We start from the raw sequence: 115,343 nt of genomic DNA, 5'->3' as shown, positions 1-115,343 counted from the left end.
CCAGGAAAACCACCATGGACCAGAAGCCCAGGAGGCCGATCTTGCCGAGCGTGATGGCCCAGGGGAACAGGAAGGCGACTTCCAGGTCGAAGATGATGAAGAGGATGGCGACGAGGTAGAACCGCACATCGAACTTCATGCGGGCGTCGTCGAAGGCGTTGAAGCCGCACTCATAGGCCGAATTCTTCTCCGGATCCGGCTTCGAGGGGGCCAGAAGCGCCGATCCAACGACGAAAAGGCCCGAAATGATCGCGCCCAGCACCAGAAAGATGATGACCGGAAGGTAGTCCAGAGCGAGCCGCTCGATGTCCGACATGGTGAAAAGCCTCCTCGCCGTGCTGGCGCCGGATTAGGACGGTTTTGCCCGCTGCGCAACACATCCGCGCCACATTAACATCAGAGCTGGTGCAACCCGGTCCCGTGGCGAGCAAATCTGCTGCAATCTGTGGCTCCCGGCCGCACGGCGCCCCTGTCAAAGGCAGGTTTGCCTCGCTGCCAACCCGCGCTTAAAATCAGGTCCAGACGCCACAGAGCGGCCAAGGGAGGCATTCATGAGCGACGCGCCACGGCCCATCCGGCAGGTCGTTATCGTTGGCGGCGGCACGGCAGGATGGATGTCGGCCGCCGCCCTCGCCAATGCCCTCGGCCCTGCTGCAATCATTACCCTCGTCGAATCCGACCAGATCGGCACCATCGGGGTCGGCGAAGCAACGATTCCGCCGATCCGGATGTTCAACCAGTCGCTCGGAATCGACGAAAACACCTTTGTCCGTGAGACCTTCGGCACCTTCAAACTCGGCATCCAGTTCGTCGACTGGCGGCGCAAGGGTGAGGCCTATTTCCATCCGTTTGGCCAATATGGCGCCGATTTCGATGCGGTGCCGCTTCACCAGTACTGGCTGCATGCCCGCCAGAACGGCGATAAGAGCGACATTGCGGACCACTGCATGGCCTGGGTCGCGGCCAGCATGGGCAAGTTCGACCAGCCGATTCCGGACCGGCGCCGGGTCCAGTCCACCTTCGACTACGCCTACCATTTCGACGCGACCGCTTATGCCGCTTTCCTGAGGCGCTATGCCGAGGCGCGCGGCGTGAAACGGGTCGAGGGAAAGGTCAATCACGTCGCGGTCAAAGGTGAGTCGGGTTTCATCGAGTCGGTGCATCTGGAAGACGGTCAGACCATCAAAGGCGAGTTCTTCGTCGACTGTTCCGGTTTCCGGGGGCTCCTGATCGAGCAGGCGCTGCGCACCGGTTACGAAGACTGGTCCCACTGGCTACCGGCGAACAGCGCCGTCGCGGCGCCCTGCGAGGCACCGGAAGACCCGATTCCCTACACCCGCGCCACCGCCCGAGAGGCCGGCTGGCAGTGGCGGATCCCGCTCCAGCACCGCATCGGCAACGGCTACGTCTTCTGTAATGACTACATCAGTGACGACGACGCGACCGAAACCCTGATGGCCAACCTGCCCGGTAAGGCCACCGCCGAACCACGCATCCTCCGCTTCACCACCGGGCGCCGGCGCAAGTTCTGGAACGCCAACTGCGTCGCCATCGGCCTTGCGGCAGGCTTCATGGAGCCGCTCGAATCGACCTCCATCCACCTCATCCAGTCCGGCATCACCCGCCTGCTTGCCCTCTTCCCGGATACGTCCTGCGACCAGGGCGCGCAGGACGAGTTCAACCGGATCACAATGCTCGAATATGAGCGCATCCGCGACTTCCTCATCCTGCACTATTGCGCCACCGAGCGGGACGACGCCCCGCTCTGGAATTATGTGCGGACCATGCCGATCCCGGACTCGCTCAGGTACAAGATCGACCAGTTCCGCTCCTATGGCCGGATCGTCGCCAGCGACTTCGAACTCTTCCAGAACCCGAGCTGGCTCGCTGTCTATCTGGGCCAGGGCGTCGATCCGGAGCGGTGCACGCCGCTCGCTGCGGCCCGCGCCTCCGCCGTCCGGTCGACCGAAAAGCTCGCCGGCCTGCGTCAGGTGATACGCGAAGCGGCAAACGTGATGCCGACGCACCAGCAATATATCGACAGATTCTGTTCCGCACGGTCACCCGTATGACACCAAACCGTCTGCCCGATCCCACACCTGTTGCCGAATATGAAGGCGTGACGGCCGAGCGGTTCTGGAACGAAATCCAGCCGAAGGGTGAACCTGCCCTCCTCAAGGGCCTCGGCCGCGACTGGCCGGTCGTGCGCGAAGGCCTGAAGGGCGCAGAGGCGATGCGCACCTATCTCGGCGCCTTCAGCCTTGAAAAACCGTTGGAAATGTTCATAGCTCCACCGGACGTCAAAGGCCGGTTCTTCTATTCCGACGACCTCAAAGGCTTCAATTTCGAGCGCAAGGCGGCAACCGTCCGCCAGGTGCTCGACCTTGTGGTTGCCCACCTCGAAGACACGGACGGCCCCTCCTTCTACGCCGGCGCCGTCAACATCCCCCACCACATCCCCGCCTTCGCACAAGACCAGATCGCCCCATTTCTCCCCGCCGGGATGGACCATCTCTCATCAGTCTGGATCGGAACGCGCACCCGCATCGCGCCGCATTGGGATCTCGCCCAGAACATCGCCATCTGTGGCGCGGGCCGGCGACGCTTCACCTTCTTCCCGATCCAGCAGATGCCGAACCTCTATATCGGCCCGCTCGACTTCACCCTCGCCGGCCAGCCCTGCAGCCTCGTTGATCTTTCCGCGCCGGATCTCGAGCGCTTCCCGAAATATGCCGAAGCGGCAAAGCATGCGCAGGTCGCCGATCTTGAGCCGGGCGACGCGGTCTACGTTCCCAGCCTCTGGGTCCACCAGGTCGAATCCTTCGAGCCGCTCGGACTGTTGGTGAACTACTGGTGGCGCGACGGGCCGGAATGGCTGATTACGCCGACGCTGACCCTTATGCACGCACTCCTGTCGCTGCGCGACATGCCGGCCTGCGAGCGGGAGCAATGGCGGACGCTGTTCAACCACTACATCTTCGACGCCGACGACGAGTCGCTCGCACACATGCCGGAAGACGCCCGCGGCGTGCTGGGCAAAAAATCGCCGGAGCAGCTACAAGCCCTGCGCCGCCTTCTCGCCAGCCGGCTTGGCGGCTGAAACGAAAAAAGCCCTCGCCGTCGCGAGGGCTTTTCCAATTTGAAGCTGTCGCGAATCAGCGCGGCGAAACGCCGAGCGACTCAACCGTGCTGACGGTCAGGTAGCCCACCGGCAGGCCATTCGCCCGCTGGTATTCTTCCATCGCGCGCAGCGTGGCCGGGCCAAACGCGCCGTCCACCGGCAAGGTGTATCCCTTGGCGCTGAGAGCCTGCTGCACTTCGCTGATCTTTGCCGGCGAAGCGTTCGTGTCGCACAGCACTTCGCGCCATTCGAGCCCGCCGCCACCGGTTACAACGCGCTTCTCAACCGTCTTGTACGTTGCCGGAATGACGATCGTCTCTTCACGAGCCGCCGAAACCAGTTTCTGAACCGTGATGGTGTCATAGACCGCCGGGACCGTCTCCTCGACCACCTGCGCCGGCGTCTTCACAACCTCACGTGTCACCGTCTTGTAAGTCGCCGGGATCACCTTGGTTTCGGTGCGCTCCGGCGTCTTGATCCGGGTCCGCGTAACTGTGTCATACTGTGCCGGCACTTCGACCCGGCACAGGAGTTCACCTGTCGCGACGCCGCCTGTGCCATCCGATGTCGCGGAGCGGCCGTAGAGCCCTGCGCCCGGCTTCCAGGTCGTATAGGCCGGACGAACGAGCACCTGCTCTGTGTATGTTTCGTATTCAGCCGGAATGACGACCGTTTCCGTCCGCTCCGGCGACTCGATCACTTGCTCGGTAACGGTCTCATATTCAGCCGGAATGACGTTGTAGCGAACCGACGCCTCTTTCACGAGCACCTGTTCGGTGACGGTTTCGTAGGACGCCGGAATCACCTTGATTTCAGAGGCTTCCGGCCGGTCTACGACCTGTTCGGTCTGAATTTCCGTGGATTCCGGAATCAGGACGCGCGCAAAGCACGAGCCCGCATCAGCATCAGGCGGGTAGTCCGCCGATCCCTGTGCGAAGGCCATGCCGGCAAGCGCTGTTGATGCCACTGATAGTGCCAGAAGTTTTTTCATGACTATTCCCCTTTGAGCATGATCCGGCACACACCGGACCGTCCGATATTTCCGCCTCCCTGCGGCCCCAGCGGCAACAGGAGAGCGCAAACCGCCCCACCTGGACGGTGCCGGGCAACATTAGACCACCGCCAGCCATTCGGCTAGATTTATGGTTAATTCTCAGCAGGATGGGCCTGCCGGACACCCTGAGCGCCCGCCATTTCGTGCAGCATCGCTTACAGGTGCAGATGGGCCCGCGACGCAGTGTCCGGGGGGTGGAAAATCATACGGTTCAGCGTATTAGGGGCCCAGCAAGACAGGAGCGAGCACATGATCCCGCGCTATACCCGGCCCGAAATGGCTGCCATCTGGACGCCCGACTCCCGCTTTGGCATCTGGCTGGAGATTGAAACCCTCGCCGCCGAAGCAATGGAAGAGATGGGCCTCGTCCCGTCGGGTGTGACAGCGGCTGTGCGCGAGCGCGCGAAGTTCGACGCGGACCGGATCGACGAGATCGAACGGGAAGTGAAGCACGATGTCATCGCGTTCCTCACCAATGTTGCCGAACATGTCGGCGACGAAGCCCGCTTCCTGCACCTCGGCATGACGTCGTCCGACGTGCTCGACACCTGCCTCAATGTCCAGCTCGTTCGGGCGGCCGACCTTCTGCTCACCGGCATCGACCGGGTTCTGGCGGCACTCGAAAAGCGTGCCTTCGAACACAAGCTGACCCCGACCATCGGGCGCAGCCACGGCATCCATGCCGAGCCGACTACGTTCGGCATCAAGCTGGCGACATTCCACGCCGAATTCCATCGGGCCCGCCAGCGGCTGGAACTGGCGCGCGAAGAGGTTGCCACCTGCGCCATTTCCGGTGCGATCGGCACGTTTGCCAACATCGATCCAAGAGTCGAAGCGCATGTCGCGCAAAAGCTTGGCCTGCGTGTCGAGCCCGTCTCGACACAGGTCATCCCGCGCGACCGGCACGCCATGTATTTTGCCGTCCTCGGCGTCATCGCATCTTCGGTTGAGCGCCTGGCAACTGAAGTTCGCCATCTTCAGCGCACGGAAGTCCTCGAAGCGGAAGAGTATTTCTCTGCCGGCCAGAAGGGCTCGTCCGCGATGCCCCACAAGCGCAATCCGGTCCTGACGGAAAACCTCACGGGCCTAGCCCGGCTTGTGCGTTCTGCAGTGACGCCGGCCATGGAAAACGTTGCCCTGTGGCACGAGCGGGACATTTCGCACTCTTCCGTCGAGCGCGGCATCGGTCCCGACGCGACCGTGCATCTCGATTTTGCACTTCACCGTCTGGCGGGCGTTGTCGAAAACCTTGTCGTCTATCCCGACCGGATGCTGAAGACGCTGAACTCCATGGGCGGCCTGCACAATTCCCAACGTGTGCTGCTCGCCCTCGTCGAGGCCGGCACCAGCCGCGAAGAGGCCTATCGCATGGTCCAGCGCAATGCGATGAAGACGTGGGGCGGCGAAGGCCCGCTCCTCGACCTCCTGCAGCTGGACAAGGACGTGATGGCCAAACTGTCGAAAGACCAGCTCGAAGCGCTGTTCGACCTCGACTACCACTTCAAGCACGTGGACACGATCTTCACGCGCGTCTTCGGCCGCGCCTGACCTTACATCGCCATCCCGGCCGGCATGGCGCAGGTCTGCGCGATGAACTCCTGATGTGAGGGCAACACCTCCACTGCACGGTCCACGATGGTCCGGACATTGGTCAGAAATTCCACCAGCTGGTCATCACTGATCAGGTCAGCCATGGCATTGTGCCCTGAGGGCATCAGCCCCTGCCCAACCATCACCTGGAGCCAGCTTGCTTCCTTGAACAGGTCTTCCTGGTCCCGGAATATGCGGCCGTGCTGAGCAAACAGCTCCATCCGCTCACGGAGCGACTCCGGAACCGGCATCGTCCGGACATAGTTCCAGAACTCCGTGTCGTCACGCCGCGTCAATTTGTAGTGCAGGATCAGGAAGTCTCGTATCCGCTCGAATTCATAGCCGACCTGGCGATTGTATTCGGCAATATCGGCGTCCACGACACCGCGCTGCGGGAAGAGGTTGATCAGGCGATTCACATTCGACTGCACGAGGTGGATCGACGTCGATTCCAGCGGCTCCATGAACCCGCTTGCAAGGCCCAGCGAAACGCAATTCTTCTTCCAGAACTCCCGGCGGCGCCCCGTCGTGAATCTCAGGAGGCGCAGCTGCCCGAGCGCGTCCCCATCAAGGTTCTGCACCAACTCATCCGCTGCCGCCTGCTCATCCAGGTAGGCGCTGCTGAACACATGCCCGTTGCCCGTCCGGTGCTGCAACGGGATGCGCCATTGCCAGCCCGCCCCGCGCGCAATGGATTTGGTGTAGGGCACGAGCGGCGCCGTGCTCTTGCAAGCAACGGCCCATGCCCGGTCCACCGGCAGACAGTGCGACCAGTCGATATAATCTGACCCCAGCGCATCGCCGATCAGCATGCCCCGGAACCCGGAGCAATCGATAAACAGGTCGCCCGCCACTTCCCGTCCGTCCGACAATTTCACGGCACGGATGAACCCGGTCTCCCCATCGAGCAGAACCTCGCCGATCAACCCTTCCGTGCGCCTGACGCCCCGCGCCTCGGAATATTCCCGCAGCAAGACCGCATAGAGCCCCGCATCAAAGTGGAAGGCATACGCAAGACCCGCCATCGGCGTATTGCCCACACGCTCCATGCGCGCAAACCTGCCGGCATAGGCGGCCCGGTCATGCAGCGAAAAATCCCAGAGGCCAGCGGTTCCGCCCGCCTGCACATGCCTCAGCCAGTAATGGTGGAAGTGCACCCCGGCGAGGTTGATCCCGGCTTCGCCAAACGTGTGCAGATAGCGCTCGCCTTGCGCGCCCCAGTTGCTGAACTCGATCCCGAGCTTGAATGTGCCCGCCGTCCGGGCGACAAACTCGTTCTCGTCGATGCCCAGCGTCGCATTCAGCAGGCGGATCTGCGGGATCGTCGCCTCGCCGACGCCAACCGTCCCGATCTGGTCCGACTCGACCAGCTCAATCTCGATCAGCGGACCGAGCACTTTCACAAGGGCGGCCGCGGCAACCCATCCCGCAGTGCCGCCGCCCACGATGACGACTTTTCGAACCGGTCTGTCCTGCACGTCTGCACCTCCTCTCCTGAAACTAATTCGCCCCCGCCGGATTTTCCAGCGGGGGCGAAAATCAGTCTGACTTGCAGAGCTTAGAACTTGTAGTTCAGGCCCAGCAGGTAGGTCGTGCCGTAGCGCTGGTAATCCTTCACCTGGCGCTCGTCATTGTTGAGGTAGGTCACGAACTCTTCATCCGTCAGGTTGTTCGCCTGAAGCTGGATCGAGAGTCCCTCAAGCGCGGTACCATCCTGGAAGGAATAGCCGATCTGCGCATCGACGACGCTGTCGCCCTTGATGTTACGCAACTCGCGGCCCGCGCCGAAGCCGGTGACTTCACCCAGGAAGTCGCTCCGGAAACGGTTGGACACGCGGGCTTCGAAGCCGGCCCATTCATAGTAGAGCGTGACGTTGCCGACCTGCTCCGAAAGACCTTCGATCGCAATCGGCTGGGTCTCGTCATCCGGTGTCACCTCAGACTCGGTGAACGAGATCGACGCGAACACGCCGAAGCCACCGAGTGGCCCGTCGATGAACATGTCGGCCGGGATCGAGGTCGCAAATTCAAGACCGCGTAGCGAACCATTATGGAAGTTCGCCGGGCCGCTGACGGTACCCAATTCGACATTCGGGATCGATTCGACACCGGCCGGCAGCGTCAGGTAGGGCAAGACAGACGAATAATCGATGATAGCCGAGCTGCTCGGATCAACGAAAGTATCGAACCCTTTCCAAAAGGCCGCCGCCGACACATAGCCCGATCCGCCGCCGAAGTACTTCTCAAACGAAAGATCAATGCCGTTAGCGATATACGGCCGTAGACGCGGGTTACCGCCACCGCCGTTCAGAACGATGGTGCTGGAGTCTCTCGGGTCAACCGAACCACCATTGGCGAGCAGGCGCGCAGCAACGGTTGTATCGACGCCTGGCGCACCACCGCTGGCCGCGATCTGGTCAAGGCGAGCGCGTGCCAGAGTGCGGGATGCGGCAAAGCGCAAGAAGGTGCTATCCGCGATCTCCATGCTGAGGTTCAGGCTCGGCAGGACTTCGGAATACTTCGCACCATCGGTAATGATTGCGCCCGGAGCTGCACCCGTTGCCGGGCCTGTCGAAGATTGGTCAGTCTCGACATACTGAACGCCAACATTACCGCGTACCGGAACACCGTCTATTGCAGTGTCGATGTTCGCCATCGCGTAAATCGTCAGGACATCTTCGTTGACTTGCCAGGCCTTGCGCAGGACGTCGGCGTTCTGGCCGTTAGAGTCTTGCACCAGAAGACCCGAATTCAGCATCCGGAACGGGTCGAAGCTAAGCTGGGCCGGAATACCGATGAACGCAAGCGACGTCGGAGCGAGCAGATACTCGTCCGGGATCAGAGCGAAGTTATCGGTTCCCGGATTAGCAAGTCGAACAAATGCCTCTTGCGAAACCTTGGACTTCTCGCGCTCGGTGTAGTTCGCGCCAAACTCGACGCTGCTGATGAGGTCGGAATCGAAGTTCCGCGTCATGCTCAGGCGAAGCGCGTGCAGCTCATCGTCCGTTTTCGGACGTTTGATGTAGCCAATCTGGCCCCAACCCTGCGGATCGGTCAGGCCGAAGAGCGTAGCGTCGGTGTAGTCGAGTTGCGGACCAAACACATACGCTCCGTCGCCGGTACGCAGGAATGCCAGCGAATCGGAAGCGCCTGTGCCAAAACCGCTACCGGTACCAGCATAAATTTCGAGGTCGACATCATCACGCTTCACGCTCGACATGGAGAGGTCGCCCTCGAAGGTCCATTTGTCGTTGAAGTCGTACTGGACGTTCCAGCCCGCAGAAAGCACATCGGCATCGCGGCCGCGGTAGTCGTTGCGGATCACACCCTGGACATTGTCGAAAATACCGGCCGTCACGAAGCCATTGTCGGTTTCATAACCAGGCCGGAGGCTCGAACCGCTCCAGGCGAGCGGGATTTCGATGCCGCGCAGGTTGCCCGCATCCTTGAAGTTCGACTGCATCACGTCGATTGAGGTGCGGAAAGCGGCCGTCGGCTCGTACTGCAAAGTGCCCGCAAAGGCCGTGCGTTCCAGATCGCGGGATTCGACATACGGCTTTGCGCCGCCAATGATCAGGTCATTGTTTGCGCCGGTCGTCGGGTACCCCCAGGAGTCCCAGCGCTCAGCCTGCGTCGGCGAGGACTGGTCTGCAAAGGCAAGCATGATGCCCAGCGTTTCGTTCGCGAACTGGTCGATATAGGTACCGGTGAAACGGTAGCCATTGTCATCGGAGTCCGGGTTCAGGGCGCCGATGTCGGCATATTCATAACGCGCCGAAACCGATATTGTGCGCTCGCCATGGTCCAGCGGCCGTACGGTGCGCAAGTCAGCCGTACCGGCGAGCCCCTGCCCCATCAGCGCCGCATCCGGCGACTTATAGACGAGCACCTGGCTCAGCAGTTCGGAAGGATACTGGTCGAATTCGACGCCGCGGTTGTCGCCGGCAGTCACCTGCTCGCGACCGTTCAGGAGGGCGGTGGTGAAGTCCGGGCCAAGACCGCGGACCGAGATCACCTGGGCGCGGCCGCGAAGGCGCTGCGCGGTCAGGCCCGGCAGGCGGGCGAGCGATTCGGCGATCGAGTTGTCCGGCAGCTTGCCGATGTCTTCCGCGGAAATGGCTTCCACGATCGATGTCGAAGTCCGCTTGGTGGCGATCGAGTTGGCGATCGACTGACGGAAGCCGCTGACGATAACCGTATCGAGACGGCCCTCTGCATCTTCGTCGTCCGCTGCAACATCGTCTGCAGTAACCGCCGGAACTGCCTGCACCTCTTCTGCTTCCTGAGCATAAGCGGTGCCCGCGCCGACAAACAGCATTGCCAGCCCGGTTGCGGCGCTGGTCATAAGACGAGCGCGAGTGAGTTTGAAATTGATGTCCATTGAAGCCTCCCTACGCCGGTGAACGGAGTCCCGCTCCCGGTTTAAGGAAAGTCATCGCAACAAAATGCAAACAATGCAAGATTGCTGTAAATGTTTTCTGAGGACATGTGGCAATCCGAACACGGCGCCACATTCTATGTATTGTTTTTTATAAGATTTTTATAACATTCCGCGGTGTAAATCAGTGGGCCAGATGATTGTAACTCCAGAAAATTGCTTTGCAACTTTTACATAATACTTTTCATACTTTTGCGAGTCGCAGGGCGTCACGGGCCTTCACGCTGATATTCGCCCAATTACCGTGCAGCACATCCTCACCGGTCGCGATCCACGAGCCGCCCACCGCCAGAACATTGGGCAGCGCCAGGTAATCGCCCGCGTCTTTCGCGCCGATCCCGCCGGTCGGCATGAATCTCAGGTGCGGCAGCGGACCTGCAAACGCCTTGAGCGCGGGAACCCCGCCGGCAATCGAGGCGGGGAACAGCTTGAGCAGGTCGAAGCCCTCCTCATGACGCGCCATGGCTTCGCTCGGCGTCACCACGCCGGGGATCATCAGCCGTCGGTTATCGCCGAGCGCGCTCAGCAATCCGGGGCTCATCCCCGGCGACACGAGAAAGTCCGCTCCGGCATCCAGAGAGCCTTTCACGTCAGCGGCGTTGAGCACCGTCCCTGCCCCCACCTGCAATCCGGGCGCGGCGGTCTTCATGGCTTCGATCACGGCGAGTCCCGCCGGCGTGCGCAGGGTCACTTCCGCAATCGTCAGGCCGCCATCCTCAAGCGCTTTGGCAAGTGGCGCGGCATGCGCCACCTCCTCGACCACCAGGACCGGAACGATGGGCGCTGCCTTTGCGGCCTCCACCAGACGGGAAAGCGGGAATGTCACGCGCGTAACTCCTGTTCATAAAAGGCGGCGGCGCCGATCAGCGGCGCCTCCGGGTCATGCATCAGATCGACCGGACAATTGGCCAAGTAATGGCTCATCGGCCCCCGCTGGTGGAACCGGTCAGCAGCTTCCGGCATGCGCAGGTAATCCGCGATCCGCTCGCTGACGCCGCCCGCCAGCACCACGCCGCCCAGCGCCCCATTTGCGAGGGCAAGATCGCCCACCGCGCCCATCACCACGCAGGCACGCATCAGGATCAGCTGGTGGAACATGTCGTCACCGGCGTCGGCAAGGCGCCGCATTTCCTGCGGGCTGGTCTCGACCAGTTCCCGCCCGAACACTTCGCAGAAGGCGGCATGCACCGGCTCCAGCCCCATGCCGGAGGCGACCAGTTCATTCGACACATAGCCGAATTTCCGCATCAGAATGCTCGCCACCTGAAACTCAAGATCCGTCCGCGGAGCAAATGCCATGTGCCCGCCTTCGCCGTTTAGAACGCGCCAACCGCCACCGCGCGCAAGGCACAGCGTCGCCACGCCAAACCCCGTCCCCGGCCCCGCGACAAGCACCGGCGAGCTCTCAACCGCCTCACCCGGCAGGATACTCTCAAACGCCGAGGCTTCATGCTCCGGCACAGACCGCGCCATGGCGGTAAAATCATTGATCAGCCGCACATCGGCGAAATCGAAACGCTCGCACAGCTCGCTTTCCGACACGCGCCATTGCCGGTTGGTCAGCAGCACTTCGCCATTGCGCACCGGACCGGCCATCGCAAAACAGGCGCGGCGCACATTCGTGCCGGACCGCTCCAGATAGGCTGCCAGCGCGTCACTGAAGGTCGTGAAATCATCGCCGGCCAGCTTGTCGAAGCCGTCCGCCACGATCCGGCCATTCTCGCGCCGGGCCAGCGCAAAGCGGACATTGGTTCCGCCGACGTCCCCGACCAGGATGCCCGCCTCCATTTAAGCGTCCTCCTGGTGGAGGAAGGAAAACTGGCTGGCGCCGGTATCCGCCGCGCCGCTGACCTGGCGGAAATAAGAGAACATCTCGCGCCCGACGCCGGCGGCCGGCTCGTTCGGACGAAACTCCGCCGGTTCGCGCGCCGCAAACTCCGCCGGGTCGACCTTGATGTCGAGTTGCCCGGTCGTTGCATTGAACAGGATCACGTCGCCATCGCGCACGCGCGCCAGAGGCCCGCCACGCGCCGCTTCGGGGCTCACATGGATGGCGGACGGCACCTTGCCGCTCGCGCCCGACATGCGCCCGTCCGTCACCAGCGCCACCTTGAAGCCCCTGTCCTGCAATACAGCAAGCGGCGGCGTCAGGCTGTGCAATTCCGGCATTCCGTTGGCGGACGGTCCCTGAAAGCGAACCACGGCGATAAAGTCCTTGTTGAGTTGTCCCGCCTCGAACGCCGCCTTCAGCGCGTCCTGCGAGTCGAACACGATAGCCGGTGCCTCGATCACATGTTTGTCTTTCGCAATAGCCGACACCTTGCTGACACCGCGCCCAAGAGGCCCACTCATCAGGCGCAGGCCGCCATCGGCCGAAAACGGATCGCTTGCCGGGCGGATCACATCGAGGTCTCCGCTCTCCGCCGGTGCCTCCCGCCAGGCCAGCTTGCCATTGTCGAAATAGGGCTCTCGGGAATAGCTGGAGATCGGCCCGGAAACGCCCTGCGCATCGCCATGCAGCAGGCCGGCATTCACCAGTTCCCGAATGACAAAGCCCATACCGCCCGCAGCGTGGAAGTGATTCACGTCTGCCGAGCCGTTCGGATAGACGCGCATCAGCAACGGCACGATCGCGCTGATCGCCGCAAAGTCTTCCAGCGTAATGATGATGCCGGCTGCGGCGGCCATGGCTGGCAGGTGCAGCGCATGATTGGTCGAGCCACCGGTCGCCATCAGGCCGACAATGCCGTTCACGATCGAGCGCTCGTCGATCATCTCACCCGCCGGCAGGTATTCATTGCCCTGCGCGTGGATCGCTGCGGCGCGGTGCGTCGCCGCCCGGGTCAACGCATCGCGCAGCGGCGTGCCCGGATTGACGAAGGCCGCGCCCGGAAGATGGAAGCCCATGACTTCCATCAGCATCTGGTTCGAATTGGCCGTCCCATAGAACGTGCAGGTACCCTGCGCGTGGTAGCTTTCCGATTCCGCCTTCAGCAGTGCATCCCGGCCCACCTTGCCTTCCAGGAAGGCCTGCCGCACACGGAGCTTCTCAGGATTGGAAAGCCCGGACGGCATCGGCCCGGCCGGCACGAAAACGGACGGGATCCAGCCAAACCGCAGCGCCGCAATCACAAGCCCCGGCACGATCTTGTCGCACACGCCCAGGTGCAGCGCCGCATCGAACACGTCATGGCTGAGCCCGATCGCCGACGCCATGGCGATCACATCGCGGGAGAACAGCGAGAGCTCCATGCCCTCCTGGCCTTGCGTCACGCCATCGCACATGGCCGGCACGCCGCCCGCCACCTGCGCAATCGCATTCACTTCGCGCGCGGCAGACCGGATGATCTCCGGATAATGCTCGAACGGCGCATGCGCCGACAGCATGTCATTATAGGATGTGATCACCCCGATATTGGGCCAGCCTGCGCCCAGCAGCTGAGCCTTCTCGATCACGGCGCACCCGGCCGAGGCATGCGCCAGGTTCGCATCGGACATGCGCTGTCGCGCAAATCCCTTCGGCCGGCGGGACCGGATCAATTCAAGGTATTCTGCCCGCGTGTCGGCGGACCGCTTGCGGATCCGCTCAGTAACTTCAGCGATGGTCGGATGTATCTGTGTCATCTCAAGGTGCCCATATGACCGTCAGACGCGGCCCCAGTTTGTCGATGGCATACCGAACCGGCATGTCCATCGGATCGGCGGATTTCGCCTGTTCGTAGACGTCAAGCTTGTCATTTCCGAAGAGCAGCATCAACGCCACCTGCGCCGAGGCAACGGCCGGGCCGGTCAGCGTCATTCGCTGGGTGTTGATGCCCGCCACCGGGCACCCCCGCGCATCGATGGCCGCGACGGTTTCAATGCCCACAGGGTTCAGCGCATTCGCAAGCCCCCCGGCGCCGGGGAACCAGCTTGCGGTATGGCCGTCATTGCCCATGCCGAGCAGGATAACATCTAATGGGGCGCAATGCGGCGCATAAGCTGCATTTCGTTCGGCGACGGCTTCTTCCGGCAATTCATGCAATGTCCGCATCGGGATGAAACCCGCCGCGCCGGCATGTTTCGTCAGCAGGCGCGAGCGCACCAGCCGCTCGTTCGAGGACGTGTCTTCCGGCGAAACCCAGCGCTCATCCACCAGGCCAACCGTCACGCGCTCCCAGCCGAACTCCGTTGCTGCAAGAAGGTCGAACAGCGGGCCCGGCGTCGATCCGCCCGATACGCAGAAACTCGCCCGGCCCTTTTCTTCCAACGCGGTTTTCAGCCCGGCCAGAACAACCTCCGCGGCGACGGACGTTGCCTCCTCGCGGGTCTCAAAGCGGCGAATGTCACCAGCCATCGGCTTAGTGCCCTTCCCACCAGGCACGGCCATCGCGATCCAGCAGCATCGCGGCCGCCAGCGGCCCGTCACTTCCGGCCGGGTAAGGCTCTGGCGCCTCGCCCGCCTGCTCCCAGGCCTCGATCAGATTGTCGACCCAGGTCCAGGCCGCCTCGACTTCGTCCTTGCGCATGAACAGCGAAAGATTGCCGCGCACCACATCCATCAGGAGCCGTTCATAGGCATCCGGATAGCGGACCGTGAAGCTTTCGGCGTAGGAAAGGTTCAGCGGCAGCGACTTCACGCGCAGGCCGCCCGGCCCCGGCTCCTTGATCTGGACGAACAGGCGCACGCCTTCGTCCGGCTGCAGGCGGATGACCAGCCGGTTCGACATGTCATTGCCCTCTCCGAACAGGGAGTGCGGGGCCTTCTTGAACTGGACGACAATATCTGAATGGCGGTGCGACATGCGCTTGCCGGTGCGCAGGTAAAACGGCACGCCGGCCCAGCGCCAGTTGTCGATGCTAGCCTTGATGGCAACAAAGGTCTCGGTGTTGCTTTTCGCCTCGCCCGACAGCTCCTCGGCATAGCCGCGAACAGGCTCCCCGCCCTTCACGCCCGCGCGGTACTGCCCCCGCACGGTCAGCTTCTTCGACGTGTCCGCATGGATCGGCACCAGCGAGCGCAGCACCTTGATCTTCTCCGTACGGACATCGTCATCGTCCAGCTGGTTCGGCGGCTCCATCGCCGTCAGGCAGAGGAGCTGCAGCATATGGTTCTGCACCATGTCCCGCAGCGCACCGGACTTGTCATAGTAGTCCGCGCGTCCCTCAAGGCCGAGGTCTTCCGCCACGGTGAGCTGCACATGGTCGATATAGTTCCGGTTCCACAGCGGCTCGAACAGCATGTTGCCGAAGCGCAGGACCATCAGGTTCTGCACCGTCTCTTTTCCGAGGTAATGGTCGATACGGTAAACCTGTCGCTCGGAATAAACCGCGCCGACGCCGTCATTGATCGCGCGGGCCGAGTCGAGATCCTTGCCGATCGGCTTTTCCAGCACGACGCGCGTGTTGCCTTCCGACAGGCCCGCCCGGCCGAGCGCTTCGCAGATGCTGACATAAAGGCTCGGCGCGGTCGCCAGGTAGAACACGCAGGGACGCGCCGGGTCTTCGGTCAGCTTGGATTTGAGGCCCGCCCAGTCTGCATCTTCGGCGGTTGCATCGATCGCCACGTAATGGATGAGCTTCTCGAACCGCTTCCATTCCTTGTCGTTCCAGTTGTCGCCGGTCGCCTTTTCGCAGGCTTCCCGCGCCATGGCGCGATAGGATTTGTCATCCAGGTCCGATCGCGCGGTGCCGACAATGGCGCTGGTTTCCGGAATCTGGCCGTCCAGCCAACGATGGAACAGGGCCGGCAACAGCTTCCTGCGAGAGAGGTCTCCGGTGCCGCCGAATATCACGATATCGAACGGCTCGACTGGAATGAACTTGGCCATATTGCGCGCTCCCTGTACGCGGCTTTTAGAATCAGAACCCATGACTAGGCTAGGACTTTTCCGGTCCGTGCAATTTTTGTGGCGCGATTCATGAGGTGGAGTCCACTTAGTTCCTTGATTTTTAAATCTACTTTTTGCGTTCGCAAAAGTTGCAGTAAACGCGTCAGAAATCTTTGCAACTTTTTACAAGCCCGCTATACTTCCCTCTAGACTTTGACGCAAAACTTGTGACAACGTTGTAAATAACTCATCTACCCGGAGCCGACGAGTCATGTCCAGCAGAACCCGTTTGGAAGACCTTGCGCAGATTGCCGGCGTGTCCATCGCGACCGTCTCACGCGCGCTGAACAACAGCCCGGCCGTCAATGACGAAACCAAACGCCGTGTCTGGAAGATCGCCCGGGAGCAAAACTACAATTTCCGTCCGTCCATGCCGGCGCTCCTTTCGGGAGCCGCGGCGACGATCGCGGTCGTCATCCCCACCCCGCTCGGCCGCCAGACCCAGGTGTCGGACCCCTTCTTCCAGGAACTCATCGGCGGCATCGGCGAAGCGGCCCGCGACTCCGGCTGCGACGTCCTCATCTCCCACCTCGCGCCCAAGAGCCAGGACGACCTCGCCTCCCTGATGACCGCCAACCGCGCCGATGGCGTTATCTTCCTCGGCCAGAGCTTCCTGCACGAGCGCTTCAACCGCCTCGCCGAGACGGAAAGCCGCTTCATTGTCTGGGGTGCCGAGCTGCCGGGCCAGAAATACTGCTCCATCGGCTCCGACAATGTCCGCGGCGGCGCCCGCGCCACCTCGCACATGCTGAACCTCGGCCGCCGCCGCATCGCCTTCCTCGGCGACACCGACGCGCCCGAAGTGCTGCAGCGCTATGAAGGCTATGTCGACGCCCACCGCCGCGCCGGCCTTACCATCGACCCCGAACTCACCGTGCCGGCAAACTTCGAAGTCGAATCCGCCGAAGCCGCCCTCGGCATGCTGCTCGACCGCGGCATCGCGTTCGACGGCGTCTTCGCCGCATCGGACCTCATCGCCCTCGGCGCGATCCGCAGCATGCTTCGAACAGGCGTCTCGGTGCCGGGCGACGTCTCGGTTGTCGGCTATGACAACCTCCAGCTCGCCGCCTATTCACACCCGTCGCTGACCACGATCTCTCAGGACATGGCCAAGGCCGGCCGCATCATGGTGTCAAAGCTGCTCGCATCCGGCGAGACGGGCATCATGCGTTCCGAGCGCCTGCCGACCGAGCTGATCGTGCGCGAATCCTGCGGCCTCGCCTGATCCGTCAGTCGCGCGTGACCAGCACCGAATAAGGCGGCACGCTCCGTCCGCCGACATCGTCGCCCCAGCCCGAAGCGATCAGCACGTCACGGCCCGGTGCAACACCCGCCGGCAGCGCCACCTCTTCGCATCCAAGGTTGAAGATGCAGGTCACCGTTTCCTGCGGGTGCGTCCGGCGCATCACGAACAGGTCGCCCGCCGTTTCCGGAATCTCCACATCGCCCCAGCGCAATGCAGGCGACGCTTCGCGCACATCCATGAACCGCCGCGTGAAATTCAGGACCGAGCCCGGATCCCGTTCCTGCTCGGCCGCGGACGCCGCCTCATGGTCAGCGCCCAGCGGCAGCCAGGGCTTCGATTCCGAGAAGCCAGCATAGGTGTTCCCGCGCGACCAGGCCATCGGTGTGCGGGCGCCATCGCGGCCGAGGGTCAGCGGCCAGTTGGCAATCGCCTCCGGATCCTGCAGGTCTTCAAATCCGACCTCAACCTGCGTCAGGCCAAGCTCTTCGCCCTGGTACAGGATCGGATTGCCGCGCAGTGACAACAGCAGCGCATTGGTCAGCTTTGCAAAACGCGGCCGGTCGGCCCCGTGATACCAACGGCTGACACAGCGCGGCGCATCATGGTTCGAGAAGGCCCAGGACGGCCAGCCTTCATTGACCGGTCCCGACCAGTTCGACAGCGACGCGCGCACCCGTTCCGCCGTCAGTTCCGGCGCATAAAGGAAATCGAAGCTGTAAGCCGAATTAAGCCGCAGGCCTTCCTTCGTATAGGCGCGCATTTCCGGCAGCGGGTCCGGCCCGCCAATCTCGGCCACCGTGAACACCGCGCCATAGGAATCCGTCAGGCGCCGGATCTTTTCAAGGAAGTGAACGATGTCCGGATGCGATTGGTTATACGTATGATGTTGCAGGTCGAACGGCCGTGTAATCGTCCGCCCGGCAGGATCCCAGGGCGGATTGTCCCTGAACTCAGGATCGTGCATCGAGAAATTGATCGCATCGAGGCGGAAGCCGTCAACGCCGCGGTCCAGCCAGAATCGCGCGGCATCCAGCAGGGCCTGCTGCACATCCGGATTGTGCACGTTCAGCTGCGGCTGGCTCGGCAGGAAATTATGCATGTAATACTGCTGGCGCCGAGCATCCCAGGTCCAGGCCGCACCACCGAACACCGCCTGCCAGTTGGTCGGCGGCGTGCCGTCGGGCTTTGCATCCTTCCAGACATACCAGTCCGCCTTCGGACCATTCCGGCTGCTGCGCGACTCCATGAACCAGGCATGCTGGTCGGACGTGTGCGCATAGACCTGGTCGATGATGACCTTCAGGCCGCGCGCATGGGCCGCTTCCAGCAGGCGGTCGAAATCCTGCAGCGTCCCGAAGATCGGATCGACGTCGCAATAATCGGCCACGTCATAGCCGAAATCGTCCATCGGCGACTTGAAGAAGGGCGAGATCCAGATACCGGCGACGCCCAGAGACGCGATGTAATCCATCCGCTCGGTGATGCCCGGCAGGTCGCCGATGCCGTCGCCATTCGTATCCTGGTAAGACCGCGGATAGATCTGGTAGATCACCGCACTTCGCCACCAGGGATGATCGTCCGCTGCGCCGGGCGCTTCTTTCAGTTGCATGCCACTATCCATGAATTGTCAGTGCTCCCAATCGGAGGAGCGGCAGATGGTCCAACCCAGCGGCTCCATGGAAAGCGAAACAACACCGGTCGCTGCCGCCGTCGTGGGGCAGCGACCGGCGATCGCCTCGAACGAGGCAGAACGGGGATCGACGGCCACATTCACGCGGCGCGGCTCGTTACGGGTGTTGAAGGCGACGAGATACTCGCCGCGCGCGCCATCGAGACGTGAAAAGGCCATCACGCCGCCATCCAGTTCCGTCAGGCGCATAACCTGCTCGCCCCGGCGCAACGCTTCGTTTGCACCGCGGATTTCCGCCATGTGCGCAATCGCCCGGTAAATCGGATGGGACGTGTCGAAATTCGAGTCCGCGGTGGTCGCATCGGTTCCGATCAGGTCATTGTCATTATAGATCGCGACCTGGCTCGGCATCATGTCTTCGCGGGCGTTCTGGTCGCCGCCGGCATCCGGCACAAAGCCCTGCTCGTCGCCGTAATAGATCACCGGCGTGCCGCGCGAAAACATCAGGATCGCATTGGAGAGATTGACCCGCTTGAGCAGTTCCTCGTCGCTCATGTCCGGGTGCGCCGCCCTCAGGAAACCTGCGAAACGCCCCATATCGTGATTGCCGGAGAAGGTCGGCGCAATCGAAACCGCGCCATCCGCATAAAGACCATCGATCGTAAACAGGTCGGCAAACCGCTCGGTTGGCGCCCCGTCGACCAGCACGGCTGAAAGCGTGCTCTGCATTCCAAAATCGAGAACCGCCGGGAACCCGCCAGCCCGCGTGAACGTCGCGAGCATGGCCGGATTCGGATTATAGACTTCACCGAAGACATAGAAATTCGGAATGCCGATGCTGGCCGCATGGTCGATCACGGCGCTGTTGAAGGCATGCCAGAATTCCGGATTGACGTGGCGCGCCGTGTCGATGCGGAACCCGTCGATCCGGTATTTCGTGATCCAGTCATTATAGATCTCGATAAAGCCGTCCACGACTACCGGATTTTCGGTCATCAGGTCGTCCAGACTGGAAAAGTCGCCATAGACCGAATTCTCGCCCTCGAACGTGGTGGCGCCGCGATTATGGTAATAACGCAGGTCGTTCAGCCAGGCGGGCACTTTCACAGCTTCTTCGCCTTCGGGCACATAAGGCGTCCAGGCATAGCCTGGATCGGTCAGCCGGGCGAAATTCTCTTTCGTCTGGAAGGGCGGCCGGTCGCCCATGAAGCCCTCATTGATGGGCTCACCCGCAATGCCGCCACGGGTCGTGTACGGATAATCGGCGATGGAGCGGTAGCGGCACGCCGAGTCCGGGCATTCGCGATAGCGGATCACGTCGGCCGTGTGGTTCGTGATGATGTCCAGGTAGATCTTCATGCCGCGCGCGTGCAGCGCCTCGACGAGGGCCGTCATGTCCTCATCCGTGCCGAGGTGGGCATCGGGGCGCGTGAAGTCGGTGATCCAGTAGCCGTGATAGCCGGACGATTCCCCGCCGGGCGGGCCCTGAACAGCCTTGTTCTGATAGATCGGGCCCAGCCAGATCGCCGTCGCGCCGAGCCCCTGGATGTAGTCCAGCCGCTCGATCAGGCCTCTCAGGTCGCCGCCATGATAGAAGCCCTTGGCCTCCGGGTCGAAGCCATGGTCCAGCTTGCTGCCCGCGATGCCGCCGAAGTCGTTCGAGGGATCGCCATTCTCGAACCGGTCAGGAATCACGAAATAGACGACCTCGTCCTGAGGCAGCCGCCGGGCATAATCCGCGACAATCTGAGCGGCTTCCGGATCAATTTTGTCACCCTCCGCGGTCACGCCAGGGTCATCTTTTGGTACGCCGATTGCGGGGGAAATTGTCGTGCAGGCAGCCAGCAGCAGGGCACCAAGCCCGGCATAAAGCGGCAGTGTCCGTCGATCGATCATCCAGCGTCCTCCCGCATGCTTCCCGCGCACCGCGGACTCTTCCGGTCCCGCTCGGCGCGCCCTTGATACCCCTATCCTATGACGCAGAAGCGACCGGGGACGCAACAAGAATTGCTATATTTTGCATTTTTTTGCATAATATCCACCCCTGCCAGGCTTGCCAAATTGGATCGGCCTCAAGAGGCAAATCGGAACAAGAATAGAAGTTTTTGCTGTTTTTCCTGCGCATTAGAGCCATTGCCCCTCCAATGACAGCCTCCAAAGGACACTTATCTCATCGGTCGAGTTGCAAATTCATGCAACATACTGGATGGTGGACGAAAGAACGCGTCCGGACCACGGAAGCCGGATGGGCACATAACCTGGGGAGGTACCGATGCGGCTGATCCCGCTCCTGAACGGACTTGTATTCCTGGCGCTCGCCGCCTGCTCCACCGTGCCGTCCCGGCCTGCCGCACTCCCCGCCGCCCCCACGCCCCTGCCGGCCGCGACCGGCGCCCAATCCGTCACCTCCCCCGACGGCGCCCTGGTGGTGACGCTCAGCGATAGCGCCGGCCACCCGACCTGGAGCGCAACCTATTCGGGCGAGCAGATCCTGAAGCCGGCGCGGCTCGGCCTGCGCTTCCTTGAGGCCGGCAATCTCGACGACGGCCTTGTAATCATTGGCGCCGAAACCCGCAGCGTCGACACGCCCTGGGAACAGCCCTGGGGCGAACAGCGCCTGATGCGCGAGCATTATAACGAACTTCTGGTCCGTTTCGCCGACCCGGCCGGCACAGGCCGCTATTTCGATGTCCGCATCCGCGCCTTCGATGACGGCCTCGGCTTCCGCTACGAAGTCCCGCAGCTGACAGCTGGCGGCAATGTCAGCCTGATCGACGAGCTCACCGAATTCTCCATCGATGAGCACGACACTGCCTGGTGGATCGAGGCCGGCAACTACAACCGCTACGAGTACATCTATCACACGACCGAAGCAGCCGCGATCGACCGCGCCCACACGCCCATGACCGTCCGCACGGACAAAGGCACGCACATCACCTTCCACGAGGCGGCCCTCGTCGATTACGCCGCCATGTGGCTGGACCAGCAGCGCCCCGGCGTGCTCAAGGCCTCCCTCGTGCCTTGGTCCGACGGCGTCCGTGTGAAGAAAAACGGTGCATTCACAACGCCCTGGCGCACGGTTCAGGTCTCTTCCGATGCGAAAGGCCTGCTCAATTCCCACCTCATCTTGAACCTCAACGAGCCCAACAAGCTCGGCGACGTGTCATGGGTGAAGCCCGGCCGCTATGTCGGGATCTGGTGGTGCATGCACATCAAGAAGTGCACCTGGGGCTCCGGCGAGATCCACGGCGCCACGACGGAACGCACCAGGGAATACATGGACTTCGCCGCCAAGTACGGCTTCGACGGCGTCCTCGTCGAAGGCTGGAACATTGGCTGGGACGGCGACTGGTTCAACAACGGCGCCCTCTTCAGCTTTACGGAGCCCTACCCCGATTTCGATATTGAGGAGCTTTCGCGCTACGGCGCTGCACAAGGCGTCCGCCTGATCGGGCACAACGAAACCTCCGGCAACATCACCAATTACGAGAACCAGTTGCAAGACGCCTTCGCGCTCTACGAAAAGCTCGGCATCGCGCAGGTGAAGACCGGCTATGTCGCCGATGGCGGTGGCATTCAGCGCCAGGACGAGGACGGCACCTGGCGCTATGAGTGGCACGACAGCCAGGTCATGGCCCGCCACCACCTTCACGTCGTGGAAGAGGCAGCCAGGCACCACATCTCGATCAACGCCCATGAGCCGATCAAGGATACGGGCCTGCGCCGCACCTATCCCAACTGGATCAGCCGTGAAGGCGCCCGCGGTCAGGAATACAATGCCTGGGGCTATCCGCACCTCAACCCGCCGGAACACGAAACCATACTGCCCTGGACGCGCATGATGTCCGGCCCGATGGATTTCACCCCCGGCATTTTCGATCTCACCTTCGACGGCCCGGACGCCGACAACCGCGTCCAGACCACGCTCGCCAAACAGCTCGCCCTCTATGTCGTGCTCTACAGCCCGATCCAGATGGCGGCCGACCTTCCTGAAAACTACGAGGCCCGGCCGGAAGCGTTCGAATTCATCACCCGCGTGCCCACCGACTGGGAACAATCCATCGCCATCGCCGGCGAAGTCGGCGAATACGTCGCCTATGCCCGGCAGGAACGCGCAGGCGAGGACTGGTTCCTCGGCACCGTGACCGACGAGAACGGTCGCACCGTGTCACTCCCGACGGACTACCTCACCCCTGGCGTTACTTACACCGCCAAGGTCTGGGTCGACGGTCCAGGCGCGGACTGGAAGACCGCGCCCTACGACCTTTCCATCTACACGCGCGACTTGCAGCAGGGCGATACGCTGACGCTCACCCTCGCGCCAGGCGGCGGCGCGGCTGTCTGGCTCACGCCGGTCACTACCCAGTGAACCGGGCATTCGCCGCTTTCCTGGCACTCGTCTTCGCGAGCGTCTGCGGCAGCCCCGCTGCCGACGCACCCGTGCCCGACGGCATGGAGCGGGTACAGATTGCAGCGGAGGTTCCTGCAACGGCCGGCAAAGTCTACCTGACCGGCAGTCTCGACAGCCTCGGCCCCTGGAAGGCCGATGCCCTGCTTATGGAAGGCGAAGGCGCTGAAAGGCATGTCAGCCTGCTGCGCCCGGCCGGACACGACTTCGAATACAAATTCACGCTCGGCAGCTGGGAGCATGAAGGCCTCGGCCCGTCCGGCACGGTCATGGGCAATTTCGTCCTGCCCGCTGGTGAAACCTCGGCCCACCAAACGATTGTGGATTTCAAGAAAGACGTCCGCGACTACATCGCAGACGTCGAACACGCCGGCATCATCGGTCACCTCGACTACTGGCTCGACGTCGAATCCGCCTTTCTCTCCGAACCGCGCCACGTCTCGATCTGGACGCCGCCCGGCTATGCCGACGATCCCAAAAAGAGCTACCGCGTCATTTACATGAGCGACGGCCAGAACCTGTTTGACCCGCGTATTGCCAACACCGGTACAGACTGGGGCGCTGACGAAGCCATGGCCGCCCTTGCTGAACAAGGGTTCGAACCCGCCATCATCGTCTCGAGCTGGAGCACGTCGAAACGCTTTGAGGAATACTCACCCTGGCATCAGGGCGAAGACTATGCCCGCTTCCTGATCGAGGAACTGATGCCGCGCGTCGAAGCTGCTTACCGCGTGAAGACCGGCCCGGAAAACACCATTCACGTCGGCTCGTCCATGGGCGGCCTCATCTCATTCTATCTTGTCACGCACCATCCGGACGTGTTCGGCGCCTGCGGCTGCGTTTCAACGCATTTCCCACTCTCGGAAGCGGTGGTGAAACAGGTCTTCCCCAACATCCGGATCGGCCCGGAACCTGACGATGCGCCCTATCTTGTTCGCGACATCGAAGCCGGTCTCACGCCGCCGGCAGGCGCGCGTTACTGGTTCGATTACGGGACAGAAGGCCTCGACGCCGAATACGGCCCCACACATGAGATCCTCCACGAATGGCTGATCGCAAGCGGCCTCACTGAAGGCCGCGACTTCGTCATCCGCCGGTACGATGGCGCGACCCACAATGAAGCCTCTTGGCGCGCGCGCCTGCCGGATATCTTTGCCTTCCTCCTCGCCCCCGCCACGGAGACCGAAACCCAATGATCCGTTCGCTGATACCTGCTGTCCTTATCGCCAGCCTCGCTGCCTGTACCAGCCGTGCGCCAGCCCCCGAGCCGGCAACGATCACCTTCGCGCCGCAGCCTTATGTGCAGCTGACGCATGCCGACTGGGCTAAAGACGCGGTAATCTACCAGATCAACACGCGCCAGTTCACGACTGAAGGCACCTTCGCCGCCGCTCAGCGCGAACTGCCGCGCCTGAAGGAACTCGGCGTCGACATTCTCTGGCTCATGCCGATCCACCCGATCGGCGAAAAGCACCGCAAGGGTACGCTCGGCAGCCCCTATGCCGTGAAGGACTATTACGGCGTCAATCCGGAATTCGGTACGGTCGAAGACCTTAAGGCGTTCGTCGATGCCGCTCACGCCCTCGGCATGCACGTCATTCTCGACTGGGTCGCCAATCACACGGCCGCCGACAATCCTCTGACGACGGAACATCCGGACTGGTACGAGACCGATTGGAAGGGCGACTTCCACCCGACACCCTGGACCGACTGGTACGACATTATCGACCTCGACTACAGCCAGCCGGGCCTGCGCGAATACATGACCGGCGCCATGGAATACTGGGTGCGTGATGTCGGCATCGACGGCTATCGCTGCGACGTTGCCGGCTATGTCCCGCTCGATTTCTGGGAAACGCTGCGCGGCCGCCTCGACGCGATCAAGCCGGTCTTCATGCTGGCTGAATGGGACACACGCGACCTGCATCAGCACGCCTTCGATGCGACCTATGCCTGGGACTGGAAAGAGGCCGCCCATGCCATCGCGCAGGGCCATTCCGATGCCGGCCGCATGACCAGCCTGATGCAGCGCAATCTCGGCTCCTGGCCCCGTGACGCCTACAAGATGATGTATACGGAAAACCACGACCAGAATGCCTGGGAAGGAACGCCCCGCGAATTCTACGGCGATGCTCTGCCCACCTTCATGGCGCTCCAGTTCGTGATGGATGGCATTCAGGTTATCCATAACGGTCAGGAGGCGGGAAACGAACACCGCCTAGCCTTCTTCGAGAAAGACCCGATCGTCTGGCGCGACCATCCGCAGAATGAACTGATCCGGAAACTGATCCGCCTGAAGAAAGAAAACCCCGCCCTCTGGAACGGCGCGGCGGGCGGCGAATATGAACCCATCGTCACCGACAATGGCAGCCAGATCGTCAGCTTTGCCCGCCGCAAGGACGGTAATACGGTCATCGCCCTGTTCAATCTCAGCGCACGGCCAGCAAGTTTCACCCTGACCGATGGCCCCGTCGATGGCACATACACCGACTTTGCCACGGCTGCAGAGATGAGCCTCAGCCTCGCTTCGGCGCAGCAGATGATGCTTCCCGCGTGGGGCTTTCATGTGCTTGTGTCGGACGCATCCGAATAAGAATTGCCGGGGAGGGCAAGCCAGATGACGGATCAGAGCGTGACAGGCCGCAAGCCTGCGCTGGGCATCGCCCAGATCATCAACATGTCGTTCGGCTTCTTCGGGATCCAGATCGGTTTTGCCCTGCAGAACGGCAATGTCAGCCGCATCTTCCAGACGCTCGGCGCAGACATCAACACTCTGCCCCTACTGTGGCTCGCTGGCCCGGTCACTGGCCTCATCATGCAGCCGATCATCGGCTATTTCAGCGACAAGACCTGGGGGCCACTCGGCCGCCGCCGGCCGTATTTCCTCGCCGGAGCAATCCTGACGACGCTCGCCTTGTTCATCATGCCGAATTCGCCGGCGCTCTGGGTTGCCGCCGGCACGCTATGGATTCTCGACGCCTCGCTGAACATCACCATGGAGCCGTTCCGCGCCTTTGTCGGCGACATGCTGCCCTCGCGCCAGCGCCCGCTCGGCTTCTCGATGCAGACCATCTTCATCGGCGCCGGCGCTGTCATGGCCAGCCTTGCACCTTACATCTTCAATTCGCTGGGCGTTTCGAACACAGCCGAAGCCGGCCACATTCCGGAAAATGTGCGCTTGTCCTTCTATGTCGGCGGTATTGCCCTCCTCGCAGCAGTGCTCTGGACCATTTTCACCACAAAAGAATATTCGCCCCAGCAACTCGAAGCGTTCGGCGCAGATGAAGACAATATTTTCGAGGCGGAAGGCGGCATCGAGCATGCAAGCCGTCCAGCCAGCGGCTTCTTCCTTCAGTGGGGCGCCATCATCGCCGTCGCCGGAGCCGCATTCTGCTGGGCAGTCTGGCACTTCGCCGGCGACAAGCAATTCTACGTCATGGGAGGCGGTCTCGTCTTTCTGGGCCTGCTGTTCCTCATGAACAGCCTGCTGGTCCGCGATGATCCGGGGGCGCGCAATTTCCTCTCTGACGTGCTCGGGGATCTCACCACGATGCCGTCGGTCATGAAGCGGCTGGCCGTGGTCCAGTTCTTCTCCTGGGTCTCCTTGTTCATCATGTGGATCTACACGACGCCTGCCGTCGCCCTGCAGGGCTGGCACACGAGCGACACCTCATCCGCCGCCTACCAGACAGCCGGCGACTGGGTCGGCGTGATGTTCGCCGTCCAAAACGGCGTCGCCGCGATCTACGCTTTCGTCATCGCAGCGGTAGCCCGGAAAGTCGGCACCCGCCGCCTCCACGCCTTCAATCTCCTGATGGGAGCGCTCGGTTTCGTCGGCTATCTCGTCTTCGGATCGAAGCTGGGACTGCTTGTCCCCATGGTCGGCCTCGGCATGGCCTGGGGCTCCATCCTCGCTTTGCCTTACGCCATTCTCGCCGATGCCCTGCCGCCCCGCAAAATGGGTATCTATATGGGCATCTTCAATTTCTTCATCGTGCTGCCGCAGATCCTGGTCGGTGGAACGATGGCGCCGATCCTGCGCACACTTGAGGACTCGCTCGGTCAGACCGTCGGCGGTGCGCCGCTACTTGCCATGCTGTTCGGTGCGGGCAGCTTCGCGCTCGCGGCCTTAGCCATGAGTTTCGTCAAAGCGCACCACGCAGATTAACGCGCGATCTCGCGGCTGACCTTGTCGGCGATCATAATCGTCGGCGTATTCGTGTTGCCTGACGTGATGGTGGGCATGACGGACGCATCGATCACACGCAGGCCTTCGGCGCCGAACACGCGTAAATCCTTGTCTACCACCGCCATCGGGTCGTCTGGCGCGCCCATCTTGGCTGTCCCGACAGGATGGAAGATCGTGGTCCCGATGTCGCCCGCCGCTTTCGCCAGCGCAATGTCCTCGTCCCCCACCGACGGGCCAGGCAGCGTCTCCTCCGGAGAGAAGCGTGCCATGGCCGGCTGCGCCATCAGGCGCCGCGTAACGCGGATCGCATCAGCGGCCACCTTCAGGTCTTCCTTTGTCGACAGATAATTCGGGGCGATCACCGGTTTCGCATCCGGATCGGCGGACAGTACACGAATCTCACCGCGGGAAGTCGGGCGTAAATTGCAGGCGCTAACGGTAATTGCCGGGTAGCGGTGCAAAGGATCCCCGAACTTGTCGAGCGACAGGGGCTGCACATGGAACTCGATATTGGCACGGTTATGCTCCGGCCCGGACCGCGTGAAGATGCCCAGCTGCGATGGCGCCATGGTCAGCGGCCCCCGCCGCCTCAGCGCATAGTCCCCCCCCATCAGCGCCCGGCGCGGCAGTGAATGATAAGTCTCGTTCAGCGTCCGCGCGCCGCTGACCTTATAGATCGCACGCTGTTGCAAATGATCCTGCAGATTCCGCCCGACGCCCGGCCGCTCGACCCGCGTCTCTATTCCTGCCGCCTGCAAGACTTGCCCCGGCCCGATGCCGGAGCGTTGGAGGATTTGCACGGACCCAATTGAACCTGCACACAGGATCACCTCACCCCGGCAGCGCGCAACCTGCCGCTTGCCCTTCTGAAGGAACTCGACCCCCGCGGCCCGGCCATCTGTCATCACCAGCCGGTCAACAAGGCACCCCGTCTCAATGCGCAAATTCGTCCGTCCACGTGCCGGCCTCAGGAAGCCCCGCGCTGCAGACCAGCGCACGCCCTGCTTCTGGTTCACATGGAAATAGGACGAGCCCTCATTGTCGCCCGTATTGAAATCACCGATCCGTTCGACGCCCATTTCCGTCGCCGCGTCGCGCACGGCATCCAGAATATCCCAACGCACCCGCGGTGCCTCAACCCGCCATTCCCCGCCCGCACCATGCAGATCGCTTGCACCGAGAAAATGATCCTCGATCCGGCGGAAGACAGGCAGTACATCATTCCACCCCCAGCCGGGCAGGCCGAGGCTTTTCCAATGGTCGTAGTCCTCCGCCTGACCACGCATCGAGATCATCGCATTGATCGCCGAGGACCCACCCAGAACCTTGCCGCGCGGATAGTTCAGCTTCCGCCCGTTAAGGCCGGGCTCCACGACCGTCTCGAACATCCAGTCCGACCGCGGATTGCCAATCGCGAAGAGGTAGCCCACCGGAATATGGAACCAGATCCAGTTGTCTGCCCCGCCCGCTTCGAGGAGCAGTACGCGCGCCTTGCCGCTCGCCGACAGACGGTTTGCAACGACGCATCCCGCCGATCCGGCCCCAGCAATGATATAGTCATATTCGCCGTCGAGGGCGTCCGGCTCGCTCACGCACAATCCTCCCTGGGCAGAGATCAGGCCACAGCCTGCCGTCCACGTCCAGAGGAGACGCCTAGCGGAGCCCCGCCAGAACCGAAAACGGGCTGTCCGGCGATTTCGGCGGCTGGGGCGCACTCCTGCCCTTTCCAACTGGGCGACCGGCACCTTGCTTCATGCTGAGGCTGATGCGCTTACGCGGTACGTCTACCTCCAGAACCTGCACCTGAACCACCTGCCCGGTCTTTACCACCGTATGCGGATCTTTCACGAACACGTCCGCAAGCTCGGACACATGCACCAGTCCATCCTGATGCACGCCGATATCCACAAAGGCGCCAAAGGCGGCCACATTGGTGACAACCCCTTCCAGCCGCATGCCCGGCTTAAGGTCGGTGATCGTCTCCACGCCTTCCTTGAAGGTCGCCGTGCGGAATTCCGGGCGCGGGTCACGTCCGGGCTTTTCGAGTTCCGACAAAATATCCTTCACCGTGGGCACACCAAACGCGTCGTCCGCAAATGCTTCCGGCTTCAGTTTCGCGAGGAATGCCTTGTCGCCGATGATCAGGTCGATCTTCTTTCCTGTCTGCTTCGCGATCCGCTCGACGACAGAATAGGCTTCCGGGTGAACTGCCGAACTATCCAACGGGTTCTTGCCATTCATGATCCGCAAGAAGCCAGCCGCCTGCTCGAACGCCTTGGCGCCAAGACGCGGCACTTTCTTCAGCTCACTGCGCGTTTTGAAAGGCCCGTGCTCATCGCGATAGGCAACGATATTGGCCGCAATGGTCGCATTGAGGCCAGCAACGCGGGACAACAGCGAGGCCGAGGCCGTATTCACATCCACGCCGACCGCGTTGACGCAATCTTCGACGACGCCGTCCAGCGAGCGGGCGAGCGCAGTCTGGTCCACATCATGCTGGTACTGGCCAACACCGATTGCCTTCGGCTCGATCTTCACAAGCTCCGCCAGCGGGTCCTGCAGGCGTCGCGCAATCGAGACAGCCCCGCGGATGCTGACATCGAGTCCTGGAAACTCCTTCGCAGCAAGTTCAGAAGCCGAATAGACGGACGCGCCTGCTTCCGACACCATGATGCGCGTCAGGTTCAGCGCTGGCATCTTGTCCGACAGTTCGGCGACCAGCTTCTCTGTCTCGCGTCCGGCCGTTCCATTCCCGACGCTGACCAGTTCCACCTTATACTTCTTGCAGAGTGCCGCCAGGCTCGCAAGCGAGCCCGCCCAGTCACGCTTCGGCTCATGCGGATAGATCGTCGCCGTGTCCAGCAGCTTTCCGGTGGCATCGACCACCGCAATCTTGCACCCGGTGCGAATGCCGGGATCGATGCCCATTACGACCTTGGGCCCGGCCGGCGCGGCCATCAGCAGGTCTTTCATGTTCCGTGAAAAGACTTTTATCGCCTCGCCATCGGCCGCTTCCTTCAGGCGGCTGAGAGAGTCGCGGGCGCTGGACGGTTCAAGCCGGTTCTTCCAGGCCGCTTCGGCGGTTTCCACCAGCCATTCGTCCGCGGCGCGCCCTTTGCGCGAAATGCCAAGTTCTGAGCAAATCTCATTTACCGCGCGGCGTTCGCCTTCAGGCACCGCCACCTTGATGCGCAGCACGCCCTCCTTCTGTCCGCGCATCATGGCGAGGGCACGGTGCGACGGCATTTTGTGCAGCGGCTCGTCGAAATCGAAATAGTCGGCGAACTTCGCACCTTCCGCAGCTTTGCCCTTCACGAGGCTGGAGCCAAGCTTGCCCTCGGCCCAGACTTGTTCGCGGATCTTCCGGGCGAGCTGTGGGGTTTCCGCAATCTTCTCGACGATGATTTCGCGGGCACCTTCCAGCGCCGCCTCGACGCTTTGCACGCCCTTTTTCTTGGAGACGAACGCTTTGGCTTCAGCGGCCAGGGCCAGCGAAGGATTGGCCAGGATGCGCTCGGCCAGCGGCTCAAGGCCCGCCTCCTTCGCGATGGTGGCCTTGGTGCGGCGCTTCTGCTTGTAGGGAGCGTAAAGGTCTTCCAGCGCAACTTTGGTCGCCGCAGTCCTGATCTCGCGTTCAAGCTCCGGCGTCAGCTTGCCCTGCGCGCGAATCGCGTCCAGCACGGTGTCACGGCGCTTGGCGAGGTCGGTCAGGTATTCCAGCCGTTCCGCCAGAGTCCGCAGTTGGGTATCGTCAAGGCCGCCCGTGCGCTCCTTCCGGTAGCGCGCGATGAACGGGACGGTCGCGCCCTCTTCAAGCAATTCGATCACCGCAGACACCTGCCGCTCCGTAACACCAAGTTCGTCGGCAATCTGGCGGGCGATGGAAACTGGGGCTGACATGGCAGCGGGGCGGGATTTGGCGGTCATGGAAAACGCCTTCTGGCTGGATTGGATACGCTCACGCGGGGCGCGCGAAACGGATCAATCCACCATAAATCGTTCACACCTCGTTTACGCTTGCCGATGTCACGACGAATTTCCTGTGGAGAACAGGGTCGGGCTTACCGGCACTCAGGCGCCAAGCGGAAAATCTCTGAGTTTTGGGGAAATGGGCCTGGCAGGGGCAGAGGGACTCGAACCCACGACCTACGGTTTTGGAGACCGCCACTCTACCAACTGAGCTATACCCCTTCAGGCCTGCGGAGGGTTTGCCTCAAACCGTCCGCGCCTGCAAGCGGCGAGGTCAGCCATTCGATCCCTTCACATAAAAAGGCCGCCCTTTTGGGGGCGGCCTTTCGGAGTTTTAAGTGGGTTTCCGGAGCGTTCCCGTAGCCTCGGCGTAGGATTCTCCGGAGCCCTTTTAGTCTTTAATTGCCGAGACGACGCCGGCGCCGACGGTGCGGCCGCCTTCGCGGATAGCGAAGCGCAGGCCCTGGTCCATGGCGATCGGGGTGATCAGCTCGACGTCCATCTTCACGTTGTCGCCCGGCAGGACCATTTCCTTGTCCTTCGGAAGCGTCACGATGCCCGTCACGTCCGTGGTGCGGAAGTAGAACTGCGGACGGTAGTTCGTGAAGAACGGCGTGTGGCGGCCGCCTTCTTCCTTGGTCAGGATGTAGGCCTCGGCCTCGAACTTCGCGTGCGGCTTGATCGAGCCCGGCTTGGCCAGAACCTGGCCGCGCTCAACGCCTTCACGGTCGACACCGCGCAGCAGCGCGCCCGATGTTGTCGCCGGCCTGGCCCTGGTCGAGCAGCTTGCGGAACATTTCAACGCCCGTGCAGGTCGTCTTCACGGTCGGACGGATACCGACGATCTCGATTTCCTCGCCAACCTTGATGATGCCCTGCTCGACGCGGCCAGTCACAACCGTACCGCGGCCCGAGATCGAGAACACGTCTTCGACCGGCATCAGGAACGGCTTGTCCAGCGGACGCTCAGGCGTCGGGATGTACTTGTCGACGGCGTCCATCAGCTCGAGGATCTTCGACTTGCCGATCGCTTCGTCGCGGCCTTCAACGGCAGCCAGGGCAGACCCCTTGACGATCGGGATCTCGTCGCCCGGGAATTCGTAGGAAGACGGCAGCTCGCGCACTTCCATCTCGACCAGCTCGAGCAGTTCCTCGTCGTCGACCTGGTCGACCTTGTTGAGGAACACGACGAGGGCCGGAACACCGACCTGGCGGGCCAGCAGGATGTGCTCGCGGGTCTGCGGCATCGGGCCGTCAGCTGCGTTCACAACCAGGATCGCGCCGTCCATCTGGGCCGCGCCGGTGATCATGTTCTTCACATAGTCAGCGTGTCCCGGGCAGTCGACGTGGGCGTAGTGACGGGCTTCCGTCTCGTATTCCACGTGTGCGGTGTTGATCGTGATGCCGCGGGCCTTCTCTTCAGGCGCCGAGTCGATCTCAGCATACGACTTCGCGGCGCCGCCGCTCTTCTCGGCCAGCACCATCGTGATCGCTGCCGTCAGCGTCGTCTTGCCATGGTCAACGTGACCAATCGTGCCGATGTTCACGTGCGGCTTGTTACGCTCAAACTTTGCCTTGCCCATCGGGCCTCTCCTTACAAGTCTGGGTTCAGTCCGGCCCGCCGGACATGGATAAAATCCAGGCCGGCGGCCTGTTAAACGGGCCTCATACCCATGTGTGGCCTTTGATTCAAGCGCGCAATTGTGTTCCGCTGCACCTGCCCCTGCAGCGCCTTGCGCCCGCCTCCGAACTCCGGATATGCCCGTGCGGCAAAGACTGGGAAAGGACCGACCCATGAGTTCACAGCTTCAGGCGCTCGCCGCAGCGCTGAAATCACGCCCGCTGAAGCAGCTTGCAGCAGCGAGGGCGGGCCGATCTGTCCTGACTGCAGCAGGCTGGAGCGCAGACCTGTCGCGCCATTTTCTTGATGAATCAGCAGAAGCTGCGTTGCTCGCGCATGGCAAGGCCACAGGCCTTGACGACGCCGCCGCCCGTCTTTTCAACGCCGACATCGTAAACCCGTCGGAAGGTCGCCCTGCTCTGCATTGGGCCCTGCGCGCTCAGGCGCCCCTGAGCGGCGAAGCAGAAACCGTGCGCCAGAGCGTCCTGCCAGCCCTCGAATTCGCAGCCAAAGTCCAGAGCGGTGAGGTGCAATGCATCGCTGGCACGCCGTACCGCACGGTGCTCCATATCGGCATCGGTGGATCCGATTTCGGCCCCCGCCTGATCGCCGATGCCTTTGCCGACCGCGCGACGCCCGGTATCGACCTGCGCTTCTGCGCCAACGTCGACCCCTGGGATCTTGACCGTGCGCTGAACGGGATCGACCCGGCTACCACCCTTGTCGTCGGCGTCTCCAAATCCTTCGGAACAGAAGAAACCCTCTACAATCTGGGCCGGGCCCGCAGCTGGATGGAAGCCGAACTCGGCGAAGCGGCAGGCAACCAGTTCGCCCTTGTCACCGCCAATCCGGCCAAAGCGAAAGACTGGCTGGCTGGTGGCGACGCCTACCTGTTCGACATGCCGCTTTCGGTCGGCGGGCGGTTCTCGCTCTGGTCGGCCGCCTCGCTCGCCTGCATGATCTACCTGCAGGATGGGACTTTCCAGTCGATCCTGGAAGGCGCTTCCATGATGGACGACCATGTCCGCAATACGCCGCTCGAATCGAACATGGCCATGCGCCTTGCGCTGCTCGACTTCTGGAATACTTCGATTGTCGGGCAGAAGATGCGGGTGCAGCTTGCCTATGCAAACCGCCTCCGCATGCTGCCAACCTATCTCCAGCAGCTGGAAATGGAGTCAAACGGCAAGAGCGTCGGGCCAGACGGAAAACCGGTGCCTTATGCGACGGCGCCCGCCCTCTGGGGCGGCGAGGGCTCGGTCGGCCAGCACTCCTATCACCAATGGCTGCACCAGGGGTCGCAGGACGTGCCCTGCGAGTTTATCCTCGCACCCGATCTTGGCCGCGATGCGGAGGGCATCATCGCGCTGACCTCGCACGCGCTGGCCCAGGCTGAAGTGCTGGCCAATGGCCGTTCGCTGGACGAAGTGAAGCGAGAAGAGCCCGACCTGGCCGACGCGGTCGCCCAGCAGAAAGTGCATGCCGGCGGGCGTGCCTCGACGTTCATGTATCACAAGGATTTCGGCCCGGAGGCGTTCGGTAGCCTCGTCTCGCTGTTCGAGCACCGGACCTATTTCGCCGGCCACCTCTGGGGCCTCAATCCGTTCGACCAGTGGGGTGTCGAGCGCGGCAAGACAATGGCCGGCCGCCTCAAAGGCGCAATCCAGGGCAATTCGGCCGCAGAAGACCCGGTTACAGCAGCGCTCCTGCGCGAGCTGGGCTGAGCTGATGGCGGCGGCGCGCATTCTCAGCGAAGTCTGTGTCGCGGAAACGCGCGAAGTCGCCCTTGACGAAAATGACCGCCCCATCGCCGTCAGGCTGACGCGCCTGACGGAGGAACGGCCCCAGCAAATCGGCGAACGCTTTACGGGAAAGCTCCGGTCGATTTCGCCGACCCAGGGCGGCGGCTTCGTGCAGCTGGACAAGCAGGCCGGCGATGTTTTTCTTCGCCTGCAGGACAGCCAAGGCCTGACCGAAGGCCAGACACTGGAGGTTCGCGTCGTGGCGGAGCCTCGCGAAGGCAGCAAACTCGCGCGGGTCGTCCTCGCTGACCGAACTTCCGATGTCCGCAATCTGGACCCCTGGGGGACGGCAAAGGTGGAGCGTGTCGACCCCGGCAACGCCATCGTCGCCCATGCCTTCGACATGGTTTTGACCCCCACGGTGCCGCTTGCGGGTGGCGGAACCCTCACAATTGACCGGACCCGCGCACTCATTGCCGCCGACATCGACACCGCCGGACGCACAGATGCCGGCCGCGCCGCAAACCGCGCGCTCAAGGCGAACCTCGATGCGGCCGGCGAACTTGCCCGTCAGATCCGTCTCAGAAATCTCGGAGGCCTGATTGTTCTCGACTGCGTCGGCCCCATCAATCGCGATGCCGGCAAACAGGTACGGGAGCGGTTCCTTGCGGTGTTCCGGCAAATTTCCGATCAGCAGGTCAGGGCGCTGGCACCCTCCGAACTCGGCCTGATGGAGGCGTCGATCGAATGGGCGGAAACGCCGATCGCGGAGCGCCTTCTGGGCCATTCGGGCGGAAAGGCATCGCGCGCGGTCTGCTTTGACGGGTTCCGACGGCTGGAACAGGAAGCTCGTGCGCGGCCGATGGAGCGATTGTGCCTCGATCTTCCAGGCCACGCGCACGCCTGGCTGGAAAGCAACGGGGCACCGCTCCGGCTGGCGATCGCAGCAAAATACGGTGAACGCTTCACTTATGACTCGACAAATCCGCCAACCCCTTCTGTTTATTCAATTCAATGAGCCAGCCCCTGCCCCCCGAGAATCGTCAGCCCAAGTGCGCCCAATGCAACAAGAAGCCGGTATCCGCTGAATACCGTCCCTTCTGCTCGAAACGCTGCGCGGATGTGGACCTCGGAAAATGGCTGAACGAGGGCTATTCCATCCCCGGATCGCCCGAAGAAGACAGTAACAGCGACCTCTCCGGCGATCGCGGCGGAGAGATGGCAGCAGATGACTGAAATCGGAATGGACAAGCCCGCGGGGCTTCGTTAGATAGCGCCCTTCCCCATGGCCCGCCCGGGTAGCTCAGGGGTAGAGCAGCGGATTGAAAATCCGCGTGTCGGTGGTTCGATTCCGCCCCCGGGCACCATATGGCTGGCTCAGTTCCCTGAAAATACAGTGATTCCAAGGTGTTTCGCATCCAAACCGATACACCAATGATACACCAGACCACAAACTGGCAGGCCGCAGCCTGGCGTCTCGACGCCTTCAATGAGGTGCGCGGGCCGCTGCTTATGCAGGAATCGCCGCCGTCCTCTAACTGGCCATGAGCATTCTCAAGACCACCGTTGAAAAGCTCGATGACTTCAGACGATTGTGCTGATGCCGACGTTGGTCCGACCGTCATGCGACTTTTCGGGTTGGCTCGAGTAGGTCCGCAAAGGCGCTTGGCGTCGAATTGACGAGAGCCAAATGCGGCCGGTTTGCGTTGTGCTCTCCTTGCCACTCATTCAGGCGGGTCCGGGCATCCCCCTTTGACAGGATTGAGGCGGCATTCCCGACCTTCTATTCCAGCGCATGGGACAATCTTCAGCGCGCCCGCCTTACCTCAACAACGGCGAAGGCTGGCGGCTGAGGCGCGTCACGCCGCCTCGCTCGATCCGGGCGAACGCTCCGCTGACACATCAAGCACACCGGGCGTGTCCCAATCCCCTTCCGGCCGAATGATCTGGTAGGGGTCTGCGTCGAAAGTCAGGACATCGGGATGTTCGGGAATGAATATCTCGATTTCCCGGTACTCATAATCGGAAAACCAGAAAGGCGCCCGTCCTGGCACCAGGCGGCACTTGAAGGTTCGCGACCAGACCGGCCAGAGCCGTGCCTGAATCTGACCGATCATGCGCCGGTAGCCTTTCCGCGCCACGACTTCGAAAGCCTCTGCCAGCAGCACGCGCAGGCCAGGCCGCCCGCGCTCGGAAGGAAGCAAGGCAATCCGCTCCAGCTTCGCGAACTCCGCGAACCATCGAATTCGCAACGTGCCTACCGGGCGCCCCTGATCGAACAGAAGGAAATGCGTGGCACAAAGATCGTTGCCGTCAAACTCCTCTTCATACGGACAGGCTTGTTCCGCCATGAAGACCGCGGCCCGCACGGACGCCGCCATGAGGAAGTCTTCCAGTGTCCGCGATGGCCGTGCGGAGTAGCGGGTCCATGCCTCGTCCGGCACTGGACGGCGGAGCGCTGCGAGACCGGTCTGCGGCCGTGTCATCAGGCCGCCTCCGAGCCCGAGACCGCCGGCTCCTGCACACAAAGGTCCGGCAATCCGCCCTCCAGAGGCTGGAATCCCAGCGAAGCCATGGACCGTTTGCCGTCTTCGGTCGCGCCGCGCGCAAACGCCGGCACCGGCGCGAAGAACTCCATCCGCATGAGCGCGGCTGCGGTCATCACCGCCCGGCGCGCCTCCTTCGTCGCGCCGGCATAGACGCCGATATAGACACCCGCGACATCCTTGCCCTGCCAGGCGAGGTGCGCCGGATCCGGGTGAGCCGGCACATAAGTCCCGTTCCGCACTGCCTGCTCGCCGCTCGCAGACAAGGGCAGAGTCAGAAAGACGCCGTCCACCGGGTTGCCCCGCACCCACGCTGTCATGCCGGTGACCACGTCCATTCGCATGACATCTTCAGCTGTCGCGATCTTTGACCCCATCAACTCTTCCGCCAGCGCCACACCGGCAGCGACGTCTGCAAATCCGGCCCTGCGGAACCCGAACTCCGCCGCGCGAGTGGCCACCCGCGCAATGTCAACGCGAATTGTGGATATTTCTCTAGTTCTCGTTGCATTCATTCCGACTCTCCCATACACCTCGAAGTTGAGGTTTTTCAGGTTTCGCGGGGATTGGCTTCTCGCGTGGATGAAAGGGGGCGTTTCACCCCTGCAAGGTGGGCGGCGGCATGCAGGTCGAAGGCTTTGAGTGGGACAAGCTCCGCGTTTTCCGCGCTGTGGCCCAGACGGGCAGCATGAGCGCCGCCGCAACGCGCCTCGGCGGATCGGTGCCCACCATCAGCCGCCGCATGGCCGACCTGGAGGCGGACCTCAACACACAGCTTTTCCACCGCTCGACGCGTGGCATCGAGCTGACCGATGCCGGCCGAATCCTGCTGCGGCACGCCGACGTCATGGCCGATGTGGTCGACGCGGTTCTGCTTGATGTGGCCAACCGCGAGAGCACCGATGCCGGGGTGGTGCGGCTCGAAGCGGAGGAGTCCCTGCTTGCGCTCTGGATCGTCCCGAAGCTTGCAGCCTTTCTCAAGGCGCATCCGGACATCGACCTGAGGGCCAGCGCCTGGACACCCCCTTCGCCGGAACAGGCGAGCCTTGCCGACATCTTCGTCACGCTCGACCGGCCCGTCCAGGCGGACCTCATCACGCGCCGCCTCGGCAAGCTGCATTACGCGATCTATGCGTCGCCCTCGCACCCGGCCGCGGCAGGTGGCATGTCCAAACTCGCGACGATCTTTTCGACGCGCTGCCTGTTCTACCGCCCGCATGCAGACCGGATCGCCGCGACACTCCAGCCTTCGGAAGCACTCAGGCAATTTTCCGAACGCTCGCCCGCCACCAACAGCCTTGCAGCTGCCATCGCCGAGTGCCGGGCCGGCGCCTCCCTTTGCGCAATGCCCACCATCGTCGAATCCACGTGCACGGACATACAGCGCATCTGCCTGCTGCCAGAGGTGCGCGCGGATGTGTGGCTGTCCTTTCCCGAGCGCACGCGGCGCCTTGCGCGCGGCACAACCGTGCTGGACTGGACGCGCGCCCTGCTAGACGCGGACGACCACGCCTGCTTCCGGCAAAATCCCGTTCAGGCGACGCGCGCCGATGCCCCTTCCCTGGTGCGCCGTCAGGCGTAACGCTCAGGCCGCGACAAACCCCTGCAACTCGGCCGCAGTCTGGCGCGCCTGCTCCGGGCTGCCGAACAATTGCCGGTTCACGCCGATCCGCTTGAACCAGTAATGCAGGCCCAGAAGATCGGTGAAGCCCATGCCGCCATGCACTTCCGTTGCCGTCTTGGCGATGAAACTCCCCACTTCCGCGAGGTGCGCCTTGGCAAGATGCGCCATGACCGGACCTTCGGGATCGCCTGTGTCCATCGCATAGGCCGCATGCCAGACGAGCGCCCGAGCCGGCTCCAGCTTCGCCGCCATTTCCGCGCACATATGCTTGACCGCCTGGAACGAACCGATGAGGCGCCCGAACTGCTTGCGCTCGTTTGCATACACGACCGCCTTGTGGAGCATCGCCTGCGCTGCCCCCAGCGTGTCCGCCGCAACCAGCAGGCGCGCCACTTCCAGCACGCCGGCATTGCCGGGCGTCTTCATCTCGCTCATCAGGCCAGAGAAAGTCACCTCATGGAACATCCGCGTCCGGTCGATCGTCCGCATGGGCGTTGCCGCCCAATCGTCAACGACGTGGAAGCCGCCGGACATGTCCGCCACCAGCAGGTGCGTCGCCCCGGCCGGCACATCCGCCAACAAGGATTTTCCTGTCAGCTGGCCCGCAACCTCGGTCACACCGGCGCCATCGCGCCGCGACGCAAGCTCCGTGATCGCAAGACCGAACGCCATTTCGCCGGATGCGATCCCTTCGGCATATTCAGAGCCGGCCTGGCTGAACAAATGGCTCGCCACCACCGCCGCCATGAAGCCGGAAGGGGCCACCGCATAGCCAAGCGCCTCCTGCACGAGGCAAGCCTCCAGCAGGCCGAGGCCGGACCCGCCCAGCGTTTCCGGCACATGGAGCCCCATAAGACCCATTTCCGAAAGGCCACCGGCGAATCCTTCTGCCGCCGCAGCATCGCCATCGGCGATCTTCCGGATCGTCTCCAAAGGTGCTGTGTCCTTCAGGAAAGACACGACCGCATCCTGAAGCATGCGCTGCTCTTCGGAGAGTGCAAATTCCATCGCCTTACACCTTTGCCGGTTTGGGTTCGCGCGGCATGCCAAGGCCGCGTTCGGAGATGATGTTCTTCTGGATCTGCGCCGTGCCGCCGCCGATAATCAGGCCGAGATCGTACATGTAGCGCCACTGCCAGGAGCCATCCGCCCTCAGATGATCCCCCTCGCCATAAAGGATGCCAAGTTCCCCCAGCGCATCGATCGCAAGGCCCGCGATCTGGTAATTCAGCTCGCACCCCATCAGCTTGATGATCAGCCCCGCCAGACCGGCGCTCTCCTTCTTCAGGCTCGCTGTCATCACTCGCAGGCCATTCGCCTGCATGGCATAGACCTCCGCCTGCAGCTTCATCAGCCGGTCGCGCAGCAGCGGATTGTCGATGAGCCGCTCGCCATTCAGCGTTTCGGCCTTCATCAGTTCGACCAGCTCCAGGAACCGCGCCTTGGTCGCGTTCGGGTCGCCCAGCATGCCGCGTTCATGCGTCAGCGTCGCGTTCGCCACCTGCCAGCCCTTGTTCTTCTCGAACACAATGCCGCTCTGCGGGACGCGCACGTCAGTGAAGAAAACTTCGTTGAAGTTCGCATTCTCGGTCATGTCGACCAGCGGGCGCACTTCGATGCCCGGCGTGTCCATGGAGAACAGGAGATAGGAAATGCCATCATGCTTCTTCGCGTCAGGGTCCGTCCGCACAAGGCAGAAAATCATGTCCGCCTGTTTCGCGGTCGAAGTCCATATCTTCTGGCCGTTGATAACGAACTCGTCGCCGTCTTCAACGGCCGCCGTGCGAAGGGAGGCAAGATCGGAACCGGCCCCCGGTTCGGAATAACCCTGGCACCAGATCATCTCGCCATGCAGCGTCGGGCGTATATAGGCGGCCTTCTGCTCCGGCGTGCCGAGCTCCAGCAGGGTCGGCACCAGCATGGAAATACCTTGCCCCGCCAGCGGCCGCGGTACGCCGGTGCGCGCAAACTCTTCCGCAATGATGCGCGATTTCAGAAGGTCCGGCGCGGCACCATACCCGCCATACTCCTTCGGGATCGTCCGGGCGGTCAGGCCGTGTTCGATCAGGAATTTCTGCCAGGCAAGGCGCTTCGGGTGCTTGTACCCCTTGTCGTCAGGTCCGGGCGCGAGGTGGGCATTCTCCGTCAGGATGCGGTTCACGTCCTGCCGGAAGGCTTCATAGTCTGGGCTGAGATCGAGTTTCATGGGGCAAGTGTGAATCGGCTTCCCCTAGGTCCGGCAAGAGGGATCAGAATCCGCCGCCCGTCTTGAAGCCGCCTCCCCCGCGCCGGCCGCCGCCGCCGCCCCTGCTGCCACCGCCGCCGCTTGGGAAATTGATCCGCGGGCTGCGCCGTGTCGTGCCGGACCGGCTGGTCGGGAAGCTGATACCGCCGCCGCGTGAGCCGCCGCTGCGGCCCGCTTCCTTCGCGATCTCCCAGATCACATCGCCTAGCACCGGCGGCAGGCCAATCGTCTGCGACCGGCGCGTCCCGCCAAAGCCCGGTTCCGCCTGCGGCTCGATCCGCCGCACGGCGCGGGAAATATAGTCGAATGCCCGGTCAGACCCGATACGGCCCGAGACGACGCCCGACAGGGCCTCATCCACTGCGGCTGACGCCACCACCGTGTACGCGCTGTCCAGCCGCGCAGCCTTGAACCGGCGGCGCAGGTCTTCCAGCTTGGTAAGATCCCCGCGCAGGCGTTCCGGCAAGCCGGAAAGCCGCTCCGTCTCCAGTTCGAGGGACATCTCCTCCGTGCGTAACTTGACCAGCGCATCGACGATGCGGTCGTCGCGCAGGTCGATGGTTTCTGCCGCGAGGGTACGCAGATCCTGGAAGCTCTCCTTCCTCAACCCGTTTTCGAGCAGGCGCAACGCCTCGCGCGCCGGGCCGGCTTCCTCTTCCAGCGCAGCGGCATGCCGGGCAGCAATCTCGCCGTGCTCCGCCTCGGCGGCATCTATCGCCTGGTCCGCTGCGCGGATACTGGCGAGCAATTCGTCAGCTTTTGCGCGCAAGGCGTTGGCACCCGCGTTTTCCAGTGCATCTTCCTCCGCATCTTCCAGCGCTTGCAGCGCTGCCGCGGCCTTTTCGTCCTGCTCCTTCGCGTGCTCCTCCAGCCATTCCGGCAGCTGGCTGAGGCGCTGGAAGTTCATCCAGGCATTGTCATACTTCACGATACTCGCGACCCAGCCATCCATGAACCGGATGAAAGGTCCGGCCTTGTACTCCGGCGTGCGGAACTTCCGCTTCCAGAGATAGGAGAACAGCTTATCCTCCTTGTACGGCTTACCCTTCTCTTCAAGGTCGGCCTGCGCCACGCCCAGCTTCTGGTGCGCCCGCGCGGCCACCGCTGCAGCCGTCTCGCTCACCTCCGCAAGCGCCATATAGGCAGCATCCGCCTTCAGCATGGCCTCGACTTCGGCAACCCTGGACTCATAGGCCTCCACGGCGGCCTGATGTTCTGCCGCGAGACCGGCGCGCTTGTCTTCCAGTTCCTTGATTTTGCGGGCGGCCGCGTCCAGCGCCTCACCTTCCCGCTTCACATAGTCGGCATGTTCATCCAGCAGCTTGCGCGCCTGGCTGTGCAGCCCATCGAGGCGCCCCTGCGCTACGCCATCGGCCACCACATCCAGCCGGATTTCGGCAAGCTCCTTGTAATGCGCCACCTGCGCCCCGCGTACTTCAGCTGCGCGCGCCGTTGCCGAATCCGCCGACGAAATCGCATCGGCCACCATGCGCCGCATGTCGGCAATCGACATGTCGATCCGCGACAGTGCTTCCAACCCCGGAATGTTCCGCTTGCCTACCATTCGAGGATCGCGCCTCCCGGCGTTTCGACGGAATAGGCGGGCCGCAATACACCGGACGCCTTCGAGCCGATCACATCGTTCTGGATGATCTGATCATCGCCCTTGTCGGCTGCCACGCGGTAGAAGTCGTCTTCCGAAACGCGCTGACCCCACTTTTTCGTGCGCTTGACCGTCTGGTCCTCCTCGCTCGTCACGGGCACTTCCAGCACCCGGCCGGCCGCATCCACAGCCTCGACGATGAGATAATAATTCCGCGTCTGCGGCGCATCATCCGGAATACGGAACACGCCCGACCGCGGCTCTCCCGGCCCATAGACCACCCGCACCTCATAGCTTACGGCGAGGTCTCCCTGCAGCGTCTTCAGGCTTGCAAGTGCCGCGCGGGCCGGTGCCGCCTCGCCATCGCGCGTTGCGGCCATGCCATCCTGGTAATAGGTCTCCGCCAGCCGGTCGGCCTCGGCATCCTCGGTCGACGCCTGCACCTCGTCGCGCAGCGCGGCGAGTTCACCGGGGATCGTCTGTGTCAGTTCGATCCGCTGGGCCTCCACGCGCGCCTTCGCCGGTTGCACCACGCCGAACTCATACGCGCCCCAGCCGAAGCCCAGCGCAACCACCGCAGCCCCCAGCGGCTTCAGCCACCGGTCGCGCGAGATGTAGATGCCCGCCAGACGCGTCTGCAGCGACGGCTTCGGCGGCTCGTAATTGAACCGCCGCTCCTCCAGCGCCTGCACGCCCTGCTTCAGCACAGCCTCCGGCACATCGATGCCCTGCGCAGCATAGATTTCCTTCAGCCGGCGGATGAGGTCTTCCTCCCGGCCGTCGGCATCCAGCTCCTTCATCAGCACGGCATCGCGGTGGCGCAGCGTATCCACCACGTCCATCGCAATCAGCACTTCATCGAGGCTTCGGCCTTTGGCCGGCACCAGAGGAACGTCGGTCTCAGCCAAGCGGTCAGCTCCGCGGCAGCAGCGCCAGCTGCGAGCCTTCCTGGATCAGCTGCGTCAGGCGGCGCTTGCCGTCTTCCACCGCCTCGCGGATCTCCTCGGAATTCTTGGTCGACAGCTTGCGCATCTCGGCGATGATTTCCTGGCTGCGCTCCTGGTACTTCACAACGCTGTCGACGAGCATCTTCACCGACGCCGCCGATACGGTCGGGCCATAGCCGGCCTTTGTCGCCGCTTCTTGAATCTCGCCGCCGACTTCCGCCAGCACTTCCAGCGACTGGTTCACGCCCTTCTTCATGGCTTCCAGCGTCTGCGTTGACTCATGCAGGCCATGCATGCCCGTGAAGCTCGCCGTCAGCGCCGTCAGCACGACTTCATTGGTCGAGAAAAAGCTGACCGACTGCGCATAGACCCGCTCCTTGGCGCTCGTCGTCTGCACCAGACGCGCCATGATCACTTCTGACGTATTATAGCCGATGGTGATGTTGTCCGAGAGATCTTTGGAAATCTGGTAGCGCTTTTCCTCATGCTGCAGCTCGCGCAGCCGCTCGTCGCGCGCCAACTCCAGCTTCGCGCGCTCGGCCGGATCTTCGCCGATATATCCGGCCACCTTCGCGACCGCCTCGTTCACCCTCCCGCGCGCCTTGTCCAGCACGCCTTCAGCCGTCTTCAGCACTTCCAGCGCCATCACTTCCGACTGCTTCAGCGCCCCGCGGAAATCGAGGTAAGCGTTGAGAATCTTGTGCTCCCGGTCGATCTGGTTGGCGGACTCGTCCTGCACTTCCAGGTACAGATCCTTAATCTTGCCGAAGCGCGAGGCGATGTCGCCGCGCGTCATCTTCATCCAGATATTGGAAACCCGCTCCATGGTCGAAATCTTGCCGTCGGCATACTGGTCCACCATGCTCTTGGCATCGTCGCGGATCGAGTTGAACGCGGTCGTGATCCCCTCATAGCGCTCGCCCACAGTCATGCCGGCCACCTGCTCGCGCACCACATCGTTGAACAGGCTCATCTGGTCCAGCGTGCGCGCAATCGCCGTGACCCGCGTCTCGTCGAGGTCGGTAATCTGCTCCAGCAGCGCCACGATCGGCGCGGCACCCGCCTTCGCATTCTTCTTGGGGCCGAGGCCCAGTTCCTTCAGGCCGCCCATCGCCCGGTCAAGGTATTGCAGGGCGGTCGGGCTGGTCGTCGTAACGGCGGTGGTTGTCTCTGCCATGATCCTCATGTCCCCTTGATCAACTCGGATGCGAACCGGCTTCGGTTGCGGTCACACTTAAACCCGCGATCCCCCTTGAAACAAGGCCAATCCAGCCCTTGCGCGGACGCAGCGTCAACGCGATTACCTCGTCCCAAACCAAGGGAGCGAAATAAAATGCCTGTCGAATATGAAAAGAAGGGTCACGTCGCGGTCATCACGATGAACCGTCCGGAAGCGCGCAACGCCATCAATGGCGAAATGGCCTCCACCATGGAAGCGGCGCTGGACCAGATGGAATCCGATCCGGAAGTCTGGGTCGGCATCCTCACCGCGGTCGGCAAGGCCTTCTGCGCCGGCGCGGACCTGAAAGAAATCTCCGCCGGCAACGGCGCCGCCCTCTCCACGAAGAAGGGCGGCTTTGCCGGCATCGCCCGCCGCGAGCGCACCAAGCCGCTGATCGCCGCCATCACCGGCTCCGCCCTCGCCGGCGGCACCGAAGTCGCGCTTTCCTGCGACATGATCATCTGCGCCGAGGACACCAATTTCGGCCTGCCTGAAGTGAAGCGCTCCCTCGTCGCCGGGGCCGGCGGCCTCTTCCGCCTGCCACGCGTCATCGGCAAGGCGATGGCCCTCGAAGTCATCCTCACCGGCGACCCGCTGCCCGCTAGCCGCGCCTACGAACTCGGCATGGTCAACAAGGTCGTGCCGGAAGCCGACGTGATGGCCGAAGCCGAAAAGCTCGCCGCCCGCATCACGGCCAACGCGCCGCTCGCCGTCGCCGCCAGCCGCTCGGTCGCCATCGAGGCCACCTCGAAGACGGACGACGAACTCTGGAAAGACAGCGGCAAGGCCTTCGCCTCGATCGTCGGCACCGAAGACTTCAAGGAAGGCCCCCGCGCCTTCATCGAAAAACGCGCCCCCGTCTGGAAGGGCAAGTAGGACTTGTTCAGCCTCTCACCATCGGCGCGGTGGGAGGCTCACGTCTATCGGCAGGCCCACGCACGCGCTTCCGCCAAACGGCAGCAATTCGCCGAGAGCGGTCATTGGCGCCCATGGTCTGCAGGGCGGGTTGAGCGAAGCGATACTCACCACTTTCCGCACTTCCCGCGAACCTGAATGGTGGGTATCGGCGTTGCCTCAACCGCCCCTACGCTCGCTACATCGCCTCACGAGCACGACGGGAAAGCCTCCAAGCGGAAGGCTAAATCATGTGCCCGCAACTGCGAGGGGCCGAAAATGTCAGGGGCTCTTCCACTGCGAAATGACATACCGCATCTCGCTGGCAAGCTGTTCACAGCCATTGTATTCCGCCTCTTCGGAAAGGTCCGACAGATGGCGCGCAATGTTCTCGGCGCCATACTCGAACATCGCTTCATCGCCGTCGTCCGCAAACTTAAGCCGGAGGTCAGTCATATCCTGCACCAGGCTGATGCCGCGGTCTTCAAGCCGCGTGCACCGGTACGGCAGGGCCTCCGCTCGAGCTTCGGCATTCGCTCGCGCCTCCGCTGCCTGTTTGGCCGCGTTGGCCTCGGCATCAGCCTTGGCCTTGCGAGCAGCCGCGAACTCGCTCGCCCAGGTGCGGTCGCACGAGGCCACCACCCCGGCCAGGGTTTCCTCCCCGGCTTTCAACGCATTGTCCAGACGGCTATGCTCTTGCAGGATAAGCTCATTGCGTACGGTGTCGTCCGGTTCTGGCTTCAGCCGGGCATATGCCTGTCCTGCGTAGATCGCTTGCTCCGAGGACAGCGCAGCGCGCTGAGTATCCGGATTCTCCTCATCGAGCTTATAGGCGATGGTGCAGGTCAAAGCGTTGCCCACCTTGAACTCTGCGGCAGCCAGAACATTGGCGCTCTCCGCGTCCACAAACCTGTCGGGCCGCAGGGTGCTTATCTTGGTCAGTTCATCCACCCACTCCACGTTGCAGGCAGCCACCTCATCACCTAACTGCGTATCGCCCCGCGCGATGGCGGACAGCAGAATCTTGTTCTGCTTCGATGCCTCCGCCATGAGGCCATCAAAGCCCGGGTCCCACAATCGCACGGCCGCGCCAAGCACATAGGTAGATGCGGAGCCCGCCCAGTCCTTCATGACAGGATCCGTGGTGTATCGCTGGGCCTGATCGTACACCTCGAAACATCGTGCTGCCGATGCGAGGCTGCTCTCAGCGTGGGCGGCGGGCATGACAAGAAGACAGCTCATAGCGCAGAGCACTGCTCCGATCAGGCGATGCATCGTCATGAAAAGCGCCTTTCCCGGCCGATAAGCCTTCGTAGCATTGGCGGGTGTAGTGCGACAAGCGACCTGCCGCTCCCAGGGCGATAGCCTCAAGTGCATCGACTTTGAACCTAAGCGGACGATGTCTCTTCGCGATAGTCGTCATTATATCGAAGCCTGTCGAGGCCAATCGCTGCAAACGCATCACTGGTACCGGGTTGCACAGGCACGCCCAAAAGCACCAGTGCCCCGTTTATCGTGCCCCTTTCTGCGCACACCGGCCCGTATACTATTTCGCCCTCTCTGAAGACGGCTGCGCCCTGAACTCCCACGCCGCCGAAGTAGTTGGTTTCGATGTAGGCAAACGCTGCAGATCTCGAGGCCTCGCGAAGCAAATCGACCAGGTTTTGGGTGAGATACTTGAACCCTCCCAGGGTGTTCCCTGTGTCCAGCCCAACCACGTCATCCAAATTCTCATCATCCAGAGGCAGGAATCCAAAATTCTCTCTCAGCGCAAAATGCGGCTGTCTGCTCAGCAAGCTGCCAAGCATTGCGAAGGTTTCACGGCTCGCAGCCAATCCGGTTATGTGGTGTCCCATAAGCCTTCCATAGCATGCGCGATGATCGACCGCTCACGGGATCAATCACTCCTGTCTCTCGCTCTCCTGAACGACCTGAATGGGCCAACCCCACCAGTTCGTCGGCCTGCTCCTGAAAGGCAGGGCCGATCCAATTCGGTCATTCACCGTGGCAGGAAAATCGCAAAATGCTTCCAACTTCACATGAGGCATTTCCCGGGGAGCAGGTCACAATTTCCACGATTTTCTGTTCGTTCAGGTACGGTGGACAACCTAGCCCCATGAGCCGTAACCGTCGGAGGGGTGCTGTCATGTGTGGACGGCCCCGGTTCTGCAAGAGTAAACTTTGAGGAATGTTGATCTGCGGGGATGCGGTCATGTGTCCGGCCTGTTGACGCGGTCTGTGACCGCTGGCCCTGATGAAGTCCGCTTCCGGGTTCCATTCAGACGATCGGGTTGAGATACCCTAACAGCACCGCGGAGTATCCCGGCAACGGCCCTATACTGATCATCATCACTTACATTCTGCCCTTGCAGTCTGGAGCGACAGCGTCCTGCCGTCGCAATTCGTATTTCCTATGCCATGATCGGCGCCCGGTAAGTTTGACCGCGTACCATGACCGCCCAAGCGATCCGGGCCGTCTTGTTGGCCATTGCAACTGTTGTCAGGCGTTTCGACTTATGCGTCAGGAGCGACCTGACCCATGCACCCGTCGCTGACGGATTTGTATCCGCTCTTCGGATGACAGATGTCGCCCCGATCACCAGAAGGCGCCTGAGGTAGCCATCCCCCATCTTCGAGATACGGCCGAGCCTCTCCTTGCCACCCGATGAGTTCTGCCTCGGTGTGAGGCCCAGGAAGGCCGCGAACTGCCGGCCCGACCGGAACACTGACGGGTCCGGCACGCTGGCCGCAAGCGCTGTTGCCGTGAGGATCCCGACACCGGGGATGGTCTCCAGCCTGCAGCTGACCTCATCTTGCCGATGCCAGGCAAGTAGTTGACGCTCCAGATCATGTATCTGCGTCCCGAGCGCATCGAGCTGCACACCGATCCCCAGAAGCGCTGTGCGAACGACATCAGGAAGGTCTTCATGTGCGCCCTCCCGCAGCTGAGCGATCAGTTCAAGGGCCTTGCTCGGTCCCTGAGGCGCGATGATACCAAACTCGGCTAAATGGCCTCTGACCGCATTGAGCAGCATGGTGCGCTGGCGCATCAGCAGATCCCTGGTCCGATGAAGAACGAGAACACCCTGTCGCTCCGCGCTTTTGACCGGCACGAACCGCATGGTCGGCCGGGTCACCGCTTCGCAGATCGCCTCGGCATCCGCCATGTCGTTCTTCTGGCGTTTAACATAGGGCTTCACATAGGCCGGCGGCATCAGCTTCACCTGGTACCCGAGGGCGGAGATCTCGCGGGCCCAGAAGTGCGCTGTCGCGCAAGCCTCCATGCCGACAAGGCAAGGCTCCAGCTTCCGGAATGTGTCAAGCACGGCGCTCCGGCGCAGCTTCTTGCGGAGGATGACATTGCCTGCTTCATCGACTCCGTGAAGCTGGAAAACAGACTTGGCAATATCAATCCCAATCGTGGTAATGGTCATGGTGGACGGCTCCTCTTCTTGTTGGTCCGATGACAGCACCAACATGGCACATTGCGATGCCGGTGGGAGGGGCCGTCCACCCCATCAGACGAGAGCGAACCCATCTCCCAATTTCGCGGATCAACAGATCTCACGCCGCTGTCAGACCCCGCCATATGCGAACTGCGGCGTCGCATCGTCGGTGCGACGCCTTTCCTTATTCCACCGGCTCCAGAAAGCCGTTCACGTCCAGCCAATGAATGAAGGCATCGAACCATTTATTGCTCGTACGGTCGGGATTGCCCAGACCGAAGCCGTGACCACCGTTCTGATACAGATGGAATTCCACCGGTATGCCCGCATCGAACCAGGACTTGATCACGCCGAATTCGCCGCCAAACAGGAAGTCATCGGACGCGATGGCAGAAAACATGGGCGGCGCGTCTTCCGGCACCTCGACCGGCCCCATGCCGCCATAGATCGGGGCGATGAAGGCAAGGTGGACCGTGTCGGAATTGAGCGTCGTATACATGGTGAGGCCTGCCCCGGCAGAGAAGCCGATCATGCCGATCCGTTTGGGGTCAACGCCCCATTCATCCTTGTTTTCGAGGATCATCGCGTAGGCGGCTTCAGCGTCTTCAAGCTGGTTGGTGAGATCCCAATGCGGCGGACCTGCGGACTTATCGTCATCGCTTCGGTTTGCGGCTTCGGCGAAGCGGCGGTCCATCTGCTCCTTGAAGCCGTCGAGCGTATCGGCGGTCGGCTGCAGGCGGTATTTCAGGACGAAGGCATTGATGCCCTTTTTCTGAAGCGCTTCGGCAACCTCCCAGCCTTCGTTGCCCATGGAAAGCCACATGAAGCCGCCGCCGGGCGCCACGATCACGCTGGCGCCGGTCGCCTTTTCCGGGTCCGCGAGGAAAGGCGTCAGTGTCGCAGTCGAGATGTTGCGCGCCATCGGGTCGCCCCATTGGCGGAACCAGGATTCCCCGGCCGTCTGGCCCTCGACACAACCGGTGTTGAGCGGGATTGCGTTCGGTTCATCCGGGACATCCATCGGATACATCGTACCGTCCTGCGCGATGGCCTGCAGGGGGGCAAGAAGCAGGACCGCAGCGGCGGCAAGAACAATTCGGATATTCATGGCACGCACCCTTTCGACAGGAACTATGGATTGGAGGAAAGACGAGGCGGAATGCTGATGCCTTCAGGTGTCTGGGCAACCATCTGGAGCGTGCCGTCCGCGTTATGATAGAGGTATTCCACGCGCACCGAGCGCCGGCCGATCGCCCCTTCGAGGCCATCAATGGATTGGGACGCATCGTGGTAGAAGAAATACCATTGCCCCTCGAACTCGACCGTACCGGGATGGATTGTGAAGCTGTTCTCCCCCGGGCCAGTCAGCATGCCCCGCAGCGTCCAGGGCCCGGTAATGGAGGGCGCCGTGGCGTAATGAATTTGCTCGTTGTCGCTGACGCTTCGATCGATGGCCGCGTACATCAGATAGTAGGTGCCGTCATGCTTGTGGATCCACGGGCCTTCCTCGTATGGCGCAAGATCGAGAGTCTGAATGGGGCCATCGAGTTCGATCATGTTGGGCGCAAGCTTCGCGTAATACAGGATCTGGTTTCCCCAATAGAGCCAGGCCGTGCCGTCGTCGTCCTGGAACACGGTCGGATCGATATCGTCCCAGGAGTGTGCGGCCATTTTCGTCATGCTGTTGCGGATAAGCGCTGAGCCGCGCGCATCGACGAAGGGACCGGTCGGACTGTCTGACACGGCGACGCCGATGGCCTTTCCGGGGTCGGTGCTGTCATGTTCGACGGTGGCATAAAGATAAAACCGCCCGTCCTTTTCTTCAACTTCCGACGCCCACGCATCGCGTGACGCCCAGGCGAAGTCGGTCGGCTTCATAACCGGTCCGTGAGCGGTCCAGTGACGCATGTCGTCTGAGGAGAAGACCAGCCATTCGGTAATATTGAACATTTGGTCCGTTCCGGCTTCGTCATGGCCCACATAGAGATAGACCCGCCCGTCATGGACCATGGGTGCCGGGTCTGCGGTGAACACTTCCGAGAAGAGCGGGTTGGAACCGGGCAGCCCGTGTGAGGACGATTCCGGCATGCCCTGCGATGTACACGCGGTGAGGAGGCCTGCGGCTATGCAGGAAATCCACGAAGATCGAGTGAAAGACATGGCAGGTCACTCCGCTTCGGTTAGGACGACGACTGAGTGTGGCGGCAAAGTCACCAGGCCACGCTCCGCCTTGAAAAGCTTCGGCACCACGGCTTCGGGGTCCTCAAACGTGTTATGTGAGTCCATGGCGTCAGCAGTCAGTATACGCCCTGTGAAGCCGCTCGCCCCGATACCGCTGAGATCAACTGCGTGCGACCCCTTGGGGTCCGAATTGACGAGCGCGACCACGAGTTGTCCTTCTGGCGTCAGCGCCGCTGAGATACTGATGGCCGGGATGATGTCCTCGCCCAGAATGTAGTCCGGCGCGTCATAACGCACCGGCAAGGCCGTTGCGCCCTGGAAGAGTTTGTACATCTCGAACACATGATAGGTCGGCGTCAGGACCATGTCCGGCCCATCCGTCAGGATCATCGCCTGCAGCACATTCACCATCTGGGCGATGTTGGTCATCTTCACCCGATCGGCGTGCTTGTGGAAAATGTTGAAACTGAGCGCGGCCACGACAGCATCACGCATTGAGTTCTGCTGGTAGAGTGCCGGTGTTTCCTCCCCTTCCGGGTCGTACCATGTGCCCCACTCATCGACGTAAAGGCCAAAGTCATCGCTGAGATTTTCATGCGACTCGAACATGGCAATCTGGTCTTCAATCACGTCCTCGATGCGAAGCGCCCGCGACAGGGTGGAAATCCACTCTTCCTCGGGAAAACCCAATGCCGCGCCCTTTGCACCCCAGTCGCCGGTCGGCAGCGAATAAACGTGCACGGAAATGCCCTCGGCGAGCCCGGCGATATACGGATGATCCAGCAAGGTATCGGAGTATTCGATATTTGCGTCATGCGATCCGGAAATTATGCGCTCCGGTTGCTTGCCTTCCGTCTTGGCGAAGCTCGCATACAGAGAATACATGTCGGCATAGTATTCCGGCGTAATATGTCCGCCGCAGCCCCAGGTCTCATTGCCGATCGCAAGATAGTCGACCGTCCAGGGCGCGTCGCGACCATTGGCGCGGCGCTCCCTGGCGCGATCACCGGTTGTGGCGGTGATGTATTCCAGCCAGTCAGCGGCATCTTTCGGCGTGCCGGTGCCAAGATTGATGTTGAGATATGTCTTGGCACCGAGCCGTTCTGCGAGATTGAAAAATTCATGCGTCCCAAAAGTATTGGGCTCTATGGTACCGCCCCATGCCGCATTGGTGCGCTCCGCGCGCTCGCCAATGCCATCTCGCCACTGATAACGATCAGAGTAGCAACCGCCCGGCCAGCGGATAACGGGGATATCGAGGGCATCAAGCGCTGCAAACACGTCATTTCTAATTCCATCCGTATTCGGAATGGCGCTGTCCTCGCCGACCCAGATACTGCCATAGGGCTGGGCACCCAGATGTTCGAGAAACTGGCCATAGACCTCCGGCTCGATCGTTCCGATGGGGGAAGACCGGTCCACCGCGACCTGTGTCTGCGCCTCCACCGTGGCACAGCCTGGGAGCGCTATCAAAAACGCTGCCATTAACACTGAACGGATCATTTTGTTCTCCCTTGTTTTCTTATTATTTCGCCCGCCTACTGGCAGCCCTCGACCTTAAAGGGGCAAAGGCAGAAAGTCGGTCTTGCTTACCTCATTGACGATACGATTTCGAAGCGGCGCACCGAAGCCGTCCGCGGAAATCTCGAACGAGTCGCCCGGCCGGGTCTCCACCCCATCCGCGAAACTCAGCGTTGCCGTGCCGAAGAAGTGGACATGAACATCGCCAGGCCGCCGAAAGCCGGCATACTTGAAATGGTGCGCTTCGAGATTGGCGACCGAATGGCTCATATTGCTTTCGCCGCTGGCGAATGGCTTTTCCCATACGGTCTTCCCGTCCCTCACGATCCGTGACACGCCGCGAATGTCCGCGGGCAGGTCTCCGAGGCGAAGTTCCGGACCGATGGCGCAGGGCCGGAGCTTTGAATGCGCGAGATAGAGATAGTTGATCCGCTCCATCTTGTGGTCGGAAAATTCATTGCCAAGGCAGAAGCCGAGGCGGCGCGGCCGTCCGTCCGGCGCGATGACGTAAATGCCGGCTAATTCGGGCTCTTCGCCCCCGTCCAGCGCGAAGCCGGGTGAGATCAGGTCGCCGCCGGGACGAACAACTGACGTGCCGTCTCCCTTGTAGAACCATTCCGGTTGCACGCCCTCTTGCCCGCCCTCCGGTTTGCCGCCTTCCAGCCCCATGCGGAACATCTTCATGGAGTCCGTCAGCGAATTTTCCGTCCCGGACAGTTTCGCATGCATGGCGTCACGCGTGTCGGCGCTGCCAAGATGGGTGAGCCCCGTCCCCGTTACGAGAAGATGAGCCGGATCAGGATGCGTGATCGGTGGGAGGATACGACCTTCGCGGAGTAATGCCTCATAGGACAGGCAGTCCGCTCCCGGCGCGGCTTCCACCGCTTCCTTAAGTCCGATGCCATCTTCAATCGCTGTCAGTGCGAGTTCGTACAAAGACGTTGCGGACCCGAGCGGCACAAGTGCTTCGCCATCGCGGACACGCGCGACCCGCGCACACCCCGCCTCGTCGAGATACTGGACCAAATTCACTGGATGCCTTCCTCTCCAGCGTCCCTGACCTGAATGAAATCCCGCCGCGACTCCTCGAGCAAAACCTGCATTGCCCGGCCCGCTTTCTCGCCATCGCGCATCAGGATCGCATCGCAGACAGCCTTGTGGCGAGGCAGCGACAGATCGTGTGTTTGCGGATGGCGGCTGGTGAGCTCGATTGAGTACCTGAGCGCATTGTAAAGGGTGCGACCGATATGGGCGAGAAACGGGTTCTGTGTCGCATCGACAATCGCCTGATGAAATTGAAGATCGGGATCTAAAAGGTCAGAGGCAGTGTCAGCATCCTCCATCGCTTCATAGGCAGACCGAATTCGATTGAGGTCGTCGCTCGTTGCGTTTTTCGCCGCGAGCGCCGCGGCGCCCGGCTCGTAGACCATGCGCGTATCGAAAAGGAAATCGATGAAGGCCTGCTCAGGCAGCGACTGAATCGTCCACCGCAGCACATCGGGGTCCAGCATGGACCAGCTTTCACGCGCCCTCACCGTTGTGCCAATGCGTGACCGGGACTCGACCAGTCCTTTCGCCATCAACACTTTTGTGACTTCACGAAGGATGGGCCGGCTAACCTCGAACTCTTCGCCAAAATACTGCTCGCTCGGCAACCGGTTGCCGACCGGATAGTCGCCCGAAACGATTCGCAGACCCAGTGTCTCGACGAGCTGTTCGGTCAGATTGCGCGGCTTCAGTGACATGGGACAACCGATGTGTTGGCAGAATCTTGCTCATATTGTATGACCAGATAAATTCAAATCAAGTCGCCTGGAACGAGCGGCGGGGAAACGGTACGGGGATAGCCACCGAATGGCCGACCAAAGCAGGAAACTCCGGTCCCAGGCCTGGTTCGGAACAGCCGACAAGAACGGCTTCATGTATCGATCCTGGATGAAGAACCAGGGTTTCCCCGCGCACCAGTTCGACGGGAAGCCCGTCATCGGCATCTGCAATACCTGGTCGGAACTCACACCATGCAATGCGCATTTGCGCGGTCTGGCCGAGCGGGTGAAACAGGGCGTCTACGAGGCCGGGGGCCTTCCGGTCGAATTCCCTGTGTTTTCGAATGGCGAATCGAACCTTCGCCCCACGGCGATGATGACCCGGAACCTTGCCAGCATGGATGTGGAAGAGGCCATTCGCGGCAATCCCGTCGATGGCGTCGTCCTTCTCGTCGGGTGCGACAAGACCACACCAGCCCTTCTCATGGGCGCAGCCAGTTGCGACGTGCCCGCCATTGTCGTCAGCGGAGGGCCGATGCTGAACGGCTACCACAAGGGAAAGCCGGTCGGCTCCGGGACCCTGGTCTGGCGAATGAACGAGCAATTCAATGCCGGCGAGATCAGCCTCAACGAGTTCATGGCAGCAGAACAATCCATGTCGCGGTCTGCCGGGTCCTGCAACACAATGGGAACCGCCTCGACAATGGCCTGCATGGCTGAAGCCCTTGGCGTCACGTTGCCCGAGAACGCCGCCATTCCAGCTGTAGATTCCCGACGCTACGGGCTCGCCCACCTGTCCGGTATGCGCGCCGTCGAAATGGTCAACGAAGATCTCACTCTGTCAAAGCTGCTCACCCGCGAAGCCTTCGAGAATGCCATCCGCGCGAATGCCGCAATCGGCGGGTCGACCAATGCGGTCATTCATCTGAAAGCCATCGCTCAGCGCATTGGTGTCGAACTCACGCTTGACGACTGGCAGACGTTCGGTGCGGGCGTGCCGACGCTGGTTGACCTCCAACCTTCCGGCCGCTTCCTGATGGAGGAGTTTTACCATGCTGGCGGCCTGCCGGTCGTACTCCGCCGGCTTGGGGAACTCGGGGTCCTGAACCGGGACGCGTTGACGGCGAATGGCAAGCCCCTGTGGGACAACGTCAAGGATGCCAACTGCTACAATGACGAGGTGATCCGCCCAGTGAACAAGCCGCTCGTCGCGAGCGGCGGCATCTGCGTCCTGCGCGGAAATCTCGCCCCAAGGGGGGCCGTCCTGAAGGTATCGGCAGCGACACCAGAACTCCTGAAACATCGTGGCCGCGCTGTCGTCTTCGAAAACTTCGATGACTACAAGGCCCGCTTCGCCGATCCGGACCTCGACATCGACGAGACGTCCGTCATGGTACTGAAGAACTGTGGCCCTAAGGGATATCCTGGCATGGCGGAAGTCGGAAACATGGGCCTGCCGCCGAAGCTGTTGAAGCGGGGCGTCACAGATCTTGTCCGTATCTCGGACGCCCGGATGAGTGGCACGGCATTCGGCACGGTCGTCCTCCATGTCGCACCGGAGGCGGCTGAGTTCGGTCCCCTCGCCACAGTCCGGAATGGCGACATCATCGAGCTCGATGCGCGCGCAGGCCTCCTGCACCTCGATGTCCCAGATGATGAAATTGAGGCCCGCCTGGCAGAGCTTCGTACCAATGCCGTAGTGCGCCCCGCCGGAGGTTATGAAGGCCTTTACCGGCGTCATGTTCTGCAAGCGGACGAAGGCTGCGACTTCGATTTTCTTGTCGGATGTCGCGGCGCCGATGTTCCACCCCATTCCCATTGAGCAGCACCGTCGTGTCCACCATCCCTCCCCTCACGAACACCTACCCAAGCCTCGCCGGCCGAACTGTGTTCATTACTGGGGGCGCAACAGGTATCGGGGCGGAGCTGGTGGCAGCGTTCGCTGGACAACAGTGTAAAGTAACCTTTGTAGACCTGCAGGCGGAGGCGGGAGAAGCCACTGCCGGGGCGACCTGCGCCCGCTTCATCGAATGTGACTTGCGCGACACTGGCAAACTCTCCGGCATCATCGCGAAGACTGGCGAAATCGACGGCCCGGTAAGTGTCCTCATCAACAATGCGGCGGACGATACACGTCATGACTTCCGTACGCTGACCGAAGCCGGTTGGGACGACCGGATCGCGGTGAACCTTCGCCATGCCTTCTTCGCCATTCAGGCAGTTCATCCGCAGATGCGCAAATTGGGCCATGGATCGATCGTCAATTTCGGTTCAATGAGCTGGTATGAGTGCCAGGGCGGCATGACAGGCTACACGACGTCCAAGGCCGCCATTGAAGGCATGACGCGTGGCCTTGCCCGCGACCTGGGCGCTGACAACATCCGCATCAACACACTGGTGCCGGGCTGGGTCATGACGCCGAAGCAAAAGGCATTGTGGGTCGGCGAAGACGTCAAGAGCGAGATCGAACGCGGCCAGTCACTTAAGGGCGAGCTGCTACCGCAGGATATCTGCGCAATGGCGCTGTTCCTTGCCTCCGACGATTCACGAATGTGCACAGCACAATCCTTCATCGTCGACGGCGGCTGGATATGAGTCTTATGATTGAAAGAAAACGGGAGGTCACATGAAACAGGTTCTTGCCATTTTTGTTAGCGCTCTCGCCCTTGCCGCATGTGGGTCCGGCGGCTCAGACAGCAAAGACGACGACCAGCTCACCATCGGCTTTTCGCAGGTCGGGTCGGAAAGTGGCTGGCGAACATCCTTCAGCCAGGCTGTGCAGGCCGAGGCCCGGGAACGCGGCATTGACCTCAAATTCTCGGACGCGCAGCAGAAGCAGGAAAACCAAATCCGCGCAGTGCGCAGCTTCATCGCGCAAGGTGTCGACGCAATCATCATCGCGCCCGTAGTCGAGACCGGCTGGAAGCCGGTGCTGACCGAAGCCAAGCGCGCGGGCATTCCGGTCATCATTATTGACCGCAACATGGCCCTCGAAGATGACAGCCTCTACCTCACCCGCGTCGCTTCCGACTTTGTCGAGGAAGGCCGCAAGGCTGCGCGTTGGCTGATGGAAGAGACCAGTGGCGATTGTGACATCGTCGAGCTGCAAGGCACCGTCGGCGCAACGGCCGCCATAGATCGCATGACCGGCTTCAACGAAGTGATCGCAGACTATCCGGACGCCAAAATTGTCATGTCGCAGACCGCTGATTTCACCCGCGCCCGTGGAAAGGAAATCATGGAGACCTTCCTGCGCGCGATGGACCCAGCAGACATCTGTGCGGTCTGGGCTCACAATGACGAAATGGCCCTGGGCGCCGTCATCGCGATGAATGAAGCCGGGATTGATCCTGGTGACGACATTCTTGTTGTGTCTGTCGATGCTGTCCCAGACATCTTCAAGGCGATGGCCGATGGCGACACAAACGCCACGGTCGAGCTCAGCCCCCATATGGGCGGCCCCGCCTTCGATGCGATCGAAGCCCACCTGCGTGGCGAAAGTGTGCCGAAGCTGATCTCGGTAAATGGCGATCTCTTCACCCAAGAGACCGCAGCCGAGGAATATCAGAAGCGGACTGCCGACTGACCCGATGACCGCTACTGAACCGCTCTTGTCGCTTCGCGGAGTCCGGAAAGAATTTCCGGGCGTAGTCGCGCTGGACGATGTCGACTTCGATGTAAGACCTAGCGAAGTCCATGCCCTGCTTGGTGAGAATGGCGCGGGCAAGTCGACACTCATCAAGGTCCTGACCGGCGCCGATCCGCGCGATAGGGGGGAAATGTGGCTGGACAGCGAGTCGCTTTCGCCGCGATCGGTCGGCGAGGCGCAAGCGGCGGGCATCAGCACGGTCTATCAGGAGGTCAATCTCCTGCCGAACTTGTCAGTGGCGCAAAATCTCCTGCTCGGCCGCGAGCCGCGCCGCTTTGGCCTGACGGACTGGAAGCGGATGAATGCCGAGGCGCGCGAAACGCTGAAGCGTTTCCGTCTCGACATCGACGTGTCTCGCCCGCTGAGCCAGTTCTCCGTCGCAATACAGCAACTGGTCGCGATTGCCCGAGGCGTCGATCAGAAGGCAAAGATCCTCGTGCTGGATGAGCCGACGGCGAGCCTTGATGCTGGTGAAGTCGAGATCCTGTTCGATATCCTGCGCAGCCTGCGCGCCGACGGCCTTGGTATCATCTTCGTCACCCATTTTCTCGATCAGGTCTACGAATTGTCGGACCGGATCACGGTGCTGCGAAACGGTCAAAAAATCGGAACATTCAATACTGCCGCCCTGCCCCGGGCGAAGCTCATTCAGCACATGCTCGGCTATGAGCTGCAGGGAACAACCGCCGGCCATGCGCCCCAGACCACATTGGCAGGAACAAAAGATGCGGCGCTGGAAGTGGACGGTGCCTGCGTCCACGGCTCAATACAGAACATTAGCCTGACGGCATTGTCAGGCGAAGCAATAGGGCTCGCCGGCCTGCTCGGCTCCGGGCGCACGGAAGTTTGCCGTGCGCTCTTCGGCCTCGATACACTATCGGCCGGGAAAATCTGCCGCAACGGAATTGAGGTAGGCATCACGTCGCCGCGGGGCGCCATCGCCAATAGCATCGCGCTCTGCCCCGAGGACCGCAAGACAAACGGCATAATTGGCGATCTCAGCGTGCGGGAGAACATCGCAATCGCCCTCCAGGCGCGGCGCGGCTGGTGGCGGCCGATCCCTCTCCGCGAGCAACGCACCCTTGCCGGGACGGCGATTGCCAATTTCCGAATTGCAACGCCAGATATGGAAAAGCCCGTGAGGCTTCTCAGTGGCGGAAACCAGCAGAAAGTCATTCTGGCGCGCTGGCTCGCCATCGAACCGGACGTGCTGCTCCTCGATGAACCAACGCGCGGCATCGATATCGGCGCACATACCGAAATCCTGCGCTTGATCCAGCAACTCTGCGACCGCGGCATGGCTCTGATTGTGACATCTTCGGAACTTGAGGAACTTGTCGCATTCAGTCACCGCGTAGTTGTGCTCAGGGACTTCCGTCAAATTGCTGTCCTGGAAGGAAACGCAATTACGGAAGACGGCATACTTCAGGCCATCGCATCATGAACGGTCTGAGGAGAATGTTTGCGGCACTGAAACGCCATGGCGCACTTTGGCCACTTACTGCGCTCGGCCTTATCTGGCTGGTTATCCTGATCGCAAATCCCGGCTTCTTCGCCTTCACGGTTCAGGACGGAAGACTGTTTAGCGGATTTATCGATATCCTGAACCGGTGTGCTCCAGTCGCGCTCATAGCCATCGGAATGTCGCTCGTAATCGCGACCGGAGGTATCGACCTCTCGGTCGGAGCTGTCATGGCGATTGCCGGAGCCGTCGCGGCCAACCTAATAGTCGGAAGCGATCTACCGGTCATCCTCATTGTGGGGATTGGGCTATGCGCAGGCCTTGCAGCCGGGTTGATGAACGGCACGCTCATCGTGGGCCTGGGAATACAGCCTATTGTCGCAACGCTCATCCTGTTGGTAGCCGGGCGGGGTGTAGCGCAGCTTCTGAACGACGGACAGATCATCACTTTCCAGAACGAAGCATTCGCGTTCATTGGTGTTGGCATCCTGCTTGGCCTGCCGATGCCTATCTGGCTCGTTCTTTTCATTCTGGCCGCAATGCTCTTTCTGACCCGCGGGACAGCGCTTGGCATGTTCATTGAGGCCGTGGGTGCCAACGCCTCGGCAAGCCGGCATGCAGGTATTCCTGTGAGGTCGATTAAGCTGGCGGTCTACGGGATCGCGGGCATCTGCGCCGCACTCGCGGGTCTTGTTGCTACGGCTGACATTCAAGGCGCCGATGCAAACAATGTCGGCCTCTGGATAGAACTGGATGCAATCCTTGCCGTTGTTATTGGCGGGACAAGCCTGATGGGGGGACGCTACTCGCTCGTGCTGGCAGTCATCGGTGCCCTGATCATCCAGTCCCTTAACACCGCAATCGTGCTTTCGGGAATACCCCCCAAGTTCAACCTAGTCATCAAGTCAGTGGTGATTATAGGCGTACTTCTATTGCAGTCATCCGTTGCGCAGGCGCAGCTCGCGTCGCTTCGCGAGAGGCTCTCGACATGATAGCAGCTCGCCACGCGCCGATTCTGATCACGACTGCACTATTTGTGGCACTCTTTGTTCTGGGCTCGGTCCAGTACGAGGGCTTCGGCACGGTGCATGTATTTCTGAATCTCTTTACCGACAATGCCTACCTCGCGGTCACCGCAATCGGAATGACCTTCGTTATCCTTTCGGGTGGGATAGATCTTTCGGTCGGCTCCGTAATCGCGTTCACCGGGGTGTTGACTGCAATACTCATTCAGTCCGGATGGCCGCCCTATGTGGTATTCCCACTTGTTCTTGCCATCGGATGGGCATTCGGCGCGGGAATGGGATGCCTGATACACTGCTATAAGCTTCAGCCATTCATCGTCACGCTGGCCGGCATGTTCCTGATGCGCGGTCTGGCGATTGTTATCAGCGAGCGATCAGTACCGATCGAACATGCTGCCTATGATGCTATCAATACAATGGGGATTATTTTGCCTGGACGAGGGTTCGTTGGCGCGCAGACACTGCTGCTCGCTATCGTGCTGGCATGCGCTATCATCCTTGCACATTACCGCCGCTTCGGAACCTACGTCTACGCCATTGGCGGCGATGCAGAATCCGCACGGCTAATGGCTGTCCCGGTGGCGAACACGACGATCCGTATCTACGCACTCAGCTCTTTCCTCGCAGCACTTGCCGGGATCATGTTCTCTTTCTACACATCGTCCGGCTACGCGCTGGCGGCAGTCGGATTGGAATTGGACGCTATCGCAGCCGTGGTGATCGGCGGAACTCTGCTAACGGGCGGATCCGGCTATATTGTCGGGACAGTTGTCGGCGTCATGCTGATGGGGCTCGTTCAGACTTACATCTCTTTCAACGGCTCTCTGAACAGCTGGTGGACGAAGATCGTCATTGGCGTTCTCGTTCTGGCTTTCGTTTGTGTACAACGTATTCAACGCCCTCGTGAGGATAATTAGACCATGCGGGATGGTGCTTACCGCCATGCAATCCTTTTCAGGCCTTTGGCCATGTGCACGCAGCACTTTTCCAATCAATGCTCCGGGTAACTGCGGGATTAGGGAAGATCATCACATAACGCCAAAGCAGCAAGAGGCTCCAGGTTCCCTGAGCAACAACAATCCGGATGGGGAGAGGTCGTGATGAAGTTCAAATCGATATTGGCACTGGCGTTGAGTTTTGCCTTTTCTGGCTGCGTCGCAACAGCTCCTGTCCGAACGGTTGGAGGGGCCGAAGCTGCTTATCCCAAAGTCAGCGTGGGTGACGCTTTCGCCACAGTTGTGCCCGTAGCAGGCACGCCGGTTAGGGTAAGCTTCATCACGGACAAAATTGTGCACGTTGTAGCGGACCCGGACGGCGACTTTGCGCGTGACGAAAGTCTGATGGTGGTAGCGCAGGACAAACCGGACGGGATCAGTGTGAAGGAAGCCGATGGCGCGGTGGAGCTGCGGTCCACTTCGCTCGTGGCGCGGGTCGATGGCACGACCGGAAAGGTCAGCTTCCTGCACCCCGATGGCAGACCGATCCTGAGCGAGGCCCCTGCGCGGGAGTTCTCGGCAAAGACTGTGGGTGGCGAACCCTTCTATGCTGTACGTCAAGTGTTCGCGTCTGATCCCGGCGAAGGCTTCTACGGCCTCGGCCAGCACCAGATGGGTCAGATGAACTTCAATGGCGAGAATGTGGAACTGGCGCAGCACAACGTTGCGATTGCGATGCCCTTCCTCATCTCCACCGGGGACTATGGCATTCTGTGGGACAACAGCTCGATCACACGGTTTGGTGACCCACGACCGTTCGCCGGCCTCGATGACACGTTGGTCGTTCGCGACCGCGACGGCGCTGAAGGCGGCCTGACGGGCGAGTACTATTACGAGGGCGAACTCGTTGCGACGACGCAGGAAGGCGATCCGGATTACCAGTTCCTTCCAGAAGACCAGTTCGCGACAGGCGCGGGCGAGCGGGACGTGTTTCCTGCCCCGCTGGGCACAAAGTCGCCGGATAAGGTGGTGTGGACCGGTAGCGTCGAGGCGGAGACAGCAGGGCTGCACAAGTTCCAGGTCTACGGCAGCAGCTATATCAAGGTGACAGTGGATGGCGAGGAAGTGGTGAACCGCTGGCGCCAGAACTGGAACCCGAACAACTTCAACTTCGAACTGGAGATGGCGCCGGGCAAACGGCACGCGGTGGAGATCGAATGGCTACCGAATGACGGCTATTTCCGCATAATGCACCTGGACCCGATTCCGGAGGACGAGCGGAATGCGCTGAGCCTGTCTTCCGAGGTGGCGCAGGTTCTGGACTACTATTTCATTCTTGGCCCATCGGCGGACGAGATCATTTCCGGCTATCGCCAGCTTACCGGCAAGTCGGTGATGCTGCCGCGCTGGGCTTACGGATTCTGGCAGAGTCGTCAGCGTTACACGACGCAAGACGAACTTCTGGACGCGCTGGCGGAGTATCGCGCGCGGGATATCCCGATCGACAATATCGTGCTCGACTGGTTCTACTGGCGCGAAGATGACTGGGGATCGCACAAGTTCGACCCGGCGCGCTTTCCTGATCCGGGCGCGATGGTGGACGCGGTTCATGACATGCATGCGCAGGTGATGATCTCTGTTTGGCCGAAGTTCTATCCGACGACGGATAATTACAAGGCGCTGGACGAAAAAGGCTGTATCTATCGCGGCAATATCGAGCGCGGCGCGTTGGACTGGGTTGGTCCTGGCTATCTTAACGCATTCGTGGACCAGTATTCCGAAGAATGCCGGAGATTGTTCTGGAGCCAGATGCAGCGGGAAATTGACGCATTGGGCTTCGACGCCTGGTGGATGGATGCAACCGAGCCGGATATGCACTCCAACGTGTCACATGCCGATCGTGCATATCGCATGGGTCCGACCGCAATGGGACCGGCGGAGCAGTATTTCAATTCCTTCGTGCTGATGAATTCGCGGGCGGTCTACGAAGGCGAGCGGGCCGGCACGGAGCCGGACGAACGCGTGTTCATCCTGACGCGGTCAGCCTTCCCCGGCATCCAGCGCTATGCGTCTGCGTCGTGGAGTGGCGATATCGTAGCGCGATGGGATGACCTGCGGGAGCAGATCTCCGCAGGCGTAAACTTCTCCATGTCCGGAACGCCGAACTGGACGCACGACATTGGCGGCTTCTCGGTGGAGCAGCGGTATTCGTCAGAAGACCCGGCGCATGTCGACGAATGGCGGGAACTGAACACACGTTGGTACCAGTTCGGGGCCTTCTCGCCAATCTTCCGGTCTCACGGGGAATACCCTTTCCGGGAAGTGTACAATCTGGCCGAAGACGGTTCCGCGGTGCAGAACACGCTGATAGCGTATGACAAGCTGCGTTATCGCCTTATGCCGTACATCTACACACTGGCGGCTGACACGTATCACAAAGATGGGACGATTATGCGCGGTCTCGTGATGGATTTCGAGAATGATCCGGTCACCTGGGACATCGCGGATCAGTACATGTTCGGCCCGGCTTTTCTGGTGAGCCCTGTGCATGAGTACAAAGCCCGCTCGCGCTCCTTGTACCTGCCAGCAGGTGCGGACTGGTACGATTTCCTGACGGGCACGAAATATGCCGGCGGACAATGGATCCAGGCGGCTGCGCCGCTGGACTGGATGCCCCTTTATGTGAAGGCTGGCTCCATTGTCCCGATGGGACCAGATATTCAGTATACTGCTGAAGGAATTGGCAAAGAAGTAAGCTTATTCGTGTTTACAGGAGCAAATGGCTCATTTGAATTATACGATGATGATGGTGAAACATACGCCTATGAGCGCGGCGAGTGGAGCCGGATTCCAATTCGCTGGGATGAAAGCGAGCAGCAGCTGATTATCGGCGACAAGTTGGGCGAGTTTGGCGGCCAACAGGAATTCAAAGTCCACTTTGTAACGCCTGGCACCGGGAATGCCCCGGCCAACTCAAAGCCAGATTCGACGGCAATTTATTCCGGACGAAAGATTGTTATTGAGAAAACGCCGTGAAGGTCGACCTCAGCGTATTGTCACGTTTATGCTCGTAGCCGTGAAATCGGCGATAAATCGCAAAAAGCGGCATTCGGACCTCGAGACCATTCGTTTGGACAAGGTGGCGCTTTCCGTTTGTTTCTGTGTGGAGGGGAAACACGGATTCGAATCCAACATAGGCTTTCCAAAATGCTTGGGGCATCTTTACGGCCTGAACGGCCGCAATGGGCCAATCTTCGCCATCCCGCAATTCATCGCTGCAAACCCGGCAGGGGCCACTCCTCAACATTGACCGGCAAGCAAACCGATCCACCGCTCACACGTTTTCCTTCTTCCTCGGCACCGTAGCACGTCGCGTCCTCGCCCGCGCTTTCGGCTTCGGCAGCAGGCGGAAGCGCGTCTGGCACCAGGCGAAGCCGACGCCGACATCCAGCAAGGCATCGGACCGTCCGCACGGGCACGCGAACTCCATGACGTCGAGCACGCGGTAGGTCTCGCCCGCGACCAGGGGCACGGGCTGCCCGGTCACGTGGTTCGGGGCCGCGTTCACGCACAGGACCAGATCGCCGGGGCCGACAGCATCGCTCATCGCCCCGATCCTTTAGCACAAGCGGCAGGTCCGGCCTATGCTCCCGGCAAGCCAGCCGCGTCCGGCCAAAAAAAAGCGGCCACCTGAAGGTGGCCGCAACGTTTGCTTGATTGTTCTTGAGGCGGCAGCCGATCAGGCGGCTTCTTCGATCTCTTCGTCCTCGTCGGAATATTCTTCTTCCTCGTCCGAGTACTCTTCTTCCTCAAATTCGACTTCGTAGAGGTGTCCGTACACGACATCTTCCGGGATGGTGGCGAGGCGGGCCAGCATGTCTTTGCCCTCGGCTTCGCCTTCTGCGTCGCTCCATTCCACGTCCGATGCTTCCATGAAGAAGTCGACGTCGGTGATCGCATAGCCTTCGTCGTCGAACGAGGCTTCGATCTTCTCCATCGCTTCTTCGTCGCTGGCAGCGTAGACCGCGACCATCACGTGAGCGTATTCCATTCCCTCCAGGGCGCCATCGCTCCCTTCACCGCACTCCACTTCGCAGGACATCAGATAGGCAGTTTGCGACACAGTCTTTCTCCGTAGTTGTTCGCAGGGATCCGGCCTCCCGAGGGGTCACGCCAAATGGCAGGGACTCCTCCGGCGAACCGGCGGCATCAGTCTCAGGAAGCGCAGCAGCCAGGGTCGCCAGCTACGCGCGTCACGCCAGCCAACCCGTATTCGCAAGCCTACTGCTTCATGATCGGGGAGAAAGTCGCACGAATATTTTAATAACCCGCTAACTTTTGGCGGACGATTCGCCGGCGCGCGATTTTTTTAATCTCTTTTCGCGCCCAGCCAGGCCAGGACGCCCTCGCCCGCCGCCATCCCGGTCGCGAGGCAGGCGGTCAGGAGGTAGCCGCCGGTCGGGGCATCCCAGTCGATCATTTCGCCGGCAACGAAACTGCCCGGCCGGGCGGTCAGCATCAACCGCGCATCCACCGCATCCCAGCGAACGCCGCCAGCGGTCGAGATGGCCTCATCGAGCGGTGCAGGACCAGTCAGCTTCAGCGGAAGGCGCTTGATCGCCGCCGCCATGGCGTCGGGCGTCGTGAGGTCATCCGCTGATACGCATTCATAAAGCAATGCGGCCTTCACCCCCGTCAGCTTCAGTGCCTTGCGCAGGCGGTTGGCGCGCGATTGTTTCGGATCGGCCGCCGCCAGCCTGCGGGCAATCTCCGCCTCGGCGAGGTCCGGCAGCAGGTCCAGCCACAGCGTCGCCGTGCCTTCCGCCTCGATCTCGTCGCGCAGGACTGCCGACAAGGTGAAAACGCCGCCGCTCTCGACGCCCGCCGCGGTCACCACGAACTCTTCCCGCGTCTCCCTGCCGCCAGCCGATAGCCGGACAGGCTTCACCGGAGCGCCCGCGAAGTCGCGCCGCATCCGGTCCGACCAGTCGACCGTGAACCCGCAATTGGAGGGCCTGAACGGCGCAAGCGGCACGCCCGCTTCCGCGAACGGCCTGGTCCACGCCCCATCGGAGCCAAGCCGGCGCCAGCTGCCGCCGCCGAGCGCGAAGACGGTTGCGGCCGGATTGACCGTCACCGCACCATCCGCCGTATCGAAAACCAGCGCGCCCGCCTCATCCCACCCGGTCCAGCGATGCCTGAGATGCAGCCTGACGCCCTGCCTGCCCAGCCGGGCGAGCCAGGCACGCAGCAGCGGCGAAGCCTTCATCATCGAGGGAAAGACGCGGCCCGTCGGCCCGGTGTGCGCCTCGATTCCCAGCCCGGCCATCCAGGTGATCACCTCACCCGGTCCGAAGTCACGAATGACCGGCTCCAGACGGTCACCCGGCGCAACATAAAGGCGCGTAAAGTCAACTATGTCACCCTCATGCGTCACATTCAGGCCGCTCTTACCCGCCATCAGGAACTTGCGTCCAGCACTCGGCATGGCGTCGTATACGTCGACGCCAATCCCCGCTGCGGAGATTGCATCGGCGGCCATCAATCCCGCAGGGCCGGCACCGACAATGGCAACCCTGTCAGTCTTCACGGATGACCCGCGCCTTGCCGCGCCCCAACGCCAGCGCCTTGATCGCGCCCCGGAAGGTCTGCACTTCCTGCTGCGTCCAGTCGGCCCGGATGAGGGCGGCGCGGAGGTTGTCCTTCATCAGCGCGGTCTTCTCCGGCGGGAAGAAATATCCTGCTCTTTCAAGCTCTTCCTCGAAGTGCTCGAACATGCGGTAGAGCTCGTCGCGCGGCGCAAGGGCTCCGAGGCCGGCCTTCACGGCCTCGTCGTCGCCTCTTGGGCCGAGCGCAATCCTGCCCCATTCACTACAGAAGACGCAGACGGCCTGGGCCAGGTTGAGGCTCTTGAAGTCCGGGTCGACCGGGTAGGTCATCAGGAAGTCAGACAGCGCCACGGCATCGTTCGGCAGGCCGGATTTCTCCGCCCCGAACATAATGGCGGACTTGCCGGCACGAAGGCGCGCATGCGCCGTCTCCGCCGCGTCACGGGCGTCGCCGACGCGCTTCTCCATGCCTCTCAGGCGCGCCGTCGCCGCCGCCAGCCAGGTGATCCCCTCCAGCGCTTCGGGCAGCGTCTCATAGACGGAAACCGTGACACCCGCCCCGAACGCCCCCGCCGACATCGTCTCCGCCGCCGGATTCGGCCAGCCATCGCGCGGCGCTATCAGACGGAGATCCGTCAGACCAAAGTTGCGCATGACACGCGCCGCCGCACCGATATTTTCGCCCAGCTGGGGCGAGTGGAGAATGATGGCCGGGCTGCGGTGATCTGCCATGTGGGAACCTGTTTTGACGCCTGCCCGGGCTCTGCTATAGGCCTGCCAGACTATTTCAAGCGCAAGGACTTCCAAACATGTCGAAAATCAAGGTCAAGAACCCGATCGTCGAGATGGACGGGGACGAAATGACCCGGATCATCTGGCAGCTTATCAAGGACAAGCTGATCCACCCCTACCTCGACGTTGACCTGAAATACTACGACCTGTCGATCCAGAAGCGCGACGAGACGGACGACCAGATCACCATCGACGCCGCCAACGCCACCAAGCAGTACGGCGTCGCCGTCAAATGCGCCACGATCACGCCGGACGAAGCCCGCGTCGAAGAGTTCGGCCTGAAGAAGATGTGGAAGTCGCCGAACGGCACGATCCGTAACATCCTCGGCGGCGTCGTCTTCCGCGAGCCGATCGTGATCTCGAACATCCCGCGCCTCGTGTCCGGCTGGACCCGTCCGGTCGTGGTCGGCCGTCATGCCTTCGGCGACCAGTACAAGGCGACCGACTTCCTGGTGCCGGGCAAAGGCAAGCTGACCATGAAATGGGAAGCTGCCGATGGCTCCGACAGCAAGGAATACGAAGTCTTCGACTTCCCGTCGGCCGGTATCGCCATGGGCATGTACAACCTCGACGACTCGATCCGCGACTTTGCCCGCGCCTGCCTGAACTACGGCCTGCAGCGTAAATGGCCGGTCTACCTGTCGACCAAGAACACGATCCTGAAAGCCTATGACGGCCGCTTCAAGGACATCTTCCAGGACGTCTTCGACAACGAGTTCGCGGACAAGTTCAAGGAATTCGGCGGCACCTACGAGCACCGCCTGATCGACGACATGGTGGCCGCCGCCATGAAGTGGTCCGGCGGCTATGTGTGGGCCTGTAAGAACTATGACGGCGACGTCCAGTCCGACACGGTCGCGCAGGGCTATGGCTCGCTCGGCCTGATGACCTCCGTGCTGATGACGCCGGATGGCAACACGGTCGAGGCCGAGGCCGCCCACGGCACCGTCACGCGCCACTACCGCAACCACCAGAAGGGCGAAGCGACCTCGACCAACTCGATCGCCTCGATCTACGCCTGGACGCAGGGCCTCGACCATCGTGGCCGGATGGACGACACGCCGGAAGTCCGCAAGTTCGCCCAGACGCTGGAGCAGACCATCGTGAAGACCGTCGAAGCCGGCTTCATGACGAAAGACCTCGCCCTGCTCGTCGGCCCGGACCAGAGCTACCTGACGACCGAAGGCTTCATCGAAAAAGTCGCCCAGAACTTTGAAGAGGCGATGGCGAAAGCCTGATCGCCCCGCGCGTTCCAAACAAAAGCCCCGCAGGACATCCTGCGGGGCTTTTTCTTTGTCACCGGTCAGGCTTCGCCTAGCAGCTCGCGGACATGGTCCTCAAGGTCCAGCTGGCGCAAGCGCTTCAGCCGCTCCACGAGCAAAATCCGGCGCAGGCGCTGATAAGCGACATCCAGATTGTCATTCACGATGACATAGTCGTAGCGGCGCCAGTGCATGATCTCGCGCTTTGCGTCTTCCATACGCCGCGCGACGATTTCCGGAGTCGAGCCCGGCCGGGCCGCGAGCCGCTCCTCAAGCGCGCTGATCGTCGGCGGAAGGATGAAGACCGAAACAACGTCGTTCGGCATCTGGTCGTGCAAGGCATCGGCGCCCTGCCAGTCGACGTCGAACAGGACATCCTCGCCCGCCTCCAGCCTGGCGACCGTATCGGCCCTTGGCGTGCCGTAATACTTGTCGAAGACATGCGCCCATTCGAGGAATTCCCGCCGTTCGATCATCCCGTGGAACTCTTCGGAGGACTTGAAAAAATAGTCCTTTCCGTCGACCTCGTTCGGCCGGGGCGGACGTGTCGTCGCCGAAACGGACAGCTTCGCGTCCCTGAACTCTTCGAGCAGCATTTTGGACAGCGTGGTCTTGCCTGCGCCCGAGGGACTGGACAGGACCAGCATCAGACCCCGGCGGCGGCCGCTATCCTTTGGGTGTCCGCTATTCGACATTGGCGGCCTGCTCCTTGAACTGGTCGATAAGTCCTTTGAGGCCGAGTCCCGCATTCGTCAAATCGAGACTTGCCGATTTCGAGCAGAGCGTATTGGCCTCGCGGTTGAGTTCCTGCGCCAGGAAATCAAGTTTCCGGCCCACGGGCGACCCGGCCGCAAGCAAGCCATGCGCCGTATCGAAATGAGCCGACAGCCGGTCCAGCTCTTCGCGAACATCCGCCTTGGCAGCACTCAGCGCAACTTCTGCGGCAAGCCGCTCCCGGTCAACGCGGCCGTCTGTGTCCAGCTCGGCGAGTTGCTTTGTCAGGCGCTCATGGACAAGCTTGGGCTGCGCTGCGGCGAGGGCTTCAGCCTGCGCACGGTGGGACTCCATATCGGTCACAAGGCCTGCCAGCAGCGCTTTCAGCACGTCGCCTTCTTTCAGCCGTTCCGCCTGCAGGGCCGCCAGTGCCTGTTCTCCGGCTTTCGCCAGCATGGCAACGACACCCTCATCGGCTCCCAGATCGCGAAGGCTGGAGCCACCGGCCTCCACAACGCCTTTGACCGCAACCAGGCTGGCCAGCGCCTCACCCGATAGTTCCATTCCAAGTCGCTTCTCGACCGTTGCCACAAGCGAATCGAGCAAGGCCTGATTGATGGTCGCCTGATCGCCGCTATCAGCCAGGTCGATCCGCAATGACACCTGGAGCGAGCCGCGCTGGAAAAATCTGGGAGCCGCCGTTTTGATTGCCCGTTCGACAGCATCAAAGCCCGGCGGATAGGCGACGCGCACATCCAGCCCTCGGCCGTTGACGCTTTTCGCCTCCCACGCCCAGCTGCCCCATTCCGCCTCGCCCGATACACGTGCAAAGCCGGTCATCCCCGAAAGATTGCTCATTCCCCTGCCCGTTCCCTCGCGATTTCCTTGCGCTCATAGGCGCGGTAAGCCGCGACATTCTGATTATGCTCTTTCAGCGTCTTCGCGAAGAGATGCCCGCCCTTCCCATCCGCGACGAAAAAGATATATTCCGTGTGCGGCGGGTTCAGGACAGCGGCAATCGCGCCGCGCCCCGGATTGCAGATTGGCGTCTTCGGAAGACCATCAATCTGGTATGTGTTCCAGTCGGTCTTGCGGTCGATTTCCGAGCGCCGCAGCGTGCGGCGCTGGCCTTGCGCATTGTACAGCGGCTCCCCCTTAGAGATGCCGTAGATGATCGTCGGATCGCTTTCGAGACGCATGCCCTTCTTCAGGCGCGTCGTGAACAGGGCCGCAATCTCGGGCTGTTCTTCGACCTTGCCGGTTTCCTTCTCCACGACCGAGGCGAGAATGATCGCTTCGTAAGGCGTCTTGACCGGAATTTCCGGATCGCGCCGGGCCCACAGCTCATCGATCAGCGCTTCCTGCGCCGACTGCATCTTTGCGATCAGCTGAACGCGCGTCATGCCGCGATTAAAGAGGTACGTATCCGGAAGAAGCGATCCCTCGGCAATTTCCTCCGTAGGCATCTCTCCCGTCAGCACCGGATCGGCTTCGATGATTTTCAGGAGCTGGTCGGTCGTGCGCCCTTCCGGCAGCGTGATCTTGTGAAGGACAGCCTTCCCCTCGACCAGAATTTCCAGAACATCTGCAAGGCTTGCCTGATGCGTTATCTCGAATTCGCCGGTCTTGATGGCAAGCTCGGTCCCGTCCAGCTTCGCCTTCAGGCGCATGAGCTTTGCATCGCGGATAATACCATCCGCCTCAAGACGGGATGCAACGCCGGCGAGGCTCTCGCCCGGCTTCACTGTAAAGGTCACGTCTTCTTCGAGGGGGCCAGCCTTGGCCAGCTCGTTCTGCATCCACAGCCAGCCGCCGCCCGCTGCGGCGCCACCGAGGATGACGGCCAGAAGGACCAGCGAAAGCAGACCTTTCAGGATTTTCATGCGTCGCCTCGATCAGGGAATCCGGAAGCACACAGATTAAGCTGCGTGCCGGACTCCGGAAAGGGACTTACCTTACCTCGCGCATGACGAGGCTTGCATTCGTGCCGCCAAAGCCGAAGCTGTTGGACATGGCAGCGCGCACGCGGCCCTTCTTGGCCTTGTGCGGAATGAGATCCAGCACTGTCTCGAAGCTCGGATTGTCGAGGTTGAGTGTCGGCGGCATCACCTGGTCGCGGATGGCGAGGGCGCAGAATGCGCCTTCGATCGCGCCGGCCGCGCCCAGCAGGTGGCCGACGGCCGACTTGGTCGACGACATGGACATGTTCTTCGCATGATCGCCGAAGACCCGCTCGACCGCGCCCGCTTCGCCTTCGTCGCCTTTCGGCGTCGAGGTACCGTGCGCGTTGACATAGTCGACTTCGGTCAGGTCGATGCCGGCATGCTTCATCGCCATCTTCATGGCGCGGTAGCCGCCTTCGGCGCCTTCAGCCGGCGCCGTGATGTGGTAGGCGTCGCCCGTCAGGCCATAGCCGACGACTTCCGCATACATCTTCGCGCCGCGCGCTTTCGCGTGCTCGTACTCTTCCAGCACCAGCACGGCCGCGCCTTCGCCCATGACGAAACCGTCACGGTCCTTGTCATAAGGACGCGACGCCTTTTCCGGCGTGTCGTTGAAGTTCGTGGACATCGCCTTGGCGGCACAGAAACCGGCAATGCCGATCCGGCCGATCACGGCTTCGGCGCCACCGGCCACCATCACGTCGGCATCGCCATACTTGATGAGGCGCGCAGAGTCGCCGATGGCATGCGCGCCCGTTGCACAGGCGGTCACGACGGCGTGGTTCGGGCCCTTGAAGCCATGCTTGATCGAGACCTGGCCGGAGGCGAGGTTGATTAGCGCGGATGGGATAAAGAACGGGCTGACCTTGCGCGGGCCATGCTCGTGCAGGGTGACGGCCGTTTCGTAAATCGACTCAAGGCCGCCAATGCCGGAACCGATGAGAACGCCCGTGCGTTCCTGGTCTTCCGCTTCGGTCGGACGCCAATTGGCATCCTCGACGGCCTCTTCTGCTGCGGCGAGCGCATACAGGATGAATTCGTCGATCCGGCGCATCTCCTTCGGGGAGACGAACTTGTCCGGATCGAACGCATGAGGATCGCCTTGGCCGCCGCCACGTCCCGTGACCCACGGAACCTGGCAGGCGATCTTGGAAGGCATGTCGGAGGGGTCGAACGTATCGATCCGCCCAGCGCCGGACTTGCCGGCAATGAGGCGTTCCCACGTGGCTTCTCGCGTCGCCGCAAGCGGCGACACGATTCCAATGCCGGTAATGACGACGCGGCGGTCAGACATGGAGACCCCTCCTGTCTAAAGTCTTAGATGTGAGCCTTGATGTGCGTCACGGCGTCGCCGACGGTGCGGATGGATTCCTGCACATCGTCCGGGATCTCGATATTGAATTCTTCTTCGAAAGCCATGACCAGTTCGACGAGGTCCAGGGAGTCGGCGCCGAGGTCGTCGATGAAGCTTGCGCTTTCGACCACTTTGTCACCATCCACGTCGAGATTATCGACCACAATTTTCTTCACACGTTCAAGAACGTCAGACATGAGTACCTCTCTAGAAATGCCTGAGGACTGGCCCGAATTCCGAACCATTGTGTTGCGCCTAGCACACAGTGGTGAGAACCGCCAAGCCTTTGTATCAACAGAAACTGATATGCGTCAGATCATCGCCATGCCGCCATTCACGTGCAGGGTTTGCCCCGTGACGTAAGCGGCTTCGTCGGATGCGAGGTATACCGCAGCTGCAGCAATATCCCCGCCCTGCCCGAGACGCGCCGCCGGAATCCGTCCGAGCAATGCCTCTTTCTGCGCGTCCGGCAGCACATCGGTCATGGGCGATTCGATGAAGCCCGGCGCGATCGTATTGGCGGTAATGCCGCGGCTCGCGACTTCCTGTGCGATCGACTTGGTGAAGCCGATCATGCCGGCCTTCGACGCGCAGTAATTCGTCTGCCCCGGATTGCCGGTCACACCGACAACCGACGTGATCCCGATGATGCGGCCGTGACGGCGCTTCATCATGCCCCGGATCACACTCTTCGTGAGTCGGTAGTAAGAGCCGAGATTGACGTTCAGAACATCGCTCCAGTCGTCATCCTTCATCTGCATCAGCAGCTTGTCGCGGGTGATGCCGGCATTGGCGACGAGAATGTCGAGCGGGCCGACGACCGCTTCCGCCTTGGCGACCAGCCCGTCGACCGATTCCGGGTCGGACAGGTTGCAGGTCACGACCGCGCTTTCGCTTTTGAGGGTTGCCGCGACTTCATTCAGCACGCCTTCGCGCGTGCCGGAGAGAACGACCTTCGCGCCTGCGTCGGACAGGGCTTTCGCGATTGCGCTACCGATGCCGCCGGAGGCGCCGGTGACGAGAGCTGTACGGCCAGTCAGATTGAACATGGGATTATCCCTTCAAGGCTTGAGCGAAGGCTTCGAGATCCTCAGGCGTGCCGAGGGTAAAGCCGTTCAGTGATTTCTCGATGCGGCGCTGCATCACGGTCAGCACTTTGCCATTGCCGACTTCGCCGGTCGTGTCGACGCCGTTGGCGACCATGTATTGCACGCTTTCGGTCCAGCGCACGCGGCCGGTGACCTGGGTGACGAGATTTTGCCGGATGGTTTCCGGGTCCGTCACCGCCGTCGCCGACACATTGGCCACAACCGGAACGACAGGCGCCTTGATGTCCGTACCGGCCAAAGCTTCGGCCATCGCATCGGCGGCGGGTTGCATCATCGAACAATGGAATGGGGCAGACACGTTCAGCGCCATCGCCTTCTTCACCCCGTTCGCCTGCGCCCAGGAGCAGGCGGCATCGATTGCCGCCTTGGTGCCCGAGAGCACCAGCTGGCCGGGGGCATTATCATTCGCGAGTTCGCACACGCCGCCCACTTCGCGCCCGGCGGCGCAGGCGGCCTCGGCCTGAGCCACGTCCGCGCCCAACAGGGCCGCCATCGCGCCCTCACCCGGCTTCACGGCGGACTGCATGGCATTTCCGCGGATTCGAAGGAGGCGGGCTGTATCCGCCACAGAAATCGCATTCGCGGCGGCAAGCGCCGAATATTCCCCGAGAGAGTGTCCAGCGACATAGGCCGCGTTCGCCGCCGAAATGCCGAACTCGGCTTCCAGCGCCCGCATTGCCGCCAGCGAATGCGCCATCAGGGCCGGCTGGGTATTGGCGGTCAGCGTCAGCTCCTCGATCGTGCCGTTCCACATCAGGTCCGACAGTTTCTGGCCGAGGGCCTCATCTACGGCGGCAAACACATCCCGCGCGGCCGGGAACGCGTCGGCGAGGGCCCTGCCCATGCCTATTTCCTGGCTGCCCTGCCCGGGGAAAATGAGGGCGAGTTTGGTCATCGGCGATTCTCCCGAGATTTTTGCCGTGCCTAAATGTGCGCGGGCGTGTGCGCAAGCTATTGAAAACCCTTGCAAGATGCGCTTTACACCCGCCTTCACTCGCAGGAATGCGGTCCTTGGTACCCCGGAATGAGCCGGGAGAAGAGGGGCCATCGCCTGGCAGGTTCCCGCTGCCCGGCGCCGCATGCCTCAATTTTGGGAATAAAAACATGGCACTCTATGAGCATGTCGTGATCACACGACCTGACATTTCGCCGGCCCAGGTAGACACGTTTGTCGAAGACCTGACCGGCTTCCTCAAGGACAAAGGCGCAAAAGTCGGCAAGACCGAATACTGGGGCCTTCGTAACCTTGCCTACCCGATCAAGAAGCAGCGCAAGGGTCACTACTCGCTGATCAACATCGACGGCCCGGCTGAAGCGATCCACGAACTGGAACGCCGCCAGCGGATTTCCGAAGACGTGATGCGCTATATGACGATCCGCGTCGAAACCCTGAGCGACGAGCCTTCGCCGGTTCTTTCGCGCAAAGAACGCCGCCGCGACTAGGAGATCGGATCATGGCTCAGAAACTGAACATCACGAACATCCCGGCCCGCCGTCCGTTCGGCCGCCGTCGCAAGGTCGATCCGTTCACCGGGCAAAACGCCCAGGAAATCGACTACAAGGACGTGAAACTGCTCCAGCGCTACATCTCTGAAAAAGGGAAAATCGTGCCGAGCCGCATCACGGCCGTGAACCTCAAGAACCAGCGCAAGCTTGCTCAGGCCATCAAACGTGCCCGCATGCTCGCCTTGCTGCCGTTCGAAGTGAAGTAAGGAGAGACCCCCATGCAAGTCATCCTCCTTGAGCGCGTCGAAAACCTCGGCAAGATCGGTGATGAGGTCAAAGTCAAGAACGGCTTTGCCCGCAACTTCCTGCTGCCGCAAGGCAAGGCCCTGATGGCCAACGACCGCAACCGCGCCCGTTTCGAGCGCGAACGCGAAGCCATCGAAGCGCGCAACGCAGAGGCTCGCGCCGCTGCCCAGACTGAGTCCGAGAAGCTCGAAGGCGCCGTCTTCGTTCTGCTCCGCCAGGCTGGCGACACCGGCCAGCTGTACGGTTCCGTCACCGCCCGCGACATTGCGGACGCTGCAGAAGCCGCCGGCTACCACGTGCCGCGTTCGGGCGTGCGTCTCGACAAGCCGATCAAGGCGATCGGCATTTACGACGTCGCCATCCGCCTCCACGCAGAAGTCACCGTCAACGTGCAGGCCAACGTCGCCCGCTCCGCTGACGAGGCAGAGCGTCAGGCGAAGGGCGAAGACATCGTCGCTGCCCTGCAGGCCGCCAACCAGGCCCTCGCAGACGAGCAGGCCGGCGAACTGGCCGAAGCTGCCGCGGAACGCGCTGCTGAAGGCCCGGCCGAAGAAGAATAAGCCCTTACTGGCATCCATAAGCAAAAGGCCGTCCCTCGGGGCGGCCTTTTCATTTTTGTGAGTGCGGCATCCCCCGGCACCTGCCATTTATCCACAGATGAACGGTGCTTGCTCCGTGCGCTCGCCCCGCAGGTGAGCTAAGGTGGTCCGATGCCTCTCGACGATACGCATTCCCCGTCCTCGACCATCGCCCCCCCGCACAACCTCGCGGCAGAAGCCGCCGTGCTGGGTGCAATCCTGTTCGACAATAACGCGTATCAGCGCGTCGCCGACATCCTGCGCGCTTCCGACTTTTACGCGCCGGCCCATCAGGAACTTTTCGAAGTCTCCTCCATCATGATCCAGCAGGGCCGCATCGCCGATGGCGTAACCCTGCGCGAGCATTTCGAGAAGGCCGAGAAGCTGACCGAGATCGGCGGCGCGCGATACCTGGAACAGCTGCTCGACTCCGCTGCTTTCGGCCCGGAAGTCGGCGACTATGCCCGAATGATCCGTGACCTTGCGATGCGCCGGGCCCTTGTCGGCATCGGCGGAGAACTGCAGGGGCGCGCCCTCAATCCCGGCCCGGAAGAACACGGCGAGCGCCAGATCGAGCTGGCCGAACGCCAGCTGTTCGACCTTGCCGAGCGCGGCGCCTCCGGGCGCGGTTTCACCAGCTTTTCCGAAGCCCTGACCGAATCCCTCAAGATGGCCGAAGCCGCCTTCAAGCGTGAGGGAAAGATTGCCGGTATTCCGACAGGCCTGCGCGATCTCGACGAAAAGCTCGGCGGCCTGCACCGGTCGGACCTTGTCATCCTCGCCGGACGCCCTTCGATGGGCAAGACCTCGCTTGCGACCAACATTGCTTACAACGCCGCCAGCGCCTACAAATGCGTGACGCAGGATGACGGCTCCAAAAAGACCGTAGACGGAGCGATCGTCGGTTTCTTCTCGCTGGAAATGTCAAACGAACAGCTCGCGACGCGTATCGTGGCCGAGCGCACCGGCATCACCACCCACCGCATCCGCCAGGGTGACCTTGAGAAGGGTGACTTCGAAAAGCTCCGTGAAGCAACGGAAGAACTGCAAAACCTTCCGCTCTATATCGACGATACCGGCGGCATTTCGATCAGCCAGCTCGCGGCCCGCGCCCGTCGCCTGCAGCGTTCTGTCGGCCTCGACTTGATAATCATCGACTACCTGCAGCTCATTACGGTTTCGACCGGCAACTCAAATGCCAACCGCGTGCAGGAAATCACCCAGATCACCACCTCGCTGAAGGCGCTGGCGAAGGACCTGAACGTCCCGATCATCGCCCTCTCCCAGCTTTCGCGTGCCGTGGAACAGCGAGACGACAAACGCCCGCAGCTCTCCGACCTTCGCGAATCCGGCTCCATCGAGCAGGATGCCGACGTCGTCATGTTCGTCTATCGCGAAGAATACTATCTTGCCCGCACAGAGCCCGGCGCTGACCCGAGCGATCCGGCCTCGAACGAAAAATGGTCCAAATGGCGCCAGCGCATGGACGAGGTCTACGGCAAGGCCGAATGTATCATCGGCAAGCAGCGCCACGGCCCCATCGGCAAGGTCGAACTCGCCTTCGACTCCAACGTCACCCGCTTCGGCGACCTGTCGAAAGACCAGAAGGGCTATAGCGGCGACTTCGAATAATCGCGTGCGTCACCACGTGGAGTTGCCGTTGGTTTAGCATTAGCTAATATTCCGGGATCTGACCGAGGTTCCGCCATGCCGCCCATATCGGATCATCCGCTTCGCTACATGCTCACAAACGAGCTGCATGCGCGCCCATTCCCGACGCTCGCGGCCCCGGGCCGGGCGACGTATCTTGCCCTGAAGCCCCCCAAGGCTGCAGCGGCGCGCAACCGCGAACTGGAGCGCGCCCACCTGATCGCCCTGCTGGACAGGTTCGGAGCGCCGCACCCCCAGCCGGGTGCCACGCATTGGTCAGGCAGGATCGGCCGGCATTTCCTCAAATGGGAAAGCCATACGGAATTCTTCACCTTCACGGTCTTCGAAGAGGGCCTCGGCGACACGCCCTTTGATCCGGCGGGCTTCGACGTGTTTCCCGCAGACTGGCTGGCCGAGGCGCCGGGCACACGGATCACGTCGGCCCTCATCCGCGTCGAACTTCAGGAAGGCGACGAGGAAATCGATGCGAAGGCTGACCAATGGTTCGTGCGCGACAGTCTCGCGATCAGCCGCATGCTGGACGACAATCTGGTCGTCGCCACCGACTTCCGGATTGACCCGGCCGGCCACACCCGGCTTGCGATCTTCGCCCGCCCCGGCACCGGTGAGCGCCGGATCGGCCGCGTGGTCCAGCGCCTTTGCGAGATCGAGACCTACAAGACCATGTCCATGCTGGGGCTCGCCCGCGCACGCGAACTGTCGCCCGAACTGAACGCACTCGAACAGCGCCTGACCGACCTTGTCGATCATCTGGGAGATGAAAGCGTCAGCTCGGCCAAGACGCTTGAAGCCCTTCTCAAAGTCTCGGCTGGCCTTGAAGGCATGGCGGCGCAGGCATCCTACAGGTTCAGCGCAACCGCCGCCTATGAAACCATCGTCACCCAGCGCATCGAAGTGCTGCGGGAGATCCGCTTCAAGGGCCGGCAGACCTTTGCCGAATTCATGACCCGGCGCTTCGACCCGTCGATGCGCACGGTCAAATCGACGGAGCAGCGCCTGCATACGCTCATCGAACGTGCGGGCCGCGCCTCCGACCTGCTGCGCACGCGTGTAGATGTGGAGCTGTCCGAAGAAAACCAGAAACTGCTCGCCAGCATGGACCGCCGCGCCGACCTCCAGCTCCGGCTGCAGCAGACCGTTGAAGGCCTCTCGGTCGTCGCCATCAGCTATTACGCGCTGAACCTCGTCCTTTACCTCTTTGGCCCTGTCGAAAAGATATGGCACATCGAGAAATACTGGATTGCCGCCATTGCAACGCCAATTGTTGTCTTTGTCGTCTGGCTGATGATCCGCCGCATACGGAAGAGCATGCACTGAGGCGGCACTAGTCCAGCGTATCGCGCAGCAGCTCCAGCGCGGCCATTGCAAACCGCCGCATATTGGCCTCCCTGTCCGCAAGGCCGGTTTCGAGCGTTCGCGACACAACCACCCCGTCAGGGCCAACCACCGCAACGCAGGTGTGTCCCGCCGCATCGCCATACATGTTGCCGGACGGCCCCGCCGCCCCTGTCTCGCACAGCCCCCAGTCGGCACGCAGCTTGTCGCGGATCGTTCCCGCCAGCAGGCGCCCATAGGGCTCGGTCGACGAGCGCATGTCACCAAGGTCTTCCCGGCTGAGGCCCAGCAGCCCCTTGAATGCCTGCCGCGTGTAGATCACCCCGCCGCCCCGGTAATAGGCCGACGCGCCCGGAACCGCGAGCAAGGCCGCCGAGATAAGACCGCCAGCGGAGGATTCCGATATGCCGACCGTCTGTCCCCGTCCCACGAGGCGGGCACCGACGTCTGCGGCAAGCGGCAGGAGCACGTCCATCGGCTACACCCCGCCCAGCCAATCGATCAACAGGCGGTTCACCTCGCCCGGGCGTTCCTGCTGGGTCCAGTGGCCGCAGCCTTCCAGCAGGTGACAACCCTGAAGGTTAGCAAGGTTTGGCCGCATCGCGGCAATGATGTCACCCGGAAACATTTTCAGCACGAGATCGCGCGTCCCGCCAACAAACAGCGAAGGCTGCTGGATCACAGGATTCGCCGGATGAGCCTTCAGGAACGCATGATCGCGATGGTGGTTGCGGTAGCGGTTCAACGGCCCTCGAAAGCCGGACATCCGGAACTGGCTGTCATAATAGGCGACGTCTTCCGCGCTCAGCCATGGCAACGGCATCGGCGGCTCCGGCAGCCGGTGCAGCAGCGTGTCGCCATGCTTCTTGTCGGTCGGCCAGGTGCCGTCCGGCGCATCCCCCGAGACGGCATAATAGAACTTCCGGATCGTTTCGGCCGGGTCGGCTTCCAGCTCAGCCTCGGGCGGGCCGACATCCTGGAAATAGACCTGGTAAAAGAACAGGCCCCGGCTGGTGAAGAAGGCCCGCGCCATATCGATGAACACGGTCTCGCCCATCGGCAGGTAAGGTACTGACAGGCCGGCAACCGCCCGGAACCTGTCTGTATGCAGACGGGCCGTATTCCAGGCGATGGGCGCGCCCCAGTCATGGCCGACGACGACTGCCTTCTCGCCCGGCGACAGAGCCTCGGCAAGGCCCGCAATATCGCCAGTCAGGCTTTCGAGGTCATACGCCTCAATTGCCTCCGGCCGGTCAGACCCGCCATAGCCGCGCACGTCCGGCGCCGCGACGCGATAGCCCGCCTCGCTCAGCGCCCTGATCTGGTGACGCCATGAATACCAGCTTTCCGGAAAGCCATGGACGAGCACGACCAGCGGCCCGTCCCCGGCCGTGGCCACGCGCAGTGTGACACCGTTGGTCTTTACCTGCTCGAAGTGCTGCTCGCTCACGTACCCTCACCACCGATCCATTTGAATTCCGGTTCATCCCACCACGGAAAGAAGCTCGGCATCCCGTCGGACACCTTCACCGGATAGGTCGGCTGGCGTTTTTCAAGGAAGCTCATCACGCCTTCGCGTGCGTCTTCCGTCTTGCCGCGCGAATAGATCGCTGCGCTGTCGACAATATGCGCCTCCATTGGATGGCTCGCCCCCAGCATGCGCCACATCATCTGGCGGGTGAGCGTCGTGGACACGGCGGCCGTATTGTCGGCGATTTCGCGGGCGAGCTTCTTCGCTTCATTCATCAACTCCGCCTGCGGATAGACTGCCTTCACCAAGCCACCTTCCTTGGCTTCCGCCGCGCTGAAGATCCGGCCGGTATAGCACCATTCCAGTGCCTGCTGGATGCCGACAAGGCGCGGCAGGAACCAGCTCGATGCGGCCTCCGGGTTGATGCCCCGGCGGTTGAACACGAAACCAAAGCGCGCCGTGTCCGCCGCAAGGCGAATATCCATCGGCAGCTGCATGGTCACTCCGATGCCGACCGCTGCGCCGTTGATTGCCCCGATCACCGGCTTCAGGCTGGCGAAGATGCGCAGTGTCACGCGCCCGCCGCCGTCCCGGCGAATATCCTCTTCCGACGTGCGGCCTGCTTCGCCCCCGGCCGCGCGCTTGTCATAGTCGAACGTCTTGGCGCCTGACGACAGGTCCGCCCCGGCACAGAAGGCCCGCTCGCCGTGTCCCGTCACGATCACAACCCGGACATCGTCGTCCGCGTCGGTGATGTCGAACGCCTGGATCAGCTCCTGCATCATCTTGCCGGTAAAGGCATTCATGTTGTCCGGCCGGTAGAGGGTCAGCACGGCAATGCCGTCCTCTTTCTCCAGCTTGATTTCCTTGAACTCCCCAAGCGCCGTTGCGGCCATGTCGTGTCTCCCTTTCACTTTGTGTGCAAATCAGGATGGGTTCCGCAGCGTCCGTCAAGCACCTGCAGCCCGAAAGCCGGTCCCGGCTTGACCCGGCTCGCCGGAACGTCCCAAATCCCCGCAACGCCAACCGTTGCCGAAAGATTCACCGTACATGACGCTGAAGCCCCTGATCGCCGCCACCGCCCTTGCCGCTTTCGCCACCCCCGCCCTGGCGGAAACCGTCTACCTGACGGCCGACACCTTCATCGACCCCGCAGCCGGCAAAACGATCCGGGACGCCGCATTCATCATCACTGACGGCAAGGTCACAGCGCGGGGGACCAAGGCGAGCCTGCAGGCGCCCGAGGGCGCGGATGTCATCGAATTCGGCAGCGGCTCGACGGTTATGCCCGGCTTCATCGACATGCACGTCCACCTGACCAGCGACCCGACGGACGGGCCCTATTACTCGCTCGGCTTTTCAGATGAACGCACCGTACTGACCGGCGCAAAGAATGCGCGGCTCACCCTGCTCGCCGGCTTCACCACTGTGCGCAATGTCGGGGCGGACTCCTATGGCGACGTCGCCCTGCGCGACGCGATCAATGACGGCGACGTGCCGGGCCCGCGCATGTACGTCTCCGGCCCGCCGGTCGGCATCGTCGGCGGCCACTGCTCCGACAACAACCTGCTTCCCGAAGAATATCATTCGACAGGCGAAGGCGTGGCCACCGGCCCCTGGGAATTCCGGGCCAAGGTACGCGAAAACATCAAGTATGGCGTCGACATGATCAAGACATGCTCTACCGGCGGCGTCTTCTCCAAGGGCACGGCCCTCGGCGCTGCCCAGGGTACGCTGGAGGAGCTGACCGCCGCCGCAGAAGAAGCGCACGCCCGCGGCCTGAAGATCGCCAGCCACGCGCATGGCACGGTCGGCATCAAGAACGCGATCCTTGCCGGCATCGACACGATCGAACACGCCTCCATCCTCGACGACGAAGCCATCAAGATGGCGAAGGAACGCGGCGTCTGGCTGTCCATGGACATCTACAACACGGAATACACGCTCGCCGAGGGCGAGAAGAACGGTGTGCTGGAGGAGTCTCTCGAAAAGGAACGCTCCATCTCGAAAATCCAGCGCGACAGCTTCACCCGCGCTGTGAAGGCCGGCGTAAAAATGGTGTTCGGCTCTGACGCAGGCGTCTACCCGCATGGCCTGAACGGCAACCAGTTCTCCCGCATGGTCCAGTTCGGCATGACGCCGATGCAGGCACTGCAGTCCGCGACCGTCAACGCCGCCGAGGCGCTCGGCAAGGCCGGCGAAGTCGGCTGCGTCGAAGTTGGCTGCCACGCCGATTTCGTCGCGGTTGAAGGCGATCCGCTGCGCGACAGTACGATCCTTGCAAACATCCGGTTCGTGATGAAAGACGGCACGGTCTACAAGCAGGATGGCGTTGCCAACGGAAACGCCCTTTAGGATCTCTGGCCCATGGAATTTCACGACTTCCCGCCGGTTACGACCTTTGCGGCACCGTTCTTCGTGCTGTCCGTCGCCCTTGAATGGTGGGGGGTAAAATCCGGCCGGCTGCATGGACGCTATGAAACGAAGGATGCGTTCACATCGCTCGCCATGGGCATCGGCAATGTGGTCGTCAACACGCTGACCGCGACCATCTTCTTCTGGCTGCTGATGGTCGCCTGGCCCTACCGCATCCTGACCCTGCCTTACACCTGGTGGAGCTTTGTCGCCTGCTTCGTGCTGTATGATTTCATCTACTACTGGAAGCACCGTTTCGCGCATCGCGCGCGCTGGTGGTGGATGGAGCACGTCACGCACCATTCGTCCGAGCACTACAATCTGACGACGGCGTTGCGCCAACCCTGGTTCGGGCCGTTCACCGGCCTCTACATCCTCGGCCTGCCCATGGTGCTCCTCGGTTTCCACCCCTATCTCATCGGCTTTGTTGCCGGCTGGAACCTGCTCTACCAGTTCTGGATCCACACTGAAGCGATCGACAAGATGCCGCGCTGGTTCGAAGCCGTCATGAACACGCCGTCTCATCACCGCGTGCACCACGCCACCAATCCGCGCTATCTCGACACGAACTATGCCGGCGTCTTCATCGTGTGGGACAAGATGTTCGGCACCTTTGTTCCCGAGCTGAAGGAAGACCCGCCCGTCTATGGCATTGTGAAGCCGGTCGGTTCCTACAATCCCTTCTTCGTGGCCTTCCACGAATTCATCGCGCTGATGCGCGACTGCGCGAAGGATGGCCTCCGGCCCGACAAATGGTTCGGCCGCTTCATCAATGCGCCAGGCTGGAACCCGGACGGCCATCACAACCGCTCCATCGAACTCAAACGCGCCTATGTCGACACCCATCCCGACCAGGCCGGCCTGCCAGGATTGCCGAAATGACCGACACTGAAGCGCTGATTCACCGCTACTACGACGCGTTCAACGCAAAGGACTGGGACGCCATGCTCGGCTGCGTCGCCGAGGATGTCCGCCATGACGTCAACGAAGGCGACGCCCGCGGCGGCAAGGAGAAATTCCGCGCCTTCATCGCCCACATGGACACCTGCTACGACGAATTCCTGACCGACATCACCGTCATGGTTTCAGCCGACGGCAAACGCGGCGCCGCCGAATTCATCGTCAACGGCACCTACAAGAAAACCGATGGCGACCTGCCGCCCGCTCGCGGACAGACCTACCGCCTGCCCGCCGGCGCCTTCTTCGAGATCGAATCCGGCTTCATCCGCCGGGTCACGACCTACTACAATCTCAAGGAATGGATCCGGCAGGTCTCGTGAACGTCCGGCCGCTCTCGGGCCCGGACCTGGAGGCCGCACTTCCCGCCCTCGCCCGCCTGCGGATCGAGGTCTTCCGCGCGTTCCCTTATCTCTACGAAGGCTCCCTCGATTATGAGGAAACCTATCTGCGCAAATTCGCAAAGGCCCGCGACGCCTTCATCGTGGTGGCGGAAGACGACACGGGCACGATCGTCGGCTGCGCTACGGGCTCCGGCATGGACGACCAGCACGGCGAATTCGCCCTGCCGCTGAAGACGGCAGGCCACGACCTCGCCAGCACCTTCTATTTCGGCGAGTCGGTCCTCCTGCCCGGCTATCGCGGTCACGGCATCGGCCATGCCTTCTTCGACGCCCGTGAAGCCCATGCGATCGCCCACGGATACAAGCGGGCCTGCTTCTGCGCCGTCGAGCGACCATCCGACCATCCGGAACGCCCCGCCGGCTACTCCCCGCTCGACCGCTTCTGGAATGCCCGCGGCTACCGGAAGCTGCCCGGCGTCCTGACCCATTTCGAATGGCCGGAAGAGGCCGGCGGGCCGCAGATCAGCCACCCCATGGCCTACTGGATGCGCGAGTTCTGACCCTCTTGCCGCTACGTCCCCTGTGGACGGGCGGCCGGCAGGGATTATGTTCCTCCCAAGACTTGGCAGGTGCCCGCAGAGGCACCGCCGTCCTCCGGAGGAACCCCGCATGCACCCCTGCCATTTCGCCAAGACGCATCCCGACAAGCCCGCCTACATCATGGCCGCGTCGGGAGAGACCGTCACCTTCCGCCAGCTGGAAGACCGGTCCAACCAGATCGCCCACGCCCTGCGCGCTGCAGGCTGCCAGCCGGGCGACACGATTGCCCTCTTTGCCGAGAACTCGCCGCGCTATTTCGAGATCTGCTGGGCGGCACAGCGGGCCGGCCTCTACTATGTCGCGGTCTCGTCCCGCCTCACGGCCCCCGAAGTCCAGTACATCGTCGAGGACTCCGGCGCGAAGCTCCTGATCGCCGGCGCCAGCAAGCGCGACTCCGCGGAAAAAGTGAAGGCCCTGACCGGCCTCGACCATTACTGGTCTATCGACGGCCCGATCCCCGGTTTCATCCCGCTGGAAGCGCACCGCGACAAGTTCCCCACGACCCGCATTGCCGACGAGATGGCCGGCACCGACATGCTCTATTCCTCTGGCACGACCGGCCGGCCGAAGGGCATCCGCCCGCCGCTGGAATCCGGCGCCCCCATCGACGGCGACACCGTCCTCAACCAGATCATCAAGGCGCTTGCCGGTGCGGACGAACACGCCGTCTACCTCTCGCCGGCTCCGCTCTATCACGCGGCGCCGCTGCGCTACTGCATGGCGTTCACGCGCTTCGGCGCCACCCTGATCATCATGGAGAAGTTCGACGCCGAGGCGATGCTCTCCTACATCCAGACATACAAGGTCACGCACAGCCAGATGGTGCCGACCATGTTCGTGAAGCTGCTGAAGCTTCCCGAAGACGTACGCAAATCCTACGAGCTTTCGAGCCTCAAATGGGTCGTCCATGCCGCCGCCCCCTGCCCCATTCCGGTCAAGGAACAGATGATTGAATGGTGGGGCCCGATCATCGACGAATACTATGCCGGCTCCGAAGGCAATGGCATGACCTGGGCGCGCAGCCCCGAATGGCTCACTCACAAGGGAACCGTCGGCAAGGCCGTCTGGGGCGAGATCCATATCTGCGACGAGCTGGGCGACGAAGTGCCTGTCGGTGAAGAAGGCCAGGTCTATTTCGGCGGCACGCCAACGCCCAATTACCACAACGCCCCGGACAAGAACGCCTCAGCCCTCAACCCGAAGCATCCCGACTGGTCGTCCCTCGGCGACGTCGGCAAGGTGGATGCGGAAGGCTATCTCTACCTGACAGACCGCAAGGCCTTCATGATCATTTCCGGCGGCGTGAATATCTATCCGCAGGAAACGGAGAACATCCTCATCACCCATCCGAAAGTCGCCGACTGCGCCGTCATCGGCGTGCCGGACGAAGAGTTCGGCGAAGCGGTCAAGGCCGTCGTCCAGCCCATGCCGGGCATTCAGCCCTCTGACGAACTGGCTGCCGAGCTGATGGAATTCTGCCTCGCCAACCTCTCCAAGCTGAAATGCCCGAAGAGCATCGACTTCGACCCCGAACTGCCGCGCCACCCGACCGGCAAGCTCTACAAGCGCCTCATCCGCGACCGCTACTGGGGCAAAAAAGACAGCCGGATCGTCTGACATGGTCACACGCAAAGATTTCCCATCTGACTTTGTCTGGGGCTCGTCCACAGCCTCCTACCAGATCGAGGGCGCTCACGATCAGGACGGGCGCGGCCTCAGCATCTGGGACGCTTTCAGCCACACGCCGGGCAAGATCCTCAACGGCGAGACGGGCGACGTCACCTGCGACCATTATCATCGCTACAGGGAAGACTGTGCCCTGATGAAACAGGCGGGCTTCACCGCCTATCGCTTCTCGACGAGCTGGAGCCGCGTGATGCCGGAAGGCCGGGGGGCGGTAAACGAGGCCGGGCTCGACTTCTACGATCGCCTTGTCGATGAACTTCTGGCAAACGGCGTCGCGCCCTGGGTCTGCCTCTACCACTGGGATCTGCCGCTCGCCCTGCACGAAAACGGCCTCGGCTGGACCAGCCGGGACATCGTACCCCTGTTTGCTGACTATGCGGGCCTCATGGCGAAACGCCTCGGCGACCGCGTGACCCACTGGGCAACCATCAACGAGCCCGGCGTGCTCGCCATCATGGGCTACGTCTTCGGCATCCACGCCCCCGGTATCAGCGATTATGGCGCGTGGCTCGACATGGCGCACAATCTGAATCTTTCGCACGGGGCCGCCGTCCGCCGCCTGCGCGCCGACTTGCCCGGGACAGCGAAAGTCGGTGCCGTGCCGAACATCCAGCCAGTTGTTCCGGCCAGCGACACCGAGGCCGACCGCCACGCGGCTGCCCTGCTCGACGCCGCCTGGAATCGCGCCTTCGCAGACCCGGTCTATCTGGGCGCCTATGACCCCCTGATGCGCCGGCAGCTGGGAGACCGCGTTCGCCCCGGCGACGAGGAGGCCATCCACACAAAGCTCGATTTCTTCGGTCTTAACCATTATTCGCCCAACTACGCCGCTGCCGCCGACAATGATTTCGGATGGCGCATGACCGAGCCCCCGCCCGGTGTCGAGACCACCCTGATGGGATGGCACGTCTCACCCGACGCCTTCCGCGACACACTGATCCATGTCTCGAAGACCTATGGCTGCCCCATCTATGTCACAGAAAACGGCGTCGCCGACGAGGCGGTCCCCGGCCCTGACGGCAAGGTTGACGACCCGATCCGCGTCCACTTCCTCGACCGGTATCTCGGCGCCCTCGTGGAAGCACGCGCCGCCGGCGCTGACGTGCGCGGCTATCTCGTCTGGTCGATGATGGACAATTTCGAATGGGCGATGGGCTACAAGACCCGCTTCGGCATCACGCACGTGGACTTCAAGACCCAGAAGCGTACGCCGAAGGCGTCCTACCACTGGCTTGCGTCCCTGACTGGCGCTAATGGGACCGGATGACCCCGATCCCGAACCAGCGCCACCTGTTCGACATCCCTGATGATGTCGCCTACCTGAACACTGCCACGATGGGGCCGCTGCCGAAAGCCGCCCTTGAGGCCGGCACGCGCGGCCTCGCCCGGAAACTGCAACCCTGGACCATTCCGGATACGGACTTCTTCGCGGACACGGAACGCCTGCGCCCCCTGCTCGCGCAGCTGATCGGCGCCGATGCGGATGGCATCGCCTTCACGGCGTCCGTCAGCTACGGCCTCGCTGCAGCTGCGCGAAACCTGCCGCTGGAATCCGGTCAGGAAATCCTCATCCTCGAAGACCAGTTCCCCTCCAACGTCTACGCCTGGCGCGCCCAAGCCGAGGCGACCGGTGCGACGCTGCGAACCATCGGCACGCAGGGCAATGAGCGGTTGTCGGATGCCCTCCTCGCCGCCATCGGCCCGCAGACCGGTCTTGTCGCCTGCGCACATGTCCGCTGGACCGACGGCGCCCTGATCGACCTTGCCGCGGTCGGCAAGCGCTGCCGCGAAGTCGGTGCCGCCCTGGTCCTCGACCTGACGCAAAGCTGCGGTGCGCTCCGGTTCGACGTGAGCGAAGTCCAGCCGGATTTCGCCGCCGTTGCCGCTTATAAATGGCTGCTCGGCCCCTACGCGACCGGCTTCCTCTATGTCGCGCCCCAACACCGATCCGGCGCGCCGCTCGAACAAGGCTGGATCAACCGGGCCGGCGCGTCGGACTTCGCCCGCCTGATCGACTACACCGATGCCTTCGAGCCGGGCGCCCAGCGTTTCGACATGGGTGAGCGCTCAAACTTCGCCCTCCTGCCTGCGATGGAAGCCGCCGTCCGCCAGGTGCTGGACTGGGGCATCGCAAATATCGAGGAAACACTCGGCGCCCGGAATGCGGCGCTGGCTGACCGCCTAGGCGCCATTGGCCTCTCATGCCTGCCGGAAGGCGCTCGCGGTCCGCATTACCTCGCCGCGCATCTGCCAGTCGGCACGCCCGCCAACCTGACTGCTCGCCTTAAAAGCGAGAACATCCATGTTTCGCGCCGGGGCGATCGGCTAAGGATCACCCAGCACCTCTTCACCACGGATGACGATATCGAGCGCTTTGTCCGCCGGCTTCCGGCATTTTTAGTCGATTAAAGTCACGCATATCGCCCTCTGCGGTCACATCTTGACCCTCAGTCAGACTTGCCGCGGCGCCGCCACCACGCCAAAACAGGCGCCAGATTCATAGGAGGACACCATGGCCAATCCCCGCACCGTCGCTTACGCAGACCTCGAATCCCTTATCGGTCAGGAGGTCGGTGTATCAGACTGGCACGTGATCGATCAGGACCGGGTCAACCTCTTCGCAGATGCGACCGGCGACCATCAGTGGATCCATGTCGACGTGGAAAAAGCCACCGCCGCAATGGGCGGGACGATCGCGCACGGTTTCCTCACCCTCTCGCTGCTTCCGTGGCTGGGCGCCGAGGTGATGAAGGTCACCGGCACGACCCGCGGGATCAACTATGGCTCCGACAAGGTTCGCTTCACCAATATGGTTCCGGTCGGCTCAAAAGTGCGCCTGCGCCAGAAGTGCCTTTCTGTAGAAGAGAAAGCAGGCGGCAAGCAGATGCGCATGGAAGCCACGGTCGAAATCGAGGGCAAGGACCGCCCGGCCCTGGTCGCCGAGACGCTGACCGTTCTCTACGGCTGAGATCGGCCCTATATGGGAGGGAGCCGATAAAAGGAGCCCTCCCATGACCCGACAGCGTATCCAACGGTCCGACCGCGAATGGCGCGAGCTGCTGACAGAGGAAGAATACCGCGTCGGCGTGAAGGAAGGCACCGAGCGCGCCTTCACGCCGGGCAACCTGAATGATGAAAAGCGCCCCGGCCTGTACCACTGCAAAGGCTGCGACACGCCGGTCTGGTCATCCGAGCACAAATTCGACAGCGGCACAGGCTGGCCAAGCTTCTGGCAACCGGCAGAGCCCGGAATCATCGAAACCAAGACCGACTTCAAAATGATCATCCCCCGCACGGAGTGCCATTGCGCCGTCTGCGGCCTGCACATGGGGCACGTCTTCAAGGACGGCCCGCCCCCCACCGGTGAACGCTGGTGCATCAACGGGGTGGTGCTGGACTTCCGGCCGCAGGAATAGGGCTGGACAGGCTCTATCCGGGCTGGTCCAGTCACGCCCGAGGTAGGACCACCCCTGACCGGAGCCCTTCGATGAGACTTCAGACCCTGCTGGCCGGCGCGGCCGCCGCAGCCCTTCTTTCAGGATGCACGATGACAGAAAAATCTGACCTGGCCGCCGCGCCAGCTGCGGAGGCAGCAACCGCTGCGCTTGTGGCGCCCATGGCCCCGCGTATCGACCATGAAATCACCCAGGTCGGCCGCACGCGGAACGACCCCTACCACTGGCTGAAAGACGAGAACTGGCAGGATGTGATGCGCGACCCGACGGTCCTGCGTGCGGACATCCGCGAGTATCTGGAAGCCGAAAACGCCTTCACCAAGTCCGTGTTCGAAGACCCGACCACGGACCTGCGCGAAGACCTGTTCCAGGAAATGAAGGGCCGCATCAAGGAAGACGATTCCACTGTTCCGGAAATCGATGGCGATTATGCCTACTTCACGCGCTTCCGCGAGGGCGGCGAGTACCCCATCATTGCCCGCCGGCCCGCGTCGGACGCCTTCAATCCCGACGCTGAAGAGACGATCCTGCTCGACGGTGACAAGATGGCCGAGGGAACCGACTATTTCTCCTTCGGCGGAATCGACACCTCGCCCGACCATGCACGCATCGCCTTCGCGACCGACACGCAGGGCAGCGAGTTCTACGAAATCCAGATCAAGGACATCGCCTCCGGCAACGAGGCTGCCGCGTCGATCAAGGACGCCTATGGCTCGTTCGAATGGAGCGGCGACGGCACGGCGATCTACTGGGTCCATCGTGACGAGAACGCCCGTCCGGACGCCGTCTACCGCCGCGACCTTTCAACCGGTGAAGACAAGCTGGTCTATGAAGAGAAGGATCCGGGCTTCTTCGTTGGCGTCTCCAAGAGCGCCGACAAGAGCGTGATCTTCGTCACTTCCGGCAGCCACACGACCTCAGAATGGCACTGGTTCCCCGCCAGCGAGGCTGAACCGCAGCTCCGCACCATCGCCCCCCGCATCACGGACAATGAGTACTCGGTCGATATCTGGGATGGCCAGTTCTACATCACCACGAACTATGACGGCGCGGTCGACTTCAAGCTGATGCGCGCGCCGATGGACGCCACGTCCCGCGACCAGTGGGAAGACGTCATCCCGCACCGTCCGGGCACGCTGCTGCTCGGCACGCAGGCGCAGAAAGACTATCTCGCCCGCATCGAACGCGTGGATGGCCTGCCCCGCATCGTCATCCGCGCCCGCACCGACGGCAGCGAGCACGCGATCACCTTCCCGGAAGCCGCCTACGATCTCGATCTCGATTCCGGATACAGTTTCGAAACGCCCATGCTGCGCTTCGAATACGCCTCGCCCACCACGCCAGACCAGGTTTTCGACTACGACCTCAACACGCAGGAACGCATCCTGCGGAAGACGCGCGAAGTGCCGTCAGGCCACAATCCGGACGACTATATCGCCGAACGCGTTATGGCGCCGAGTTGGGACGGCGTCGAAGTACCGGTCACGATCCTGCGCCGCAAGGACACGCCGGTCGATGGCACGGCACCCATGCTGCTCTACGGCTACGGCTCCTATGGCATCACCATTCCGGCGGACTTCCGCACCGGCCGCCTCAGCCTCGTGGACCGGGGCTTTGTCTACGCCATCGTGCACCCGCGCGGCGGCATGGCGAAGGGCTACCAGTGGTACCTGGACGGCAAGCTCGAAAAGAAGACCAACACGTTCAAGGACTTTGTCGCCGCCGGCCATTACCTCGTCGATCATGGCTATGCCGCACCCGGCAAGGTGGTCGCCCAGGGCGGCTCCGCCGGCGGCCTCCTGATGGGCGCCGTCGCGAATATGGACCCCGAACTCTTCTCCGGCATCATCGCGGCCGTGCCCTTCGTCGACGTGATCAACACCATGTCTGACGAAAGCCTGCCGCTGACCCCGCCGGAATGGCCCGAATGGGGCAACCCCCTGACCAGCGAGGCCGACTACCACCAGATCGCCGCCTACAGCCCTTACGACAATGTCGGCGACAAGCCCTACCCGGCCATGTTCATCACCGGCGGCTTGTCGGACCCCCGCGTCACCTACTGGGAACCGTCCAAGTGGGCTGCGAGGCTGCGCCACGACGCCCCGAATGGTGGCCCCTATTTCCTCAAGATCAACATGGATGCCGGCCATGGCGGCGCCTCGGGCCGGTTTGAAGGCCTCAAGGAAGTTGCCACCGAATACGCCTTCGCGCTCGCCGCAGTGGGCAAGGTCGAGGACGTAGACCTGGAACGGAAATAAGCCGGATCGTTAAGACCATTTCTCTGCAAAGCGGAGAAATGGTCGGAGCGGCGGGATTCGAACCCACGACCCCTAGTCCCCCAGACTAGTGCGCTAACCGGGCTGCGCCACGCTCCGACAAGGGCGGCTTGTAACCAAGCCGCGCAGGGTGTGCAATGCGTTATGTGGGTTCAGGCTGCGCGCCGGTTCAGCGCCGCATCGATCCGGGCCTTGATGTCGGTCAGCTCGACCAGTGCCCCCTCCAGACGCTGGCGGCGCTCATCCGTGATGCCCTCTTCAGCGGCGCCATTACCAAACGCTCTCGCCACCGTATCCTGCAGGTCACGCGCCGGGCTCGTGCCGGCCGGCGCACCCGCACCGAGCGTCGCCTCGCCGGACAGCACTGCTGCCAGCCCCTGTTCGGACAGGAGCGCCTTTGCGCCCTTCAGCGTCATGCCATGCTCATGCACGAGAATCTGGATGGCCCGCAGCGCGTCCACGTCCTGGGGACGAAACAGGCGCCGGCCATCGGCGCGCTTTACCGGCCTGACTTCGCGCGGAAACTTGCTTTCCCAGTATCGGATGACATGCGTCTCGACCCCGATCTCCGACGCGGCCTCTCCGATGGATCGGAATGCGGTCGCGGATTTCTCGATTCGGGCCCGGTTTGCGCTCATGTCATGTCCTTCCTGGTCAGGTCTTGTCGACGAGTGCCTTCAGCATCGGCGACGGACGGAAAGTGACCACGCGCCGTGCGGCAATCGTGGCCTCTTCCCCGGTTTTGGGATTGCGGCCCTCGCGCGCGGCCTTGGACCGCACAACGAAATTGCCGAACCGGGACAGCTTCACTTCGTTTTCCACCTCGAGCGCAGCGCCGATCATGTCGAGCGTGCGATCGAGCAGGTCTGACGACTCCTGCCGCGTCAGGCCGACCTCGCGAACGATCGCGTCGGTGACTTCAGCGCGGGTGATAGTCTGATTGGACATGGAAAACTCCCGATCAGGTTAATGCGTAGCCAAGGATTGTTAACGGAATCCTAGCGCCAGCGTCAGTTGTTTTTTCTGGTTTTTGCGTCTTAACGCCTGAAATCAAAGGCGGAAGAGGCTCGCACCCCACGAAAACCCGCCACCCATCGCTTCCGACAGGATCAGATCGCCCGATTTCGCCCGGCCGGACCGGACTGCGTGATTCAGGGCCAGAGGGATGGACGCCGCTGATGTATTGGCGTGCTCGTCGACCGTGACGATCACTTTCTCTTCGGCAATATCCATCTTCTTCGCGACACCATCGAGGATGCGCTTGTTCGCCTGATGCGGCACGAACCAGTCAATGTCGGCACCGGTTAGGCCGGTCTCGTCATAGATTGCCTGGATGGCCGACGAAATGTTGGTCACCGCATGCTTGAAGACCCGGTTTCCTTCCATCCTGACATGACCAATGGTGCCGGTGGAGCTGACCCCGCCATCGACATAGAGCAGGTCAGACTTCGTGCCGTCGGTCCGGATGTGATGCGTGATCACGCCGGAAAGCGGCTCGCCGGACCACTCCTCGGCCTTCAGGACCGCCGCGCCGCCGCCATCCCCGAACAGGACGCAGGTGCCACGATCGGACCAGTCGAGAATACGCGTGAAGGTCTCCGCGCCGATCACAACGGCGGTATTGAACAGGCCCTGCTTCAGCATGGAGTCTGCTGTCGCCAGAGCAAACAGGAAGCCGGAACACACGGCCTGAACGTCGAAAGCGGCTCCGCCCGTCATGCCGAGCTTGGCTTGCACCGCAGTGGCAGTGGCGGGGAAAGTCTGGTCCGGCGTCGTCGTCGCCAGCACGATGAGATCCACCTCGGACACCGGAATTCCGGCAGCCTCAAGCGCAGACCGCGCCGCCGCGGTGGCGATGTCAGACGTCAGCTCACCATCGGCAGCGACATGACGCCTTTTGATACCGGTCCGCTCGCGAATCCACTCATCGGTCGTGTCGACCATGTGGGCGAGGTCGTCGTTGGTCAGCACCTTTTCCGGAAGATAGCCTCCCGTTCCGCGGATGAAGCTGCGCCGTGCCATTGTGTTTCCCTTATGAGTCCGTGCGCCCGGTCAGCCGGCCGCAACGCCCTTTTGCTGGATTCTCACGAGATTGGCCGCCACTTCTTCCGGATAGTGGCTGGTGGCGAGGTCCGCCGCGAGACGGCAGGCCGTGGCAAAGCCGCGAGCATCCGTCCCGCCATGACTCTTGACCGAAACGCCGCCGAGGCCGAGCAGCACGCCGCCATTGGCATTGGACGGGTTCATCTGCTCCCGCAGCTGGTTCAGGCCCGAGGATGCGAGCAGCGCCCCCGCCTTGGTCACCATGCTGCGCGTCAACGCCTCGCGAACGCGCGTCGCAAGCATTCTTGCAACGCCTTCCCCTGCTTTCAGCGCAACGTTCCCGGTGAAGCCGTCCGTCACCACGACATCGACGCTTCCCATGGAAATGTCGTCGCCTTCGACGAAGCCGCGATAATCGAGGTTAAGGTCGAGCGTCCGGAGCATCTCGTGCGCCTCACGGACCTCGTCATGACCCTTCATTTCTTCCGAGCCGATATTGAGCAAGCCAATGCTCGGGCGCTCCTTGCCCAGGGTCGCCCGGGCATAGGCCTCGCCCATGATCGCGAAGGTGACCAGCTGCGCAGCATCGGCTTCCACATTCGCGCCCACATCCAGAACAACTGTCCGCCCTTTCAGGGTTGGCCACATCGCCGTCATGGCCGGTCGGTGGACGCCATCCATCTTGCGCAGCACGAGCATCGATATGGCCATCAGCGCGCCTGTATTCCCGGCCGAGACCGATGCGCCGGCCCGGCCTTCCTTGACCGCTTCGAGAGCGTTCCACATGGACGAGCCCTTGCCCCGCCGCAGGGCCTGACTTGGCTTCATGTCGCTCGTGATTTTGTGTTCGCAATGCGAAATCTCGCACCTGCCCGACAGGCCCGGAAGCGCCGCCACTAGAGGCTTCAGCGCCTCTTCGTCGCCAAACAGGATAATCTTCGTTTCCGGCCGTTCAGCTACGAATTGGGCTACGCCATCGACGATGACGGCCGGGGCGTGATCGCCGCCCATTGCATCAATTGACAGGGTTGTGCCGCGTGCCATGGCGCCTTCCGCGAATGAGCCTCAATTTCGGACTCGGTCTGGCGGTGTTTAAGACGCGCCTGAGGCCTTGGCAACGCTGGGCCTGCTTGTCGCAGGATACGGCTCCCACGGGGCGTTTCCTTCAAGAAACGCATCGGAACCCTGCTCACGGAAACGCCCGGCAAGCGCGGCGAAATGTGCAGCCAATGCTGCAGATCCCTCCGGGCCGGCGACACCGTTGCGGCAGAGGATTTCCTCAAGCGCCCCTTCAAGAGCCGCTGCATCCCCCTCCAGTGCAGTCACGACCGCACCGCCAAGACCATAATAATGTTCTGCAAGGCCTCGCACCTTGCGGGCAATTGAAGCGTCTCCGACCCCCATTTCCCTCATCGCGGCATCGAATCCGTCCATTACGCGGGCGTGCAACAGGTCCGGCAGGGCTTTCAGAGCGGGTTCAGGCCGTTTCGGAAGTTGCCAGGCGAGCAAAGCGGCGTGGATCGTCACCATCTGCATCCGGTGCTCCAGATCGTCTGCCACCACGCCGGATTCATAGGGTTCCGGCGACAGGGCGGCAGCCATCAGCCCGCGATACAGCGCATCTGCGCATCTCTTTCGGGCATTTCCTCCACCGATCCTTGGCCACAAACCAGCCATTCCTGCACTCCCGCGCTTGCCAAAGACGACTTGCTGCCGCTAGGTCTCAGGCGTTCACTATCAGGAGTTCTCCGATGGCGCGACGCGCGATTCTGGCTGCAGGCCTTCTTGTACTTCCGCTGACGGCCTGCCTGACCCCGAGCCGCGAGTATCACGGCTATGTCGCCGATGAGGCGCAGCCCAAGGATATCCAGCCCGGCGAAGATACCCGGTCCACGGTCCTGGCGCAGCTCGGCACTCCGTCGACCAAGAGCCTTTTCGACGACAATACCTGGATCTACATGTCGGAATTTCAGGAGCGCATCGCCTTCTATCACCCTAAGGTGAAGTCGAGGACGATCACGGCAATCAGCTTCGGAACGGACGACAAGGTCGAGGAAATCCTGGTGTACGGCGCTGAGGATGGCCAGGTCATCAACTACGCCTCACGCGAAACGCCGACCCGCGGCCGCGAACTCGGCATCTGGGAACAGATCTTCGGCACGGTCGGCAATATGCGCCTGCCAAATTCCGACGAAGCCACTCCGGACAACCCGACCGGCCGCCGATAGCGGAAATCCGAAAGCCGGAATTATTATTTTTCTGTATTCTTTCAAATACCTACGAATGATTATAAAAATATAACTCGCGCTACAGGCGATACGGGAATAGCGTGTCGTCTGCGATGTTGCCACTCAGGCAATGAAGCGCTTTGCGCCCTGAGCTGTGGTGATGTTTGGCGTAGTGGTGAAGCAACTTTAGTCGCGTTCTCTAAGACACCGCATATGCGGGAGGAGGAGGATTATGGGCTGGAAGTATTCGTGGGTTCAAACCCTCTTGGGTTCGAAAGAAAGAGCCAGCAAGCGGTCTGTAGCTGGCACTGCACATGCCGAAATCGCGGCACGGGCCCAGTTAATCAAAGATCGGGCGCGCCAACGGCTTGCGCGCGCAGATGCAAAGATCGATGAAATAATCGACACATCTCTCACCGGATGACAGACTGAGCGATTGCAGGGAAGCTCTGACACGCCTGCGCAGGCTCAACTGCAACTCAGCCGTGCGCCGATTGCTCAGCTTAGCTTTCGAGCAATCTGTAAAGCCTCTTTCGCCCTCCCGCGGACAATCAGAGATAATGCTTCGCTGACTATCTTTGCCGAGCGGAAATCCAGCGCGACAAGGAAGATAACATAGCTAACGCCGCCAAGCCCGATCAGGGTCAGCAGTTTTGCTGTCGGGGCCACTTCCGGCGAAATCATGGAACCTCCAAACAAGACCACGCCGCCCATTAGCAAAGCGGCAATTAGCGCCGTTGTGCCCGCAAGGATCTGGCGACGCATCGGATAGTGAATGAGGTTCTGCAGAACGGCGGCGCTCAAAATCCATATGAGCGTTTGCTGAAGGAAAATTGCCCAGATGACCGCGTTGAGGCTGAACGGCAACGTGATGGCCACCGACGCCACCGCCAATGCCGTAGAGGCAAAGCTGATGCGCAACAGCCAGCTTACCTGACCTATGCTTTTCAAAACTCCGGCATTCAGGGCGAATGCCGGCGCGCGCAGTCCCATCAGCATCATGATCTGGATCGGTTGCACCGCGCCCTGCCATTGCGGTCCGAACATGAGCGGTACTGCCGCAGGCGCGATTGCCGCGCCGCCAATGAACGTCGGGTAGGCAATCAGAGATGCCAGGCGCGTTGCTCCCTCCATGGCCCTGTGAAGGGTCGGCAGGTCATCCTGAATTTGGGATGCAACCGGCAGGGCAATCGCTGAAAAGGGCGCCACAAATGCGAGGCGCGCCTGATCAAGAAAGCGACTTGCAATGTTGAACATCCCTAAAGCGGCCGGGCCCAGAAACATACCAATAAGGCCGCGAGGTGCCGCAGCCTCAATCGCTGCAATGATCTTCGTCATGGCGTTAAAGGCATTGAATCGCGTCAGGTCGCGCATTTCATCCCAGGTGAACTGAAATGACGGGAACCAGCGTGCCAGCGTGACAAAGCCAATCGTGCGTACGGTCCGGCGCGACAGTTCCATTCCTACCAACGCCCATGCGTTGCGCAAATAATGCGCCAGCACGATGCCAACCACGGCTGCCGTCAGCGTTCCCAAAACATCGATGAGCGTGATTTCCCGGTATTTGAGGTCACGCTGCAGCAACGCAGCAGGAAGGGACAAAAGCGCCCCAAGGAATAGGGCGATTGAAAACACTTGGAGCAATTGGGCGATTTCTGGCTGCCCAAGCGCCCGGCTTATCCATGGAGCTCCCAGCTGAATGCAGCCCCAGAAAACGCCGGCAAAGAGCAAAGACTGCACGAAAACGGAATTGATGTGGCCAGATTTCAGGTCGCGGCGCTGGATGATCACTTCATTCAGACTCCCGGACGTGAGTACATCCGGCAGAGCCATGATCGCGAGCACCATGCCAAAATGACCGAAGTCGGATGGCGAGATCATGCGCGCGACAAAAATCAGCGAGACGATACCCCCGATCATCCCCAGCCAGTTTGCCAGGGCTGTCAGGACAATCGCCTGACCTGCGCGACGCATGAGTGCTGGTGCCACGGGATGTGACCCTCTAAAAATTCTCGATCGAATGAGGGCGAGCCGGCCCGATATTCGTCAATTCCCGCTGAACCGTGCACTTGAGTTTCTTCAGCGCTCTGAAATACCGCATCGCGAGGAGCCACTTGCCCGCTAGCAGTTGCGCTCTGACACGCCAACGTAAACCATTCGCAAGCTGCAACACAATTCTGGCGCCAGCCGGGCCCGAGCGGGCCACTCCAGAGAGTGCGTACACAAGATCATCGTTTTCAATTATCTCTGCACATCCGTATTTTGATGCAAATGCACGACGCAGGACGGACTTCTCACGCTGGGAAAGCGGACTTCCACCAAGCGCGGCTGCTTCGCCCAGATCGGCAATGCTCAGCTGCCATAATTTCTTTCGCGCCATGACGGTCGCGCGCTGAAGGAGTGCTAAGCGCTTCTGCGTCCGAATATTGTTTTGTTCGTTTTGGGGAAGGTATTCCTCAATGCCTAGACGCGCATGCAGGTCTCTGAAGATGATCTTATCATGCTCGATCCACTGCAGCTCGCGGTTGTTGACCTGTATCGGCATCGCCTCGCTCCCTCTCGCTCCAGCATGGACTCTTTGGCGGAATACGATCTTATCAGTGCCAACGGCTTTACCAATCCGCGCCAGCCTCAACGTCATTTCATAATCCTGTGACCTGCAAAGAGCCTCGTCGAATTGCCCAACACGCTCATACAGCGAGCGGCGAACCAGCGTACCCTGGTCTGCCCCACCGGAGTGGTCCACCAGATTTATTAGCCCGGCGGTTTCCACGTAGCGGCGTTCATGCCGCTACCTCCCCACAGTAAGGCGGTATGAACGCCGCGGGCAAGATGGCTTGTGGCGCGGGCGGTCGGTAGCCCAGAGAAGAGTGCGGACGCGCGGTGTTGTAATGCCACCGCCAGGTCTCGATCAGGACTTTCGCCTCCCTGAGATCATAGAAGATTTCCCTCGCCAACAACTCGTCTCTGAGCTTGGAGTTGAAGCTCTCGCAGTATCCATTCTCCCAAGGCGAACCGGGTTCGATATAGAGCGTCTTCACGCCGATCCGGCCAAGCCACTCGCGCAGGGCCGTGGCGATGAACTCGGGGCCATTGTCGGAACGGATATGCTCCGGCGGGCCATGATGCACGAACAGTTCGCCCAGCGTGTCTAGGACATCGCGGGAGTTGAGCTTGCGTTCGACACGAATGGCGAGGCATTCGCGAGTGAACTCATCAATCACACACAGCATGCGGAACACCTTGCCGTCATGCGTGCGGTCCTGAACGAAGTCATAGGACCAGACATGGCCCTTGTGCATCGGCCTCAGCCGGATGCAGGAGCCGTCATTCAGCCAGAGACGGCCTCTCTTTGGTTGTTTCATTGGCACTTTCAGCCCTTCACGCCGCCAGATGCGATACACCCGCTTCTCGTTCACATGCCAGCCATCCCGTCTCAGCAGGGCCGTGATCCGGCGGTAGCCATACCGGCCGAACCGTTCAGCCAGGGCGATGATGGCCGCTGTCAGCACATCCTCGTCCTGGCGTGGCACACGCGGCTTGCGCTGGGTGGAACGGTGCTGGCCGATCACGCGGCAGGCCCGGCGCTCGGTTGCGCCGAGTGTCTCCACCACATGATCGACCGCCTCGCGCTTGCGTGAAAGGCTCAGAACTTTCCCTTGATGACTTCCTGCAGGATCTGGTTGTCGAGGGTCAGATCAGAAATGGCGCGACGCAGCCGCGCATTCTCCTTCTCGATCTCCTTCAGCCGTTTGGCCTGGCCAACCTGCAGCCCGCCATACTCCTTGCGCCACCGATAGTATGTCTGTTCCGTCACCCCGATCGAACGCACGGCCTGACCCGTCGTCTCACCCCGCGCGAGGCGGACCTCCACCTCCCGCAGCTTCGCTATGATCTCTTCAGGCGTTGATCTCTTGCCCATGTCTCAGCTCCATATCTGAAGCCGGAACTAACTCAAATAATGGACCACTTTCGTGGGGGCAGACCACAAACATGTCTTCAAGCGTCAGCACAAAAAAATCTTCTGTGCCGGAAGTCTGCCAATAACCTGTGTCAAAAGCATGAGGGTGGCCCGCCTTGTCGACGGAGAAGCGCAAATGCCGACCATACGCGATGTCTGCTTCCGGGTTCTGCTCGATCAATCCGGCCAGCGTTTCCAATGCGTCCGGTTCGGCCAGGTCATCGTCATCGAAAATCCAGATCAGATCCCCGGTCGCATGGGCGAGGCCCAGATTCAGTGCTGCGGATTTGCCACTATTTGGCTGGCGCAGATATCGAACCCGATTGCCCATGGCGCTGAGCATCGCCGCCGTTTCGTCACTCGATCCATCGTCGATCACGATGATTTCCTGCGCGGGCCTCGACTGGCTGAGCAGTGATGAGAGGGCCTCAGCCAGCAATCCAGCTCGGTTAAAAGTGGGCACCAAGATGGAAACGCTGAGAAGTGGCATCAATTGTTCCAAACTTCTAAAATTTGAAGCGTCTGATACCGATGCACCTTATTGGAGCAGTCGGCACGCGGGTCGTACCCTGACCTAGCAAGTGACGAGCCAAATCCTTGAATTAACTGCCGGGAAAACGGTCAGCGGCGTGCACCAATCTGCATGTTGTAGGGCAAAACCGCCTGCTGCCGGGCGTATAGGCCGCAGGTTCTTCCGCTATTGCCAGCCCGGGTAACCAGTCCAATTACGGCGCAGTTTTATGCGCTGAAGAAACCAATCCGCTATCGCATCGGCCACGAGTTGCCATCCAAAGTGCCAACCAGCATTTTCAAGTTCTTCAAAGTGCCGGGCAAGGTTTTGTTCGCCGCCATCCTGCTTGCGCCATCGCAGGATCCTCCGGACATAATAGCGTCTGAACCGGAGGAGATGTTCCTGATAGTCTTCATTGAAAACATCCGGGCCGAACTTGGTAAGAAAACAAAGAGCGTCGGCAGTCCAGGAACGAGTTTTTCCCATAAAATTCTGAGCCGTAATCGCTTCTTCGTGGACCCTGGTAAAGGCCAGACCTTCGTGGACGAACCCGAACTTCGAACTCTGGAGAAGACACATCATGGCGTCAAAGTCCCGCGCACCGCTTTTCAAAGAAAACTGCTGCAGAAACGGTTGCCGACTGTCTGCGACCGATTTCCGGACGAGCACATGAATCGGCATCAAGACCCCCTCGCCAAGGAGGATCATGCGAATTGCTTCATCTCCTTCAAAGACGCTCCGGCTCGCCGGCCATTTGAAATCCTGAACGGCACCCGCGCAGTCATGCAGGCACCCCACGACTCCGATCCCTGGATCGGATTCTGCCAGGAGCGCCATTTTTTCAATCGCGTCGGGAGTTATGGTATCGTCGTGGCAGAGAATGCGAATGTACTTCGCTTCCGACGGCACCAGCGAAATCGCTTTGTTCCAGTTTTCGAAGACATTTATGGTTTCATCATTCCGATACGACAGGATCGGCACGCGGCCGTCCTCGTACCTCTTGATGATTTCGGGCGTCTCATCGGTGCTGCAGTTGTCCAGAATGAGGTGCACAACATTCGGCCAAAGCTGCGCCTGAACGCTCTGAATGGTCTCCTCGAGATAGTTGGCGCCATTATAGACAGGCGTGACAACGACAACCAAAGGTTTTTGCGACATAAACTACCTACTCATGAACAACGGGGCTTCGCATACTTTGCAGCAGTATCTGTGCCAAATTGCCAGCCCATGCTGTATGGCTATTGTTCAACTTAGCCTGCTAATCATATCGGCACGGAAATTGCTGTCTCAAGGCACAGCTAAGCGATGGCAACAACAATTATGAACCAAGACGAAATCCTCATCGCATTTGGCGTTGATGCTGGATATGTTCAGCACATGGCGGTTACCATCGCCTCGATTTTGTCGAACAGTCCCGGCGCAAAGTTCCGCTTCCTCATCATCAATGACGGCATTGATGATACCGACAAGAAAAAGATCGAGGCTTTGGCACCGGGGCACGCTTTTCAGTGGCCGATGGTAACCGATGAACGGGTCATGAAACTTGGCAGGAAGCACCACATTTCGCGTGCTGCTTTTTACCGGCTTTCGATCCCTGAATTCGCCCCTGCAGATGCCCAGCGAGCAATCTACGTGGACTCTGATATTGTCGTCCTCGGAGACATCCGCGAACTCTGGAAAACTGAGCTGAATGCCCATCCGATCGCTGCAGTGTACGATATTGGAATGGACTCAGAAGCCTTTGCCAGAAAATGGGGACTGCCACCAGCCCGCCTCAATTACTTCAATTCAGGCGTGCTCGTTCTGGATTTGGCAAAAATTCGTTCCGACCAGGCTTTCGATCCAGCCTACAACATCATTGAATCACGGTGGGAAGATGCTGAGTACATGGATCAGTGCGTCTTGAACGCCATGTTCTGGAACAACTGGCAACGCCTGGACCCGATCTGGAATTTTCAGCGCAACATGATCATTCCGAAGCCGGGTCAGCCATTGTACGCTGAACCTGAAGATCTGCCCGTCAATCGCCGGCCTAAACTGATTCACTATACAGAACAGAACAAGCCATGGTCAGTTGATGCTTATCATCCATTGACCTGGATGTACTACCGCTACCTCCGCAAAACGCCTTACTGGCAAGATGTAAATTCCAAGGCAAAGACGTCGTGGTTCAAACACCTACGCCGCTTCATCAAACAGCAACTCACGCTCAGCCGACTAAGAGAAGCGTAATGGCAGCGGGGACTCTGACCACCGCGATCGTGCCGACCTATAATCGCTCAGCGTTGCTGGTGGAGACGCTTAACAGTCTATTGGCACAGACGCTGCCGCCAGGTGAAATCATCGTTGCTGATGACGGCTCTACTGACCAGACGCGCGAGACAGTGGCGCAATTTGGGGAAAAGATTCGATACTTTCGGGGCGAAAACTCGGGCAAAGCTGACAAGTTGAACAAAGCCATAGCGCTTGCTCGCCATCCCCTTATCTGGATTGTGGACGACGACGATCTCGTCTTACCGGACGCACTCAAGACTCTCACTGATTTGATTGAAGCAGATCCCAAAATCGGCTTTTCCTATGGACGCTATGAGCGGTTTACGAAAGACCCGGTCACTGGCGAACTGAACAGGTACGATGGCGGATACTGGCAAGACGTCGGAAGTGATCGCTTTTTGCTGGCCACACTCCAGGACTTTTTTGTTCACCACCCGGGGATGCTGGTTCGAAAATCCGCCTTCGAACTAGTTGGGCCCTTTTCGACGACCCTGCCTCGGTCGGAAGACTACGAGATGCTAATTCGTCTCGCCCGGGCGTTTCCGTGCTCGGGCACTCAGAAGCTGGTCTTCCTCCAGCGTCAGCATGACGGAGACCGATACGGAGGCCTGCAGGCGTCAAAACGCGTTGATATATGGATTGCCGAGCAAAAATCGCTGTTTGAGTCAGTCAGGGCCGACGGAGGCTTATCTGACTACCTGCCCGGCGTACATTTGTCTGACCACGAATTGAGTGACACACAAAGGCGGCAAGCGCTCATCACACGCGGGGCAGTTATGGGCCGGAAAAAGCTCTGGAATCTCGCGTTCGCGGATTTTGCTGCCGCCTGCAAGGTGGCGGGCCTACAATCTAAACTGTCGACCGATGAGAAAGCGGCGCTGCGCGCGACATTTTTCTCGAAATTCGGATGCTCTGAATTGATCGACGACCCAACCATCGCCTCCCAAGTTGTTGCCCTCAGCACTTTTGGAAATACCGGCATATCCATCGCCCAAACACTGGCGCGTTCATTGCTCTGGTTTATCAAAACTGCAATGAAAGAAGGCCATCTTTCTGATATGCGGAAGTATACGATACTTGCGCTAAGATTCGCTCTGGCGCGCCCCAAACGAGATAGCCGGACTCGATGACGCCCCCAAAGCCGGCACCCCCGGAAAACACCGAGCCTGACAATAACACTCACTCGATCGCTCAGGCGATGAGATCGGGGATGTTATGGAATCTCGTGGGTTTCATTTTTTTTCAGGGAGCGGGCTTCTTCATCTTCCTGATAATGGCGATGCGCCTGCCTCCCGAAATATTCGGTATCGTTGCCTTGGCAACCGTGTTCGGCGACATCATCGCGATTGACGGACGCTACGCCTGCATGGACGCTGTAATTCAGGCGGGCAAATTTGACAAACGAGGCCTAAATACTTCGTTCGCTGGCTTTATGCTCTTTACGCTACTCTTTACGCTTTCTTTGGTCGCCGTCGGCTTTTTCATCGGACATCAGCCCGGTTATGAATTGCTGGGAACCTTCTTTCCTGTAATAGGACTGCTCCTTTTGCCGGTACCGTGGCTTGCCATCATGGATGCACTCATGATGAGAGACCTCGAATTCAAACAACTTACGCAGCGTTCTATACTATCGACATTTGTTGGCGGCATCGCCGGCATCGCTGTCGCTTTCTCCCCCTGGTTGGTCTGGGCACTGATCGTCCAGCGAGTTGTAGCACTCTTGACCGCGGCAATATTCGAATATCAGCACACGCGCTGGTTCCCCGGATCAAATATTGAATGGATCAATGTGTTCCCGTTCCTAAAACGTTTTTTCCCGCTGTGGATCATTTCGAGCCTTAATCAGATCGCACCCCGCGCAACCGTTATCGTATTCGGAGTACGGTACGACACCGCCACTGTCGGCTTGTTGCGTGCTGCGAACCGGATTGGTGAAACTCTTCAAGGACCTATAGTGAGCCCGATGATGGGCTTGTGGTTTCCCCTGATGTCCAAAGCGAGGCAAAACAAGGCCGAAGAACGGGAAATTTATACCAGCATCATCCGCACAGCAGCTTTCCTTGCCCTGCCAGCATTTGCGGGTATGAGCATTGTCGCACCGGATCTGGTCGCGCTGTTCCTTCCGGAATCGTATGAAGGCGTGGGACCGCTGCTGCAGGCCATTTCAGTCGTTTCACTCATGATCCCGATCGCATGGTTCAATGCTATTGCGATGGCCTCACTGGACATGAACAGGCCATCACTGACCTTCACCATTGTAAACGTGGCCATTTGCGTCGGAACACTGATCGCACTGACAAATGTATCACCGGCGGTGGCCGTAGTCGGCATGTCCGCTCCATCGTTCTTTCTTTCTTTCATCGGCAACGCGATCATCCATCGCCGCATCGAATTGCCCGCAAGAGAACACTATCTCGGACTCTTCCCTGCCGTATCGGCAACACTCATTATGGTTTTAACCGTATACGGATTTTATACGCTAGCCGCTACGTGGTCCCCGGCGTTACGCGTCGCCTTGAGCGTATTGATCGGTGCTCCGGTTTATTTGGGGTGGATCTTTATCTTGCACAGGAGGTGGCTGATCGAACGCTTAGACCTGGTACGTAACCGCAACAAAAACGGATGATTTGAATGCATACTCCGGCCGCTTAGCAGCACAATGAATTGTCTACCTCACGCACAAAGCTCAGACTCGACTGGCGGACGCTGAACGATCCGAAATATTCGCGACGCACGCGTTACGGCATCTCTGGCAATACGTAGGCACAAGTATTGCAAATTAGTGATAATGCCTGCGATACGCGCAGGGGACGAATATTACTCCCCCAATGTAATATCTGGTGTTGATTTTGACAAATTACTTATCCCCTATCCTTAACGGATCACTTCAGTAATCGAACCCGGCATCATCAGGAGTATTGCATGTCTCTTTTGCAACGAATTGCACAGAAGAAACGGCACATATTTGCGCTACTTGCAATTACAGTAGCAGTTTCATTTGTGTGCGGATTGGTTGCCGCCGCGATGATCCTGAAACCCGAAGCGCTTCGCTCCCGAATATTCAGAAATACACCCGCTCCGCCTCAACTTGCCGATACGGTCGAACTCCAATGGACAAAAGTTGAAACCGCCCTGCTCACGCTACAAAAAGCAGAAGTACCGTTAGGCAACATTGACGGGCATGCACTCGGCGGCGCCATTGAACAGTTTGGCAACCACATCATTTATGCCGCCACTTCCGGAAAAATTGTTGTCTACAATCCTGGAGACGGAACAATCGGACTTGCCAATGCCGAAGTCCCGATCAACTGGAAAGAAGTCAGGAACGCTCCCTTCATACAGACCGGCCGCTTCAATCTTGGCTTCTTCCGGTTACTCGATCTGCTTGTATGGCCCCAGGCAGATGGTCAGGCTGATCTTTTCGTAAGCTATCATCTCTACAAGCCGCAGACTGAAGAAATCTGCACCGTGGTTGATAAAGCCAGCATAGAGATCATAGAGAACGATCTGGTATTTACCTCGCCCGAATGGGATCGGGTTTACGAAGTCAATGCGTGCATCTCCCTGCCAGACTCTCTTTACAGGTTCGATGGGCTGCAATCGGGAGGCCGCCTCCTTCAAGGACAATCCGGACACCTTCTTCTTTCAGTCGGAGACTTCGACCTTCCGGGCGTTCTGCATGATTATGATATCGTGCAGTCAGACAGCGGGAACGATTATTCGAAGCTCATCCAAATCGACCTGTTGACCGGCGAAAGCGAAATCTATGCTTCTGGCCTGCGGAATCCGCAGGGATTGGACATCGCCGCTGACGGAACGATCTGGGAGGCAGAACACGGCCCGCAAGGCGGAGATGAAGTAAACCAGTTGAAGTTTGGACACGACTATGGATGGCCGAATGTGACGCTGGGAACCGACTACGGCAGCCCAAGAAAGAGTTGGCCTCTCAACGATAAACAAGGCCGACATGAGGGGTACACGCGCCCTGCGCTTGCATTCCTGCCATCTGTTGGAACCAGCGGGCTCGCCATCGTTGACGCAACCGAGCGACTGGAGCATTGGAAAAACGATATTCTGCTCACGACCCTGCGCGCCGAATCCATCTTTCGGATGCGCCCTGTTAAGGACCAAATCATCTATGCGGAGCAAATAAGGCTTGGAACTCGGCTCAGAGACATCATGGTGCTTTCGAATGGCTTGATCGTGCTGCTCAGTGATGATGACAAGCTCGTATTGCTAAAAGAAGCAGACGCGGGCCACGGCAGTTCTCAGACAATTTCCTCGACGGTCACGGGCTACAATGCCGTTGCTGATCACGAGCCCCCGTCAGATCCCGCAAAAGACAGGCTCGCGTGGGGGGAAGCGCATTACATGCTCAATTGCTCACAATGCCACCGGCTAGATGGCGAAACTCATATTGCGCCGCCGCTGAATGGCATTGTCGGCGCTCAAATCGCAGGCGATGAAATGTACAACTACTCAACGTCTCTCGCAGCAGTAAAAGGGAAATGGACCAGGTCATCGTTGATCAAGTTTCTGGAAAACCCGCAGGAACTGGCGCCCGGGACGCCCATGCCGAATACGCACCTGAACGAATATGAGCGCGCCGCGATCGTCGACTTCCTGAGCGAAAAAGAATAGGCGGCAACCCAAATCGGATGAATACCACAGGCGCGTGTTGGGCGTTAAATTCCGGTTTCACACACGGTGCTCACCTTGATATTCTATCCCCCTTGGGCGCGATATGCGAGCCAATGTCTCGCTACCGCTGCCGTGGCGTGGAAGCAGCAAAACTCCCTCCACAGCGACCGGAAACGATGCTCGAGCTGATTTCACACATGCTTTCGAAAATGATCCATTGCCGGAAATGATAATGAAATCCATTTTGGGCTATGGCTTTTTGTGGCAGGCACTTTGAATTACCCGCTGTTCCGGCATTTTTCTTGCTGCTCGCCGTAGTGATTCCCGGAGATACACAATGAGCGACGATGCCCTGATCCTTAACGCGCCCAAACCGATTGACCGGGGCGGTACCGCCACAATTACCGATCCCGGCGAGCCGGTACATTGCCGCCATTGCGGTGAAGTACTGACGGTGCAGCTGGTCGACCTCGGAACGAGCCCGATCGCTAACGATTATGTTGCTCCTGAACGCTATGCGATGGCAGAGCCTTTTTATCCGCTTGAAGTTTGGGTCTGCTCGAATTGCGCGCTGGCGCAGACGCGCGATGTGCTCGCGGCGGATGATATATTCCGAGAAGACTACGCTTATTTCTCGTCAGCCTCGACCAGCTTCCTCGCTCACGCAAAATCCTATGCTGAAGACATGATTGATCGGTTCGGCATTGGGACGGACTCCAAGGTGGTCGAGCTCGCCTGCAATGATGGATACCTGCTTCAATACGTCATGGCGAAAAACGTTCCATGCGTTGGCGTAGAGCCATGCGAAAGCGTCGCGGCGGTGGCGCGCAGCAAGGGAATCGACACCCGTGTCGAATTCTTCGGCCGCGACCTGGCCAGCCGCTTGGTATCGGAAGGCCACTCGGCCGATCTGATGATCGCCAACAACGTGCTGGCGCACGTACCGGACATCAATGACTTCGTCAGCGGTGCAGAGATCCTGCTGAAACCGGAAGGCGTCGCCGTATATGAGATTCAGCACCTGCTGCGCCTCATGCAAAACCTGCAATTCGACACGATCTATCACGAGCATTTCTCTTATATTTCGGTATTGGCCGCCGAGCGGTTCTTCGCTTCAAACGGAATGCGCCTGTTCGATGCACAAGGCCAGTGGACCCATGGCGGCTCAATTCGCCTGTTCGCCTGCCGCAAGGACGCTTCGCACCAACCCACAGAGCGACTTGCAGCTCTGCTTGAAGAGGAGCGGGCATATGGGCTCGACCGCACTGAAACTTACCTAGCGTGGGGCGCGAAAGTTCGCAGCATCAAGCACGATCTTCTTGAGCTCCTGATTGGCCTAAAGCGCGAAGGCAAGACAATTGCAGCTTACGGCGCGCCGGCCAAAGCCGGCACCTTGCTCAACTTCTGCGGCGTTGCGCGCGATTTCATCGACTTCACCTGCGACCTCGCCCCCTCGAAACAGAACAAGTTTGTTCCAGGCGTACGCGTCCCGATCCTCCACCCCAAGGCAATTGACGAACGCAAGCCCGATTATGTCCTGATCCTCGTCTGGAACATCAAGGACGAGATCATGGGCCAGCTGGCCGGCATCCGCGAATGGGGCGGAAAGTTCATCGTGCCGGTGCCAAAGCCGGAAATCCTCGATTAGGCCTGCCATTCCTGATCAAATCAAAAAAGCCGGGCAAATTGCCCGGCTTTTTCTTGGCTTTCGAATGGTCGCGCTACGCTCATGGTCCCAATTCTTCCTGCTTAGTCCCAAATCTTCCAGGGCGCCTTGCCCGTCGCCCAGCGCTGCTCAAGCACGTTCCGGTCGCGCAATGTGTCCATGGACTGCCAGAACCCCCGATGGATGAACGAGGCCAGCTGCCCTTGCTCTACGAGACGGTTAAGTGGCTGCTGCTCCCAAACCGTCAGCTCGTCATCGATGACATCGAACACTGCCGGTTCACACACGAAGAACCCGCCGTTGATCAATCCAACGTCCTCCTTGTCCTTCTCACGAAAGGCCGTAACCCGGTCGCGGCCCTCATTGAATGTGAGAACGCCGAACCTACCCTCTGGAACCACAGCGGTCACGGTACAGGCACATCCACTGTTTTTGTGAAAATCGACCAGCTTGGTGATGTCGACATCACTAACGCCGTCGCCATAGGTCAAGCAGAATGCCTCCTCGCCGATATGTTCGCGCGCCTTAAGGATTCTGCCGCCGGTCATGGAATTGATCCCGGTGTCCAGGATCGTCACACGCCAAGGTTCTGACTCCGCCTTTTGCCAGACGATATCGCCCGTCAGCAGATCAATTGTGAAATCGCTATTGGAGCGCACATAATTGTAGAAGTAGTCGCGGATGAAATCGACCTTGTAACCGCCGAGTACCACGAAATCCGTGATGTTGTGTGCGGCATACATTTTCATGATGTGCCAGATGATCGGCTTGCCGCCGATTTCGACCATCGGCTTTGGCCGGATGCCGGTCTCCTCGCTAATGCGTGTGCCAAAACCGCCTGCTAGAATGACTGCCTTCATGTCGAACCACTTCGAGTTTGCCGGAAGCTCCCCGGACTTGTACCTTTTCTTCGCACGGCCCACTTAATGGTCCGTTGAAGTGCTCAATCAGAAACACTTGCCACTAACGTAGCAAGTCCCTTGCCGGACGACCTGTTAGGTCCGGGCCGCTTCAACGGCACATCGACTCGCCCCGCTGGTTGCACTACTCAGCGCACCTGCTTCAGCAGCCCTGCTGAAATGAGATCGTCTGCCGCTCTCCGGATGGAACTGAAAGGACGCTTCGCGTGAACCGCAATATCCAGCAGAGACTGCTCGCTGTCCGAGCCGCTTAGCACCCAAAGCAGATCCAGCTCGCTCCACTGCTTGTCCGTCTGGCCTGCGACGCTGCGATACAGGCCGCGCTTGCCGAGACGCGGCTCCCCTTTCGGGTTGAGGTTCTGGTAGATCGCATCCTCTTCGATAACCTCGAGGATTTCCTCAACGCACTTCAACGAGTCTTCGAGTTGCTCCGCTTTCACGAAGCCCAGGTTGTCGGCGCTGGTATGATATTCGGGGAATTCACCGTGCGGCGAGCGGCTCAGGCGGCCAACCGGCAAGTCAAAGCCGGGCGAGCAATATTGGCGCTCGTCATAGCCATAAGGATGCCACGGAATGATCCTTCCAGGCTGTGCCCGCGTATTCAGGACGTGTTCTGCAATCCGGTCCGTCGACACATTGCCCCGACGCGACTGCTTGTAGACCAGTCCGCCGGCGTCCCCGAGGCCGGTCAGGACAAATCCGTGCCGGATGCGCTTCACGGTCTCTTCATTGCGCGACAGCCAGGTAATTGAGCCGATCGTCCCTGGCACAAAGACGAAGCGATAAGTGAACCGTGATCGCTTCGACGCGAGCGACCGCGCAAGGAAGGTCGCAATTGCAATGCCGGAAAGATTGTCGTTCGCAAGCGAGGGGTGGCAAATATGGGTCGAGACCAGCACTTCCTCGTCTGTCTCGCCCGGCACGACAAGTTCACCGTAGGTGAGCGAGCCAGGCTCAAGCGTGGAGTCGATGACGACCTCGTACTCACCCTCTTCCAGGGCCTTGAGGTCCTTGTCCGCCAGGCAGAACCCCCAGTTCCGGGAGTAGTAGCTGGTACGGTAGGGGATCAGATCCGGCTGATCCGGCAATGAATACAGATGCGGGCGCAGCTCCTCCAACGTCATCCGCTTTCGTATGCCTACGGAATAATTCAGAACATGCAGATTGTGCGCTTGAAAATCGATGACTTTGCGGCCAGACGCATCCGCGACATAGGCATCGCGGATGTTCCACTCGTCCGGAACCGTCCAGTCATAAACATCTGTCCCCGAGGGTGTCTCGACCACATCAAGGGGAATGTATTCAGACAGAATGGACAGGGTTTGCCGGACGCCATCGCCCGTAATCGACCGGCAGATCGGGTACAGACGCACAATCAGCTCATAGAGATCGTTGCCGGTACTCATATCAATTCGATTGCACCTTTTGGCATGGAAAGACCGGAATTAGGACAGCACCGGTCTGCCATCTTTCAGCCCTGGCTTGCAACCTCGGCGCCGACCGGGTCGGGTTCTGCCCAGAAAAGCTTGTCGTTTAGGAGGCCGGCCTTTCTGAGTTTGTTCAGCATCTTCAGGCGGGTGTAGGGCGGCGCCTGGAAGTCCTCGGCCTTCATGTCAATGCGCTCGAACAGGCGTCGCATTTGCTGGGCCCCCTTCTCGGCCGTCCAGCGGCACTGGAAATCGGGCAGGACCTTCTGGATCTTGTCAAAATTGACACGGTAGGACCGATTGTCAGCCGAAGGCTTTCCGATCGTCAGCTCGCAACCCGGAAACTCGTTCGCAACAATCCGGGCGATATCGATCACGCGGTAATTCTGGTCGCTGGAGCCGACATTGTAGACCTGACCGCGCACCGCATCAGCAGGTGCGATAAGTGAAAGATGAATTGCCTGGCACATGTCCAGAGCATGAACGAGCGGACGCCACGGCGAGCCATCGGAAAGCAGCTTGATTTCCTTGGTGGTCCAGGCAAGGCCGCAAAGGTCGTTCAGGACAATATCAAACCGCTGACGCGGCGACGCACCATAGGCCGTCGCATTACGCAGGAAGCAGGGCACGAAGTCGTCTCCGGCCATATTGGTCAGGTCGCGCTCCACTTTCACCTTGCATTCGGCATAAGCAGTCTGCGGATTAACCGGGGAAGTTTCATCCAGGATTGAATCTGGTGAGCCAACGCCATACACGGAACAGGATGACATATAGACGAACCGCTTGACCCCTGCCTTACGGGCAAGTTCGGCAAGGCGGAGCGAGCCACCATGATTGATTTCATGCGTCAGCGCCGGATCCTGCTGACCCAGCGGATCGTTGGACAGTTCGGCAAGGTGAGCGATCGCGTCGAAGCCCTGCAGGTCTTCGAGGGTCACTTCGCGCAAGTCCTTGGTGATAACGGCGGGCTGCGGTCCCGTCATCGGGTAGAGCCAACCCTGACGATAAAACCCGGTGTCGAGGCCTACGGCATCGATTCCGCGTTCAAGTAGATAAGGGCCAAGCAGTGCACCGATGTAGCCATCAGCACCGGTAAACAGTACGCGCATAACAAATTGTTCCTGGTAAATCCGGTTGTCCTACCGGCGTTGCTTGCATTTCCTATGCCAGCAAGTATTGCTTCCAAACATCTGCGATCAACGCAATCCAAGTAACCGGTTCAATACGTCACGCCCGAAGGCTTAACAAGTGCGGTTTAAAGACACGTCGCTCCGTGACGCAAAATTCATAGAGCTTGAGCCGTTTGGCGACCCGCGCGGTGCTTTCGCCCGGACCTTCTGCGAGAAGGAGTTCGCAGCGAACGGTCTGGAGACCCAATACGTCCAGCATAGTTTCTCAGTATCCCGGTCCAAAGGAACCTTGCGGGGGATGCACATGCAGCGCGCCCCCTACCTTGAGGAGAAACTTGTACGGGTCACACGCGGCGCAATCTATGACGTGATTGTGGATGTCCGGCCAGAAAGTCCGACCTATCTGAAACACGAAGGATTTGAACTTTCGGCGGAATGTCGCTGCCAGCTTTACGTGCCAAAAGGGTTCCTGCACGGCTTCCTGACCCTACAGGACGACACGGAGGTCCTCTACTTGATCTCCGAATTCTACCAGCCCGGCCAGGACAGGGGCGCCCGTTATGACGATCCGGCATTCGGAATCCATTGGCCCGGCGATATCGCCGTCATCGCCGACAAGGACCTGAACTGGCCGCCGTTCCCGATCGGATGAACCGCGAAGCGGGTCGCCGACTTTGGTTCCTCCGCCGTACTCCCGTGGCACTTTTTTTTAAAAAAATTGGAGCGGGCGATGCGCTCCGCGCAAAACATAAAATCCAAATATTTCAATACGTTAAGTCGAGACCGCTGTTGAATTGTAGGTACATATGTAGGGACATATGTAGGGATATTTTCCGTTTCAGCGTGTTGATTTTCTTAAGGCGATAAGACCGCCGGTGGCCATCGATAGCTTAGGGCTTGGAGTATGCTCCAATCAACTTTTTTGAGCGCAGTGCTTGCCGTAGATCGCGACCCAATCACGATCATCGCGAGAGCCACAGTTCTCAATGCTAAAAGGTCACTTATGGTTTGCGTCGCCGCACCGCACCCGCAACCGGCATAGCGCTCGATTGAACCGGGCGCCCGAGAGTATCATTGTCCCTTATTTTCCAGATATCCATTTCCAGACGGACAACACATACGACCAGAAGGGCGTAGGTTTAGCAGTGTTGCCCGCAGTGGCTTGCACGGCATCCTTGACGTTTTCGTCCTTGGGCTTGAACTGACGCACATCGCAGAGGGGGTCGCCCAACTCGGTGAGGGGATGGTGTGAACAAACCGTGCCATCCAAGTGCC

The 115,343-nt window shown here is 61.0% G+C and carries 99 protein-coding genes, 3 tRNA genes and 1 pseudogene (1 of these 103 running past the window's edge); 44 read left to right on the top strand and 59 right to left on the bottom strand.

Translation table 11 applies throughout. The features are described 5' to 3' along the window. Positions 1 to 307 carry the 5' portion of an NADH-quinone oxidoreductase subunit A gene (locus R3C13_RS13200; protein ID WP_371311320.1) on the bottom strand. 59 nt of this gene lie to the left of the window's left edge, so only the first 307 of its 366 coding nucleotides appear in the window; the start codon lies at positions 305 to 307; its stop codon lies beyond the left edge, outside the window. A 244-nt stretch (positions 308 to 551) separates the two neighbouring features. Between R3C13_RS13200 and R3C13_RS13195 the strand changes: the two genes are divergently transcribed. Both R3C13_RS13195 and R3C13_RS13190 read left to right on the top strand, forming a co-directional pair. Further along, positions 552 to 2,072, top strand: a complete 1,521-nt coding sequence (locus tag R3C13_RS13195; protein ID WP_371311294.1) for a tryptophan halogenase family protein — start codon at positions 552 to 554, stop codon at positions 2,070 to 2,072. Further along, on the top strand, positions 2,069 to 3,100 hold the full coding sequence (locus tag R3C13_RS13190; RefSeq protein ID WP_371311293.1) for a cupin-like domain-containing protein: 1,032 nt from the start codon (positions 2,069 to 2,071) through the stop codon (positions 3,098 to 3,100). Before R3C13_RS13195 ends, R3C13_RS13190 begins: the two co-directional genes overlap by 4 nt. Positions 3,101 to 3,155: 55 nt before the next feature. Here the strand turns inward: R3C13_RS13190 and R3C13_RS13185 are convergent, their stop codons facing one another. Next, on the bottom strand, positions 3,156 to 4,112 hold the full coding sequence (locus R3C13_RS13185; RefSeq protein ID WP_371311292.1) for a peptidoglycan-binding protein: 957 nt from the start codon (positions 4,110 to 4,112) through the stop codon (positions 3,156 to 3,158). Positions 4,113 to 4,424: 312 nt separating this feature from the next. On the opposite strand from R3C13_RS13185, the gene purB reads away from it, so the two are divergent. Further along, entirely contained in the window at positions 4,425 to 5,723 is a 1,299-nt protein-coding gene (purB, locus tag R3C13_RS13180; protein WP_371311291.1) for an adenylosuccinate lyase, read from the top strand. A 2-nt stretch (positions 5,724 to 5,725) separates the two neighbouring features. Here purB and R3C13_RS13175 read toward each other — a convergent pair whose 3' ends face one another. The 7 genes from R3C13_RS13175 to zwf form a co-directional block, all read right to left on the bottom strand. Next, on the bottom strand, positions 5,726 to 7,243 hold the full coding sequence (locus R3C13_RS13175; RefSeq protein ID WP_371311290.1) for a tryptophan halogenase family protein: 1,518 nt from the start codon (positions 7,241 to 7,243) through the stop codon (positions 5,726 to 5,728). Between the two features lie 80 nt (positions 7,244 to 7,323). Next, positions 7,324 to 10,146: a TonB-dependent receptor gene (locus tag R3C13_RS13170; RefSeq protein ID WP_371311289.1), complete on the bottom strand. Its 2,823-nt coding sequence runs from the start codon at positions 10,144 to 10,146 to the stop codon at positions 7,324 to 7,326. A 241-nt stretch (positions 10,147 to 10,387) separates the two neighbouring features. Then, entirely contained in the window at positions 10,388 to 11,029 is a 642-nt protein-coding gene (gene eda, locus R3C13_RS13165; RefSeq protein WP_371311288.1) for a bifunctional 4-hydroxy-2-oxoglutarate aldolase/2-dehydro-3-deoxy-phosphogluconate aldolase, read from the bottom strand. Beyond that, entirely contained in the window at positions 11,026 to 11,991 is a 966-nt protein-coding gene (locus R3C13_RS13160; protein WP_371311287.1) for a glucokinase, read from the bottom strand. Before R3C13_RS13160 ends, eda begins: the two co-directional genes overlap by 4 nt. Further along, complete coding sequence (edd, locus tag R3C13_RS13155; protein ID WP_371311286.1) at positions 11,992 to 13,827, bottom strand: phosphogluconate dehydratase; 1,836 nt, start codon at positions 13,825 to 13,827, stop codon at positions 11,992 to 11,994. 1 nt (position 13,828) lies between these two features. Next, positions 13,829 to 14,539, bottom strand: a complete 711-nt coding sequence (gene pgl, locus R3C13_RS13150) for a 6-phosphogluconolactonase (protein WP_371311285.1) — start codon at positions 14,537 to 14,539, stop codon at positions 13,829 to 13,831. A gap of 4 nt (positions 14,540 to 14,543) precedes the next feature. Continuing rightward, positions 14,544 to 16,013, bottom strand: coding sequence for a glucose-6-phosphate dehydrogenase (gene zwf / locus R3C13_RS13145; RefSeq protein WP_371311284.1), 1,470 nt, complete (start codon positions 16,011 to 16,013; stop codon positions 14,544 to 14,546). 271 nt (positions 16,014 to 16,284) lie between these two features. Between zwf and R3C13_RS13140 the strand changes: the two genes are divergently transcribed. Continuing rightward, the gene (locus R3C13_RS13140; RefSeq protein ID WP_371311283.1) at positions 16,285 to 17,298 is read left to right on the top strand and encodes a LacI family DNA-binding transcriptional regulator; all 1,014 of its coding nucleotides are present in this window, start codon (positions 16,285 to 16,287) and stop codon (positions 17,296 to 17,298) included. Positions 17,299 to 17,302: 4 nt separating this feature from the next. On the opposite strand, the gene R3C13_RS13135 is transcribed toward R3C13_RS13140, so the two are convergent. Then, complete coding sequence (locus R3C13_RS13135; protein WP_371311282.1) at positions 17,303 to 18,928, bottom strand: alpha-amylase family glycosyl hydrolase; 1,626 nt, start codon at positions 18,926 to 18,928, stop codon at positions 17,303 to 17,305. A gap of 18 nt (positions 18,929 to 18,946) precedes the next feature. Beyond that, positions 18,947 to 20,845, bottom strand: a complete 1,899-nt coding sequence (locus tag R3C13_RS13130) for an alpha-amylase family glycosyl hydrolase (RefSeq protein WP_371311281.1) — start codon at positions 20,843 to 20,845, stop codon at positions 18,947 to 18,949. Between the two features lie 376 nt (positions 20,846 to 21,221). Between R3C13_RS13130 and R3C13_RS13125 the strand changes: the two genes are divergently transcribed. The 4 genes from R3C13_RS13125 to R3C13_RS13110 are packed head-to-tail and all read left to right on the top strand — an operon-like array spanning position 21,222 to position 27,525. Then, positions 21,222 to 23,318 (top strand): glycoside hydrolase family 97 protein, encoded by a 2,097-nt coding sequence (locus R3C13_RS13125; protein ID WP_371311280.1) that lies wholly within the window; start codon positions 21,222 to 21,224, stop codon positions 23,316 to 23,318. Then, positions 23,315 to 24,553: an alpha/beta hydrolase-fold protein gene (locus R3C13_RS13120; RefSeq protein ID WP_371311279.1), complete on the top strand. Its 1,239-nt coding sequence runs from the start codon at positions 23,315 to 23,317 to the stop codon at positions 24,551 to 24,553. Before R3C13_RS13125 ends, R3C13_RS13120 begins: the two co-directional genes overlap by 4 nt. After that, on the top strand, positions 24,550 to 25,950 hold the full coding sequence (locus R3C13_RS13115; protein WP_371311278.1) for an alpha-amylase family glycosyl hydrolase: 1,401 nt from the start codon (positions 24,550 to 24,552) through the stop codon (positions 25,948 to 25,950). The genes R3C13_RS13120 and R3C13_RS13115 overlap by 4 nt, the downstream gene beginning before the upstream one ends. A 24-nt stretch (positions 25,951 to 25,974) precedes the next feature. Beyond that, a complete protein-coding gene (locus R3C13_RS13110) occupies positions 25,975 to 27,525 on the top strand; it encodes an MFS transporter (RefSeq protein WP_371311277.1) in 1,551 nt (516 codons plus the stop codon). Here R3C13_RS13110 and R3C13_RS13105 read toward each other — a convergent pair. The 4 genes and pseudogenes from R3C13_RS13105 to tuf form a co-directional block, all read right to left on the bottom strand. Beyond that, entirely contained in the window at positions 27,522 to 29,138 is a 1,617-nt protein-coding gene (locus R3C13_RS13105) for a GMC family oxidoreductase (RefSeq protein ID WP_371311276.1), read from the bottom strand. The two genes, R3C13_RS13110 and R3C13_RS13105, sit on opposite strands and share 4 nt — an antisense overlap. Before the next feature lie 61 nt (positions 29,139 to 29,199). Continuing rightward, positions 29,200 to 31,473, bottom strand: coding sequence for a Tex family protein (locus R3C13_RS13100; RefSeq protein ID WP_371311275.1), 2,274 nt, complete (start codon positions 31,471 to 31,473; stop codon positions 29,200 to 29,202). Between the two features lie 188 nt (positions 31,474 to 31,661). After that, positions 31,662 to 31,737 (bottom strand) — tRNA-Trp (locus R3C13_RS13095). Positions 31,738 to 31,906: 169 nt separating this feature from the next. Continuing rightward, positions 31,907 to 33,098: pseudogene (gene tuf / locus R3C13_RS13090) on the bottom strand (elongation factor Tu). 211 nt (positions 33,099 to 33,309) lie between these two features. On the opposite strand from tuf, the gene R3C13_RS13085 reads away from it, so the two are divergent. From R3C13_RS13085 to R3C13_RS13070, 4 genes are all read left to right on the top strand, one after another. Continuing rightward, complete coding sequence (locus R3C13_RS13085; protein WP_371311274.1) at positions 33,310 to 34,860, top strand: glucose-6-phosphate isomerase; 1,551 nt, start codon at positions 33,310 to 33,312, stop codon at positions 34,858 to 34,860. A 4-nt stretch (positions 34,861 to 34,864) separates the two neighbouring features. After that, positions 34,865 to 35,896 (top strand): ribonuclease E/G, encoded by a 1,032-nt coding sequence (locus R3C13_RS13080; protein WP_371311273.1) that lies wholly within the window; start codon positions 34,865 to 34,867, stop codon positions 35,894 to 35,896. Beyond that, positions 35,893 to 36,114 carry a DNA gyrase inhibitor YacG gene (locus R3C13_RS13075; RefSeq protein WP_371311272.1) on the top strand — a complete coding sequence of 74 codons (222 nt, stop codon included), beginning with the start codon at positions 35,893 to 35,895 and terminating at the stop codon, positions 36,112 to 36,114. The genes R3C13_RS13080 and R3C13_RS13075 overlap by 4 nt, the downstream gene beginning before the upstream one ends. Before the next feature lie 56 nt (positions 36,115 to 36,170). Continuing rightward, positions 36,171 to 36,245 (top strand) — tRNA-Phe (locus R3C13_RS13070). Between the two features lie 492 nt (positions 36,246 to 36,737). Here R3C13_RS13070 and R3C13_RS13065 read toward each other — a convergent pair. Next, complete coding sequence (locus R3C13_RS13065) at positions 36,738 to 37,364, bottom strand: GNAT family N-acetyltransferase (protein WP_371311271.1); 627 nt, start codon at positions 37,362 to 37,364, stop codon at positions 36,738 to 36,740. After that, on the bottom strand, positions 37,364 to 37,885 hold the full coding sequence (locus tag R3C13_RS13060; RefSeq protein WP_371311270.1) for a hypothetical protein: 522 nt from the start codon (positions 37,883 to 37,885) through the stop codon (positions 37,364 to 37,366). Before R3C13_RS13060 ends, R3C13_RS13065 begins: the two co-directional genes overlap by 1 nt. 161 nt (positions 37,886 to 38,046) lie before the next feature. Between R3C13_RS13060 and R3C13_RS13055 the strand changes: the two genes are divergently transcribed. Continuing rightward, positions 38,047 to 39,006, top strand: coding sequence for a LysR family transcriptional regulator (locus R3C13_RS13055; RefSeq protein WP_371311269.1), 960 nt, complete (start codon positions 38,047 to 38,049; stop codon positions 39,004 to 39,006). Between the two features lie 3 nt (positions 39,007 to 39,009). On the opposite strand, the gene R3C13_RS13050 is transcribed toward R3C13_RS13055, so the two are convergent. The 5 genes from R3C13_RS13050 to R3C13_RS13030 are packed head-to-tail and all read right to left on the bottom strand — an operon-like array spanning position 39,010 to position 45,020. Further along, positions 39,010 to 40,056: an acyl-CoA dehydrogenase family protein gene (locus R3C13_RS13050; RefSeq protein ID WP_371311268.1), complete on the bottom strand. Its 1,047-nt coding sequence runs from the start codon at positions 40,054 to 40,056 to the stop codon at positions 39,010 to 39,012. Between the two features lie 4 nt (positions 40,057 to 40,060). Next, positions 40,061 to 41,254, bottom strand: a complete 1,194-nt coding sequence (locus R3C13_RS13045) for an acyl-CoA dehydrogenase family protein (protein ID WP_371311267.1) — start codon at positions 41,252 to 41,254, stop codon at positions 40,061 to 40,063. 43 nt (positions 41,255 to 41,297) lie between these two features. Continuing rightward, complete coding sequence (locus tag R3C13_RS13040; RefSeq protein ID WP_371311266.1) at positions 41,298 to 42,857, bottom strand: hypothetical protein; 1,560 nt, start codon at positions 42,855 to 42,857, stop codon at positions 41,298 to 41,300. After that, complete coding sequence (locus tag R3C13_RS13035; RefSeq protein WP_371311265.1) at positions 42,851 to 43,804, bottom strand: DUF6384 family protein; 954 nt, start codon at positions 43,802 to 43,804, stop codon at positions 42,851 to 42,853. The genes R3C13_RS13040 and R3C13_RS13035 overlap by 7 nt, the downstream gene beginning before the upstream one ends. A gap of 4 nt (positions 43,805 to 43,808) precedes the next feature. Then, the gene (locus R3C13_RS13030; RefSeq protein WP_371311264.1) at positions 43,809 to 45,020 is read right to left on the bottom strand and encodes a cell surface protein; all 1,212 of its coding nucleotides are present in this window, start codon (positions 45,018 to 45,020) and stop codon (positions 43,809 to 43,811) included. Positions 45,021 to 45,176: 156 nt separating this feature from the next. On the opposite strand from R3C13_RS13030, the gene R3C13_RS13025 reads away from it, so the two are divergent. Next, on the top strand, positions 45,177 to 45,941 hold the full coding sequence (locus tag R3C13_RS13025; RefSeq protein WP_371311263.1) for a crotonase/enoyl-CoA hydratase family protein: 765 nt from the start codon (positions 45,177 to 45,179) through the stop codon (positions 45,939 to 45,941). Between the two features lie 300 nt (positions 45,942 to 46,241). Here R3C13_RS13025 and R3C13_RS13020 read toward each other — a convergent pair whose 3' ends face one another. From R3C13_RS13020 to R3C13_RS12985, 8 genes are all read right to left on the bottom strand, one after another. Then, positions 46,242 to 47,240, bottom strand: a complete 999-nt coding sequence (locus R3C13_RS13020; RefSeq protein ID WP_371311262.1) for a hypothetical protein — start codon at positions 47,238 to 47,240, stop codon at positions 46,242 to 46,244. A 107-nt stretch (positions 47,241 to 47,347) separates the two neighbouring features. Next, positions 47,348 to 47,815, bottom strand: a complete 468-nt coding sequence (locus R3C13_RS13015; RefSeq protein ID WP_371311261.1) for a hypothetical protein — start codon at positions 47,813 to 47,815, stop codon at positions 47,348 to 47,350. A 555-nt stretch (positions 47,816 to 48,370) separates the two neighbouring features. Beyond that, positions 48,371 to 49,393 (bottom strand): IS110 family transposase, encoded by a 1,023-nt coding sequence (locus R3C13_RS13010; RefSeq protein ID WP_371311260.1) that lies wholly within the window; start codon positions 49,391 to 49,393, stop codon positions 48,371 to 48,373. A 196-nt stretch (positions 49,394 to 49,589) separates the two neighbouring features. After that, positions 49,590 to 50,513, bottom strand: coding sequence for an alpha/beta hydrolase (locus R3C13_RS13005; protein WP_371311259.1), 924 nt, complete (start codon positions 50,511 to 50,513; stop codon positions 49,590 to 49,592). A gap of 23 nt (positions 50,514 to 50,536) precedes the next feature. Continuing rightward, the gene (locus R3C13_RS13000; protein WP_371311258.1) at positions 50,537 to 51,565 is read right to left on the bottom strand and encodes a glycoside hydrolase family 43 protein; all 1,029 of its coding nucleotides are present in this window, start codon (positions 51,563 to 51,565) and stop codon (positions 50,537 to 50,539) included. A gap of 6 nt (positions 51,566 to 51,571) precedes the next feature. Continuing rightward, positions 51,572 to 53,032, bottom strand: a complete 1,461-nt coding sequence (locus R3C13_RS12995; protein ID WP_371311257.1) for an alpha-N-arabinofuranosidase — start codon at positions 53,030 to 53,032, stop codon at positions 51,572 to 51,574. Positions 53,033 to 53,143: 111 nt separating this feature from the next. Continuing rightward, positions 53,144 to 54,139, bottom strand: a complete 996-nt coding sequence (gene araD1 / locus R3C13_RS12990) for an AraD1 family protein (protein ID WP_371311256.1) — start codon at positions 54,137 to 54,139, stop codon at positions 53,144 to 53,146. Beyond that, positions 54,136 to 54,852: a FadR/GntR family transcriptional regulator gene (locus R3C13_RS12985; protein ID WP_371311255.1), complete on the bottom strand. Its 717-nt coding sequence runs from the start codon at positions 54,850 to 54,852 to the stop codon at positions 54,136 to 54,138. The genes araD1 and R3C13_RS12985 overlap by 4 nt, the downstream gene beginning before the upstream one ends. A 109-nt stretch (positions 54,853 to 54,961) precedes the next feature. Here R3C13_RS12985 and R3C13_RS12980 point away from each other — a divergent pair, with 109 nt between their 5' ends. From R3C13_RS12980 to R3C13_RS12950, 7 genes are all read left to right on the top strand, one after another. Then, positions 54,962 to 56,695 (top strand): IlvD/Edd family dehydratase, encoded by a 1,734-nt coding sequence (locus tag R3C13_RS12980; protein WP_371311254.1) that lies wholly within the window; start codon positions 54,962 to 54,964, stop codon positions 56,693 to 56,695. An 11-nt stretch (positions 56,696 to 56,706) separates the two neighbouring features. Further along, positions 56,707 to 57,468 carry an SDR family NAD(P)-dependent oxidoreductase gene (locus R3C13_RS12975; RefSeq protein WP_371311253.1) on the top strand — a complete coding sequence of 254 codons (762 nt, stop codon included), beginning with the start codon at positions 56,707 to 56,709 and terminating at the stop codon, positions 57,466 to 57,468. Between the two features lie 31 nt (positions 57,469 to 57,499). Further along, on the top strand, positions 57,500 to 58,459 hold the full coding sequence (locus R3C13_RS12970) for an ABC transporter substrate-binding protein (protein ID WP_371311252.1): 960 nt from the start codon (positions 57,500 to 57,502) through the stop codon (positions 58,457 to 58,459). Between the two features lie 4 nt (positions 58,460 to 58,463). Then, complete coding sequence (locus tag R3C13_RS12965; protein ID WP_371311251.1) at positions 58,464 to 59,966, top strand: sugar ABC transporter ATP-binding protein; 1,503 nt, start codon at positions 58,464 to 58,466, stop codon at positions 59,964 to 59,966. Positions 59,967 to 59,980: 14 nt separating this feature from the next. Next, positions 59,981 to 60,976 (top strand): ABC transporter permease, encoded by a 996-nt coding sequence (locus R3C13_RS12960; RefSeq protein ID WP_371311250.1) that lies wholly within the window; start codon positions 59,981 to 59,983, stop codon positions 60,974 to 60,976. Next, entirely contained in the window at positions 60,973 to 61,926 is a 954-nt protein-coding gene (yjfF, locus tag R3C13_RS12955; RefSeq protein WP_371311249.1) for a galactofuranose ABC transporter, permease protein YjfF, read from the top strand. The genes R3C13_RS12960 and yjfF overlap by 4 nt, the downstream gene beginning before the upstream one ends. A gap of 183 nt (positions 61,927 to 62,109) precedes the next feature. Then, complete coding sequence (locus tag R3C13_RS12950; protein ID WP_371311319.1) at positions 62,110 to 64,980, top strand: TIM-barrel domain-containing protein; 2,871 nt, start codon at positions 62,110 to 62,112, stop codon at positions 64,978 to 64,980. Positions 64,981 to 65,278: 298 nt separating this feature from the next. Here the strand turns inward: R3C13_RS12950 and R3C13_RS12945 are convergent, their stop codons facing one another. The 4 genes from R3C13_RS12945 to R3C13_RS12930 form a co-directional block, all read right to left on the bottom strand. Further along, on the bottom strand, positions 65,279 to 65,551 hold the full coding sequence (locus R3C13_RS12945) for a hypothetical protein (RefSeq protein ID WP_371311248.1): 273 nt from the start codon (positions 65,549 to 65,551) through the stop codon (positions 65,279 to 65,281). Positions 65,552 to 65,683: 132 nt separating this feature from the next. After that, positions 65,684 to 66,067, bottom strand: a complete 384-nt coding sequence (locus tag R3C13_RS12940; RefSeq protein ID WP_371311247.1) for a hypothetical protein — start codon at positions 66,065 to 66,067, stop codon at positions 65,684 to 65,686. Positions 66,068 to 66,313: 246 nt separating this feature from the next. Continuing rightward, the gene (locus tag R3C13_RS12935; RefSeq protein ID WP_371311246.1) at positions 66,314 to 67,534 is read right to left on the bottom strand and encodes a TIGR03862 family flavoprotein; all 1,221 of its coding nucleotides are present in this window, start codon (positions 67,532 to 67,534) and stop codon (positions 66,314 to 66,316) included. Then, complete coding sequence (locus R3C13_RS12930; protein ID WP_371311245.1) at positions 67,524 to 68,285, bottom strand: RNA methyltransferase; 762 nt, start codon at positions 68,283 to 68,285, stop codon at positions 67,524 to 67,526. The genes R3C13_RS12935 and R3C13_RS12930 overlap by 11 nt, the downstream gene beginning before the upstream one ends. A 77-nt stretch (positions 68,286 to 68,362) precedes the next feature. Between R3C13_RS12930 and R3C13_RS12925 the strand changes: the two genes are divergently transcribed. After that, positions 68,363 to 69,583, top strand: coding sequence for an NADP-dependent isocitrate dehydrogenase (locus R3C13_RS12925; protein WP_371311244.1), 1,221 nt, complete (start codon positions 68,363 to 68,365; stop codon positions 69,581 to 69,583). 65 nt (positions 69,584 to 69,648) lie between these two features. On the opposite strand, the gene gmk is transcribed toward R3C13_RS12925, so the two are convergent. The 7 genes from gmk to fabD form a co-directional block, all read right to left on the bottom strand. Then, complete coding sequence (gmk, locus tag R3C13_RS12920) at positions 69,649 to 70,302, bottom strand: guanylate kinase (protein ID WP_371311243.1); 654 nt, start codon at positions 70,300 to 70,302, stop codon at positions 69,649 to 69,651. Next, entirely contained in the window at positions 70,292 to 71,179 is an 888-nt protein-coding gene (locus R3C13_RS12915; protein WP_371311242.1) for a YicC/YloC family endoribonuclease, read from the bottom strand. Before R3C13_RS12915 ends, gmk begins: the two co-directional genes overlap by 11 nt. After that, a complete protein-coding gene (mltG, locus tag R3C13_RS12910; RefSeq protein WP_371311241.1) occupies positions 71,176 to 72,204 on the bottom strand; it encodes an endolytic transglycosylase MltG in 1,029 nt (342 codons plus the stop codon). Before mltG ends, R3C13_RS12915 begins: the two co-directional genes overlap by 4 nt. Positions 72,205 to 72,271: 67 nt before the next feature. After that, positions 72,272 to 73,558, bottom strand: coding sequence for a beta-ketoacyl-ACP synthase II (gene fabF / locus R3C13_RS12905; protein WP_371311240.1), 1,287 nt, complete (start codon positions 73,556 to 73,558; stop codon positions 72,272 to 72,274). A 23-nt stretch (positions 73,559 to 73,581) separates the two neighbouring features. Continuing rightward, complete coding sequence (locus tag R3C13_RS12900) at positions 73,582 to 73,815, bottom strand: acyl carrier protein (protein ID WP_027839729.1); 234 nt, start codon at positions 73,813 to 73,815, stop codon at positions 73,582 to 73,584. Positions 73,816 to 73,929: 114 nt separating this feature from the next. Next, positions 73,930 to 74,667 carry a 3-oxoacyl-[acyl-carrier-protein] reductase gene (gene fabG / locus R3C13_RS12895; protein WP_371311239.1) on the bottom strand — a complete coding sequence of 246 codons (738 nt, stop codon included), beginning with the start codon at positions 74,665 to 74,667 and terminating at the stop codon, positions 73,930 to 73,932. 4 nt (positions 74,668 to 74,671) lie between these two features. Further along, a complete protein-coding gene (gene fabD / locus R3C13_RS12890) occupies positions 74,672 to 75,622 on the bottom strand; it encodes an ACP S-malonyltransferase (RefSeq protein WP_371311238.1) in 951 nt (316 codons plus the stop codon). 209 nt (positions 75,623 to 75,831) lie between these two features. Here fabD and rpsF point away from each other — a divergent pair, with 209 nt between their 5' ends. The 5 genes from rpsF to R3C13_RS12865 all read left to right on the top strand — a co-directional run bounded on the left by rpsF (position 75,832) and on the right by R3C13_RS12865 (position 80,045). Further along, positions 75,832 to 76,170 carry a 30S ribosomal protein S6 gene (gene rpsF, locus R3C13_RS12885; RefSeq protein ID WP_371311237.1) on the top strand — a complete coding sequence of 113 codons (339 nt, stop codon included), beginning with the start codon at positions 75,832 to 75,834 and terminating at the stop codon, positions 76,168 to 76,170. An 11-nt stretch (positions 76,171 to 76,181) separates the two neighbouring features. Further along, a complete protein-coding gene (gene rpsR / locus R3C13_RS12880) occupies positions 76,182 to 76,439 on the top strand; it encodes a 30S ribosomal protein S18 (protein WP_034815380.1) in 258 nt (85 codons plus the stop codon). Positions 76,440 to 76,451: 12 nt separating this feature from the next. Next, the gene (gene rplI / locus R3C13_RS12875; RefSeq protein WP_371311236.1) at positions 76,452 to 77,039 is read left to right on the top strand and encodes a 50S ribosomal protein L9; all 588 of its coding nucleotides are present in this window, start codon (positions 76,452 to 76,454) and stop codon (positions 77,037 to 77,039) included. A 150-nt stretch (positions 77,040 to 77,189) separates the two neighbouring features. Beyond that, entirely contained in the window at positions 77,190 to 78,689 is a 1,500-nt protein-coding gene (locus R3C13_RS12870) for a replicative DNA helicase (protein ID WP_371311235.1), read from the top strand. Positions 78,690 to 78,764: 75 nt separating this feature from the next. Continuing rightward, the gene (locus tag R3C13_RS12865) at positions 78,765 to 80,045 is read left to right on the top strand and encodes a DUF3422 family protein (protein ID WP_371311234.1); all 1,281 of its coding nucleotides are present in this window, start codon (positions 78,765 to 78,767) and stop codon (positions 80,043 to 80,045) included. A gap of 7 nt (positions 80,046 to 80,052) precedes the next feature. Here the strand turns inward: R3C13_RS12865 and R3C13_RS12860 are convergent, their stop codons facing one another. Genes R3C13_RS12860 through R3C13_RS12850 form a run of 3 tightly spaced genes read right to left on the bottom strand, consistent with a single transcriptional unit; the run spans position 80,053 to position 82,430 of the window. Continuing rightward, positions 80,053 to 80,538 carry a CinA family protein gene (locus R3C13_RS12860; RefSeq protein WP_371311233.1) on the bottom strand — a complete coding sequence of 162 codons (486 nt, stop codon included), beginning with the start codon at positions 80,536 to 80,538 and terminating at the stop codon, positions 80,053 to 80,055. A 3-nt stretch (positions 80,539 to 80,541) separates the two neighbouring features. Then, positions 80,542 to 81,513 (bottom strand): alpha/beta fold hydrolase, encoded by a 972-nt coding sequence (locus R3C13_RS12855; RefSeq protein WP_371311232.1) that lies wholly within the window; start codon positions 81,511 to 81,513, stop codon positions 80,542 to 80,544. Continuing rightward, entirely contained in the window at positions 81,510 to 82,430 is a 921-nt protein-coding gene (locus tag R3C13_RS12850) for a crotonase/enoyl-CoA hydratase family protein (RefSeq protein ID WP_371311231.1), read from the bottom strand. Before R3C13_RS12850 ends, R3C13_RS12855 begins: the two co-directional genes overlap by 4 nt. Before the next feature lie 154 nt (positions 82,431 to 82,584). On the opposite strand from R3C13_RS12850, the gene R3C13_RS12845 reads away from it, so the two are divergent. From R3C13_RS12845 to R3C13_RS12800, 10 genes are all read left to right on the top strand, one after another. After that, a complete protein-coding gene (locus tag R3C13_RS12845; protein ID WP_371311230.1) occupies positions 82,585 to 83,889 on the top strand; it encodes an amidohydrolase family protein in 1,305 nt (434 codons plus the stop codon). A gap of 12 nt (positions 83,890 to 83,901) precedes the next feature. Then, on the top strand, positions 83,902 to 84,831 hold the full coding sequence (locus R3C13_RS12840; RefSeq protein ID WP_371311229.1) for a sterol desaturase family protein: 930 nt from the start codon (positions 83,902 to 83,904) through the stop codon (positions 84,829 to 84,831). Further along, positions 84,828 to 85,229 (top strand): ketosteroid isomerase-related protein, encoded by a 402-nt coding sequence (locus tag R3C13_RS12835; RefSeq protein ID WP_371311228.1) that lies wholly within the window; start codon positions 84,828 to 84,830, stop codon positions 85,227 to 85,229. The genes R3C13_RS12840 and R3C13_RS12835 overlap by 4 nt, the downstream gene beginning before the upstream one ends. Next, a complete protein-coding gene (locus R3C13_RS12830) occupies positions 85,208 to 85,810 on the top strand; it encodes an N-acetyltransferase family protein (protein ID WP_371311227.1) in 603 nt (200 codons plus the stop codon). Before R3C13_RS12835 ends, R3C13_RS12830 begins: the two co-directional genes overlap by 22 nt. 109 nt (positions 85,811 to 85,919) lie before the next feature. Next, positions 85,920 to 87,467 (top strand): acyl-CoA synthetase, encoded by a 1,548-nt coding sequence (locus tag R3C13_RS12825; RefSeq protein ID WP_371311226.1) that lies wholly within the window; start codon positions 85,920 to 85,922, stop codon positions 87,465 to 87,467. A gap of 1 nt (position 87,468) precedes the next feature. Continuing rightward, positions 87,469 to 88,803 carry a GH1 family beta-glucosidase gene (locus R3C13_RS12820; RefSeq protein ID WP_371311225.1) on the top strand — a complete coding sequence of 445 codons (1,335 nt, stop codon included), beginning with the start codon at positions 87,469 to 87,471 and terminating at the stop codon, positions 88,801 to 88,803. After that, positions 88,800 to 89,945, top strand: coding sequence for an aminotransferase class V-fold PLP-dependent enzyme (locus R3C13_RS12815; RefSeq protein ID WP_371311224.1), 1,146 nt, complete (start codon positions 88,800 to 88,802; stop codon positions 89,943 to 89,945). The genes R3C13_RS12820 and R3C13_RS12815 overlap by 4 nt, the downstream gene beginning before the upstream one ends. Positions 89,946 to 90,048: 103 nt before the next feature. Then, entirely contained in the window at positions 90,049 to 90,504 is a 456-nt protein-coding gene (locus R3C13_RS12810) for a MaoC family dehydratase (RefSeq protein ID WP_371311223.1), read from the top strand. A gap of 43 nt (positions 90,505 to 90,547) precedes the next feature. Then, entirely contained in the window at positions 90,548 to 90,952 is a 405-nt protein-coding gene (msrB, locus tag R3C13_RS12805) for a peptide-methionine (R)-S-oxide reductase MsrB (RefSeq protein ID WP_371311222.1), read from the top strand. A 71-nt stretch (positions 90,953 to 91,023) separates the two neighbouring features. Continuing rightward, positions 91,024 to 93,249: a S9 family peptidase gene (locus R3C13_RS12800; RefSeq protein ID WP_371311221.1), complete on the top strand. Its 2,226-nt coding sequence runs from the start codon at positions 91,024 to 91,026 to the stop codon at positions 93,247 to 93,249. Positions 93,250 to 93,288: 39 nt separating this feature from the next. On the opposite strand, the gene R3C13_RS12795 is transcribed toward R3C13_RS12800, so the two are convergent. The 6 genes from R3C13_RS12795 to R3C13_RS12770 all read right to left on the bottom strand — a co-directional run bounded on the left by R3C13_RS12795 (position 93,289) and on the right by R3C13_RS12770 (position 96,987). Continuing rightward, positions 93,289 to 93,366, bottom strand: a tRNA-Pro gene (locus tag R3C13_RS12795). Positions 93,367 to 93,419: 53 nt separating this feature from the next. Continuing rightward, entirely contained in the window at positions 93,420 to 93,905 is a 486-nt protein-coding gene (locus tag R3C13_RS12790; protein ID WP_371311220.1) for a MerR family transcriptional regulator, read from the bottom strand. Between the two features lie 16 nt (positions 93,906 to 93,921). Next, the gene (locus R3C13_RS12785) at positions 93,922 to 94,215 is read right to left on the bottom strand and encodes an integration host factor subunit alpha (protein WP_371311219.1); all 294 of its coding nucleotides are present in this window, start codon (positions 94,213 to 94,215) and stop codon (positions 93,922 to 93,924) included. 102 nt (positions 94,216 to 94,317) lie between these two features. Continuing rightward, entirely contained in the window at positions 94,318 to 95,289 is a 972-nt protein-coding gene (locus R3C13_RS12780) for a beta-ketoacyl-ACP synthase III (RefSeq protein WP_371311218.1), read from the bottom strand. 30 nt (positions 95,290 to 95,319) lie between these two features. After that, positions 95,320 to 96,354, bottom strand: a complete 1,035-nt coding sequence (gene plsX, locus R3C13_RS12775) for a phosphate acyltransferase PlsX (protein ID WP_371311217.1) — start codon at positions 96,352 to 96,354, stop codon at positions 95,320 to 95,322. Between the two features lie 48 nt (positions 96,355 to 96,402). Continuing rightward, on the bottom strand, positions 96,403 to 96,987 hold the full coding sequence (locus R3C13_RS12770) for a ubiquinol-cytochrome C chaperone family protein (RefSeq protein ID WP_371311216.1): 585 nt from the start codon (positions 96,985 to 96,987) through the stop codon (positions 96,403 to 96,405). Between the two features lie 74 nt (positions 96,988 to 97,061). Between R3C13_RS12770 and R3C13_RS12765 the strand changes: the two genes are divergently transcribed. Then, a complete protein-coding gene (locus tag R3C13_RS12765) occupies positions 97,062 to 97,538 on the top strand; it encodes an outer membrane protein assembly factor BamE (protein WP_371311215.1) in 477 nt (158 codons plus the stop codon). 498 nt (positions 97,539 to 98,036) lie between these two features. On the opposite strand, the gene R3C13_RS12760 is transcribed toward R3C13_RS12765, so the two are convergent. The 5 genes from R3C13_RS12760 to R3C13_RS12740 all read right to left on the bottom strand — a co-directional run bounded on the left by R3C13_RS12760 (position 98,037) and on the right by R3C13_RS12740 (position 103,168). Then, positions 98,037 to 99,527, bottom strand: a complete 1,491-nt coding sequence (locus R3C13_RS12760) for an oligosaccharide flippase family protein (RefSeq protein ID WP_371311214.1) — start codon at positions 99,525 to 99,527, stop codon at positions 98,037 to 98,039. Positions 99,528 to 99,540: 13 nt separating this feature from the next. After that, on the bottom strand, positions 99,541 to 100,311 hold the full coding sequence (locus tag R3C13_RS12755) for a hypothetical protein (RefSeq protein WP_371311213.1): 771 nt from the start codon (positions 100,309 to 100,311) through the stop codon (positions 99,541 to 99,543). A gap of 10 nt (positions 100,312 to 100,321) precedes the next feature. Continuing rightward, positions 100,322 to 101,460 (bottom strand): IS3 family transposase gene (locus R3C13_RS12750; RefSeq protein ID WP_291076907.1). Its coding sequence is split into 2 segments (ribosomal slippage): positions 100,322 to 101,202 and positions 101,202 to 101,460, totalling 1,140 coding nucleotides; the frame shifts between segments, so codons are not numbered across the junction. Beyond that, positions 101,438 to 101,989, bottom strand: coding sequence for a glycosyltransferase family 2 protein (locus tag R3C13_RS12745; protein WP_371311212.1), 552 nt, complete (start codon positions 101,987 to 101,989; stop codon positions 101,438 to 101,440). Before R3C13_RS12745 ends, R3C13_RS12750 begins: the two co-directional genes overlap by 23 nt. Before the next feature lie 207 nt (positions 101,990 to 102,196). Continuing rightward, entirely contained in the window at positions 102,197 to 103,168 is a 972-nt protein-coding gene (locus R3C13_RS12740; RefSeq protein ID WP_371311211.1) for a glycosyltransferase family A protein, read from the bottom strand. A gap of 162 nt (positions 103,169 to 103,330) precedes the next feature. Here R3C13_RS12740 and R3C13_RS12735 point away from each other — a divergent pair, with 162 nt between their 5' ends. The 5 genes from R3C13_RS12735 to R3C13_RS12715 all read left to right on the top strand — a co-directional run bounded on the left by R3C13_RS12735 (position 103,331) and on the right by R3C13_RS12715 (position 110,573). Next, a complete protein-coding gene (locus R3C13_RS12735; RefSeq protein ID WP_371311210.1) occupies positions 103,331 to 104,242 on the top strand; it encodes a glycosyltransferase family 8 protein in 912 nt (303 codons plus the stop codon). Further along, entirely contained in the window at positions 104,242 to 105,414 is a 1,173-nt protein-coding gene (locus tag R3C13_RS12730) for a glycosyltransferase (RefSeq protein ID WP_371311209.1), read from the top strand. Before R3C13_RS12735 ends, R3C13_RS12730 begins: the two co-directional genes overlap by 1 nt. Positions 105,415 to 105,494: 80 nt before the next feature. After that, positions 105,495 to 106,910 (top strand): oligosaccharide flippase family protein, encoded by a 1,416-nt coding sequence (locus R3C13_RS12725; protein WP_371311208.1) that lies wholly within the window; start codon positions 105,495 to 105,497, stop codon positions 106,908 to 106,910. A gap of 296 nt (positions 106,911 to 107,206) precedes the next feature. Beyond that, a complete protein-coding gene (locus R3C13_RS12720) occupies positions 107,207 to 108,925 on the top strand; it encodes a PQQ-dependent sugar dehydrogenase (RefSeq protein WP_371311207.1) in 1,719 nt (572 codons plus the stop codon). A gap of 337 nt (positions 108,926 to 109,262) precedes the next feature. After that, positions 109,263 to 110,573, top strand: coding sequence for a methyltransferase domain-containing protein (locus tag R3C13_RS12715; RefSeq protein ID WP_371311206.1), 1,311 nt, complete (start codon positions 109,263 to 109,265; stop codon positions 110,571 to 110,573). A 101-nt stretch (positions 110,574 to 110,674) separates the two neighbouring features. On the opposite strand, the gene rfbF is transcribed toward R3C13_RS12715, so the two are convergent. From rfbF to R3C13_RS12700, 3 genes are all read right to left on the bottom strand, one after another. Further along, positions 110,675 to 111,451 carry a glucose-1-phosphate cytidylyltransferase gene (rfbF, locus tag R3C13_RS12710; protein WP_371311205.1) on the bottom strand — a complete coding sequence of 259 codons (777 nt, stop codon included), beginning with the start codon at positions 111,449 to 111,451 and terminating at the stop codon, positions 110,675 to 110,677. A gap of 188 nt (positions 111,452 to 111,639) precedes the next feature. Beyond that, entirely contained in the window at positions 111,640 to 112,917 is a 1,278-nt protein-coding gene (locus tag R3C13_RS12705) for a DUF4910 domain-containing protein (protein WP_371311204.1), read from the bottom strand. 65 nt (positions 112,918 to 112,982) lie between these two features. Next, a complete protein-coding gene (locus R3C13_RS12700; protein ID WP_371311203.1) occupies positions 112,983 to 114,047 on the bottom strand; it encodes an NAD-dependent epimerase/dehydratase family protein in 1,065 nt (354 codons plus the stop codon). 139 nt (positions 114,048 to 114,186) lie between these two features. Between R3C13_RS12700 and rfbC the strand changes: the two genes are divergently transcribed. Further along, the gene (gene rfbC / locus R3C13_RS12695) at positions 114,187 to 114,720 is read left to right on the top strand and encodes a dTDP-4-dehydrorhamnose 3,5-epimerase (protein WP_371311202.1); all 534 of its coding nucleotides are present in this window, start codon (positions 114,187 to 114,189) and stop codon (positions 114,718 to 114,720) included. A gap of 429 nt (positions 114,721 to 115,149) precedes the next feature. Here rfbC and R3C13_RS12690 read toward each other — a convergent pair. Next, the coding region (locus tag R3C13_RS12690) for a hypothetical protein (RefSeq protein WP_371311201.1) at positions 115,150 to 115,343 on the bottom strand (194 nt) is incomplete at its 5' end.

The organism is Hyphomonas sp. (assembly GCF_041398385.1).
Lineage (GTDB): Bacteria > Pseudomonadota > Alphaproteobacteria > Caulobacterales > Hyphomonadaceae > Hyphomonas.
The sequence above is the reverse complement of the archived record's forward strand: the minus strand, read 5'-3'. Positions and strand labels throughout refer to the sequence as shown.

What these genes read in the sequence shown, in the direction of transcription:
- R3C13_RS13195 (WP_371311294.1), top strand. Translation starts at nt 552, where the DNA reads ATGAGCGACGCGCCACGGCCCATCCGGCAGGTCGTTATCGTTGGCGGC.
- R3C13_RS13190 (WP_371311293.1), top strand. Translation starts at nt 2,069, where the DNA reads ATGACACCAAACCGTCTGCCCGATCCCACACCTGTTGCCGAATATGAA.
- R3C13_RS13185 (WP_371311292.1), bottom strand. Translation starts at nt 4,112, where the DNA reads ATGAAAAAACTTCTGGCACTATCAGTGGCATCAACAGCGCTTGCCGGC.
- purB (WP_371311291.1), top strand. Translation starts at nt 4,425, where the DNA reads ATGATCCCGCGCTATACCCGGCCCGAAATGGCTGCCATCTGGACGCCC.
- R3C13_RS13170 (WP_371311289.1), bottom strand. Translation starts at nt 10,146, where the DNA reads ATGGACATCAATTTCAAACTCACTCGCGCTCGTCTTATGACCAGCGCC.
- R3C13_RS13160 (WP_371311287.1), bottom strand. Translation starts at nt 11,991, where the DNA reads ATGGAGGCGGGCATCCTGGTCGGGGACGTCGGCGGAACCAATGTCCGC.
- edd (WP_371311286.1), bottom strand. Translation starts at nt 13,827, where the DNA reads ATGACACAGATACATCCGACCATCGCTGAAGTTACTGAGCGGATCCGC.
- pgl (WP_371311285.1), bottom strand. Translation starts at nt 14,539, where the DNA reads ATGGCTGGTGACATTCGCCGCTTTGAGACCCGCGAGGAGGCAACGTCC.
- zwf (WP_371311284.1), bottom strand. Translation starts at nt 16,013, where the DNA reads ATGGCCAAGTTCATTCCAGTCGAGCCGTTCGATATCGTGATATTCGGC.
- R3C13_RS13140 (WP_371311283.1), top strand. Translation starts at nt 16,285, where the DNA reads ATGTCCAGCAGAACCCGTTTGGAAGACCTTGCGCAGATTGCCGGCGTG.
- R3C13_RS13135 (WP_371311282.1), bottom strand. Translation starts at nt 18,928, where the DNA reads ATGCAACTGAAAGAAGCGCCCGGCGCAGCGGACGATCATCCCTGGTGG.
- R3C13_RS13130 (WP_371311281.1), bottom strand. Translation starts at nt 20,845, where the DNA reads ATGATCGATCGACGGACACTGCCGCTTTATGCCGGGCTTGGTGCCCTG.
- R3C13_RS13125 (WP_371311280.1), top strand. Translation starts at nt 21,222, where the DNA reads ATGCGGCTGATCCCGCTCCTGAACGGACTTGTATTCCTGGCGCTCGCC.
- R3C13_RS13115 (WP_371311278.1), top strand. Translation starts at nt 24,550, where the DNA reads ATGATCCGTTCGCTGATACCTGCTGTCCTTATCGCCAGCCTCGCTGCC.
- R3C13_RS13110 (WP_371311277.1), top strand. Translation starts at nt 25,975, where the DNA reads ATGACGGATCAGAGCGTGACAGGCCGCAAGCCTGCGCTGGGCATCGCC.
- R3C13_RS13100 (WP_371311275.1), bottom strand. Translation starts at nt 31,473, where the DNA reads ATGACCGCCAAATCCCGCCCCGCTGCCATGTCAGCCCCAGTTTCCATC.
- R3C13_RS13085 (WP_371311274.1), top strand. Translation starts at nt 33,310, where the DNA reads ATGAGTTCACAGCTTCAGGCGCTCGCCGCAGCGCTGAAATCACGCCCG.
- R3C13_RS13080 (WP_371311273.1), top strand. Translation starts at nt 34,865, where the DNA reads ATGGCGGCGGCGCGCATTCTCAGCGAAGTCTGTGTCGCGGAAACGCGC.
- R3C13_RS13075 (WP_371311272.1), top strand. Translation starts at nt 35,893, where the DNA reads ATGAGCCAGCCCCTGCCCCCCGAGAATCGTCAGCCCAAGTGCGCCCAA.
- R3C13_RS13065 (WP_371311271.1), bottom strand. Translation starts at nt 37,364, where the DNA reads ATGACACGGCCGCAGACCGGTCTCGCAGCGCTCCGCCGTCCAGTGCCG.
- R3C13_RS13055 (WP_371311269.1), top strand. Translation starts at nt 38,047, where the DNA reads ATGCAGGTCGAAGGCTTTGAGTGGGACAAGCTCCGCGTTTTCCGCGCT.
- R3C13_RS13050 (WP_371311268.1), bottom strand. Translation starts at nt 40,056, where the DNA reads ATGGAATTTGCACTCTCCGAAGAGCAGCGCATGCTTCAGGATGCGGTC.
- R3C13_RS13045 (WP_371311267.1), bottom strand. Translation starts at nt 41,254, where the DNA reads ATGAAACTCGATCTCAGCCCAGACTATGAAGCCTTCCGGCAGGACGTG.
- R3C13_RS13040 (WP_371311266.1), bottom strand. Translation starts at nt 42,857, where the DNA reads ATGGTAGGCAAGCGGAACATTCCGGGGTTGGAAGCACTGTCGCGGATC.
- R3C13_RS13030 (WP_371311264.1), bottom strand. Translation starts at nt 45,020, where the DNA reads ATGGCAGAGACAACCACCGCCGTTACGACGACCAGCCCGACCGCCCTG.
- R3C13_RS13025 (WP_371311263.1), top strand. Translation starts at nt 45,177, where the DNA reads ATGCCTGTCGAATATGAAAAGAAGGGTCACGTCGCGGTCATCACGATG.
- R3C13_RS13020 (WP_371311262.1), bottom strand. Translation starts at nt 47,240, where the DNA reads ATGACGATGCATCGCCTGATCGGAGCAGTGCTCTGCGCTATGAGCTGT.
- R3C13_RS13015 (WP_371311261.1), bottom strand. Translation starts at nt 47,815, where the DNA reads ATGGGACACCACATAACCGGATTGGCTGCGAGCCGTGAAACCTTCGCA.
- R3C13_RS13010 (WP_371311260.1), bottom strand. Translation starts at nt 49,393, where the DNA reads ATGACCATTACCACGATTGGGATTGATATTGCCAAGTCTGTTTTCCAG.
- R3C13_RS13005 (WP_371311259.1), bottom strand. Translation starts at nt 50,513, where the DNA reads ATGAATATCCGAATTGTTCTTGCCGCCGCTGCGGTCCTGCTTCTTGCC.
- R3C13_RS13000 (WP_371311258.1), bottom strand. Translation starts at nt 51,565, where the DNA reads ATGTCTTTCACTCGATCTTCGTGGATTTCCTGCATAGCCGCAGGCCTC.
- R3C13_RS12985 (WP_371311255.1), bottom strand. Translation starts at nt 54,852, where the DNA reads ATGTCACTGAAGCCGCGCAATCTGACCGAACAGCTCGTCGAGACACTG.
- R3C13_RS12980 (WP_371311254.1), top strand. Translation starts at nt 54,962, where the DNA reads ATGGCCGACCAAAGCAGGAAACTCCGGTCCCAGGCCTGGTTCGGAACA.
- R3C13_RS12970 (WP_371311252.1), top strand. Translation starts at nt 57,500, where the DNA reads ATGAAACAGGTTCTTGCCATTTTTGTTAGCGCTCTCGCCCTTGCCGCA.
- R3C13_RS12965 (WP_371311251.1), top strand. Translation starts at nt 58,464, where the DNA reads ATGACCGCTACTGAACCGCTCTTGTCGCTTCGCGGAGTCCGGAAAGAA.
- R3C13_RS12960 (WP_371311250.1), top strand. Translation starts at nt 59,981, where the DNA reads ATGTTTGCGGCACTGAAACGCCATGGCGCACTTTGGCCACTTACTGCG.
- yjfF (WP_371311249.1), top strand. Translation starts at nt 60,973, where the DNA reads ATGATAGCAGCTCGCCACGCGCCGATTCTGATCACGACTGCACTATTT.
- R3C13_RS12950 (WP_371311319.1), top strand. Translation starts at nt 62,110, where the DNA reads ATGAAGTTCAAATCGATATTGGCACTGGCGTTGAGTTTTGCCTTTTCT.
- R3C13_RS12945 (WP_371311248.1), bottom strand. Translation starts at nt 65,551, where the DNA reads ATGAGCGATGCTGTCGGCCCCGGCGATCTGGTCCTGTGCGTGAACGCG.
- R3C13_RS12930 (WP_371311245.1), bottom strand. Translation starts at nt 68,285, where the DNA reads ATGGCAGATCACCGCAGCCCGGCCATCATTCTCCACTCGCCCCAGCTG.
- R3C13_RS12925 (WP_371311244.1), top strand. Translation starts at nt 68,363, where the DNA reads ATGTCGAAAATCAAGGTCAAGAACCCGATCGTCGAGATGGACGGGGAC.
- gmk (WP_371311243.1), bottom strand. Translation starts at nt 70,302, where the DNA reads ATGTCGAATAGCGGACACCCAAAGGATAGCGGCCGCCGCCGGGGTCTG.
- R3C13_RS12915 (WP_371311242.1), bottom strand. Translation starts at nt 71,179, where the DNA reads ATGAGCAATCTTTCGGGGATGACCGGCTTTGCACGTGTATCGGGCGAG.
- mltG (WP_371311241.1), bottom strand. Translation starts at nt 72,204, where the DNA reads ATGAAAATCCTGAAAGGTCTGCTTTCGCTGGTCCTTCTGGCCGTCATC.
- fabF (WP_371311240.1), bottom strand. Translation starts at nt 73,558, where the DNA reads ATGTCTGACCGCCGCGTCGTCATTACCGGCATTGGAATCGTGTCGCCG.
- R3C13_RS12900 (WP_027839729.1), bottom strand. Translation starts at nt 73,815, where the DNA reads ATGTCTGACGTTCTTGAACGTGTGAAGAAAATTGTGGTCGATAATCTC.
- fabG (WP_371311239.1), bottom strand. Translation starts at nt 74,667, where the DNA reads ATGTTCAATCTGACTGGCCGTACAGCTCTCGTCACCGGCGCCTCCGGC.
- fabD (WP_371311238.1), bottom strand. Translation starts at nt 75,622, where the DNA reads ATGACCAAACTCGCCCTCATTTTCCCCGGGCAGGGCAGCCAGGAAATA.
- rpsF (WP_371311237.1), top strand. Translation starts at nt 75,832, where the DNA reads ATGGCACTCTATGAGCATGTCGTGATCACACGACCTGACATTTCGCCG.
- rpsR (WP_034815380.1), top strand. Translation starts at nt 76,182, where the DNA reads ATGGCTCAGAAACTGAACATCACGAACATCCCGGCCCGCCGTCCGTTC.
- rplI (WP_371311236.1), top strand. Translation starts at nt 76,452, where the DNA reads ATGCAAGTCATCCTCCTTGAGCGCGTCGAAAACCTCGGCAAGATCGGT.
- R3C13_RS12870 (WP_371311235.1), top strand. Translation starts at nt 77,190, where the DNA reads ATGCCTCTCGACGATACGCATTCCCCGTCCTCGACCATCGCCCCCCCG.
- R3C13_RS12865 (WP_371311234.1), top strand. Translation starts at nt 78,765, where the DNA reads ATGCCGCCCATATCGGATCATCCGCTTCGCTACATGCTCACAAACGAG.
- R3C13_RS12860 (WP_371311233.1), bottom strand. Translation starts at nt 80,538, where the DNA reads ATGGACGTGCTCCTGCCGCTTGCCGCAGACGTCGGTGCCCGCCTCGTG.
- R3C13_RS12850 (WP_371311231.1), bottom strand. Translation starts at nt 82,430, where the DNA reads ATGGCCGCAACGGCGCTTGGGGAGTTCAAGGAAATCAAGCTGGAGAAA.
- R3C13_RS12845 (WP_371311230.1), top strand. Translation starts at nt 82,585, where the DNA reads ATGACGCTGAAGCCCCTGATCGCCGCCACCGCCCTTGCCGCTTTCGCC.
- R3C13_RS12840 (WP_371311229.1), top strand. Translation starts at nt 83,902, where the DNA reads ATGGAATTTCACGACTTCCCGCCGGTTACGACCTTTGCGGCACCGTTC.
- R3C13_RS12835 (WP_371311228.1), top strand. Translation starts at nt 84,828, where the DNA reads ATGACCGACACTGAAGCGCTGATTCACCGCTACTACGACGCGTTCAAC.
- R3C13_RS12830 (WP_371311227.1), top strand. Translation starts at nt 85,208, where the DNA reads ATGGATCCGGCAGGTCTCGTGAACGTCCGGCCGCTCTCGGGCCCGGAC.
- R3C13_RS12825 (WP_371311226.1), top strand. Translation starts at nt 85,920, where the DNA reads ATGCACCCCTGCCATTTCGCCAAGACGCATCCCGACAAGCCCGCCTAC.
- R3C13_RS12820 (WP_371311225.1), top strand. Translation starts at nt 87,469, where the DNA reads ATGGTCACACGCAAAGATTTCCCATCTGACTTTGTCTGGGGCTCGTCC.
- R3C13_RS12815 (WP_371311224.1), top strand. Translation starts at nt 88,800, where the DNA reads ATGACCCCGATCCCGAACCAGCGCCACCTGTTCGACATCCCTGATGAT.
- R3C13_RS12810 (WP_371311223.1), top strand. Translation starts at nt 90,049, where the DNA reads ATGGCCAATCCCCGCACCGTCGCTTACGCAGACCTCGAATCCCTTATC.
- msrB (WP_371311222.1), top strand. Translation starts at nt 90,548, where the DNA reads ATGACCCGACAGCGTATCCAACGGTCCGACCGCGAATGGCGCGAGCTG.
- R3C13_RS12800 (WP_371311221.1), top strand. Translation starts at nt 91,024, where the DNA reads ATGAGACTTCAGACCCTGCTGGCCGGCGCGGCCGCCGCAGCCCTTCTT.
- R3C13_RS12790 (WP_371311220.1), bottom strand. Translation starts at nt 93,905, where the DNA reads ATGAGCGCAAACCGGGCCCGAATCGAGAAATCCGCGACCGCATTCCGA.
- R3C13_RS12785 (WP_371311219.1), bottom strand. Translation starts at nt 94,215, where the DNA reads ATGTCCAATCAGACTATCACCCGCGCTGAAGTCACCGACGCGATCGTT.
- R3C13_RS12780 (WP_371311218.1), bottom strand. Translation starts at nt 95,289, where the DNA reads ATGGCACGGCGCAGCTTCATCCGCGGAACGGGAGGCTATCTTCCGGAA.
- plsX (WP_371311217.1), bottom strand. Translation starts at nt 96,354, where the DNA reads ATGGCACGCGGCACAACCCTGTCAATTGATGCAATGGGCGGCGATCAC.
- R3C13_RS12770 (WP_371311216.1), bottom strand. Translation starts at nt 96,987, where the DNA reads ATGGCTGGTTTGTGGCCAAGGATCGGTGGAGGAAATGCCCGAAAGAGA.
- R3C13_RS12765 (WP_371311215.1), top strand. Translation starts at nt 97,062, where the DNA reads ATGGCGCGACGCGCGATTCTGGCTGCAGGCCTTCTTGTACTTCCGCTG.
- R3C13_RS12745 (WP_371311212.1), bottom strand. Translation starts at nt 101,989, where the DNA reads ATGCCACTTCTCAGCGTTTCCATCTTGGTGCCCACTTTTAACCGAGCT.
- R3C13_RS12740 (WP_371311211.1), bottom strand. Translation starts at nt 103,168, where the DNA reads ATGTCGCAAAAACCTTTGGTTGTCGTTGTCACGCCTGTCTATAATGGC.
- R3C13_RS12735 (WP_371311210.1), top strand. Translation starts at nt 103,331, where the DNA reads ATGAACCAAGACGAAATCCTCATCGCATTTGGCGTTGATGCTGGATAT.
- R3C13_RS12730 (WP_371311209.1), top strand. Translation starts at nt 104,242, where the DNA reads ATGGCAGCGGGGACTCTGACCACCGCGATCGTGCCGACCTATAATCGC.
- R3C13_RS12725 (WP_371311208.1), top strand. Translation starts at nt 105,495, where the DNA reads ATGTTATGGAATCTCGTGGGTTTCATTTTTTTTCAGGGAGCGGGCTTC.
- R3C13_RS12720 (WP_371311207.1), top strand. Translation starts at nt 107,207, where the DNA reads ATGTCTCTTTTGCAACGAATTGCACAGAAGAAACGGCACATATTTGCG.
- R3C13_RS12715 (WP_371311206.1), top strand. Translation starts at nt 109,263, where the DNA reads ATGAGCGACGATGCCCTGATCCTTAACGCGCCCAAACCGATTGACCGG.
- rfbF (WP_371311205.1), bottom strand. Translation starts at nt 111,451, where the DNA reads ATGAAGGCAGTCATTCTAGCAGGCGGTTTTGGCACACGCATTAGCGAG.
- R3C13_RS12705 (WP_371311204.1), bottom strand. Translation starts at nt 112,917, where the DNA reads ATGAGTACCGGCAACGATCTCTATGAGCTGATTGTGCGTCTGTACCCG.
- R3C13_RS12700 (WP_371311203.1), bottom strand. Translation starts at nt 114,047, where the DNA reads ATGCGCGTACTGTTTACCGGTGCTGATGGCTACATCGGTGCACTGCTT.